This window comes from Rhizobium sp. 0TCS1.26, from assembly GCF_050455525.1.
Taxonomy (GTDB): Bacteria; Pseudomonadota; Alphaproteobacteria; order Rhizobiales; family Rhizobiaceae; genus Neorhizobium.
On record NZ_JBCIYV010000004.1, the window covers coordinates 108312 to 220822 of the forward strand.

107 protein-coding genes, 1 tRNA gene and 1 pseudogene (2 of these 109 cut by a window edge) are annotated in these 112511 nt (G+C 64.7%); 33 read left to right on the forward strand and 76 right to left on the reverse strand.

The features are described from left to right. The 3 genes in view from AAIH46_RS18265 to AAIH46_RS18275 are tightly spaced (at most 34 nt apart) and all read right to left on the reverse strand, a layout consistent with a single transcriptional unit that may run on beyond the window. Positions 1–742 carry the 5' portion of a prephenate/arogenate dehydrogenase family protein gene (locus AAIH46_RS18265; protein ID WP_430307479.1) on the reverse strand. It extends 188 nt beyond the left edge of the window, so only the first 742 of its 930 coding nucleotides appear in the window; the start codon lies at positions 740–742; its stop codon lies off the left edge, out of view. Further along, positions 739–1848: a histidinol-phosphate transaminase gene (gene hisC, locus AAIH46_RS18270; RefSeq protein WP_430307480.1), complete on the reverse strand. Its 1110-nt coding sequence runs from the start codon at positions 1846–1848 to the stop codon at positions 739–741. The genes AAIH46_RS18265 and hisC overlap by 4 nt, the downstream gene beginning before the upstream one ends. Positions 1849–1882: 34 nt before the next feature. Continuing rightward, entirely contained in the window at positions 1883–2692 is an 810-nt protein-coding gene (locus AAIH46_RS18275) for a class I SAM-dependent methyltransferase (protein ID WP_430307481.1), read from the reverse strand. An 89-nt stretch (positions 2693–2781) separates the two neighbouring features. On the opposite strand from AAIH46_RS18275, the gene gloB reads away from it, so the two are divergent. Further along, on the forward strand, positions 2782–3555 hold the full coding sequence (gene gloB, locus AAIH46_RS18280) for a hydroxyacylglutathione hydrolase (RefSeq protein WP_430307482.1): 774 nt from the start codon (positions 2782–2784) through the stop codon (positions 3553–3555). Continuing rightward, positions 3552–3974 (forward strand): cupin domain-containing protein, encoded by a 423-nt coding sequence (locus AAIH46_RS18285; RefSeq protein ID WP_430307483.1) that lies wholly within the window; start codon positions 3552–3554, stop codon positions 3972–3974. Before gloB ends, AAIH46_RS18285 begins: the two co-directional genes overlap by 4 nt. A 3-nt stretch (positions 3975–3977) precedes the next feature. Here AAIH46_RS18285 and yddG read toward each other — a convergent pair whose 3' ends face one another. Both yddG and AAIH46_RS18295 read right to left on the reverse strand, forming a co-directional pair. After that, positions 3978–4868, reverse strand: coding sequence for an aromatic amino acid exporter YddG (gene yddG / locus AAIH46_RS18290; protein ID WP_430307753.1), 891 nt, complete (start codon positions 4866–4868; stop codon positions 3978–3980). 40 nt (positions 4869–4908) lie between these two features. Further along, entirely contained in the window at positions 4909–5685 is a 777-nt protein-coding gene (locus AAIH46_RS18295) for a DUF3108 domain-containing protein (protein ID WP_430307484.1), read from the reverse strand. Between the two features lie 236 nt (positions 5686–5921). Between AAIH46_RS18295 and rpmB the strand changes: the two genes are divergently transcribed. Continuing rightward, positions 5922–6224 (forward strand): 50S ribosomal protein L28, encoded by a 303-nt coding sequence (rpmB, locus tag AAIH46_RS18300; protein WP_430307485.1) that lies wholly within the window; start codon positions 5922–5924, stop codon positions 6222–6224. Positions 6225–6330: 106 nt separating this feature from the next. Then, complete coding sequence (locus tag AAIH46_RS18305) at positions 6331–6966, forward strand: VUT family protein (RefSeq protein ID WP_430307486.1); 636 nt, start codon at positions 6331–6333, stop codon at positions 6964–6966. Positions 6967–6973: 7 nt separating this feature from the next. Here the strand turns inward: AAIH46_RS18305 and AAIH46_RS18310 are convergent, their stop codons facing one another. From AAIH46_RS18310 to AAIH46_RS18330, 5 genes are all read right to left on the reverse strand, one after another. Continuing rightward, the gene (locus AAIH46_RS18310) at positions 6974–7540 is read right to left on the reverse strand and encodes an adenylate kinase (RefSeq protein ID WP_430307487.1); all 567 of its coding nucleotides are present in this window, start codon (positions 7538–7540) and stop codon (positions 6974–6976) included. Between the two features lie 20 nt (positions 7541–7560). Then, positions 7561–8559, reverse strand: a complete 999-nt coding sequence (locus AAIH46_RS18315; RefSeq protein ID WP_430307488.1) for an esterase-like activity of phytase family protein — start codon at positions 8557–8559, stop codon at positions 7561–7563. Positions 8560–8565: 6 nt separating this feature from the next. Further along, complete coding sequence (gene cobT, locus AAIH46_RS18320; RefSeq protein ID WP_430307489.1) at positions 8566–10461, reverse strand: cobaltochelatase subunit CobT; 1896 nt, start codon at positions 10459–10461, stop codon at positions 8566–8568. A 31-nt stretch (positions 10462–10492) separates the two neighbouring features. After that, positions 10493–11485: a cobaltochelatase subunit CobS gene (gene cobS, locus AAIH46_RS18325; protein ID WP_430307490.1), complete on the reverse strand. Its 993-nt coding sequence runs from the start codon at positions 11483–11485 to the stop codon at positions 10493–10495. A gap of 74 nt (positions 11486–11559) precedes the next feature. Continuing rightward, the gene (locus AAIH46_RS18330; protein WP_430307491.1) at positions 11560–12186 is read right to left on the reverse strand and encodes a J domain-containing protein; all 627 of its coding nucleotides are present in this window, start codon (positions 12184–12186) and stop codon (positions 11560–11562) included. Between the two features lie 101 nt (positions 12187–12287). On the opposite strand from AAIH46_RS18330, the gene AAIH46_RS18335 reads away from it, so the two are divergent. After that, complete coding sequence (locus tag AAIH46_RS18335) at positions 12288–12569, forward strand: BolA family protein (protein WP_430307492.1); 282 nt, start codon at positions 12288–12290, stop codon at positions 12567–12569. A 4-nt stretch (positions 12570–12573) separates the two neighbouring features. Here the strand turns inward: AAIH46_RS18335 and AAIH46_RS18340 are convergent, their stop codons facing one another. The 3 genes from AAIH46_RS18340 to AAIH46_RS18350 are packed head-to-tail and all read right to left on the reverse strand — an operon-like array spanning position 12574 to position 15616. Continuing rightward, entirely contained in the window at positions 12574–13878 is a 1305-nt protein-coding gene (locus AAIH46_RS18340; RefSeq protein WP_430307493.1) for an HlyC/CorC family transporter, read from the reverse strand. Next, positions 13879–15024, reverse strand: a complete 1146-nt coding sequence (aroB, locus tag AAIH46_RS18345) for a 3-dehydroquinate synthase (RefSeq protein WP_430307494.1) — start codon at positions 15022–15024, stop codon at positions 13879–13881. It lies immediately after the preceding gene. Further along, positions 14999–15616, reverse strand: a complete 618-nt coding sequence (locus tag AAIH46_RS18350; protein WP_430307495.1) for a shikimate kinase — start codon at positions 15614–15616, stop codon at positions 14999–15001. The genes aroB and AAIH46_RS18350 overlap by 26 nt, the downstream gene beginning before the upstream one ends. 160 nt (positions 15617–15776) lie before the next feature. Here AAIH46_RS18350 and AAIH46_RS18355 point away from each other — a divergent pair, with 160 nt between their 5' ends. From AAIH46_RS18355 to AAIH46_RS18375, 5 genes are all read left to right on the forward strand, one after another. Next, on the forward strand, positions 15777–15929 hold the full coding sequence (locus AAIH46_RS18355; protein WP_430307496.1) for a hypothetical protein: 153 nt from the start codon (positions 15777–15779) through the stop codon (positions 15927–15929). Positions 15930–15938: 9 nt separating this feature from the next. Continuing rightward, positions 15939–16886 (forward strand): site-specific tyrosine recombinase XerD, encoded by a 948-nt coding sequence (gene xerD / locus AAIH46_RS18360; protein ID WP_430307497.1) that lies wholly within the window; start codon positions 15939–15941, stop codon positions 16884–16886. A gap of 51 nt (positions 16887–16937) precedes the next feature. Continuing rightward, a complete protein-coding gene (locus AAIH46_RS18365; RefSeq protein WP_430307498.1) occupies positions 16938–17891 on the forward strand; it encodes an acetyl-CoA carboxylase carboxyltransferase subunit alpha in 954 nt (317 codons plus the stop codon). Between the two features lie 174 nt (positions 17892–18065). Continuing rightward, positions 18066–19415, forward strand: a complete 1350-nt coding sequence (locus tag AAIH46_RS18370) for a L,D-transpeptidase family protein (protein WP_430307499.1) — start codon at positions 18066–18068, stop codon at positions 19413–19415. An 11-nt stretch (positions 19416–19426) separates the two neighbouring features. Beyond that, on the forward strand, positions 19427–19681 hold the full coding sequence (locus tag AAIH46_RS18375) for a sulfurtransferase TusA family protein (RefSeq protein WP_430307754.1): 255 nt from the start codon (positions 19427–19429) through the stop codon (positions 19679–19681). On the opposite strand, the gene AAIH46_RS18380 is transcribed toward AAIH46_RS18375, so the two are convergent. Both AAIH46_RS18380 and AAIH46_RS18385 read right to left on the reverse strand, forming a co-directional pair. Further along, positions 19682–20863 carry a CobW family GTP-binding protein gene (locus tag AAIH46_RS18380; protein ID WP_430307500.1) on the reverse strand — a complete coding sequence of 394 codons (1182 nt, stop codon included), beginning with the start codon at positions 20861–20863 and terminating at the stop codon, positions 19682–19684. Between the two features lie 21 nt (positions 20864–20884). Further along, complete coding sequence (locus AAIH46_RS18385; protein ID WP_430307501.1) at positions 20885–21994, reverse strand: D-alanyl-D-alanine carboxypeptidase family protein; 1110 nt, start codon at positions 21992–21994, stop codon at positions 20885–20887. Positions 21995–22148: 154 nt separating this feature from the next. On the opposite strand from AAIH46_RS18385, the gene AAIH46_RS18390 reads away from it, so the two are divergent. Together AAIH46_RS18390 and AAIH46_RS18395 are read left to right on the forward strand one after the other, a co-directional pair. Next, the gene (locus tag AAIH46_RS18390; RefSeq protein ID WP_430307502.1) at positions 22149–23312 is read left to right on the forward strand and encodes a M20 aminoacylase family protein; all 1164 of its coding nucleotides are present in this window, start codon (positions 22149–22151) and stop codon (positions 23310–23312) included. Between the two features lie 139 nt (positions 23313–23451). Beyond that, positions 23452–23528, forward strand: a tRNA-Arg gene (locus AAIH46_RS18395). A 43-nt stretch (positions 23529–23571) separates the two neighbouring features. Here the strand turns inward: AAIH46_RS18395 and AAIH46_RS18400 are convergent. The 3 genes from AAIH46_RS18400 to AAIH46_RS18410 all read right to left on the reverse strand — a co-directional run bounded on the left by AAIH46_RS18400 (position 23572) and on the right by AAIH46_RS18410 (position 26142). Further along, complete coding sequence (locus AAIH46_RS18400; RefSeq protein WP_430307503.1) at positions 23572–24210, reverse strand: exopolysaccharide biosynthesis protein; 639 nt, start codon at positions 24208–24210, stop codon at positions 23572–23574. Between the two features lie 146 nt (positions 24211–24356). Beyond that, positions 24357–24704, reverse strand: coding sequence for a hypothetical protein (locus AAIH46_RS18405; protein WP_430307504.1), 348 nt, complete (start codon positions 24702–24704; stop codon positions 24357–24359). Between the two features lie 211 nt (positions 24705–24915). After that, on the reverse strand, positions 24916–26142 hold the full coding sequence (locus AAIH46_RS18410) for an FAD-dependent oxidoreductase (RefSeq protein ID WP_430307505.1): 1227 nt from the start codon (positions 26140–26142) through the stop codon (positions 24916–24918). A 147-nt stretch (positions 26143–26289) separates the two neighbouring features. On the opposite strand from AAIH46_RS18410, the gene dxr reads away from it, so the two are divergent. Then, the gene (gene dxr / locus AAIH46_RS18415) at positions 26290–27462 is read left to right on the forward strand and encodes a 1-deoxy-D-xylulose-5-phosphate reductoisomerase (RefSeq protein WP_430307506.1); all 1173 of its coding nucleotides are present in this window, start codon (positions 26290–26292) and stop codon (positions 27460–27462) included. A 16-nt stretch (positions 27463–27478) separates the two neighbouring features. On the opposite strand, the gene scpA is transcribed toward dxr, so the two are convergent. Together scpA and AAIH46_RS18425 are read right to left on the reverse strand one after the other, a co-directional pair. Next, positions 27479–29629, reverse strand: coding sequence for a methylmalonyl-CoA mutase (gene scpA, locus AAIH46_RS18420; RefSeq protein WP_430307507.1), 2151 nt, complete (start codon positions 29627–29629; stop codon positions 27479–27481). Positions 29630–30342: 713 nt separating this feature from the next. Beyond that, on the reverse strand, positions 30343–31011 hold the full coding sequence (locus tag AAIH46_RS18425; protein WP_430307508.1) for a DUF2161 domain-containing phosphodiesterase: 669 nt from the start codon (positions 31009–31011) through the stop codon (positions 30343–30345). Between the two features lie 134 nt (positions 31012–31145). Between AAIH46_RS18425 and AAIH46_RS18430 the strand changes: the two genes are divergently transcribed. Beyond that, a complete protein-coding gene (locus AAIH46_RS18430) occupies positions 31146–31415 on the forward strand; it encodes a type II toxin-antitoxin system ParD family antitoxin (protein WP_430307509.1) in 270 nt (89 codons plus the stop codon). Next, positions 31405–31764: a type II toxin-antitoxin system RelE/ParE family toxin gene (locus AAIH46_RS18435; RefSeq protein ID WP_430307510.1), complete on the forward strand. Its 360-nt coding sequence runs from the start codon at positions 31405–31407 to the stop codon at positions 31762–31764. Before AAIH46_RS18430 ends, AAIH46_RS18435 begins: the two co-directional genes overlap by 11 nt. 23 nt (positions 31765–31787) lie before the next feature. Here the strand turns inward: AAIH46_RS18435 and AAIH46_RS18440 are convergent, their stop codons facing one another. The 14 genes and pseudogenes from AAIH46_RS18440 to AAIH46_RS18505 form a co-directional block, all read right to left on the reverse strand. Continuing rightward, positions 31788–33791, reverse strand: a complete 2004-nt coding sequence (locus tag AAIH46_RS18440) for an acetyl-CoA carboxylase biotin carboxylase subunit (RefSeq protein ID WP_430307511.1) — start codon at positions 33789–33791, stop codon at positions 31788–31790. Between the two features lie 120 nt (positions 33792–33911). Further along, the gene (locus AAIH46_RS18445; protein WP_430307513.1) at positions 33912–34319 is read right to left on the reverse strand and encodes a hypothetical protein; all 408 of its coding nucleotides are present in this window, start codon (positions 34317–34319) and stop codon (positions 33912–33914) included. A gap of 3 nt (positions 34320–34322) precedes the next feature. Then, positions 34323–34700 (reverse strand): hypothetical protein, encoded by a 378-nt coding sequence (locus AAIH46_RS18450; RefSeq protein WP_430307514.1) that lies wholly within the window; start codon positions 34698–34700, stop codon positions 34323–34325. A gap of 12 nt (positions 34701–34712) precedes the next feature. Continuing rightward, a complete protein-coding gene (gene yghU, locus AAIH46_RS18455; protein ID WP_430307515.1) occupies positions 34713–35624 on the reverse strand; it encodes a glutathione-dependent disulfide-bond oxidoreductase in 912 nt (303 codons plus the stop codon). A 105-nt stretch (positions 35625–35729) separates the two neighbouring features. Continuing rightward, entirely contained in the window at positions 35730–36017 is a 288-nt protein-coding gene (locus tag AAIH46_RS18460; RefSeq protein WP_430307516.1) for a DUF2442 domain-containing protein, read from the reverse strand. Next, complete coding sequence (locus AAIH46_RS18465) at positions 35992–36225, reverse strand: DUF4160 domain-containing protein (protein ID WP_430307517.1); 234 nt, start codon at positions 36223–36225, stop codon at positions 35992–35994. The genes AAIH46_RS18460 and AAIH46_RS18465 overlap by 26 nt, the downstream gene beginning before the upstream one ends. Positions 36226–36235: 10 nt before the next feature. Continuing rightward, a pseudogene (locus AAIH46_RS18470) lies at positions 36236–36316 on the reverse strand (propionyl-CoA carboxylase); the annotation flags it as partial. Positions 36317–36339: 23 nt separating this feature from the next. Then, positions 36340–36624: a DUF2442 domain-containing protein gene (locus AAIH46_RS18475; protein ID WP_430307518.1), complete on the reverse strand. Its 285-nt coding sequence runs from the start codon at positions 36622–36624 to the stop codon at positions 36340–36342. Beyond that, a complete protein-coding gene (locus AAIH46_RS18480; RefSeq protein WP_430307519.1) occupies positions 36605–36841 on the reverse strand; it encodes a DUF4160 domain-containing protein in 237 nt (78 codons plus the stop codon). The genes AAIH46_RS18475 and AAIH46_RS18480 overlap by 20 nt, the downstream gene beginning before the upstream one ends. 11 nt (positions 36842–36852) lie before the next feature. Then, positions 36853–38385 (reverse strand): acyl-CoA carboxylase subunit beta, encoded by a 1533-nt coding sequence (locus AAIH46_RS18485; protein ID WP_430307520.1) that lies wholly within the window; start codon positions 38383–38385, stop codon positions 36853–36855. Positions 38386–38525: 140 nt separating this feature from the next. Continuing rightward, positions 38526–39740, reverse strand: coding sequence for a 5-aminolevulinate synthase (gene hemA, locus AAIH46_RS18490; protein WP_430307521.1), 1215 nt, complete (start codon positions 39738–39740; stop codon positions 38526–38528). 215 nt (positions 39741–39955) lie between these two features. Beyond that, a complete protein-coding gene (locus AAIH46_RS18495; protein ID WP_430307522.1) occupies positions 39956–40753 on the reverse strand; it encodes an FAD binding domain-containing protein in 798 nt (265 codons plus the stop codon). A gap of 19 nt (positions 40754–40772) precedes the next feature. Next, positions 40773–43139, reverse strand: a complete 2367-nt coding sequence (locus AAIH46_RS18500) for a xanthine dehydrogenase family protein molybdopterin-binding subunit (protein ID WP_430307523.1) — start codon at positions 43137–43139, stop codon at positions 40773–40775. A gap of 112 nt (positions 43140–43251) precedes the next feature. Then, complete coding sequence (locus AAIH46_RS18505; protein WP_430307524.1) at positions 43252–43743, reverse strand: (2Fe-2S)-binding protein; 492 nt, start codon at positions 43741–43743, stop codon at positions 43252–43254. A 377-nt stretch (positions 43744–44120) separates the two neighbouring features. Between AAIH46_RS18505 and AAIH46_RS18510 the strand changes: the two genes are divergently transcribed. From AAIH46_RS18510 to AAIH46_RS18535, 6 genes are all read left to right on the forward strand, one after another. Next, a complete protein-coding gene (locus AAIH46_RS18510; protein ID WP_430307525.1) occupies positions 44121–44390 on the forward strand; it encodes a YMGG-like glycine zipper-containing protein in 270 nt (89 codons plus the stop codon). A 175-nt stretch (positions 44391–44565) separates the two neighbouring features. Next, positions 44566–46479: an autotransporter assembly complex protein TamA gene (locus tag AAIH46_RS18515; RefSeq protein WP_430307526.1), complete on the forward strand. Its 1914-nt coding sequence runs from the start codon at positions 44566–44568 to the stop codon at positions 46477–46479. 96 nt (positions 46480–46575) lie between these two features. Then, a complete protein-coding gene (locus AAIH46_RS18520) occupies positions 46576–52641 on the forward strand; it encodes a translocation/assembly module TamB domain-containing protein (RefSeq protein WP_430307527.1) in 6066 nt (2021 codons plus the stop codon). Between the two features lie 227 nt (positions 52642–52868). Beyond that, a complete protein-coding gene (locus AAIH46_RS18525) occupies positions 52869–54656 on the forward strand; it encodes a methyl-accepting chemotaxis protein (protein WP_430307529.1) in 1788 nt (595 codons plus the stop codon). After that, on the forward strand, positions 54656–55135 hold the full coding sequence (locus AAIH46_RS18530) for a chemotaxis protein CheW (RefSeq protein ID WP_430307530.1): 480 nt from the start codon (positions 54656–54658) through the stop codon (positions 55133–55135). The genes AAIH46_RS18525 and AAIH46_RS18530 overlap by 1 nt, the downstream gene beginning before the upstream one ends. Positions 55136–55294: 159 nt before the next feature. Next, complete coding sequence (locus AAIH46_RS18535; RefSeq protein ID WP_430307531.1) at positions 55295–56143, forward strand: asparaginase domain-containing protein; 849 nt, start codon at positions 55295–55297, stop codon at positions 56141–56143. A 62-nt stretch (positions 56144–56205) separates the two neighbouring features. On the opposite strand, the gene AAIH46_RS18540 is transcribed toward AAIH46_RS18535, so the two are convergent. The 7 genes from AAIH46_RS18540 to AAIH46_RS18570 all read right to left on the reverse strand — a co-directional run bounded on the left by AAIH46_RS18540 (position 56206) and on the right by AAIH46_RS18570 (position 65220). Further along, on the reverse strand, positions 56206–57858 hold the full coding sequence (locus AAIH46_RS18540) for an OFA family MFS transporter (RefSeq protein ID WP_430307532.1): 1653 nt from the start codon (positions 57856–57858) through the stop codon (positions 56206–56208). Positions 57859–57930: 72 nt separating this feature from the next. Then, positions 57931–58275, reverse strand: a complete 345-nt coding sequence (locus AAIH46_RS18545; RefSeq protein ID WP_430307533.1) for a formate dehydrogenase subunit delta — start codon at positions 58273–58275, stop codon at positions 57931–57933. Beyond that, positions 58265–59083: a formate dehydrogenase accessory sulfurtransferase FdhD gene (gene fdhD, locus AAIH46_RS18550; RefSeq protein ID WP_430307755.1), complete on the reverse strand. Its 819-nt coding sequence runs from the start codon at positions 59081–59083 to the stop codon at positions 58265–58267. The genes AAIH46_RS18545 and fdhD overlap by 11 nt, the downstream gene beginning before the upstream one ends. Before the next feature lie 60 nt (positions 59084–59143). Beyond that, positions 59144–62023, reverse strand: coding sequence for a formate dehydrogenase subunit alpha (gene fdhF / locus AAIH46_RS18555; RefSeq protein WP_430307534.1), 2880 nt, complete (start codon positions 62021–62023; stop codon positions 59144–59146). A 151-nt stretch (positions 62024–62174) separates the two neighbouring features. Further along, on the reverse strand, positions 62175–63731 hold the full coding sequence (locus AAIH46_RS18560) for a formate dehydrogenase beta subunit (RefSeq protein WP_430307535.1): 1557 nt from the start codon (positions 63729–63731) through the stop codon (positions 62175–62177). Beyond that, complete coding sequence (locus tag AAIH46_RS18565; RefSeq protein WP_430307536.1) at positions 63728–64207, reverse strand: formate dehydrogenase subunit gamma; 480 nt, start codon at positions 64205–64207, stop codon at positions 63728–63730. Before AAIH46_RS18565 ends, AAIH46_RS18560 begins: the two co-directional genes overlap by 4 nt. A 77-nt stretch (positions 64208–64284) precedes the next feature. Next, a complete protein-coding gene (locus tag AAIH46_RS18570) occupies positions 64285–65220 on the reverse strand; it encodes a LysR family transcriptional regulator (protein WP_430307537.1) in 936 nt (311 codons plus the stop codon). A 191-nt stretch (positions 65221–65411) separates the two neighbouring features. Between AAIH46_RS18570 and AAIH46_RS18575 the strand changes: the two genes are divergently transcribed. Further along, a complete protein-coding gene (locus tag AAIH46_RS18575; RefSeq protein WP_430307538.1) occupies positions 65412–66488 on the forward strand; it encodes a sensor histidine kinase in 1077 nt (358 codons plus the stop codon). A gap of 141 nt (positions 66489–66629) precedes the next feature. Here the strand turns inward: AAIH46_RS18575 and AAIH46_RS18580 are convergent, their stop codons facing one another. The 9 genes from AAIH46_RS18580 to AAIH46_RS18620 form a co-directional block, all read right to left on the reverse strand. Beyond that, positions 66630–67037 (reverse strand): F0F1 ATP synthase subunit epsilon, encoded by a 408-nt coding sequence (locus AAIH46_RS18580; protein ID WP_430307539.1) that lies wholly within the window; start codon positions 67035–67037, stop codon positions 66630–66632. Positions 67038–67140: 103 nt separating this feature from the next. Next, a complete protein-coding gene (gene atpD / locus AAIH46_RS18585) occupies positions 67141–68571 on the reverse strand; it encodes a F0F1 ATP synthase subunit beta (protein ID WP_430307540.1) in 1431 nt (476 codons plus the stop codon). A gap of 23 nt (positions 68572–68594) precedes the next feature. Then, positions 68595–69473: a F0F1 ATP synthase subunit gamma gene (locus AAIH46_RS18590; RefSeq protein ID WP_430307541.1), complete on the reverse strand. Its 879-nt coding sequence runs from the start codon at positions 69471–69473 to the stop codon at positions 68595–68597. Between the two features lie 30 nt (positions 69474–69503). Beyond that, the gene (gene atpA / locus AAIH46_RS18595; protein WP_430307542.1) at positions 69504–71033 is read right to left on the reverse strand and encodes a F0F1 ATP synthase subunit alpha; all 1530 of its coding nucleotides are present in this window, start codon (positions 71031–71033) and stop codon (positions 69504–69506) included. Further along, on the reverse strand, positions 71033–71599 hold the full coding sequence (locus AAIH46_RS18600) for a F0F1 ATP synthase subunit delta (RefSeq protein WP_430307756.1): 567 nt from the start codon (positions 71597–71599) through the stop codon (positions 71033–71035). Before AAIH46_RS18600 ends, atpA begins: the two co-directional genes overlap by 1 nt. 257 nt (positions 71600–71856) lie before the next feature. Next, positions 71857–72240 (reverse strand): DUF4345 domain-containing protein, encoded by a 384-nt coding sequence (locus AAIH46_RS18605; RefSeq protein ID WP_430307543.1) that lies wholly within the window; start codon positions 72238–72240, stop codon positions 71857–71859. Between the two features lie 61 nt (positions 72241–72301). Next, on the reverse strand, positions 72302–74530 hold the full coding sequence (locus tag AAIH46_RS18610) for a primosomal protein N' (RefSeq protein ID WP_430307544.1): 2229 nt from the start codon (positions 74528–74530) through the stop codon (positions 72302–72304). Positions 74531–74573: 43 nt separating this feature from the next. Further along, entirely contained in the window at positions 74574–75716 is a 1143-nt protein-coding gene (locus AAIH46_RS18615) for an AAA family ATPase (protein ID WP_430307545.1), read from the reverse strand. A 64-nt stretch (positions 75717–75780) separates the two neighbouring features. After that, entirely contained in the window at positions 75781–76707 is a 927-nt protein-coding gene (locus AAIH46_RS18620) for a GNAT family N-acetyltransferase (protein ID WP_430307546.1), read from the reverse strand. A 133-nt stretch (positions 76708–76840) separates the two neighbouring features. Here AAIH46_RS18620 and AAIH46_RS18625 point away from each other — a divergent pair, with 133 nt between their 5' ends. Together AAIH46_RS18625 and AAIH46_RS18630 are read left to right on the forward strand one after the other, a co-directional pair. Next, a complete protein-coding gene (locus tag AAIH46_RS18625) occupies positions 76841–77776 on the forward strand; it encodes a tyrosine recombinase XerC (RefSeq protein ID WP_430307547.1) in 936 nt (311 codons plus the stop codon). A gap of 76 nt (positions 77777–77852) precedes the next feature. Beyond that, a complete protein-coding gene (locus AAIH46_RS18630; protein WP_430307548.1) occupies positions 77853–78929 on the forward strand; it encodes a TraB/GumN family protein in 1077 nt (358 codons plus the stop codon). 11 nt (positions 78930–78940) lie between these two features. Here the strand turns inward: AAIH46_RS18630 and AAIH46_RS18635 are convergent, their stop codons facing one another. From AAIH46_RS18635 to sdhC, 16 genes are all read right to left on the reverse strand, one after another. After that, the gene (locus AAIH46_RS18635) at positions 78941–79246 is read right to left on the reverse strand and encodes a type II toxin-antitoxin system RelE/ParE family toxin (RefSeq protein ID WP_430307549.1); all 306 of its coding nucleotides are present in this window, start codon (positions 79244–79246) and stop codon (positions 78941–78943) included. Next, positions 79243–79509, reverse strand: coding sequence for a ribbon-helix-helix domain-containing protein (locus AAIH46_RS18640; RefSeq protein WP_430307551.1), 267 nt, complete (start codon positions 79507–79509; stop codon positions 79243–79245). The genes AAIH46_RS18635 and AAIH46_RS18640 overlap by 4 nt, the downstream gene beginning before the upstream one ends. A 71-nt stretch (positions 79510–79580) precedes the next feature. Continuing rightward, positions 79581–80987, reverse strand: a complete 1407-nt coding sequence (gene lpdA / locus AAIH46_RS18645) for a dihydrolipoyl dehydrogenase (RefSeq protein WP_430307552.1) — start codon at positions 80985–80987, stop codon at positions 79581–79583. A 53-nt stretch (positions 80988–81040) separates the two neighbouring features. Further along, on the reverse strand, positions 81041–81454 hold the full coding sequence (locus AAIH46_RS18650; RefSeq protein WP_430307553.1) for an MAPEG family protein: 414 nt from the start codon (positions 81452–81454) through the stop codon (positions 81041–81043). Between the two features lie 33 nt (positions 81455–81487). After that, a complete protein-coding gene (odhB, locus tag AAIH46_RS18655) occupies positions 81488–82744 on the reverse strand; it encodes a 2-oxoglutarate dehydrogenase complex dihydrolipoyllysine-residue succinyltransferase (protein ID WP_430307554.1) in 1257 nt (418 codons plus the stop codon). 83 nt (positions 82745–82827) lie between these two features. Next, positions 82828–85824, reverse strand: a complete 2997-nt coding sequence (locus AAIH46_RS18660) for a 2-oxoglutarate dehydrogenase E1 component (RefSeq protein WP_430307555.1) — start codon at positions 85822–85824, stop codon at positions 82828–82830. Positions 85825–86011: 187 nt separating this feature from the next. Continuing rightward, positions 86012–86914 carry a succinate--CoA ligase subunit alpha gene (sucD, locus tag AAIH46_RS18665; protein ID WP_430307556.1) on the reverse strand — a complete coding sequence of 301 codons (903 nt, stop codon included), beginning with the start codon at positions 86912–86914 and terminating at the stop codon, positions 86012–86014. Positions 86915–86932: 18 nt separating this feature from the next. After that, positions 86933–88126, reverse strand: a complete 1194-nt coding sequence (sucC, locus tag AAIH46_RS18670; protein ID WP_430307557.1) for an ADP-forming succinate--CoA ligase subunit beta — start codon at positions 88124–88126, stop codon at positions 86933–86935. Positions 88127–88159: 33 nt separating this feature from the next. Then, a complete protein-coding gene (gene mdh / locus AAIH46_RS18675) occupies positions 88160–89122 on the reverse strand; it encodes a malate dehydrogenase (RefSeq protein WP_430307558.1) in 963 nt (320 codons plus the stop codon). A gap of 157 nt (positions 89123–89279) precedes the next feature. Beyond that, positions 89280–90461 carry a cell division protein ZapE gene (gene zapE / locus AAIH46_RS18680; protein WP_430307559.1) on the reverse strand — a complete coding sequence of 394 codons (1182 nt, stop codon included), beginning with the start codon at positions 90459–90461 and terminating at the stop codon, positions 89280–89282. A 37-nt stretch (positions 90462–90498) separates the two neighbouring features. After that, positions 90499–91032 (reverse strand): AprI/Inh family metalloprotease inhibitor, encoded by a 534-nt coding sequence (locus tag AAIH46_RS18685; RefSeq protein ID WP_430307561.1) that lies wholly within the window; start codon positions 91030–91032, stop codon positions 90499–90501. 170 nt (positions 91033–91202) lie between these two features. Then, the gene (locus tag AAIH46_RS18690; RefSeq protein WP_430307562.1) at positions 91203–91982 is read right to left on the reverse strand and encodes a succinate dehydrogenase iron-sulfur subunit; all 780 of its coding nucleotides are present in this window, start codon (positions 91980–91982) and stop codon (positions 91203–91205) included. Further along, a complete protein-coding gene (locus AAIH46_RS18695; protein ID WP_430307563.1) occupies positions 91975–92895 on the reverse strand; it encodes a glycosyltransferase family 25 protein in 921 nt (306 codons plus the stop codon). Before AAIH46_RS18695 ends, AAIH46_RS18690 begins: the two co-directional genes overlap by 8 nt. A 9-nt stretch (positions 92896–92904) precedes the next feature. After that, complete coding sequence (gene sdhA / locus AAIH46_RS18700; RefSeq protein ID WP_430307564.1) at positions 92905–94746, reverse strand: succinate dehydrogenase flavoprotein subunit; 1842 nt, start codon at positions 94744–94746, stop codon at positions 92905–92907. A gap of 7 nt (positions 94747–94753) precedes the next feature. Beyond that, positions 94754–95134, reverse strand: coding sequence for a succinate dehydrogenase, hydrophobic membrane anchor protein (sdhD, locus tag AAIH46_RS18705; RefSeq protein WP_430307565.1), 381 nt, complete (start codon positions 95132–95134; stop codon positions 94754–94756). 11 nt (positions 95135–95145) lie between these two features. After that, on the reverse strand, positions 95146–95538 hold the full coding sequence (gene sdhC, locus AAIH46_RS18710; RefSeq protein WP_430307567.1) for a succinate dehydrogenase, cytochrome b556 subunit: 393 nt from the start codon (positions 95536–95538) through the stop codon (positions 95146–95148). A gap of 308 nt (positions 95539–95846) precedes the next feature. Here sdhC and AAIH46_RS18715 point away from each other — a divergent pair, with 308 nt between their 5' ends. Further along, a complete protein-coding gene (locus AAIH46_RS18715; protein ID WP_430307568.1) occupies positions 95847–96404 on the forward strand; it encodes a hypothetical protein in 558 nt (185 codons plus the stop codon). A 21-nt stretch (positions 96405–96425) separates the two neighbouring features. On the opposite strand, the gene AAIH46_RS18720 is transcribed toward AAIH46_RS18715, so the two are convergent. Genes AAIH46_RS18720 through tsaD form a run of 5 tightly spaced genes read right to left on the reverse strand, consistent with a single transcriptional unit; the run spans position 96426 to position 99916 of the window. Beyond that, positions 96426–97070: a class I SAM-dependent methyltransferase gene (locus tag AAIH46_RS18720; RefSeq protein WP_430307569.1), complete on the reverse strand. Its 645-nt coding sequence runs from the start codon at positions 97068–97070 to the stop codon at positions 96426–96428. Further along, complete coding sequence (locus AAIH46_RS18725) at positions 97067–97516, reverse strand: EVE domain-containing protein (protein WP_430307570.1); 450 nt, start codon at positions 97514–97516, stop codon at positions 97067–97069. The genes AAIH46_RS18720 and AAIH46_RS18725 overlap by 4 nt, the downstream gene beginning before the upstream one ends. Before the next feature lie 7 nt (positions 97517–97523). After that, positions 97524–97820, reverse strand: a complete 297-nt coding sequence (locus AAIH46_RS18730; RefSeq protein ID WP_430307571.1) for a YciI-like protein — start codon at positions 97818–97820, stop codon at positions 97524–97526. Between the two features lie 18 nt (positions 97821–97838). Beyond that, positions 97839–98825, reverse strand: a complete 987-nt coding sequence (locus AAIH46_RS18735; RefSeq protein WP_430307572.1) for an NAD(P)H-dependent glycerol-3-phosphate dehydrogenase — start codon at positions 98823–98825, stop codon at positions 97839–97841. Continuing rightward, positions 98822–99916, reverse strand: coding sequence for a tRNA (adenosine(37)-N6)-threonylcarbamoyltransferase complex transferase subunit TsaD (tsaD, locus tag AAIH46_RS18740; RefSeq protein WP_430307573.1), 1095 nt, complete (start codon positions 99914–99916; stop codon positions 98822–98824). Before tsaD ends, AAIH46_RS18735 begins: the two co-directional genes overlap by 4 nt. An 81-nt stretch (positions 99917–99997) precedes the next feature. On the opposite strand from tsaD, the gene hemC reads away from it, so the two are divergent. The 6 genes from hemC (at position 99998) to AAIH46_RS18770 (ending at position 106264) form a co-directional block, all read left to right on the forward strand. Continuing rightward, positions 99998–100927: a hydroxymethylbilane synthase gene (hemC, locus tag AAIH46_RS18745; RefSeq protein WP_430307574.1), complete on the forward strand. Its 930-nt coding sequence runs from the start codon at positions 99998–100000 to the stop codon at positions 100925–100927. Positions 100928–100932: 5 nt separating this feature from the next. Then, positions 100933–101637, forward strand: a complete 705-nt coding sequence (locus AAIH46_RS18750; RefSeq protein WP_430307575.1) for a uroporphyrinogen-III synthase — start codon at positions 100933–100935, stop codon at positions 101635–101637. A 121-nt stretch (positions 101638–101758) separates the two neighbouring features. Next, positions 101759–103306: a COG4223 family protein gene (locus tag AAIH46_RS18755; RefSeq protein ID WP_430307576.1), complete on the forward strand. Its 1548-nt coding sequence runs from the start codon at positions 101759–101761 to the stop codon at positions 103304–103306. A gap of 11 nt (positions 103307–103317) precedes the next feature. Continuing rightward, positions 103318–105006 carry a heme biosynthesis protein HemY gene (locus AAIH46_RS18760; protein WP_430307577.1) on the forward strand — a complete coding sequence of 563 codons (1689 nt, stop codon included), beginning with the start codon at positions 103318–103320 and terminating at the stop codon, positions 105004–105006. A gap of 9 nt (positions 105007–105015) precedes the next feature. Then, entirely contained in the window at positions 105016–105492 is a 477-nt protein-coding gene (locus AAIH46_RS18765; RefSeq protein WP_430307578.1) for a TerB family tellurite resistance protein, read from the forward strand. A gap of 10 nt (positions 105493–105502) precedes the next feature. Further along, positions 105503–106264, forward strand: coding sequence for a glutamine amidotransferase (locus AAIH46_RS18770; protein WP_430307579.1), 762 nt, complete (start codon positions 105503–105505; stop codon positions 106262–106264). A gap of 3 nt (positions 106265–106267) precedes the next feature. Here AAIH46_RS18770 and AAIH46_RS18775 read toward each other — a convergent pair whose 3' ends face one another. Continuing rightward, positions 106268–107506 carry an MFS transporter gene (locus AAIH46_RS18775; protein ID WP_430307580.1) on the reverse strand — a complete coding sequence of 413 codons (1239 nt, stop codon included), beginning with the start codon at positions 107504–107506 and terminating at the stop codon, positions 106268–106270. 104 nt (positions 107507–107610) lie between these two features. On the opposite strand from AAIH46_RS18775, the gene AAIH46_RS18780 reads away from it, so the two are divergent. Further along, a complete protein-coding gene (locus tag AAIH46_RS18780; protein ID WP_430307581.1) occupies positions 107611–107931 on the forward strand; it encodes a YggT family protein in 321 nt (106 codons plus the stop codon). Beyond that, positions 107928–108242: a DUF167 domain-containing protein gene (locus AAIH46_RS18785; protein WP_430307582.1), complete on the forward strand. Its 315-nt coding sequence runs from the start codon at positions 107928–107930 to the stop codon at positions 108240–108242. Before AAIH46_RS18780 ends, AAIH46_RS18785 begins: the two co-directional genes overlap by 4 nt. On the opposite strand, the gene ppa is transcribed toward AAIH46_RS18785, so the two are convergent. The 4 genes from ppa to AAIH46_RS18805 all read right to left on the reverse strand — a co-directional run. Next, positions 108243–108776: an inorganic diphosphatase gene (gene ppa / locus AAIH46_RS18790; protein ID WP_430307583.1), complete on the reverse strand. Its 534-nt coding sequence runs from the start codon at positions 108774–108776 to the stop codon at positions 108243–108245. It abuts the gene before it with no gap. A gap of 133 nt (positions 108777–108909) precedes the next feature. Beyond that, positions 108910–109416 carry an N-acetyltransferase family protein gene (locus AAIH46_RS18795; RefSeq protein ID WP_430307584.1) on the reverse strand — a complete coding sequence of 169 codons (507 nt, stop codon included), beginning with the start codon at positions 109414–109416 and terminating at the stop codon, positions 108910–108912. A 198-nt stretch (positions 109417–109614) separates the two neighbouring features. Beyond that, on the reverse strand, positions 109615–111438 hold the full coding sequence (gene typA, locus AAIH46_RS18800) for a translational GTPase TypA (RefSeq protein ID WP_430307585.1): 1824 nt from the start codon (positions 111436–111438) through the stop codon (positions 109615–109617). A gap of 268 nt (positions 111439–111706) precedes the next feature. Next, on the reverse strand, positions 111707–112511 hold the 3' portion of the coding sequence (locus AAIH46_RS18805; RefSeq protein WP_430307586.1) for a M3 family metallopeptidase. It continues 1289 nt past the right edge of the window; 805 of the gene's 2094 nt are visible here — the last part of the coding sequence; its start codon lies beyond the right edge, outside the window; its stop codon occupies positions 111707–111709.

Sequence of the window (112511 nt, forward strand, 5' to 3'; positions counted from 1 at the left end):
TCGCATCCTTGTTATGCAGGCACACGTCCCGCCACATTGTCGGGTCGGATGCGGCCAGACGGGTAAAATCGCGGAAGCCGGACGCCGAGTACTTGATGACTTCCGATTCCGTCACCGCCTCAAGGTCGTCGGCCGTGCCGACGATGTTGTAGGCGATGATGTGCGGCAGGTGCGACACGATGGCCAGCACCTTGTCGTGGTGCTCCGGATCCATCTCGTCGATCTTCGACCCGAGCGCAATCCAGAACGCCCGCAGCCGCTCGAGGGCGGCAGAATCGGTGTCAGGCAACGGCGTGAAGATGCACCAGCGGCCGCGGAACAGACCGGCAAAGCCGGCATCCGGTCCGGATTTTTCCGTGCCTGCCAGGGGATGGCCGGGAATGAAGTGAACGCCAGCCGGAACATGCGGCGCCATCTGCGCGATGACCGAAGCCTTGGTCGACCCGACATCGGTCAGGATGGCGCCAGGCTTCAGGTTGGCGGCGATCTGCTCCGCCACCATGCCGGACGAACCGACCGGCACAGAAACGATCACCAGGTCGGCGTCCTTCACGGCATCGGCCGCCGAGGAAACATAGAGGTCGCCAAGGCCGAGTTCCTCTGCCCGCTTCAACGTCGCCTCGCTGCGGGTCGAGATCACCAGCGTTCCGGCAAGCCCGCTCTCCTTGATGTCGCGTGCGATGGACGAGCCGATGAGGCCGATGCCGATCAGCGCGATGCGATCGAAGAGGACATTGCTCATGCGGTGCGGCTCATGAATTCGCCGAGCGCTTCGATGACCCCGCGATTGGCCTCTTCCGAACCGACGGTCATCCGCAGCGCGTTCGGGAACCCGTAGCCCTTCACGGCGCGCAGGATGAAGCCACGGCTGGTGAGGAAGGCATCGGCGTCCGGCGCACGCTTGCCGTCGACGTCAGGGAAGTGGATGAGGATGAAGTTGGTGACCGACGGCGTCACCTTCAGGCCGAGGCTTTCGAAGGCATGCGTCAGCTTGTCCAGCCAGAGCGTGTTGTGGGCAACCGCCTCGCCGATGAAAGCCTGGTCACGCATTGCCGTCGCGCCGGCGGCGATCGCCGGAGCATTGAGGTTGAACGGGCCGCGCACGCGGTTCAGCGCATCGAGGATGTCCACCGGCCCGTACATCCAGCCGATGCGCAGCGCCGCCAGTCCATAGGCTTTCGAGAACGTCCGGCACATGACGACGTTCGGGCTCGACGATACCAGTTCGATGCCGGCTTCGTAGTCGTTGCGGCGCACATATTCGGCATAGGCCGCATCAAGAACCAGGATGACGTTCTTCGGCAGGCCGGCATGCAGGCGACGAATTTCGGCTGCCGGCACATAGGTGCCCGTTGGATTGCCGGGATTGGCGATGAAGACCAGCTTTGTCTTCGGGGTCACGGCAGCAAGGATCGCGTCGACATCGACGCGGCATTCGGTTTCCTTCACGGTCACCGGCTTTGCCCCGGCGCCCATGATCTGGATCCTGTAGACGAGGAAGCCGTGCTCGGTGATGATCGCTTCGTCGCCATCGCCGAGATAGACGTGGCAGATGAGACCGAGCAATTCGTCCGAGCCATTGCCGCAGAGGATGTTGGCCGGGTTCAGGCCGTGCGTCGAAGCAATCGCGGCGCGCAGCTCGGTGGCCTGACCATCAGGATAAAGCTCCAGATGACCAGCTGCCTGGCGGAACGCGTCGATGGCCTTCGGGCTTGCACCCAAGGGCGTCTCGTTGGAAGACAGCTTAAAGACGCGATCGACGCCCGGGGCATGTTCCTTGCCCGGAACGTAGGCGGCGATATCCAGGATTCCGGACCGGGGAACGGGCTTCAGCTCTGCAACATCCATGGAACAAGACCTTCGAAAAAACGATCCTGAGGCCTTAATCCTGCGAGCCTCTTTTGTCGAGAGCGAAGGCGGTTGCGCTGGTACGGCGGTGCGGTGGGCCGCCGGCGGACATGCGTCCGGCCGGGATACCCTGTGCGCCGAGCACCGGCACGAAGACGCGGCGTGAGGCACGGGATGCGACCGGCAACCCCTGATACAGCCGCTTCTGCGCCTCCAGGATCAGGACGCCCGAAAATGCAGGCCACAGGCGCCGTCCGACCCGCTCGAAGGCATGCCGCAGCTTCAGCACGGCGCGCAGCTTCGATGGCGGGAAGAACAGCGCTTCAGCGCTGGCGCCGGGGGTGAAGTTCGTCTCGCGAAGCAGCGCCGTCAACTGCCGGCGCGAATACGGTCGCCCCGACCCGAACGGCGTATGCTCCATGCGCGCCCAGACCCCGCGGCGATTGGGAACGACGATCACCAGGCGTCCGCCCGGTGCCAGCACGCGCCAGAGCTCCTTCAGGGTCTCCCGCGGATTTTCGGCAAACTCCAGCGAATGGACCATCAGCACCCGATCGATCGAACTGTCCGGCAGCGGCAATTCCTCCTCGAAAACCAGTGCCGTCGACGACAGTTCGCGCACCGGCCAGTTCACCGCGCCCTGCCCTGCCGGCATGAAGGCGAAGGTTCGCTCGGTGTTGGTACGAAAGCGGTCGAGATACGGAACGGCATAGCCGAGTCCAACCAGACGCTCCTCAGGAAGCCGCGCCCACAACGAGCTCAAGGCGGCCGCGATCGAATGCTCTGCCAGGCGGCCGAGCTGGGAATGGTAGAATTCGCGGAGGTCGACGATATCGGCGTGCATGAAACGAAAGCTATCAGAGGGAGGTTGGACTTCAAGGCGCCAGCCCCTACATTCTGCGCTGACCATAGACATAGAACGGGTTCGGGCGAATGAAACCTCTGGCAATCGAAGTCTTTACCTGTCGCAGCGACAATTACGGCGTTCTGGTGCACGATCCGGAAAGCGGCCTGACGGCCGCGATCGATGCGCCGGAAGAAGGCCCTATCGTTGCAGCCGCCGAACGTCGTGGCTGGCGCCTTACCCACATCTTCACCACCCATCATCACATCGACCATGTCGAGGCGAACCTGGCGCTGAAGGAGCGCTATGGCTGCGAGATCATCGGGCCGGTGAACGAGGCGGTCGCCATTCCCGGCATCGACCGGACGGTCGCGGACGGTGACGAATTCCTGTTCGGCGAACACCCGGTGCGGGTGTTCGAGACGCCCGGCCACACCGCTGGACACATCTGCTACCATTTCCCGGAGGACAAGATCCTGTTCGCTGCCGATACGCTGTTTGCGCTCGGCTGCGGCCGGCTGTTTGAACGCACGGCCGCAGACATGTGGCATTCTCTGCAGAAACTGGCGGTCCTGCCGGACGAGACGGCCGTTTATTTCGGCCATGAATATACCCAGTCGAACGCCCGCTTCGCGCTCAGCATCGACGCCGGCAACGAGGCGCTGCAGCGCCGGGCGCGGCAGATCGACGAACTGCTGGCGGAAGGCCGCTTCACCATTCCGACGATGATCGGCCTGGAGAAGGAGACCAATCCCTTCATGCGCCCGGCCGACCCGGCCATCCGCCGGCATCTGGTCATGGAGGGGGCGACGAACGAGGAGGTCTTTGCCGAGATCCGCAAGCGAAAAGACAACTTCAAATGACGGCAGACGAGATCATCCGGCACCTCGACATGCAGCGCCATCCGGAAGGCGGCTGGTATGTGGAGACGTTCCGCGATGCGGACGGCGGCGAGCGCGGCCATTCGACATCCATCTACTACCTTTTAGGCCGCGGCGAGCGATCGCACTGGCACCGGGTCAAGGATGCAGTCGAGGTCTGGCACTTCTATGCCGGCAGTCCGCTGAAGTTGCGGCTGGCGAAGGATGGCGAGACGGCTCGCGAGGTCATCCTGGGGATAGATCTGGCCCGTGGTGAACGCCCGCAGGCAGTGGTCGAGGCGAACGAGTGGCAGGCGGCGGAATCGACGGGCGAATTCACGCTGGTCGGCTGCACCGTCGCGCCGGGGTTCGCCTTCTCTTCCTTCGAAATGGCACCGCCCGGATGGCAACCGAAGACTTGAGATCTATTCTGCCGCGGCGGATGTGCGGGTGCGACTGCGAAAGATCATGTCCCTGGCGGCCAGCACGGCGCCGCCGGTAATCAGCAGGCAGGCAAGTCCGATGCGCAGGCTGGGCTCCGCGAAGCCGAACAGCGTGAGGATGAGGGTGGACAGCAGCGGCGCTGCGTAACTTGCGGCGCCGAGGATCTGGATGTCGCCGTTCTTCACCCCGTAATCCCACGCATAGAAGGCAGCTCCCACCGGCAGCAGGCCAAGCCCCACCACCGCCAGCCATTCGGTGCCGTTGGCCGGCCAGACGGTCGCCTCGAGGCCGAGATGGCAGATGAGCGACAACGCCGAGGTCGCAAGACAGAAGCCGGTGACGACATCGGTCGAGACGGCCTCGAACCGCCGCGTCAGCAGCGAGTAGCCCGACCAGGTGAAGGCGCACAGGAAAGCCGCGCCGTAACCGACGAGATAGCCGCGATCGAAGGAAATGCCGCTGCGCGACACGATCGCCGCCGTGCCCGCCAGTCCGGCCAGTGCGCCGGCCAGGTGGTACCAGCGCAGCCGTTCGCCCGGTAGCAGCGCCGAGCCGACGACGATGAACAGAGGCCACAGGTAGGCGATAAGGCCGGCCTCGACGGCCGGCGCGTTGCGAAGCGCCGTGAAGTAGAGGAAGTGGTAGCCGAACAGGCCGCCAATGCCGATCAGCCAGACCTTGGCCGGCTGCTTCAGGAGCGCCAGCCGCTGCGGACGAGCCGCCAGCAGCAAGAGACCGGGCAGGCTTCCGATGGCGAACGTGATGGCGGAAAGCTGGAACGGCGGCATCAGCCCCGACGCCGTCGTCATCAACGCCAGCAGCGACCACATGAGGATGGCGGCAAAGCCGATCAGCGTGCCCTTGACCTTCAACACCAGCCCCCTGTCGCGAGCGGCATCGACCTCTGCCGCCTCAACCGCCGTATTTCACGGCCGTCACGTAGACGTCGCCGACGCGTGTCGGGATACGTGCATAGACCGGAGCATATACATTGACGCCGGCCGCCTTGGCAAACCACACTTCCATCTTCGCCTTCTTGAGGAACTCGATGTCGGTGCGCCCCTGCTTGTAGCCGGACTTAGGCTCGTAGCGAACCTCGCAGACGATGGCGTCGCCCTTGTAGCCGTTTGTGGAGAAGGCCTTGCTGCCCTTCGACGACAGGACGAGATCAAGCCGCGACTCGCCATCGTAGATCGGCAACCGGCTCGGGCAGATCTTGACTCCATCCGGAAAGATCAGCCCGGACAGCGGATCGAGTACCGATTGCAGATCGCCGTCGCCAATCGGGATCCAGCTGGAGGGACGGCTCGTCGGTTCAGGCTTGATCGTCGAGGAGACGACGTTGCCGTTCTTGTAGGCGACGTCATAGGTGCGCGTCTTCTTGCCCTGCGTGTAGACCAGCGAATAGGCATTGGCCTGCAGCTTCTGGCCCTGCACCGAGCCGCTCACATTGGTGGCCGCGGAAATCTTGCTGAACAGGCTGACGAGGCCGTAGGATCTGAACGAGCCGGCGATCTTGTAGTCGCTGCTATCGAATTCGCTGGCAAAGGAGGCTTTGGCGATCGGCAGAAGGCCGAGCGAAATGTCGTACTCGCTGACATGCCGTATACCCGCCGTGCCGGCCGGCAGCGCCGACAGGCCGAGCGCTGCGGCGGCGATGAGAACCAGCGGACGGCTCCTGCGGCGCATGGGCATTCCTTGAAACCTGGATGATGACAGCGGCGATATAGGCAAACCACTGTGGCAACAAAATAGCAAGACGCCGGGTTTCACCGGCGCAAAACCGGCATTCCGGACGATGTTTGACTTGACGCGCGCGGGCTCACTGACTATAGAACCGCAACTTTCCAATCAGGACAATTGGATCGGCAGGCCGGGCTTTGCCCGAATACCCGTTCAATTGCAAAGAAGAATAAAGGTGTACCATGTCCCGTATGTGCGAATTGAGCGGCAAAGGCGTCCAGTCGGGCAACAATGTCAGCCACGCCAACAACAAGACGCGTCGCCGGTTCCTGCCGAACCTGTGCCACGTCACGCTGATCTCCGATTCGCTCGGCCAGCGTTTCCGTCTGCGCGTCTCCGCGCACGCCCTGCGCTCGGTTGAGCATCGCGGCGGTCTTGACGCGTTCCTGCTGAAGGCTGACGAAGCCGAACTGTCGATGCGCGCCCGCCTGCTGCGTCGCCAGATCGTCAAGAAGACCGCCGAAGTGGCTCAGGCAGCCGCCTAAGCTTTCTGTCTCTATCATCGCTTGGAAAGGGCTTGACGGTTTCCGTCCAAGCCCTTTCTCTTGCCGTTCATCCAATCGTGCTGGTGGCATCACCCAGGGTAAAAAAATGCGGTATTTTCGCGCGACCATTGTTTACGTAGTGCTGATGACGATCGTCGTCGTCGCCTCCAACTTCCTCGTCCAGTTCCCGGTTGCCGGGCATGTCTTCGGCATCGAGCTCAGCGATCTGCTGACCTGGGGCGCCTTCACCTATCCTGCGGCCTTCCTGGTTACCGACCTGACGAACCGTCAGTTCGGCCCACGCATCGCCCGCCGCGTCGTTCTTGCCGGCTTTGTTGTCGGTGTGACGCTGTCCTTCTACACCTCCATTCCGCGCATCGCGATCGGTTCCGGCGCCGCGTATCTCGTCGGCCAATTGCTGGACATTTCGGTGTTCAATACGCTCCGCCGCCAGAGCTGGTGGCAGGCGCCTCTGGCAGGTTCCATGCTGGGCTCGGCGCTGGACACAGTCCTGTTCTTCTCGATCTCGTTTGCACCGCTTTTCGGCTTCCTCGGCGCCAATGACGAGTTTGCCATCAGCCAGGCACCCATCCTCGGCATCTTCGCCACGGAAGCGCCGCGCTGGATCTCCTGGGCACTCGGCGACTTCGTCGTCAAGCTGCTGGTCGGTCTCGTGATGCTCCTGCCCTACGGCGCGCTGATGAGCGTCGTAAAGCCGATGCCGCCCGCACAGGCTGCCTGAGCAGTCCTCAGCGGGGCGCGGCAATGCCCTTCGCCGCGACCAGCGGATGCAGGAGGATCTCGTCCACGAGATCCTGGACAGGCCGGGACGTATCGAGCCGCAGCACCGGCGCAGTCAGCGTCGAAAGCCACGCCTCGTGTGCGGCAAGGCTTCGTTGCTCGGGGCCTGACGTATCATACGCCGCGGCCCACTCCAGAAACCTGGTGCTTGGTTCCGCCATATCGCCGCCGGGCAGGATGCGTTCACCGTAGCGCTCCACCTCGCGCCGGCGGATGCGCTCCATCCTGAGCCCGGGGTCGAGCATCAGGAACACGATCAGGTGGTAGAGCGGCTCCAGCGACTGCCCCCATTTGAGCGCCGAGCCGGACAGCACCCATCCGGATGCGCCGGCCATCCGCTCACCGAGCACAGCCAGTCTGTCCGGCACCGGGCGCGGCGTCGTGTAGGGTGGATCCGTCGGTAGCCAGTAAGCATCGTCGGTATCAAGATGCGGCAGCCCCAGCCGTTCACCCAGGGCTCTTCCCAGGGTCGTGGTCCCGGAACCGGACGCACCCATGACATGGATACGGGTCATCTAAGCCCCTCCTCTCCCGGTCAGTCGGTGAGCCTGAATTCCAGCATCAGGTTTCGCTGCAGGATCGAATGATTGTCGTCGGAGACCAGGATCACATGCGGGTGACCGTCATCGCCGTCGATGACGTCCATGCCTTCCATGTTGTCGATCTGGAAACCCATATCGGCCTCGATCAGCACCCGCCCGTCCACCAACGCGCCGGGCTTCAGGTCTTCGCCGGCAATCCGCCGGATGCGCATCCCCACGCCGCCGAGGAAGCTGAACCGACGCTCCAGCAGTAACAGGTCGCCGCCGGGAAGGAACGCGCCGTCGGTGACGTCCCAGGGCGCCTTGCGCACCACCTTGAACTGGCCCTTTCGGGGGCCCTCCAAAATGGCAGCATAGAGATTGCCGTCCGCATCGACGCTACGCTCGGCGATCGTCACGACGGCACCCTTCAGAGAGCCTGCTGGAGGCGCGACGACGACAGTTTCCAATCCGCCATTGCCGCGCAATTCACGCCTGGGAATGAGAATGTCGAGGCTGCGGCGCGGCGGTGATGTCTCGAAACCGGGATCCGGATAGACATCCACGCGATGGCGCCGCTCGAAGCTGACGATCGCCTCGCCGGGACGCAGCGCGACGCCCTCGGCGTCGATGTCGCCCTTGTTGCGCGGCTCCTCGCCGCGCCCATCACGCATCGCCGAGATGGCGACGTCTTCAAGCGCTGCGAGGCGTCCATCACTGCCCCGGGAGATGCGCCCGGTCAGCCAGTGCCCGGTATCGAGAACCGAGACGAACTGCAGGCCGCCCGGGCGGAACCTGATGCTGGAGAGCGAGCCGAGCAGCTCTTCCCGCGATGTAAACTCCAGCCCTCCAACGAACTCAAGTTCGCCGAAGCGGGTCTCCTGCGATCCCGGCTTGAAGAAGACGAAGGGCCTTGCCTGCACCGGCACATCGATCGTTTGCGCCCGCACGGCTGGCGCCACAAGCGCGGCGCCGAGCAGGAGGGCGGATACGAGATGCCGGATCCGGACCAAGCGAGATCAGCCCGCCCGTCGTGCGCGGCCGCGCTGGCCGCCATTCTCGTCGAACAGATCCGCCAGCTGTTCCGTCATGGCGCCGGCTAGTTCGTCCGCATCGACGATCGTCACAGCGCGACGGTAGTAGCGGGTCACGTCGTGGCCGATACCGATGGCCAGCAGTTCGACGGGCGACCGTGTCTCGATCTGCTCGATGACGGCCCGCAGGTGACGCTCGAGATAGTTGCCGGGGTTGACCGATAGGGTGCTGTCGTCGACGGGCGCGCCATCGGAGATCATCATCATGATCTTGCGCTGCTCCGGTCGGTTGATCAGACGGTTGTGCGCCCACATCAGCGCCTCGCCGTCGATGTTCTCCTTGAGCAGGCCCTCGCGCATCATCAGGCCGAGGTTGCGGCGCGAACGGCGCCACGGCGCGTCTGCCGACTTGTAGACGATATGGCGCAAATCGTTGAGGCGACCCGGCGTCGGCTGCTTGCCGCCCGCCAGCCACTGCTCGCGGCTCTGCCCGCCCTTCCACGCCTTGGTCGTGAAGCCGAGGATCTCGACCTTCACGCCGCTGCGCTCCAGGGTTCGGGCAAGAATGTCGGCGCAGGTCGCGGCAACCGTGATCGGCCTACCGCGCATCGACCCGGAATTGTCGATGACCAGCGACACGACCGTATCGCGGAACTGCGTGTCACGCTCCCGCTTGAACGACAGCGGCTGCATCGGATCGATCACCAGGCGCACCAGGCGCGCGGGATCCAGATAGCCCTCTTCCAGATCGAAATCCCAGGAACGGTTCTGCTGCGCCATCAGCCGCCGCTGCAAGCGGTTCGCCAGGCGTCCGACGGCGCCCTGGAGATGCGCGAGCTGTTTGTCGAGAAACGCTCGCAGACGGTCGAGTTCGGCTTCGTCGCACAGTTCCTCGGCAAGGATCTCCTCGTCGAACTCCTGCGTGAAGATATGGTAGTCGACCTTCTCGTTGAAATCGTCGAAGGGCAGGCTCGGGCGCCGCGTTTCGCCGGGCGTCTCGGACTGGTCGTCCTCGTCGTCGGACATGTCGTCGTCGGAGATCTCGGCGCCGTCCATCTCGCCGTCGTCGAGCTGCTCTTCCGCAGCACTGCTTTCTTCGGCCGGTGCGGCGTCGGAGCCGGCATCTTCCTCGACTTCGTCGTTCTCGGTCTCGTTGCTGCGCGGCTGATCCTCGTCGTCGGGGTTCTCCATCTCGTCCGACTGGTCTTCGTCGTCGCCGAAATCCTCAGCCATCTGCATCGAGGACAGCATGTGGCGGACCAGCTTGCCGAACGCCTGCTGGTCTTCCATCACTGTGCGCAGGCTGGTGAGATCCGGCCCTGCCTTCTCCTCGAAGAACGGACGCCAGAGATCGAGCACCTTGCCGGCGCTGGCAGGCGGCTGGATGCCCGTCAACTTCTCGCGCACCAGCATCGCCATGGCCTCGCCGATCGGCGCGTCTTCCTGCCGCTCGACGCCACCGAAGTTGGCCTTGCTGTACTTCTCGGCATTCATGGTGGCGATGTTGGAGGCCATGCCGGCCATCCTGAGCGAGCCGATCGACTCCACCCGCGCCTGCTCGACCGCGTCGAACACAGCACGGGCATCACTCCCCTGCGGCGACATCGTCGCATGCAGGCTGGCATCGTGACAGGCGAGCCGCAGGGCCATGGAATCGCCGAGACCACGCGTCACGGCGAGCTCCTGAGCCGTCGGGCGCTTGGAAATCTCCGGCAGGCGGATGCGTTCGCCGGCCATGCCCGGACGCTCGTTGGCGAAAGAGACTTCCACCTCCGCGTTTCCGGCAATGGAACGCACGCAGCCGGTGATCGCCCGGCGTAGCGGCTCGGTATCAACCGGCCCGCTCGTCTTCGCCTTCGTATTGTCGCCGCGGCCTGCCATATCGCTCACCTTGTCAGTCTGCCTTCGCCCTTCAAGCTCCGAGCGCGATGTTCGCGGCGCTCTCCTTCAGCTCCACGCCGAAAGCGCGCTGATACTGCTCGGCGACCAACGTCCGCTCCAGTTCGTCGCACTTGTTGAGGAAGGTGATGCGGAAGGCAAAGGCGACGTCCCCGAAGATCTCGGCGTTTTCCGCCCAGGTGATGACGGTACGCGGGCTCATGACCGTCGACAGGTCGCCGTTGATGAAGGCCGAGCGCGTCATGTCCGCGACGCGGACCATCTTCGAAACCGTTTCGCGACCTTCAGCCGTCGCACCGAAGCTCTTCACCTTGGCGGACACGATATCCACTTCTTGCTGGTGCGGCAGATAGTTCAGCGTCGTGACGATCGACCAGCGGTCCATCTGCGCCTGGTTGATCTGCTGCGTGCCGTGATAGAGACCCGTCGTATCGCCGAGACCGACCGTGTTGGCGGTTGCGAAGATGCGGAATGCCGGATGAGGACGGATGACGCGGCTCTGGTCGAGAAGCGTCAGACGGCCGGACGATTCCAGCACGCGCTGGATGACGAACATGACGTCCGGACGACCGGCGTCGTACTCGTCGAAGACCAGCGCCACATTGTGCTGGTAGGCCCAGGGCAGGATGCCGTCCTTGAATTCGGTGATCTGTTTGCCGTCCTTCAGGACGATGGCGTCCTTGCCGACGAGATCGATACGGCTGACGTGGCTGTCGAGGTTGATGCGCACGCAAGGCCAGTTCAGCCGCGCCGCAACCTGCTCGATATGGGTGGACTTGCCCGTGCCGTGAAAGCCAGAGACCATGACGCGACGATTGTGGGCAAAGCCCGCCAGGATCGCCAGCGTCGTATCGCGGTCGAACAGGTAGTCGGGGTCCAGGTCGGGAACGTAAGGGTCGCCGTTGCTGTAGGCGGGAACCCTGAGGTCGGTGTCAATGCCGAAGACGTCCCGAACCGAAACCGTGGTGTCCGGGAGGTTTGAAATATCAAGATCGATTTTGCTCATCACCACTCCACGTCGAACCGGATACCGGTCCGGCCGCAATCCTTCGCTGCCATGTTGCCTTGCACCAGAACGGCTTAGCAGAAACCGGACTGCTTTAACAATTGATACGCCTGTATGACGGCCCGAAAACGTTCTTCCGAGCCACGGTCGCCGCCATTCGCGTCAGGATGGTGCTTCTTGACCAGTTCCTTGTAGCGGCTCTTGATTTCGGCTTTGGTTGCGCCTGCCGTCAAGCCCATTGTGTCGAAGGCCTTCGCCTCGAGTGTCTTCAACTTCCGCACCGCCGGTTCGTTCCGGGCACCGCCCGGTCCACCTTCGCGCACGAAGCCGAACGGATCCTTGACGCGATTGAAGCTGGCGGCAGAACCGGATCGAGTGGTCGCATGCAGCGGCGCGTCTTTGGCCGCCTTGTTGACGCCGACCGTCCAGGTCGGACGGTGACCGGTGATCGCTTCCTTCTGGTACCGAGCGATCTCGGTATCCGACAGGCCGGAGAAGTAGTTGTAGCCCTTGTTGTATTCCTTGACGTGCTCGAAGCAGAACAGGAAAAATTGGCCTTCGGCGTTACGCCCCACCGGCGCACGATGCACGCCCGGCTTGTCGCAACCGTCCCACTGACAGGTCGGCGCCGAGGGCGCCGGATCCTGCTCCCGTTTCCGGCGCGTCCGGATGCGGTCGAAATATTTGGAATCTAGTTTCATTTAAGCACATTATGGGGTGCAGGACGGGGCAGAACAAGAATTGACAAAGGCCTTTGTTGCTGTTCTGTGGGACGCCATTTTCGACACACCGGGAGGCCCGAATGTCGGTCCGCACGCGCATTCAATCGACGCTGGAAGAGGAACTGAAGCCTGAACGGCTGGAGGTTATCGATGAGAGCCATCAGCATGCGGGGCATCAGCCGAGCATGACCGGCGACGGCGAAACCCATATGCGGGTGCGGGTTGTTTCCGGCAGATTCCTGGGGCTGACGCGCCTCCAGCGGCATCGGCTGGTGAACGATCTCCTGAAACCTGAACTGGACGCTGGACTGCACGCGCTGGCGGTCGAGCCTTCGGCGCCCGGAGAGCCGACCCGCTGGTAACCGGTCAGACGGGAACCGCTGCGTCTTCTGCCGGACGAATGCGCAGTCTGGTGATGCGGTTCTTCTCGCGCTTCATGACAGTGAAGCGCTTGCCGTGGAAGGTGAAGGTCTGCCGCTCCTGCGGGATCAACTTCGACTCGTGAATGACCAGGCCGGCGATCGTCGTGGCCTCCTCGTCCGGCAGGTGCCAGTCGAGTGCCCGGTTCAGGTCGCGGATCGGCACGTTTCCATCCACCACGATTGATCCGTCGGCCTCCTGGCGCACGCCCTGGATCTCGAGGTCGTGCTCATCGGCGATGTCGCCGACGATCTCTTCCAGAATGTCTTCGAGCGTGACGATGCCCTGCACCTCGCCGTACTCGTCGACGACGACGGCGAAATGCACCTTGCGACGCAGGAAGGCGTTCAACTGATCCTTGAGGCTCGTCGTATCCGGAACAAACCAAGGCTTCTGGGCGATCCTGGCGATATCGAGGTTTTCGGGCTCCATGTCCGGCTCCGCCAGCACCCGCAACAGGTCCTTGGCATGGACCACGCCGATGATGTTGTCGGTCGTCGTCCGCCACAGCGGCATGCGCGTGAACGGGCTCTCGAGTACGGCCCGCACGACGGCCTCCGGCGGATCGTCGGCATTGATTGCCCGCATCGCGGTCCGGTGCTTCATCACGTCCGAGATCTCGAGCTCCTCCAGATCGAGCAAGCCACCGAGGCGGTCACGGTCGGCCTTGATGAACGAACCCTCGCGATGCAGCAGGTCCAGCGCGCCGCGCAGCTCCTCGTGCGCGGTCAGCATCGAGACTTCCCGCGACAGTGTGATGCCGAAGAGCCTCAGGATGAAGCGGACGATGGCATTGACGCCGCTCGACAGCGGCCCGGCTACGCCGACGAACACCTTGACGGCCGGCCCGACCCAGAGGGCGAAACGGTCGGGAGCCGAGATCGCCCAGCTCTTCGGCAGAACCTCCGAGAAGATGACCAGCAGGATCGTCATGACGATGGTCGCTACCGCCACGCCATTGTTGCCGAACAGGCCGAGGAACAGGCTCGTCGTCAGCGACGAGGCAAGGATGTTGACGAGATTGTTGCCGATCAGCAGCGCGCCGATCAGCCTGTCGCGGCGCTCGATCAGTCGCGCGACGAGACCGGCCCTCTGGTCGCCGTTGGTTTCCAAGGTGTGCATTCGCGCCCGGGACGCAGCCGTCAGCGCGGTTTCCGAGCCCGAGAAGAAGCCGGATGCAACGATCAGCAGGACGATGATGCCGAGCGTGATCCAGTGATCGGTGAAGAACGTCAGGAAGCCCAGCAGCATCTAGCCTCGTCTTGCCTCTTCGAGAAACGCGCGCACTTCGGAGACCGGCACGTCGTCAGCGACGAAAGCCTCTCCGATCCCGCGCGTCAGGATGAATGTCAGCTTGCCGCTCTTGACCTTCTTGTCCTGGGCGATGGCATCCATCAGCACCTCCTCCGACGGAAGCTCGCCCGGGATCTCGCTGATCCGGGTCGGCAGGCCGACAGACCGCAGATGTGCTTCGACGCGTGCCGTATCGTCGGGGCTGGCAAGGTTCAGGCGCGCCGAAAAGCGATGCGCCAGCACCATGCCGATCGCCACGCCCTCGCCATGCACGAGGCGACTGCTGTCGTAGCGAGTGGCCGCTTCCAGTGCATGGCCGAAGGTATGGCCGAGGTTGAGAAGGGCGCGGCGCCCGGTCTCCCGCTCGTCCTCCACCACCACGTCGGCCTTCGCCTGGCAGCTGATCGCAATGGCCTCTGCACGTGCGGCGCCGCCGGCAAAGACGTCGCGCCAGTTGGCTTCGAGCCAGGCGAAGAAATCGGGCTTGTCGATCAATCCGTATTTCGCGACTTCTGCGTATCCGGCCCGGAACTCGCGCTCGCTGAGGCTGCCGAGGGCTGCCGTGTCGGACAGCACCAGATCCGGCTGGTGGAAGACGCCGAGCAGGTTCTTGCCGTGGCGGGTATTGATGCCTGTCTTGCCGCCGACGGATGAATCCACCTGCGACAGAAGCGTCGTCGGGATCTGCACGAAGCGAACGCCGCGACGGACGATACCCGCGGCAAAGCCTGCAAGATCGCCGATCACTCCGCCGCCGAGCGCGATGATGCAGTCGTTGCGCTCGATGCGGGCCGACAGCGCCATGTCGCAGACAGTCGCCAGGTGCTCAAGGCTCTTGGTCTTCTCGCCGGCTGGAAGCGTCAGCGATACGGCCTCGATACCGTCCGTCTGCAGGCTGTCCATCAAGCTTTCGAGAAAGAGTGGCGCCACGTGCTCGTCGGTGACGATGGCGGCGCGCCGGCCCTTCAGGCGTGCCGAAATCTCGCCACCGGCCCTGCCGATCAGGTCCGCGCCGATCAGGATGTCGTAGGCCCGCTCGCCGAGCGGCACATGTACGAGGCGTTCAGGCACAGGATTTTCAGGATTGCTGGCTGCGGTATTCATCGGCCTCGACTTCCTTGGTCATTGCGACGAGGGCTGTCAGCACGTCGCTGGCCATCGTCTCCTTGCGCACGTCGCGCGACGGCACCGTCAGGTCGGCTTCTGCATAGATGGGGTAGCGCTGGTTCATCAGGGTCTCCAACGTCTGCTTCGGGTTTTCGGTCTTGAGGAGCGGCCGGTTGTCGCGCTTCGACACCCGCTCCCAGAGGAGATCGAGATCCGCCTTCAGCCACAGCGACAGCCCGCGCTGCTTGATGCACGCCCGCGTTCGATCGTTGATGAAGGCGCCGCCGCCTGTGGACACGACGCGGGGACCCCCCTTCATCAATCGCTGGATAACCCGCGTCTCCAGCGCGCGGAATTCCCCTTCACCATAAGCCGTGAAGAGTTCCGGAATGGTCATCCGAGAAACACGCTCGATCTCGTTGTCCGTGTCGATGAAAGGTAGCCTCAGTTGCTGCGCGACGATCCGACCGATCGCAGATTTCCCCGCGCCCATCAGCCCCACGAACACGAGGTTGCGGCCGCCAAGCGCCGCGCGAGCCCGATCGCTCAACGTCAAGGGTGCAGCCGGTGGTATGACTAGATCGGGCATCGTCGTGGAAAGCTGTCCTCTCGCAGTCCTTTGCCCACCCTATCGACAAATGACGGGAAAGCGTCAAGTCACGCCGCCGCAAAACCTCAGTTGCGCGCCGCTTCTTGCACTTCCCGCCCGCTTTCCTCATAAAGTGCCGCCCACCCTGCGGAGCCACCCGATGCCGACCCTTTTCCGTTTCCTGTTCATCCTCGCGGTGATTGCCGGCATTATCTACGGAAGCATGGTCGCGCTGGTGTTCCTCGTCGAACCGCGCGAGCGGGAAATCACCGTGCGCATTCCCTCCGAGCGGCTGAACCCGCCGCAGCCCTGAAGGATGTCGATGACGGACCTGTCGCGCGCGCATGTGGAAGCCTTCCTGGAGATGATGAGCGCCGAGCGTGGCGCTGCGGTCAACACGCTGTCCTCCTATCAGCGCGACCTCGATGACCTCTACATTCAACTGAAAGGTCGCAAGACGAGCCTGCTTGCCGCAACCTCCGCCGATCTCAGTGAATACCTTGCCCACCTTTCGCGTCAGGGGCTTGCGGCGTCGTCGCAGGCCAGGCGGCTCTCGGCCATGCGCCAGTTCTACAAGTTCCTCTATGCGGAGAACCTGCGCGGCGACGACCCGACGTCGATCCTCGACGCACCGAAGAAGACACGGCCGCTGCCGAAGACCATGAGCGAGGCGGATGTCGGCCGGCTGCTTGCGCGCGCCGTCGAAGAAGCGGCCGAGGAGGGACCGGGCCGGCTGCCCAGGTTGCGAATGCTGGCGCTCCTCGAAACCCTTTACGCCACCGGCATGCGGGTGAGCGAACTGGTGTCGCTGCCGGTCAAGGTGCTCGACCAGGAGGGACGCTTCCTGATGATCCGCGGCAAGGGCAACAAGGAGCGGCTCGTGCCGCTGTCCCGTTCCGCCATCGCTGCGTTGCAGGCCTACGGACAGGCACGCGCCGCAGCCGAAGCCGCCGGCCAGAAGGAAAGCCCCTGGCTGTTTCCGTCGACCGGCAAGGAGGGTTACCTGCCGCGCCAGGTCTTTGCCCGCGACCTGAAGGATCTCGCCGCCCGCGCCGGTATCCGGGTGGCAACCATCTCGCCGCACGTGCTGCGCCATGCTTTCGCCAGCCACCTCCTGCAGAACGGTGCTGACCTGCGCGTGGTGCAGGAACTGCTTGGGCATTCCGACATTTCTACCACGCAGATCTATACGCATGTTCTGGATGAACGCCTGCGAGAAGTGGTCGAAGCGCATCACCCTCTTGCAAAAAGCGCCAAAACACCTGATTAGAGCCCGGGCGGAGCGCGGCCAGGCCGCAAGAACGATCGGAACACGGAGCTCATGCAAACTTATCTCGACTTCGAAAAGCCCATCTCCGACCTGGAAGGCAAGATCCACGAGTTGAAGAAACTCGCGACGGAAGATGAGAGCATCGACACCTCCGACGAGATCCAGCGGCTGGAAGTGCGCGTTCGCGAAGCCATGCAGGACATCTATTCCAAACTGACCGCCTGGCAGAAAACCCAGGTCGCGCGTCATCCGCAGCGACCGCATTTCGTCGATTACGCCAAGCGCCTGTTCACCGAGTTCACGCCGCTCGCCGGCGACCGGACGTTCGGCGAGGATGCCGCCATCCAGGCCGGCCTCGGACGCTTCCGCGGCCAGCCCGTAGCGATCATCGGCCAGGAAAAGGGCAACGACACCAAGTCGCGCATCAAGCACAATTTCGGCAGCCCCCGCCCTGAAGGCTATCGCAAGGCCATCCGCGTCATGGAAATGGCCGACCGTTTCGGCCTGCCGGTGATCACGCTGGTGGATACGGCGGGCGCCTATCCGGGCGTCGGCGCCGAGGAACGCGGCCAGGCGGAAGCCATCGCCCGTTCGACGGAGATGTGCCTGGGGCTGCGCGTGCCGATGGTCTCGGTCGTGATCGGCGAAGGCGGATCCGGCGGCGCGATCGCGATTGCCACCGGCAACAAGGTGTTCATGCTCGAGCACGCGATCTATTCGGTGATCTCGCCGGAAGGTGCAGCCTCGATCCTCTGGCGCGACTCGACCCGGGCCCGTGAAGCCGCGACCAACATGAAGATCACGGCCGAGGATCTGAAGGGGCTTGGCGTCATCGACGGCATCATCGGCGAGCCTTTGGGCGGCGCCCATCGCGAGCCGGAGACGGTGATCGACGCTGCCGGCGATGTGATCGAGGGGGCGCTCAGCGAGCTCGGACAGCTTTCTCCGGATGACGTGCGCAAGGCACGCCGGCAGAAATTTCTGGAAATCGGCCGCAATCTCTGATCAAGTAGTCGGATCGAAGAGAACTGGCATGCATCGTTCTTCACGAACTCGTGCTGTTCTGCGGGCTTGAGCGGTTAAGAGAATGTAAAGCTTACCGCTTTATTATTCCTGACAGAATGGGTAGAAGCAGGATGAGCCTGCACCCGTTGGTCGATTTCATGTGATCCGTATCAGATGCGCTTGAAAATTCTTGCTTCCGTTCTTCTGATGGCAACCGCCCTTGTCGGCTGTACCGAATCGATCGATGGCGCCATCGATCTTTCGACGGTCAAGAACAAGGTCGAGCAGCCTCTGCCTGCCCGCGTCGTCGCGGAAATGCAGAAGAAGAACATGCCCCGCAACTCGCCGATCATGATCCGCGTCTTCAAGGAAGAAGGCGTGATGGAGATCTGGAAGGCGAAGGCGGACAACCGCTTCGATAAGATCGCCCAGTACCAGATCTGTGCCTGGTCCGGTAAGCTCGGACCCAAGGTCAAGGAAGGCGACCGCCAGGCGCCCGAAGGTTTCTACAACCTGACGCCGGCCCATCTCAATCCGAATTCGAAATACTACCTCGCCATCAACACGGGCTTCCCGAACCGCTACGACGCCGCCAACGGCCGCAACGGTTCCAACCTGATGATCCATGGCGCCTGCTCGTCTTCCGGCTGCTATTCGATGACCGACGAGCAGATCCTGGAAATCTATGCCTTTGCCCGCGATGCCTTCAAGGGCGGCCAGTCGACCATCCAGCTCGAGGCCTTCCCGTTCCGCATGACCGCGGAAAACATGGCCCGGCACCGCAACAGCGAACACCTCGACTTCTGGAAGATGCTGAAGGTCGGCTACGACCAGTTCGAAGTGACCAAGCGTCCGCCCGAAGTGAACGTTTGCGACCGGAAGTACGTCTTCAACCAGCAGGTCCAGGGGGCCGGCAGCATCTCGCCGGGCGCCGCGTGCCCGCCGATGTCGACGCCGCCGGCGCTGACCGCGGCCCTGACGTCCTACGAGAAAGACTATCAGCTCGCCTATACCAAGGCCGTCGACAAGCTGAGCGGCAAGGTGTGGTACGAGCCGACCGAAGCCGAACGCAAGGCGGTGGTTGCCGCCAAGCGCAAGGGCCGCGATCTCGCCTATGCGCCGACCGGCACGTCGCTGGAAGCTGGAAAGCTCGTCGAGCCGGCGGAATTCGAAACCTTGATGGCAGCCCGCCTGTCGAAGACGAAGCCGGCCGGGTCGATGCTCGTTGCTTCGGCCGAGGGCAATGCCGGAAAGCAGGGCCGCGTCGGTTCGCAGCCAGCACCTCAGGCCGCAGTGGCGACTGCCGTGCCGCAGGCTAACCAGGGCGTCTCGCCGGCCGGCCGTTCCTCGATGTCCGTCGCGACCGCCATGAACGCATCCGGCAGGCAGCCAGCCTCCGCTGGACCGCAGGCGCCGATGACCACCGGCTCCGTTCCGGTGCCGGCACCCAATCCTCTTGCCTATGCGTCGGTACAGCCGGCTGCAGAAACCACCGGCAAGAAGCCCTTCTGGAAGCTGTGGTAGCGCCGGCAGTGATCTCCGGCGGGACCCGCACCCTCTACGATCTGCGCGGGCTGAAATGCCCGCTTCCCGTTCTAAAATCCCGCAGAAAGCTATCTGCGATGGTCCCGGGCGAGGAACTGGTCGTCGAGACGACCGATCCGCTTGCCGGCATCGACATCCCGCATTTCTGCAACGAAGACGGTCACGAACTCCTGGACACTGAGCGCACCGAGGACGGCCACCGCTTCGTCATCCGCCGCGGTGCCAATGGGCTCAACCGCGACTGATCACATCCTCAGACCGGGAACGGCCAGCGGATTGTCTTCGAGCGCGGCACGATCCGGGCGATCGATGCGCGGCTGACCGGTGAAGGCGGCGAACAGGTCCTGGACGAACTCCTCCGACAGGCCTTGCGTGATCAGCACCATGCGCGTGCGCCTGTCGCTGCCTTCCGGCCAGCGCGCCAGCCGCTCCGGCGGGTGGAAGATGCTCTGCACCCCATGCAGCACCAGCGGCCGCTCGGGATTGTCCGAGAGCTGGACGATCGCCTTCATCCGGAGCAGCTTCTCGCCGTGCGCCGAGCGCAGCAGGTCGATGAACATGTCGATCGCCATCGGCTCAATCGGCCGGTCGTGGAGGATAGAAAACGACCGAATGTCGGCGCCATGGCGGTTCACGTCGTGCTGGTGATGGTGGTGGCCGTGCTGCGCGTGTGCGTGATCGCCGACCGGCGCATGCGCATGATGGTCGTGATCATGGTGATGATCATGGTGATGCGGGTGCACTTCGGCCGCACGTTCGTCGCTCAGCCAGCGCGCCACGTCGGCGATCTTGGTATCCTGATCGTAAAGCCCGTTTTCGAGAAGCGAGACGCGTCCGGCCGCTTCTGCATCACCGTCGGTCAACGCGGCGCGCGGGTTGAGATCCGCAAGCCGTGCCATCAGCGCCGAGACCGCCGCCGGTGACGCGAGCGTCTTCTTCGTCACCACCAGCCGGTCGGCTACCGCCACCTGCCGCAGCGCTTCCGGATGCCGCTCGATGGTCGACAGCCCGTGGACGGCGTCAACCACGGTGACGACGCCGTCGAGCTGATAGCTCTGCGCGACCACCGGGTTGCCCATCACCGCCTGCATGACCGGCGCCGGGTCGGCAAGGCCTGTCGTCTCGATGACCAGGCGACGGATCTGCTTCAGCCGCCCGGTCTGGATCTGGTCGATGATCGACGCCAGCGTTTCCACAAGTTCGCCGCGCACGGTGCAGCACAGGCAGCCGTTGGACAGTTCCAGCAGCGTATCGCCGGATGTCTCGACGAGGAAATTGTCGATGCCGACCTCGCCGAATTCATTAATGATCACCGCCGTGTCATGGGCGGCGGGATCCTTCAGGATGCGGTTGAGAAGCGTCGATTTGCCGGCGCCGAGGAAGCCGGTCAGAATGGAAACCGGAATGCGTTCGCTCGCAAGAGCCATGGCGATGTCCTCAGTCCGAGGTCAGAAAGTGGCCGGCCGCGGGATCGGCAACGGCACGTTGGCGAGATGACCCTCCGCCCGCTGCTCCGGGGAGAGCTGCGGCGGCTGGTTGATGGTCGCGAGACTGTAGCGCGGCGGGTTCACCATCTGGCTGATGTAAGGCGAATGAACGATCATCCTCCCGGCATCGTCGCGGCCTTCGCTGCGCACCTTGGCGGCCTTCGGGTTGCAGATGTCGTTGCTGATATCGACCACCTGGTCACGGTCGGGACCGTAGGGAGCAAGTGCCGACAGCAGGTCGCCATTGCCCTGCGGCGCGGTGAGCCCCTTCTGCAGCAGGTCGGCGGATTCATCCGCACGCCCGGCAAGGCTGTCGGAGCCGAGCACCACCGAGATGACGGTGCGGCCGTTGCGGGTCGCCGACGAAACCTGATTGAAGCCGGAGGCGCAGATGAAGCCGGTCTTCATGCCGTCGGCTCCGTCGAAACGGCCAATCAGCATGTTGTAGTTGGGGTATTCCTTGCTTCCGGTGCTGACGCCTTCGAGCGAGAAATAGCTGGCATATTCGGGAAACTCGCGCTTCAGCTGCATGGTCAGCACCGCAAGATCCCGGGCGGTGGTGAACTGCCCCTTGCCGGGCAGGCCATGCGGATTGATGAAGCGCGACGAATTCATGCCGAGCCGTGCCGCCTCGGCGTTCATCATCTCGACGAAATTCTCGGTGGTGCCGCCGACGGTTTCGGCAACGGCGACGGCGATGTCGTTGGCGGATTTGACCAGCAGGATCTTCATCGCCGAATCGAGCGTCATCCAGGCGCCGGGCTTCAGATACATCTTGCTGGCCGGCTGATCGGCCGCCTTCCGGCTCATCACCACCGGCGTTTCCAGGTTGATGCGGCCGCTCTTCAAGGCCCGGAAGGTGACGTAGGAGGTCATCAGCTTGGTCAGCGATGCCGGGTACCATTTCCGGAATGCCTCCTGGTGGGCGATGACGCGGCCGGTGCGCACATCGACAAGCACCTTCGGATTGGCGGATGCCGTATCGGCGATACCGGTGAATGCCGTGATGCCGGCAAGCAGGGCGGCAGAGATCTTCGATGCGGAAGGCAAACGGCTTGTCCTGTGGGGCAAGGATGGACCTCGTCATGATCGCGGGAGACGCGCGGGCGATAGAACGCCCTTGTGGCCAAGCAATGGCAAAGAACGTTGATTCCGTCAATTCTGCGGCGCAATATCAGCTCGACGGGCGATGCGCCCCGCGCCTTGGTGAACAGCAGGAACAGCAATGCCGATCTTGAACAGAGCAGCCGAAATGCAGCAGGAAGCCACCGAATGGCGCCGCCACATCCATGAAAATCCAGGGCTTCTCTACGATGTCGAGGACACCGCGGCCTTCGTCGAGGAAAAGCTGAAATCGTTCGGCGTTGACGAGATCGTGACCGGCCTCGGCCGCACCGGCGTCGTCGGCATCATTCGCGGGCGCGACACCGGCGGCCGGGTGATCGGCCTGCGCGCCGACATGGACGCACTGCCGCTCCAGGAGATCACCGGCAAGTCCTATGCATCGAAGGCGCCCGGCAAGATGCACGCCTGCGGCCACGACGGCCATACGGCGATGCTGCTCGGTGCTGCCCGCTACCTCGCCGAAACCCGCAACTTCAACGGCTCGGTCGCGGTCATCTTCCAGCCGGCCGAAGAAGGCGGCCGCGGTGCCCTGGCGATGGTCGAGGAAGGGCTGATGGACCGCTTCGGCATCGATGAGGTCTACGGCATGCACAACATGCCGGGAATGCCGCTCGGCACGTTTGCCATCCGCAAGGGCGGCATCATGGCGGCGCCCGACAAGTTTGCCATCCGCATCACCGGCCGCGGCGGCCATGCTGCCGAGCCGCACCGGGCGGCCGACCCGATCGTCATCGGCGCGCAGATCGTCAGCGGCCTGCAGATGATCGCCGCCCGCAATGCGAACCCGCTGCGCTCGGTGGTCGTCTCCGTCACCCAGTTCCATGCCGGAACGACCCACAACATCATTCCCGAAGAGGCGTTCCTGACCGGCACCGTGCGCAGCCTCGATGAGGAGGTGCGCGATCTTGCCGAGCGGCGCATCCGCCAGATTGCCGAGGGCATCGCCGCCGCCAACGACGCCGTGGCGCTGGTCGAATACGAGCGGGCCTGCCCGGTGACCGTCAACCATGCCGAAGAGACGGGACATGCGGCCCGGGCCGCCATCGACATCGTCGGCGAGCGTAATGTCGACACCGACGTCGACGCCAGCATGGCCGGTGAAGATTTCGCCTTCATGCTGCAGGCCCGGCCGGGCGCCTATATCATGATCGGCAACGGCGATACGGCCGCGCTCCACAATCCGTCCTACGACTTCAACGACGAAGCGCTTGCCTACGGCATCTCCTACTGGGTGAAGCTTGCAGAGCAGCGCCTCGGCGACTGAGGGAACGACTGAACGCGACGATCGACGTGACGCCCCGAGAGCGCAACGGGATCCGCTGCCGAGCGAGGCCAAAACCTTGGCCTCGGATCCGGCTTCCGTCTTGTCCGCCACGCCAGCCTGCGGTATGTACCGCAGCGTTGTCCACGTAGCTCAGCAGGATAGAGCACAGGATTCCTAATCCTGGGGTCGGAGGTTCGAATCCTCTCGTGGACACCATTTTTCCAGTGTCCATACCCAAGGCATGAGCAACCGGCCAGCGTCAGGCGGCCGGGGTGTTGCCCGCGTTGCCAAGGCCCAGCCAGTCGCTGATCAGCCACCAGCCGCCGAGAAACAGGAAGCCGGTGAAGGCGACGGCGAGGAGCCCGAAGACAAGCCCGCCGGCGACAGCCATGCCATCGCGCTGCGCCAGCCCGAGCGCGATGAAGAACACCGACAGACCCGGCAGCACATTGCCGAACGGGATCGGCAGGGCAATCAGCACGCCCATCAGCAGCACGACCAAGCCGAGCGGCCGAACGGCGGCGCGTCCCGTCAGCCCGGTCCATCGTGGCCGCAGCCAGGTTTCCAGCCAGGCAAGCTTCGGCCCGAGGCGCACCGACATCGCCGACAGCAACTTCTGCGGGACCTCGATCCGCGACAGCCGGCCCGGCAGCCAGAAGCGGTCGGCACCGATCACCAGCTGCGCCGAAAGCAGCGCCAGCGCCGTGCCGAACACCATGCCGGCCGGAATGCCGGGGGTCGGGATGATCGCCGGGATGGCAAACACCAGCAGCACCAGCGCGGTTGCCTGTTCGCCGAGCAGCGCCAGGAGACCGCCGAGGCTGAGCGGCGCGCCGGCCGCCTGGTTCGCCAGGTCTTCGAGGAGCGGCGCCAGTCCCTGTTCCCGCGAAGTCGTCACCGCTCAAGCCCTTTTCATGAAACGGCCTTCAGCCGCCGGATTGTCGTCGGGCTCATATGGGAATGACGGCCGCGATAGCCACACCCGTGCTGCAGAATTCGAGCACCGGCACTGGCACCTGGTGCCTGAGCGCCGAAGGGGTGCAGTCAGGAACGTTCGCCGTCGGCGACGCTCCGCTTCAGCGTTCGGCTCCCCTCGCCCAGCCGCGCCTCGTCGATGAACGCATCCAGGCATTCCAGCAGCCTGAGGCGTCGCCCTGCCACCTCGCGTGGGGAATGCGGTGCGCTGTTGAAGGCGCCGATGCCGTTGAGGAAGGACTGCATGGCCGTGCTCAACGGCGGCAGCAGGTCGATGATGTAGACGCTGGGCGCGCTCGGATCGATGACCGATGCGACATAGCCGAACAGCGCTTTTGGAACGGTGGCGGCATCGCGAAGATCGCAGGATGCCACGAGGTTCCGGACGGATGCTCCGTCATTCGGGGTGTTGGTCATGATCATTCCCTGCCAAGGACGTGGACGCTGGAAGAGGACGCAGTCATTGCATCCGGACCCTTCCGCCAGCCCCTGCCATCCTACTCCGCCTTGGAGCGGCGGGCGGAAAAGCAGGTCAGCGCGCCTAGAAAACCTCCGGAACGGTAAATTTTCCTTCAATACGCCGTCCGACGAAGCCTTGCCGGCCTTCTGCTGCAGCGTTTCGAGACGCTCAACCGGACAGGCCGACCTTGCGCGGCCGTTCCATGCGAAAGCCGAGACCGATTAGCCGGCCGGCAAGATGGGCGAGCAGCGGGAAGCGCACGATGCCGCGGATGAAGGCCGGCGGCCCCTTGCGTTTCTCCGCATCGCCCTCGTCCTTGCGGCGGCCGGAGCGCATCATCAGCTGCAGCTTCTGCGTCGCCCGGGTCGGAAACAGCCGGCGCTTCTCGACGGCCGCCAGATCGGCATCGGCAAGCCGCCCCTGCTTCAGCGGTCCGGCCAGGATGTTTGCCGCCGCCACCGCGTCTTGAATGGCGAGATTGACCCCGACGCCGCCGATCGGCGACATGGCATGCGCCGCATCGCCGATGGCGATGAGCCCCGGCCGCCACCATTGCTTCAGCCGGTCGATGCGCACCTGAAGCAGGCTCACATCCTCCCAGCTGCGGATCTCTTCCATCCGCTCATGCGGCAGCGGCGAGACCTCGCGCACCTTGGCGCGAAAGAGTTCGATGTCGCGGCCCTGGATCTCGGAAAACGTTCCGCGCCGGACGATATAGCCGCACTGCCAGTAGTCGCCGCGGTCGATCAGCACGAAACCCTGCCGGGGGCCCGCATGGCCCATGGTCTCGGTGGGGTCGCCCGGCTGCTTGGAGAGCTTCATCCACACGACTTCGCTCGGGCTGCCGAACGTTTCGACCACGAGCCCGGCCTTCTGGCGGACGACCGAATTGCGGCCATCGGCGGCAATGACGAGCGTGGAGCGCAGCGTCAGCGGGCCATCCAGCGTTCCCAGAGACAGGCCGCAGACGCGGCCGTCTTCGGTCAGCACGTCCTCGACGGCCGTCGCCATCATCAGGTGGAAGTTGGGATGACGCTTTGCCTCGCCGGCGAGGAAATCGAGAAAGTCCCATTGCGGCATGAAGGCGATGAAACGATGCCGGACAGGCAGCCGTGAGAAATCGGCGATGGTGACGGTGCGGCCGCCCATCTCGGCCGACAGCTTTTCGGCGCGCGTGTGCGGCAGCTTGAGGAAAGCTTCCTCCAGCCCGAGCTCGGAGATCACCTCCAGCGTCGACGGGTGGATGGTATCGCCACGGAAGTCGCGCAGGAAATCGGCATGCTTTTCGATCACCGTCACGTCGACGCCGGCGCGTGCCAGAAGCAGGCCGAGCATCATGCCCGCCGGGCCGCCGCCGGCGATGGCGCAGGTCGTGGCGATTTCACTCTGGCTCATGAACTTTCACTCCAGCGATGCATTACGACCACCACCATAGCCGAAGTGGCGACCGCGGGGATGCAATTCAATGTCGGGTGCCCGCCCTTGTGACCGGTGCGCCGCCCCTGTAAACGAGCGGGCAAGAGAGATCGGATCCAGCCCCGCATGATATCCAGCACCACCAAGCGCTCCCTCAGCATTCTCGGCTCCACCGGGTCGATCGGCACCAATACGCTGGATGTCGTCGGCCACCTGGGCGGCCGGGACGCCTTCGACGTGGTGGCACTGACCGGCGCCGGCAATATCGGGCTTCTGGCCGAGCAGGCAAGGACGCATGGGGCACGGCTTGCGGTAACCGCCGACGAGAGCCAGTACATCGCTCTCAAGGACGCGCTGTCCGGCTCCGGCATTGCCGTTGCCGCCGGGCAGAGCGGGTTGCTGGAGGCGGCGGATGCGGCAGCCGACATGGTGATGGCGGCGATCGTCGGCACCGCCGGCCTTGCCCCGACGCTTGCCGCTGCCCGCCGCGGCGCCGATATCGCGCTTGCCAACAAGGAATGCCTGGTTTCGGCCGGCGACCTGTTCATCGATGCGGTCCGGCAGGGTGGCGGACGCCTGCTGCCGGTCGACAGCGAGCACAATGCCATCTTCCAGGTGCTCGAGGAGAACCAGCGGCATGCCGTCGAGCGGGTGATCCTCACGGCCTCCGGCGGCCCGTTCCGCAGCTTCACCCGCGCCCAGATGGCCGACGTGACGCTGGAGACGGCACGCGCCCACCCCAACTGGTCGATGGGCCTGAAGATCTCCATCGACAGCGCCTCGATGTTCAACAAGGCATTGGAGATGATCGAGGCGAAGCATCTGTTCGGCTTGGCGCCCGAGCAGGTGGAGGTGATCGTGCATCCGCAATCGATCATCCATTCGATGGTCGGCTATAGCGACGGCTCGGTGCTTGCGCAGCTCGGCTGCCCGGACATGCGCCACGCGATCGGCTATGCGCTGGAATATCCGCGCCGCGCCGCGCTACCGCTGGAACGGCTGGATTTTGCCAAGCTCGCCCGGCTGGATTTCGAGGCGCCCGACGAGGACCGCTTTCCGGCGCTCCGGCTTGCGCGGCTGGCGATGACCCGCGGCGGCGTGCAGGGTGCGGTGCTGAACGGCGCCAAGGAAGTGGCGCTCGATGCCTTCATCGCCGGCGAAACCGGCTTCCTGACCATGGCGGAGATTACCGGCGAGGTTATGGAGGCACTGGCGCATCTACCGGCCGCCGCCAGCATGGACGACGTGTTCGAGGCCGACCGCGAAGCCCGCCGGCTGGCACGCCAGCGGCTGGGATAGAGGCGCACCTGAGCGCTCACGCGTTTCGCCGCTTGCCCTCCAGCAGGTCGAGAAGGGCGCGGGCGGCATCCAGCACGTTGGTGCCGGGGCCGAAGACGGCAGCGACACCGGCGTCCAGCAGGAACTGGTAGTCCTGCCGGGGGATGACGCCGCCCACCACGACGATGATATGCTCGGCGCCGTGTGCCCGCAGCGCCTCGACCAGTTGTGGTGCAAGCGTCCGGTGGCCGGCGGCCAGCGACGACATGCCGACCACCTGAACCTTTTCGGCAATCGCCAGATCGGCCGCCTCTTCCGGCGTCTGGAACAGCGGGCCGGCCAACACCTCAAAGCCGATATCGCCGAAGGCAGACGCAATGACCTTGGCGCCTCGATCGTGGCCGTCCTGCCCAAGCTTGGCGACCAGCATCTTTGGCTTCACGCCGCTGACGGCGGAAAAATCTGTCAGCCGCTGGACCAGCATCTCGTATTCCGGATCACCTTCGTAGGCGGGGCCATAGATGTCCGACACCACTTCCGGCACCGCCGCGTGATCGCCGAAGGCCTGGCGCAGCGCATCGGAAATCTCGCCGACGGTTGCCCTTGCGCGCGCCGCCTCGACGGCAGCGGCGAGCAGATTGCCTTCGCCGGTTTCGGCCGCTTCTTCGAGGACCGCGAGCGTGGAGGCAACGCGGGCGGGATCGCGCTGGCGGCGCAGTTCTTCAAGGCGCTTGATCTGCGACATGCGCACGGCAGAATTGTCGATCGCCAGGATGTCGATCGGCTCCTCGTTGTCCAGCCGGTACTTGTTGACCCCGACGATGATTTCCTCGCCACGGTCGACGCGCGCCTGGCGCCGGGTGGCGGCCTCCTCGATCAGCCGCTTCGGCAGTCCCTCGGCGACAGCCCTGGTCATGCCGCCAAGCGCCTCGACCTCCTCGATCAGTTCCCAGGCCTTGTCGGCCAGCTCCTTGGTGAGGGTCTCGACGTAGTAGGAACCGGCGAGCGGATCAACGACATTGGTGACCCCGGTCTCGTGGGCGAGGATCAGCTGCGTGTTGCGGGCGATGCGGGCGGAAAATTCCGACGGCAGCGCCATCGCCTCGTCCAGCGCATTGGTGTGCAGCGACTGCGTGCCGCCGAGCACCGCCGACAGCGCCTCATAGGCGGTGCGGATGACGTTGTTGTAGGGATCCTGTTCCTGCAGCGAGACGCCAGACGTCTGGCAGTGCGTGCGCAGCATCATCGAGCCCGGCTTCTTCGGTTCGAACTCGGTCATGATCCGCGACCAGAGCAGGCGGGCGGCGCGCAGCTTGGCAGCCTCCATGAAGAAGTTCATGCCGATGGCGAAGAAGAACGACAGGCGTCCGGCAAAGTCATCGACGTTCAACCCCTTGGCAAGCGCGGCCCGCACATATTCGCGACCATCGGCGAGCGTGAAGGCGAGCTCCTGGACCAGCGTCGCACCGGCCTCCTGCATGTGGTAGCCGGAAATCGAGATGGAGTTGAAGCGCGGCATCTCCTTTGCCGTATAGGCGATGATGTCGGCGATGATCCGCATCGACGGTTCCGGCGGGTAGATGTAGGTGTTGCGGACCATGAACTCCTTGAGGATGTCGTTCTGGATGGTGCCGGAGAGCTCGGCGCGCGAACACCCCTGCTCCTCCCCGGCGACGATGAAATTGGCAAGGATCGGGATCACCGCGCCGTTCATGGTCATCGATACCGACATCTCCTTCAAGGGAATGCCGTCGAACAGGATCTTCATGTCCTCGACCGAATCGATCGCCACACCGGCCTTGCCGACATCGCCCTCGACTCGGCGGTGGTCGCTGTCGTAGCCGCGATGCGTCGCAAGATCGAAGGCGACGGACAGGCCCTTCTGGCCGGCGGCCAGATTGCGGCGGTAGAAGGCGTTGCTTTCTTCGGCGGTGGAAAAGCCGGCATACTGGCGGATCGTCCACGGCCGGCCGGCATACATGGTGGCGCGCGGCCCGCGCACGAAGGGCGCAAGACCCGGCAGGCTGTCGAGATGGTCGATGCCCTGCAGGTCGTCCGCCGTGTAGAGCGGCTTCACGTCGATCCCCTCCGGCGTCTGCCAGATGAGCGTCTCCGGCGATGCCTTCAGCTCCTTCTCAGCCAGCGCCTGCCAATCGTCCTTAAGGGTCCTGCTGATCTTGTCCGCCATGCGCCGTCTCCTCGCTTCGTCTGTACAGTTTCGCGCTTGCCTGAAGAACCTCGAGGAGGTCCCAACCGGCGGCCAAGGCATTGCGCACGGCAATCCGGGTGCTGGCAATCGTTTCCGCATCGTCGCGCTCATCCGCGAGCACGTGCGCTAACATGTAGCGGGACACACGGCGTGGCGGAAGCACAGGCCGGCTGCCAGATGAACCCGGCCAGAATGGCGGGAGAAAGGTCTTTCCACGTCTCACGCTGTCGTTCCTCTTCGGCAAGACGGACCACCCCCTTGGCGATCCTTTTAAAAAACGGTCGGCCGGGGCACTGAAAGCTGCTCCGAATTTAGTTTTATAGATTGCACCTTCCAGTGCCCCGTTCGGCTGTTTTTGTCCGCAGCCTGATTGCCTCGAAACGGACGACACCGGCTTGACCCGATGCCTCGTCCGGCGGACCGCGCGCGGCTGTATCAACGCGCTTCCGACGGATTTTAAAGGACGGCGGTATTTCGCCCGCCGCCGCACGTCTCGATGGGCCAAAAGCCCGTCCGGTGGATTTCCGCCGGCTGCAATCCTTTCGCGAACCCGAACCACGAGGTTTTGCGTCCCACCCTCGCGCTCCGCGCCGGCTGCGCATCGCCAGAACGCCTTCTGGTGTATCCGCTGCGCAACGACAGGATTGTAGGCACAGGGTGAAAGGGCGGGGACGACGAGGGCGCAAAGAATGTCAATCCCGAGGACGATCGACCGTCGCCCCCCAGGTTTCGAGCGCCTTGATACCCGTGTCGCTCAGGCCATAGACGCCTTTTTCGATGCGCTCGAACCAACCATAATAATTGTTGAGCAGGATCTGTCCGGCGCTTGGCGTCACCGCCTTGAGGTCGCGCGGGCGGAGCGGCCCGCCGGCAAGTGCCGCGGCGCAGGCGAGCGCCTGCTGGCGATAGGCGGTCATGATCGGCACCTTGGTGGAGCCGCCGAGTGCCGGATCGCCCTGCCGCCGCCGATGCTCGCGCACCAGCCGCGTGCGCCGCTTCGGGTTGCTGCGCGGCATCGGCGAGGCGGAACTGACGATGACGCCGACCTCTCCGCGATCCGAGACGCCCAGCATGCCGATACCGAGCCGCCGGCAGAGATCGCGGTAGCGCTTATCGGCTTCCCGGCCGCGGCCCTTGGCCGAAACGCGCGCGGCGATCCACACCTCGTCGGCGGCCGCGGCGCGATCGACCGCCTGCAGGATCAGTTCGAGGTTGAAGCTGAGCTTCAATTCGCAGACGACGACCACCGGCGGTTCGCCATCGCTGAGGCCCAGAACATCGCAGCCGCCGACCTCGCCCTTGACGGTATAGCCGGCGGCTTCGAGGAACTGTTTGACCGGAAGGTAGAGCGAGGTTTCCACTAAGAGCCTGGATGTCGGTGATGGGTGGCGAGCGATAGCATGATTTGCCTCGGCTGACCCAGCCGCTGACCCCTTGAAATTGACCCGGTTGTCGCCCGGGAGTATTCTCAGGCGGTCAACCGGAGCTGCCTGCGATGTCCATGAACGCCTCTGTTTCCCTTACGCCGCAGCAGGCGGAATTCGCCCGCCGGCTGGTCAAGGAGGGGCGCTATTCCAGCCTGAGCGAGGTCGTCGAGCGGGGGCTGGAACTGGTGCGCGAAGAGACGCAGATGCGCGACGAGGATCTGGAGGCGCTGAAAGCCCTGATCGAGGAGCGCAGGAAAGGTCCCTTCCTGTCGGAGGAGGAGAGCAATCGGCGTATCGAGGCCCTGATTGCATCAAAGAGAGCCCAGTATGGTCTATAAGGTCGAGCTTTCGGAAGAAAGTGAGACAGACCTTGATCGCATTTTCGATCATCTGGTTGAGGCCCATATCTCATTGGGTACACCTCTTGCGGATGCGGTTGACGAAGCGGCCAACCGCTTGCGAAAAATCCGAAGCGATGTCTTCACCGTCGGACGCAGTCCATACCAGGGGACCCTTACCCCCGAAATCGCGCAGGGTCTGCGGCACGTTACGAAGAACCGGGCAATCATCTATTTCGATATCGACGATGCACGGCAATCCGTACAGGTGCTCGCCGTATTCTTCGGCGGGCAAGACCATCAACGGCACATGCTGGCACGGCTGAATAGGCCGACGAAGAAAGCCTGATCGCGGCCGGCCTCACTTCAACGTCACTCGAACTCCAGGATCAGCTCGTCGACGGCAAGGCTCTGGCCGGCGGTCGCTGTGACGCGCTTCACGACGCCGCGGCGCTCCGCCTTCAGCACGTTCTCCATCTTCATCGCCTCGACCGTCGCCAGCGTCTGGCCGGCTTCCACCGTCTCGCCGGCAGTGACCGCAATGGAGGTGATGACGCCCGGCATCGGGCAGAGCAGAAGCCGCGACGTATCGGGCGGCAGCTTGACCGGCATCAGCCGCGCAAGTTCCGCCACCCGCGCCGAACGAACCCGCGCCGTGACGTCCATGCCGCGCAGCCGCAGCCGGATTGCCGAGCCGACGAGATCGATCTTCACGCCGAGCATTTCGCCCTCCGCGATGACATGCGCATGGCGCGCTCCGGGATGCCAGTCGCTGGCAAGCGTCAGGCTGCCACCATCTTCGAAGGCGACAACCATGGCCTCCCCGCTGCCGGACAGGCTGACGGCATGGCTGATCTTGCCAAGCTGCACCACCCAGTCCGTGCCCACCACGCGCGCGTGATTGCCGATGGTGCCCGAAATTTCTGCCGCGCGCGCCTGCACCCGGGACTGGACGACCGCGGCGATCGCCGCAAGCGTACGGGAGGCCGCCGCGTCGGGCGCAACACCTGAAAAGCCCTCCGGAAATTCCTCAGCGATGTAAGCGGTGGTGATGCTGCCCGAGCGGAACCGTTCCTGCCCCATCACCGCCGACAGGAAGGGCAGGTTGTGGCCGATGCCCTCGACCTCGAAATCGTCGAGCGCGGCCGACATCGCATCGATCGCGGCTGCCCGATCGGGCGCCCAGGTGCAGAGCTTGGCGATCATCGGATCGTAATACATCGAGATCTCGCCACCCTCGAAGACGCCGGTATCGTTGCGCACGATGGTGCCGTCGGCTTGTGTGCCTTCGGCGGGCGGCCGGTACCGGCTGAGCCGGCCGATCGACGGCAGGAAGTTGCGGAACGGATCCTCGGCGTAGAGCCGGCTTTCGATCGCCCAGCCGTTGAGCGTCACGTCCTCCTGGCCGAGCGACAGTTTTTCGCCCGAGGCGACACGGATCATCTGCTCGACGAGATCCACGCCGGTGACGAGCTCCGTCACCGGATGCTCCACCTGCAGCCGCGTGTTCATTTCCAGGAAGTAGAAGTTTCTTGCTCCGTCGACGATGAATTCCACCGTGCCGGCGGAATGGTAACCCACGGCTTTCGCAAGCGCCACGGCCTGTTCGCCCATCGCGCGGCGCGTCTCCGGCGTCAGGAACGGCGACGGCGCTTCCTCGATGACCTTCTGGTTGCGGCGCTGGATCGAGCACTCGCGCTCGCCGAGATAGACGATGCTGCCGTGCCGGTCGCCGAGCACCTGGATCTCGATATGGCGCGGCTGGTCGACGAATTTTTCGATGAAGATGCGGTCGTCGCCGAAGGAGTTCTTCGCCTCGTTCTTCGACGACTGGAAGCCTTCGCGGGCCTCCTCGTCGTTCCAGGCGATGCGCATGCCCTTGCCGCCGCCGCCGGCCGAGGCCTTGATCATCACGGGGTAGCCGATGGAGGAGGAGATCGCCACCGCCTCGTCGGCATCGGCAATCAGCCCCATATGGCCGGGAACGGTGGAAACGCCGGCCTCCGCCGCCAGCTTCTTCGAGGTGATCTTGTCGCCCATCGCCTGGATGGCGCCGACCGGCGGGCCGATGAAGATGACGCCCTCCTTGTCCAGCGCCTGCGCAAACAGCGGGTTCTCCGACAGGAAGCCGTAGCCCGGGTGCACGGCATCGGCGCCGGTGCGACGGATCGCGGCGAGCATCCGGTCGATGTCGAGGTAGGACTGGCTGGACGGCGACGGGCCGATATGCACTGCCTCGTCGGCCATGCGCACATGCAGGGCATTCGCATCGGCGTCGGAATAGACCGCAACCGTGGCGATGCCCATCTTCTTCGCCGTCCTGATGACCCGGCAGGCGATCTCGCCTCTGTTGGCAATGAGGATTTTCGAGATCATGCCCGGTGATCTCGATCCATGGCCTGCACGCTGGCGTCATCCGCGTCGAATGTGATCATCGCGTCCCTCCTCAAATGCTAATCCCTCCGTCCCGTCATGCCCCGTCGCGCCCCGCGGCGCTCAGCTCTGCTTCTTCAAACCCTTCGCCACGCTCTGCTCGTTCTTCACGTCGCCGAACGCTTCCGGAAAGTTCTTGCGGGCAAGCGGTTCGTTGAGCTTCAGCTTGGCGAAATAGGACTGCGGATCGAAACCGCGCTCTGCGGCGATGATCTCGCGCCCGAACAGCCGGCAGAGGCGCTCGCCGTCAAGATTGCCGCGTTCGAACGGTTCGGTGCCGAAGAACTGCCGGATCGACTGGAGAAAGCCGAGGTCGGCCAGCGCCACCGTCGGGTCCATCGTCCGGTGACGCGGCCAGTTGGTGAGCGGCGTCACCTTGGGGTTCGGCCGGCGCAGCGTGTATTGCCACTGGGTTCCCGGCAGGCCCGCCGGAAAGCCCTGGTGCTTGGGCATGAGCGATTCCTTGGCCATGGGCTAGACCTCGAACACATCGTCGAAAGATTCCGGAAAGTTCTGCCGGGCGACCTTCTCGTCGATCACCAGCAGCGCCTCGTAGGACAGCGGATCAAAATCCTTGTCGACTGCAACCACCTCACGGCCGAACAAGAGGTTCAGCCGCGCCGCATCCAGATTGCCGCGCTCGAAGGGTTCCGGCCCGAAATGGTGCCAGAGCGCATGCAGGAAGGCCGCATCGATGCGGTGCTCCTTTGTGCCGGGCCGTGCCTTGCGCGGCAGGGCGCGGACCGGGGTCACCCCCTTGCCGTTCGCGCGGCGGATGGTGAACTGGATGCCGGTGCCCGGCATGCCCGAGGGAAAACCCCGGTGCTTGATCATCTCGGGGGCGTTGCCCATGCTATGCTTCCCTTACGCCTTGGCGATCTTGTCTTGCGTCTTCGTGTCGAAATCCGACGCATCGTGACGCTCGTGCAATTGCGTCGACGGATCGCCCGAGGTGCGGTTGACCATCGAGCCGCGCTTCACGCCGGACCGCTCGCCGATCTGCTTCGTCCAGCGCTGGACGTGCCGGTATTCGTCGACGGAGAGAAAGTCGCCGGCGTCGTTGTAGGCATCCTTCATCGCAAGGCGTCCGTACCAGGGCCAGATCGCCATGTCGGCGATCGAATACTCGCTGCCCGCCATATATTCGTGCTCCGCCAGGTGACGGTCGAGCACGTCCATCTGGCGTTTCACCTCCATGGCGTAGCGGTCGATGGCGTACTGGATCTTCATCGGCGCGTAGGCGTAGAAGTGGCCGAAACCGCCACCGAGAAAAGGCGCCGAGCCCATCTGCCAGAACAGCCAGTTCATCGCTTCCGTGCGCGCACGCGGATCGGTCGGCAGGAAGGCGCCGAATTTTTCCGCCAGATAGACGAGGATCGAACCCGACTCGAACACCCGAAGAGGCGCGCCGCCATCCTTCGGCTGGTGATCCATCAGTGCCGGAATTTTCGAGTTCGGGTTGACCTCGACGAAGCCGGAGCCGAACTGGTCGCCCTTGCCGATATTGATCAGCCAGGCATCATATTCGGCACCCGCATGGCCGGCGGCCAGCAGTTCCTCGAGCATGATCGTGACCTTGACGCCGTTCGGCGTGCCGAGCGAATAGAGCTGCAGCGGATGGCGGCCGACCGGACGTTCCTTCTCCTGCGTCGAGCCGGCGATCGGCCGGTTGACGCTGGCGAATTGGCCGCCATTGCCGGGCTCCCAGGTCCAAACCTTGGGCGGCTCATAGCCGGCGGGCAGGTTGTTCTCGGGCGGAAATTTTGTGTCGGTCATGAAATCTTCCTTTGTGCCGATAAGACGCCAAGCGCTTCAGCGATATATATAGTCAAAGGCGCGCCGCCCGCAGCCTCGAACCGCAGGAAAAGCTGTGGCGATGGTTTATTCGGCGGCCTCGGCAGGCGGCTTGGCATTGGGGTAACGCTTGCCCTGGAGCATGCCCTCAATGCTCAGATCCTCATCAAGGTCCGGCCAGTGGACGCCCGAGGGCGACAATTCGATCTGGTTGCGCGCTTCCGGAGTGGCTGCGAGCAACGGTGGATACCACCACAGCGGCGTCGACAATTTCAAGCCATTGGCCAGAACGACAATCAACTCGCTGACGCTGCACTTGGCCTCGACCGGCTCGAACTCTTCCCAGTTCTCATCCGAAATGACGGTTCCAGGCATCGACGAACTCCTTCCGATGTTCATTCACGACCCCCACGATGGCGTTGACCTCGTGATCCGCGACACGGCGATTATACGCCACGCGCACCGGATCCAGCCACAGTTTCAGCTCCTTGCGATCCTTCCGTGCATGGACATGTGGCGGCTCGCCTCGGTCAAGGCTGAAAAACACGAATCTCCAGCCCTTCCATTCAAAGATCACCGGCATCGATCGCCCTCTACAACGGGATCGTATCGTGCTTCTTCCAGTGCGTCGTCACCTGCTTGTTGCGCAGGCTGGCGAAGGCCCGTGCAATCCTCCCAGGGAAATTGACGTCGCTCCTTACTCGGCGGCCTCGGCAGGCGGCTTGGCGCCTGGGGCGGCACCGCCGACGATCAGTGCCTTTGCGCTGACGTATTCGTCCAGTTCCTCCCAGCCGACCGCATCGCCGAAGGGCAGGATCTCCCATTTCTTCCTGTCGGCCGGCGATGCCGAATGGAGCCTTGGATACCACCAAAGCGGCGCTTCGATCCGCCTACCGTCGGCCATCTGGAACCGCAGACTGTCGCTGGTCACATGGACATCCACGACAAGCAACTGCTTTTCGTCAATTTCCAAAATAGTCATGCCAGGCCTCCAGAAACTTCAGGCGGTTCTCCGCAATGATCTTGAGGATATCATTCAGCTCGTGCGGAGCAAAACCCACGTTGCGCGCCAGGCGCAGATCCGAAAGCCAGACCTTCAACTGCTTGGCATCCTTCAGAACATGAATATGCGGCGGCTCGCCGACTTCCATCGAGTAGAACAGGAAACGATGACCTCGCCACCGCAGGACGACGGGCATGAGCATGCCCCTCACAACGGGATCGTATCGTGCTTCTTCCAGTGCGTCGTCACCTGCTTGTTGCGCAGGCTGGCGAAGGCACGGGCAATCCGCTTGCGCGAGGAATGCGGCATGATCACTTCGTCGATGAAGCCGCGCTCGGCTGCGACGAACGGATTGGCGAACCGCTCCTCATATTCCTTCGTCCGGGCGGCGATCTTTTCGGGATCGCCAAGCTCGGAGCGATAGAGGATTTCGGTCGCGCCCTTGGCACCCATCACGGCGATCTCGGCGGTCGGCCAGGCATAGTTGACGTCGGCGCCGATATGTTTCGATGCCATCACGTCATAGGCGCCGCCATAGGCTTTCCGCGTGATCAGCGTCACCATCGGCACCGTGGCTTCCGAATAGGCAAACAGCAGCTTGGCGCCGTGCTTGATGACGCCACCATATTCCTGCGCCACGCCCGGCAGGAAACCGGGCACGTCGACAAGCGTCAGGATCGGGATCGAGAAGGCATCGCAGAAGCGTACGAAGCGGGCCGCCTTGCGCGACGCATCGATATCCAGGCATCCGGCCAGCACCATCGGCTGGTTGGCGACCACGCCGACCGTCTGGCCCTCGATGCGGATGAAGCCGGTGATGATGTTGCGGGCAAAGGCTTCCTGGATCTCGAAGAAGTCTCCCTCGTCAGCCACGGCGAAGATCAGTTCCTTCATGTCGTAGGGCGTGGCGGCACTGGCCGGGATCAGGCTGTCGAGGCGCGCCTCCATGCGGGCCGGATCGTCGAAGAACGGCCGCACCGGCGGCATTTCGCGGTTGTTGAGCGGCAGGAAATCGAACAGCTGGCGGACAGCCTCCAGCGTTTCCACGTCGTTCTCGTAGGCCGCGTCCGCCACCGAGGATTTTTTCGTATGGGTGGAGGCGCCGCCGAGTTCTTCGGCCGTGACGATCTCGTTGGTGACGGTCTTCACCACGTCCGGGCCGGTGACGAACATGTAGGATGTGTCGCGCACCATGAAGATGAAGTCGGTCATCGCCGGCGAGTAGACGGCACCGCCGGCGCACGGTCCCATGATCACCGAGATCTGCGGGATGACACCCGAGGCTTCGGCATTGCGGCGAAACACTTCCGCATAGCCGGCAAGCGAGGCGACGCCTTCCTGGATGCGCGCGCCGCCCGAATCGTTGAGGCCGATCACCGGCGCTCCGACCCTGACCGCCATATCCATGATCTTGCAGATCTTCTGCGCATGGGTTTCCGACAGCGAGCCCCCGAGCACGGTGAAATCCTGGCTGAACACGTAGACCTGGCGGCCGTTGATGGTGCCCCATCCGGTGACCACGCCGTCGCCCGCGATCGTCTGGCCGGCCATGCCGAAATCCACGGCGCGGTGGGTGACATACATGTCGTATTCTTCGAAGGATCCCTCGTCGAGCAGCACCTCGAGCCGTTCGCGGGCGGTCAGCTTGCCCTTGGCGTGCTGGGCATCGATGCGGCGCTGGCCGCCGCCGAGACGGGCCTCGGCCCGCCGCGCCTCCACCTGATCCAGAACCGCGCGCATTCTTCCTCCCAGATTTCAAACCCACTGCCGTCGCGCCTCAGGGAAGCTGGAAACGGCAGGTCCGTCAATAGGCTGGCGCACAGCAAAAACCCCGCGAGGCGGCAAGCCTGCGGGGTTGAACTTTGGTGCTGATCAAGCCTTCACGCCACGGCGCGGGCGAGTGCGCAGCGCGACCAGAGCTGGTGCAGGGCACCGACCAGATGCTCGATATCGGCATCCGTGTGCAGCGGCGTCGGGGTGATGCGCAGCCGCTCGGTCTTGCGCGGCACCGTCGGGTAGTTGATCGGCTGCACGTAGACGTCCGAATGATCGAGCAGCAGGTCGGAGATCCACTTGCACTTGGCCGCATCGCCGACCATCACCGGCACGATGTGGCTGGGATTGGGCATGTGCGGAATGCCGCGTGCATCGAGCGAGGCGCGCAGCTTGCGTACCCGGTCCTGGTGGCGGGCGCGCTCAAAAGGGCTGGCCTTCAGGTGGCGGATAGAGGCGACCGCACCGGCGGCCAGCGCCGGCGGCAGCGCCGTGGTGAAGATGAAGCCCGAGGCGAACGAGCGGATGAAATCGCACATCGCCACCGAACCGGCGATATAACCGCCCATCACGCCGAAGGCCTTGCCGAGCGTGCCCTCGATGATGGTGATGCGGTCCATCAGCCCTTCGCGTTCGGCAATGCCGCCGCCGCGCGGGCCGTACATGCCGACCGCATGCACCTCGTCGAGATAGGTCATGGCGCCGTACTTGTCGGCGAGATCGCAGATCTCCCGGATCGGCGCGATGTCGCCGTCCATCGAGTAGACGCTCTCGAAGGCGATCATCTTCGGCGCCTTCGGATCGGCGGCCGCAAGCTTGGCTTCGAGGTCGTTCAAATCATTGTGCTTCCAGATCACCCGCTCCGACTTGCCGTGGCGGATGCCTTCGATCATCGAGGCGTGGTTCAGCGCATCGGAAAAGATGATCAGGCCGGGGATCTTCTGGCCGAGCGTCCCGAGCGTTGCCCAGTTCGATACGTAGCCGGAAGTGAAGACCAGGGCTGCCTGCTTGCCGTGCAGATCGGCGAGTTCCTGCTCGAGCAGGACATGATAATGCGTGGTGCCAGAGATATTCCGGGTGCCTCCCGCACCCGCGCCACAGTGATCGATCGCCTCTTTCATGGCGGCGACCACGGCAGGGTGCTGGCCCATGCCGAGATAATCGTTCGAACACCAGACGGTGACCTCGCGCTGGCCCTCCGGCGTGTGGCGCGTCGCGCGCGGGAAGGAACCCCGATGCCGTTCAAGATCGGCGAACACCCGGTAGCGCCCTTCCTGATGAAGCGCGTCCAGTTCGCCTTTGAAATATGCCTCGAAATCCATTCCAACACTCCAGAACATGCACTGTTTTTTGCGGGCTAGCCCACCGTCTCGTCAACCCCGATCAGGATGAATATCAACCCCTGCGGCATTTGGCGCATCTGTTTGAATCATTCCAATGCAGACCTACAACAGCTCTCATACGAGAAAGTTGACATACATCAACCCAATAAAACAGGAGCGGCGCAAGCCGCTCCAGATTCCGGTTGCAAACGCAATCAGCCGGCAGCCATGACGGCCCGCTTGGCCATCACCCGCACCAGGTTGGCGCGGTATTCGGCGCTCGCATGCATGTCGCTCATCATCGCCGCCGGATCGACGAAACACGTTGAAACGGCATCCGGCGACCAGGACCGTCCGAGTGCCTCTTCCATCGCGGCGACGCGAAACACCCCGTCGGCACCGGCCCCGGTCACCGCGACGCGGATGCCGGACGCGGTTCTGGCGACGAACACGCCGGTCAGCGAATAGCGCGAAGCCGGATTGGTGAACTTCGCATAGCCCGCCTTTTCCGGTGCTTCGAAGCCAATCGCGGTGATCAGTTCGGCCTCTTCCAGCGCCGTTTCGAAGAGGCCGGTGAAGAATGCCCCGGCGGGGATCTCGCGCCGGTCGGTGACGATCATGGCATCGAGCGCGAGCAGTGCGGCGGGATAGTCGGCGGCCGGATCATTGTTGGCGACCGATCCGCCGATCGTTCCCATGTGCCGCACATGCGGATCGCCGATGGTGCCGGCGAGATAGGAAAAGGCGGGGCAGAGAGCCTTGATGGCAGCCGAGCCGGCGACCTCGGCATGCGGCGTGGCGGCACCGATCCGCACCCGGCGGCCCTCGACGGTGATGCCGCGCAGGGCCTCGATATGGCGCAGGTCGATGAGGTCCGACGGCGCCGCAAGCCGCTGCTTCATCGTGGCGATCAGCGTCATGCCGCCGGAGAGATAGCGCCCCTCGTCGTGCGAGGAGCGCAGGTTGACGGCCTCGTCGACGGAGGCGGCGCGGTGGTAGCTGGTTGCGTACATGGTCTTCCTCCCCGTTTGCCTATTCGGCGGCCTGGCGCATGGCGACGCCCTGCAGCGCGGTCCAGACCTTGAGCGGCGTTGCCGGCATGGTCAGCGTATTGACGCCGATGGCGTCGGTGATGGCGTTGATCAGCGCCGGCGGCGAACCGATGGCACCGGCCTCACCGCATCCCTTGATGCCGAGCGGATTGCTGGGACACGGCGTATTCTGGTGCGACAGCGAAAACGACGGCAGGTCGTCGGCGCGCGGCATGGCATAGTCCATGTAGCTTGCCGTCAGCAGCTGGCCGCTCTGTTCGTCGTCGCGCACCTCTTCCATCAGTGCCTGGCCGATGCCCTGCGCGATCCCGCCATGCACCTGACCCTCGACGATCATCGGGTTGATGATGTTGCCGAAGTCGTCGGCGGCGACGAACTGCAGGATCTCCGTCTTGCCTGTTTCAGGATCGATCTCCACCTCGGCGATGTAGCAGCCTGCGGGGAAGGTGAAATTCGACGGATCATAGAAGGCCGTCTCCTTGAGGCCGGGCTCCATGCCTGAAGGCAGGTTGTGGGCGGTGTAGGCGGCGAGCGCCACCTGGAACCACGGCAGGCTCCTGTCTGTGCCGGCCACCTTCACCTCGCCGTTGTCGATGACGATGTCGGCCTCGTCGGCTTCCATCAGGTGGGCGGCGATGCGTTTCGCCTTCATCTCCACCTTGTCGAGCGCCTTGACCACCGCCGACATGCCGACCGCACCGGAGCGCGAACCGTAGGTGCCCATGCCCATCTGCACCTTGTCGGTATCGCCATGGACGATGTTGACGCTGGCAAGCGGCACGCCGAGGCGATCGGCCACCAGTTGGGCGAAGGTGGTCTCGTGGCCCTGGCCATGGCTGTGCGAACCGGTGAGCACCTCGATGGTGCCGACGGCGTTGACCCGCACCTCCGCCGATTCCCACAGGCCGACGCCGGCGCCAAGCGAGCCTACGGCTTGAGACGGCGCGATGCCGCAGGCCTCGATATAGCAGCTCATGCCGATACCGCGCTTCTTGCCACGGGCTTCCGACTGCGCCCGACGGGCGGCAAAGCCGTCCCAGTCGGCCGCCTGCATGGCCGCCTCGAGAGACGCCTCGTAGTCGCCGGCGTCATAGGTCATGATCACCGGCGTCTGGTAGGGGAAGCTGCGGATGAAGTTCTTGCGGCGAAGCTCGGCCGGTGAGACGCCGAGCTCGCGGGCAGCGGTCTCCATCGTCCGTTCCAGAAGGTAGGTGGCCTCCGGCCGCCCGGCGCCGCGATAGGCATCGACCGGAACGGTATTCGAATAGACGGTGCGGACATTGGCATGGATCGCCGGGATGGCGTACTGGCCCGACAGCAGCGTCGCATAGAGATATGTGGGCACCGCCGACGAGAAGAGCGACATGTAGGCGCCGAGATTGGCGATGGTATCGACCTTCAGGCCGATGATGCGGTGATCGGCATCAAACGCCATCTTCACCGTCGACACGTGGTCGCGGCCATGCGCGTCCGTGAGGAAGGCTTCGGTGCGGTCGGAGGTCCACTTGACCGGCACGCCGGTCTTCTTCGACGCCCACAGACAGACGATCTCTTCCGGATAGATGTAGATCTTCGAGCCGAAACCGCCGCCGACATCCGGGGCGATGACGCGCAGCTTGTTTTCCGGAGCGACATTGTAGAAGGCGCTCATCACGAGGCGCGCCACATGCGGGTTCTGGCTGGTCGTGTAGCAGGTGTAGTGATCCTCGGCGTCGTCGTAGATGCCGAGCGTGGCGCGCGGCTCCATCGGGTTCGGCGACAGGCGGTTGTTGAGGATCTCGATCTCGGTGACGTGTGCCGCCCGGGCGATCGCCTGATCGGTGGCAGCCGGATCGCCGATCTGCCAGTCGAAGATCAGGTTGCCCGGCGCTTCCGGATGGATCTGCGGTGCGTCAGGCTGAAGTGCGGCCGGCGCGGTGACCACCGCCGGCAGCTCCTCGTAATCGACGACCACTGCTTCGGCCGCATCGCGGGCCTCGGCGGCACTGTCGGCAATCACGATCGCCACCGCATCGCCGACATAGCGGACGGTATCGACCGCCAGCGGCCGCCAGGCGCCCATCTTCATCGGCGAACCGTCCTTCGAGTGGATCATCCAGCCGCAGATGAGATTGCCGATACCGTCGGCCTGCAGCTGCCGGCCTTCCAGCACGCCGATAACGCCGGGCATCGCAAGCGCCGCCGAGGCGTCGAAGCCGGTGATCCGCGCATGCGCATGCGGGCTGCGGACGAAGACGGCATGCTTCATGCCGGGCACCACCATGTCGTCCGTGTAGCGCCCCTTGCCGGTGAGGAACCGTCTGTCCTCCTTGCGGGCGACCCGTGCACCGATACCTTCGAGACCCATGTTCATTTCCTCCAGAGAATAGGGATCAGGCAAACGGCAATAGGCATTAGCAATGGAGACGTAAGGGCTCGGCGCCGAACACTGATGCCTATTGCCTACTGCCTGTTGCCTGTTATTCAGCAGCCGCACGCTGCTCGGCATGCATGGCAGCGTCGGCCGCCAGCACCGCCTTGACGATGTTGTGATAGCCGGTGCACCGACAGATATTGCCGTCCAGTTCGAGGCGTACCGTGGCCTCGTCGAGCGTGCCGCCGTGGCGGCCGATCATGTCGATGGCGGTCATCACCATGCCCGGCGTGCAGAAGCCGCATTGCAATCCGTGATGCTGGTTGAAGGCCGCCTGCACCGGATGCAGTTCGCCCTGCGCGGCGATGCCTTCGATGGTGGTGACGGTGGAGCCCGACGCCTGGACGGCGAGGATCGAACAGCTCTTCACCGACCGCCCGTCGAGATGCACGACGCAAGCGCCGCACTGGGTCGTGTCGCAGCCGACATGCGTGCCGGTCAGCCCCAGCCTGTCCCGGATGAAATGCACGAGCAGCGTGCGATCGTCGCACTCGCCCGTCATCGCCCGGCCGTTCACCGTCAACGTCACCTTCGTCATGAGATCTCCTCCCGCTCATCCTCCAGACGCGTGCCTCCACGAGCCACCCGCGAACGAGACGTCCGGCCGAGACAGGAATGCCTCCTCGGCGCGGCGCCTCCTCCCACCCGCGGCCTCCTCAAGCCCGCGTGTCGTGCCTCCTCAAACACAACCGCATCATTTGCCTTTTTCGGCCATCGATCAACAGCTAGTTTCGATCCCGTTTCGGCGTTTGCAGCGCTCGTCTGCAGACCTGCTAAAAGAAACAGCAGCCGCAGATATGGACTTCCGCGATCGGAATCTTATCCTTCCCATCAGCGGGATTAACTGACCTGCGCCGTAGACGAGGAATGACCGGCTTCGCAGCGGCCTGAACTCATAGCAATTTGGAGAGAGCGATGAAAAAGGCATTGATGCTTATGGTGGTTGGCCTGACGATGGCCGGCTGCACCCAGACGGAACAGGGCGCTGCCATCGGCGCCGGCAGCGGCGCCGTGATCGGCGGCCTGGCCACCGGCAACGTGCGCGGCGCAGCGGTCGGCGCTGCCATCGGCGGCGTCTCCGGCGCAGTCATCGGCTCTGTCGCCGAACAGCCGGGCCAGTGCTACTACCGCGACCGTTACGGCCGTCGTTACGTCGACAGCTGCCCGCGCGGCGGACGCTACTAATCGGCCCAATCGGCAGACGACTATACTGGGCTCCGGTGGCAACACCGGGGCCTTTTCGTAGGATAACCGTAGAAAAGCTTGTACTCTTTTCGCACATTTGCGATTACATTCAAAATTCGTCAGATGGGCATGAAGCCCCGCAAGTGGGATCGGTAAACTGAGTAAGAGCAGGGACATGCCCGGACCGGAACGCCCGTCGGCGGCTCGGAAGACAGGGGTTGCAGCCGCTCTTGCCGCGACGCTGCTGACCTTTCCCGGCTTCGTGCCGGAGGCCCATGCGCTGAAGATCTTCGGCATTACCCTGTTCGAAACCGAGGACGAGACGGCCGAGGTCATCGACCCGGTCCGCTACGATGCGTCCGTCGACATCACCGGTGCCGACGACAAGCTGCAGGAGCGGCTGGAGACCGCGACATCGCTGGTGGCCGACAAGGAACTGCCGGTTTCCGGCGATCTGGGACTGGTCGTCAAGGCGCGCGAAGACCGCGAACGCCTGGTCGCCGTGCTCTACGAGGAAGCCCGCTACGGCGGCGTCGTGCGCATCACCATTGGCGGAACCGAACTCGACCGTCTGCCGCCGACCCCGGTCTTCGACCACAGCGCGCCGGTGCCGGTGACCGTGACCATCGAGACCGGACCGGTGTTCACGCTCGGCTCGGTGACCCTGAAGGGCGATGCGGCCGGCCTTGATCCGAGCGAATACAAGCTCGACATCGGCGAGCCCGCAGGCTCGGTGCGCATCATCCAGGCCGGCGAGCGGATCGTTCGCGACCTGAAGAACGGCGGCCGGCCTCTCGCCAAGCTCAGCACCCGCGACGTGATCGCCAATCACACAAACAGCACGGTGGCCGTGACGCTGGCGGCCGAGAGCGGCCCTGTCGCATCGCTGGGCGAGGTGACGGTAAAGGGCGCCCGGGCGGTGAACCCGGATTTCATCCGCCGCTATTCGCGCCTCGACGAGCCGCAGCGCTACTCGCCCGATCAGCTGAAGAAGGCCAGCGAGCGGCTGCGCGAACTCGGCGTCTTCTCCAGCGTGACGGTGCGCGAATCCGAGATGCTGGCGCCCAATGGTACGTTGCCGCTGACCATCGAGATTTCCGAAGGCAAGTTCCGCTATTACGGCTTCGGCGCCGAGTATTCGTCGATCGACGGTGCAGGCGTCTCCGGCTACTGGGGCCACCGCAACCTGTTCGGCGAGGCGGAATCGCTGCGCGTCGAAGGCAAGGTTTCCGGCATCGGCGCCACCACCGACTATACCACTTTCGACTATTCGGCCGGCATCTTCTTCACCAAGCCCGGGGCCATTCTGCCGCGCATCACGCTCGACGCCAGCCTGGAAGCCGAGCGCGAGACGCCGGACGCCTATACGGCGACTTCGGTGACCGCCCGCACCATCCTGTCCTATGAGCTGAACGACACCGACACCATCAAGGGCGGCGGCGAGATCGCCTGGCTGCGCGCCGACGACGCCTTCGGCAAGAACACCTACCTGACCTTCTCGACGCCGCTGTCCTTCGAGCGCGATGCGCGCGACAACAAGATGGAGCCGACGGAAGGCTACCGCGCCACGCTTTCGGCGCAACCGAGCTACGAGGCCTATCGCGGCAGCATCTTCTCGTCGTTCGAGGGATCGGCATCCGGCTATCTCGGCTTCGGCGACGAAAACGACCTGGTGCTTGCCGCCCGCGTCGCCGCCGGCACGATCGTCGGCGCCGACCAGCTGCAGGACATCCCGACGACCCGACGTTTCTACGCCGGCGGCGGCGGGTCGGTGCGCGGCTACGCCTACCGCGAGATCTCTCCGTACAACGCCGAGAACGAGGCGACCGGCGGCCGTTCCTACGCGCTCGCCTCCTTCGAGGCCCGCGTCAAGGTGACCGAAAAGATCGGTCTGGTTCCGTTTTTCGACGTCGGTACAGTGACGAACGAAATCGTGCCTGATTTCTCCGATATTCGCATGGGCGCTGGCATCGGCCTGCGCTATACAACGCCGTTCGGACCCATCCGACTCGATGTCGCGGTGCCTCTCGACCGTTATGAAGGCGGGAGCAGCTACGGGATCTACGCGGGGATCGGACAGGCTTTCTGATGTCGCATCGTAACGAGGATCATGATTGGCACGTCCGGAGTACACAAGGGTGAACCCGCGCACATGACATCGCCATCCCGCCTCACGAGAGGGATCTTGCGCCTGGCGATCGCCGTGGCAGCGCTCCTGCTCGTCCTGGTGCTGGCAGTCGTCCTGTTCCTCGGTTTCGTGCCGGCCGGCAAGCGCATGACCGCAGACATGGTGTCGTCGCTGATCTCCGGGCCCGACCAGCGCATCACCATTTCGCCCCCGGACGGTCTGCTGACCGGCCGTCTGCACATCGACGAAGTCACCGTATCCGACAGCGGCGGGCCCTATGCCGCGGCCCGCGACATCACGGTCGACTGGTCGCCGCTGTCGCTGCTGCGCGCCACCTTCCATGCCGACAGCATCGACATCGCCAGCCTCAGCGTCACCCGTCCGCCGATCGAGACCGCGCAGCCTGCGCCGACCAACGAGCAGACCTCGACGGGCGGCTCGTCGCTGCCAGTCAACATCGAGATCGACGCGATCCGCCTGCCGGACATCTCGCTCGGCCCGGCACTGACCGGCCGGCAGTTCGACCTGGCGGCCGAAGGCGCCGTCAACGCCACCGGCGAACGGGTGGCGGTCAAGGTTTCGGCGCATCGCAAGGACACGCCCGATGCCTCGGCCACGGCCGACATCGTGTTTGCACCCGGGCAGAACGAACTGAAGCTGCAGGCGCTGGTCGCCGAACCGCAGGGCGGACTTCTGGCGCGGCTGCTGCGCCTGCCGCAGACGCCGTCCGTCTCGCTGGCTCTCGACGGCCAGGGACCGCTGTCGAACTGGACCGGCCAGCTGCGCGGCACCGTCGACGGCAAGCCCGTGATCAGCATGGACGGCCAGCATACGCTGACGCCGGAGGGCATCCACCAGCTGCAGATCCACGGCGGCGGCCAGCTGGCAGAGCTTTTGCCGCCGACTCTGCGACCGCTCTTCGTCGGCCGCAGCGACATCAATGTCGGGGCACTGGTCAGCGGCAACGGCCGCATCGAGATCAAGAAGGGCGAGCTTTCCACCGGCTCCGTCAAGCTTTCCGCCGCCGGCGCGCTCGACCCCTCCGGCGACAACAGCCTGACCGGCAGCATTGCAACGACCAACGGCCCCGTCGACATCGAATGGCCGATGAACGGCGGACCGGCGCGGTTCGCCGTCGACAACCTGAACTTCACGCTGACCGGACCGGCTGACGCCTCGCGCTTCAACGCCACGGCTTCGCTGCGCTCGGTTTCGGCGATGGGCGCCAGCTTCGAGCAGGTGCGGCTGCAGGCTGAAAGCGAAGACCTGGACCTCGTGCAGCGTGCCGGCAGCATCCGCACCCGACTTTCAGCAGCCCGCGCCGATTTTGCCAATCCCGACATCGACCGACTTGTGGATGGACCGATCCGCCTCGACGCGCCGATCCGCCTGGCGCTGCCGGCGATCGGGCTCGACGCCTCGACCTTCGAAAGTGCCAATGTTTCCGGCACCGTGAGCGGTGCCTATAACCTTGCCAAGCAGTCGATCACCGGCAATGTCCGCGTGTCGTTGAACCCCGACGGCCTGCCGGAAGCGGTGGGGCGCAACTTCGAGGACATGATCGGCCTGGAAGGCTATGTCGACGCGGTGATCGGCGGCAAGACGAGCCTTGAGAACCTCGTGCTCAAGTCGGGCCTCGTCGACGGCCACGGCAACCTGCTTCTCGAAAACGGCACGCTCGACGCGCATCTGGCAGGCCGGCTTGCCGATATCGCCAGGTTCCGAAAGGACGCCAAGGGTGCCGTCGGTTACGACGTGAAGGTGACAGGCCCGCTCGATGCGCTGGCCGCCACCGCCGTGCTGAACGCTGCCGAGCTGCGCGCAAGCGGCCACGCGCTGCAGGGTATGACCGCACGCTTCGACGGCGCCGTGACCGGCGCTGCTCCGGGCGGCACGCTGCAGGCCGCCGGCAATATCGACGGCAAGCCGATCCGCCTGCAGACCGATGTCCGCCGCGCCGACGAACAGATCTCGATTGCCAACCTGGTCGTCGAGGCCGGCACCAACCGGCTGACCGGCGGCGTGACGCTATCGCCGCAGTTCCGGCCTGCCGGGCAGCTGGACTTCGACCTGCCCGACCTCGGCCTGCTCGCATCGCTGGCCGGACAGAAGGTTGGCGGCGATCTGCGCGGCACAGTGACGCTTGCCAGCACGCCAGACCTGATCACCGCGACGCTGAAGGCGAGCGGCCAGACGGTGACGGCGCAGGGCGTGACAATCGACACGCCGAACATCGACCTGGTGAGCGGCAACCTCGCCGGACTGTCGGCCGAGGGCACGATCCGCGCCGGCCGCATCGGCACCGGGGCGCAGGCGATCGACAACGCCATGCTGACCCTTTCACAGACCGCAAGCCGCACCGGCTTCGACCTCGCCGCCCAGTACGGCGGACAGCCGCTGACGCTGGCGGGAGCGATGGACCAGGCGACTGCCGGGGCAATGACCCTTTCGATTGACCGCTTCTCCGCAAGCCCCGGCGGCGTGCCGGTGGCGCTGACGGAGCCGGCGCAGATCGGCATTGCCGGCGGCACCGTCAATCTCGGCAGCATCGTGCTGACCGCCGGCGGCGGCCGCGTGGTCGTCGAGGGAACCGCGGCAGAGCAGCTGAACGTCGCGGTGCGCATCGGCGAACTGCCGGCAGCACTCGCCAACGGCTTCGTCTCCGGCATCGGCGCCGAGGGCACGATCGGCGGCGTCGTGACGGTTGCCGGCACCACCGCCGATCCGCTGATCCGCTACAGCGCTGAATGGACCGGCGCCGAACTGGCACAGACCCGCGCGCAAGGACTGCAACCCTTCGGCCTTGCGGCGCGCGGACGCTTCCAGAACGGCACCGTGACGCTCGACGACGTCAAACTCGAAAACGGCGACGGCCTTGCCGCCACCGCAAGCGGCACGATCGGCACCGCCGATCCGCAGCCGCTCGATCTTACCGTTCGCCTGGCCGCCCTCCCCGCAGCGCTTGCCGACCGCTTCGTGCCCAACCTCGGCGCCCAAGGCATCGTGACCGGCACCGCGGCGATCAAGGGTACGGTGGCGGCACCGGCCGCGACCTTCGATCTGGCACTGCCCGACGGTTCCGTCGCCGCACTGCGTACCGCCGGCCTCGACCCGCTTTCGGCAACCGCCAAGGGGCGCTTCGAGGGCCGCACGCTGACGCTCGACAGCCTTGCCGTGACCGGCAAGGAGGGACTGTCGCTGACCGCCGACGGCTCGCTCGATCTGTCCGGCGACCGGCCGCTATCGATGAACGGCACGCTTGCCGCAGTACCGGCAGCGTTGGTCAACACGTTCCGCCCCGACCTCGGCGCGCAGGGGCTGCTCTCGGGCACGCTTACCGCTTCCGGAACGCTTGCCGCACCACAGGCGCGCTTCGCCCTCGACTGGGCCGACGCCTCGCTGGCGCAGACCCGGGCGGCGCGGCTCGACGGACTGTCGGCTGCGGTGCAGGGGAGCTTCGCCAACCAGCTGGTGACGATCGACACCGCCCGGCTTACCGGCCAGAACGGCCTGTCACTCACCGCCAGCGGCACCGCCCAGCTTGCCGGCGACCGGCCCATCAACCTTTCTGCACAGTTTGTCCGCTTGCCAGCGGCGTTGGCCGACATCGCGCGGCCGGACCTGAAGGCGGCCGGCAGTCTCGACGGCACGATCACCGCGGCCGGAACTCTGTCCGCCCCGGCGCTGCGCTACGACGTGACGCTGGCCGATGGATCGACGGCGCAGACCCGCGAGGCGAACGTCAACGCACTCGGCCTTCGCGCCCAGGGCAGCTTCGAAGACGGCATCCTGACGCTGGAGCAGACGCAACTGAGCGACCCGTCTGGCTTGTCGGTGACGGCGCAGGGCCGCGTTCTTCTGAACGGCCCGCAGGGACCGGCGCTCGACCTCAATGCCAATATCGCCGCCCTGCCCGCCAATCTCGCCAATGCCTTTTCGCCGGGTCTCGGCGCCGGCGGAACGATTTCCGGCAGCATCTCCTCGAGCGGCACGCCGGACGCGCCGACCGCCCGCTTCGACCTCGCCTGGCAGGACGCAGCGCTGCGCCAGACCGTAGACGCCGGGCTGAAGGGCCTTGCCGTGCAGGCGCGCGGAGCGATCGCCAACGGCACGTTGACCCTCGAACAGGCCGGCATCACCGGACCCTCCGGCATTGAGGCCACGGCAACCGGTACCGTCGGACTTGCCGGCGACCGGCCGCTGGCGCTGACGGCCAACATCGCCTCCCTGCCCGCCAGCCTCGCCGGTGCCTTCGTGCCGAACGTCGAGGCCGGCGGCACGATCTCCGGAACCGCCACCGTCAACGGCAGCGTCGCCGCACCGGCCATCCGCTACGATCTGCAATGGGCCGACGGCGCCATCCGCCGCCAGGGCGATGCCGGCGTCCGGGGGCTCAACCTGAAGGCCGCCGGGCAGTTCGAGAATGGTCGGCTGGCGCTTGGCGAAACACGGCTGAGCGGACCGAACGGACTGTCGCTGACGGCCAATGGCAGCGTCACGCTGGGCGGCCAGGCGGGCCCCGTGCTCGACCTCAACGCCGACATCAACTCGTTGCCCGCAAGCCTTGCCAACGCCTTCGTGCCCGGGCTGGGCGCCACCGGCGAGATTACCGGCAAGATCACAGCACTGCCTGGCGCCGGCGTCTCCGGTGCCCGCTTCAACCTTGCCTGGAGCGGCGCATCCCTCGCCCAGACCCGCACCGCAGGCCTTGCGCCCTTCCGCATCGCCGCCAACGGCACCGCGGATACCAGTCGCGTCACCTTCGAGGCCCGGCTGACCGGCGCCGGCGGCCTGGCGCTCTCCGGCGGTGGATCCGTCGGCCTGACCGGCGACCGTGCCCTCGACCTCAGCGTCAACGGCGACCTGCCCTTCGCGCTCGCTGCAGCCCAGCTTGCCGGCCAGGGCCTGGTGCTGAACGGCACCGGCCGGGTCAACGTCAAGGTCGGCGGCACCGTCGCCGCACCGATCGTCACCGGCAGTGCCTCGACATCCGGCGCCCGCATCGTCGACGTGCGCCGCAACCTGGCGCTCAACAGTATCGCCGCCGCCATTTCATTCGACCGCGATCGCGCGACGATCACCAACCTCTCGGCCAGCGTTTCCACCGGCGGCCGGCTGACGGTGCAGGGATCCGTCGGCCTGCGCGACGGCTTTGCCGCCGACCTGCGCGTTGGCCTCGACAACGCCACCTATGTCGACGGCAACCTGGTGACCGCAACCGTCAACGGCCAGCTGACCGTGACCGGCCCGCTGCTGCAATCGCCGACGCTCGGCGGCACCGTGACGCTGGTGCGCGCCAACATTACCGTGCCGGCCCGCCTGCCAGCGTCGCTTGCCGAAATCGACGTCAAGCACCGCAACCCGCCACCCGACGTGCGCGCCCTGCTGGCAGCCATGCGGCCGAAGGGCGGCACCGGCACCAGCGCCGGCATCAACCTCGACCTGACGCTCAACGCACCGAACGGCATCTTCGTGCGCGGTCGCGGCATCGATGCGGAACTCGGCGGAACGCTGACGGTGCGCGGCACCACGGCGGCGCCGGACGTTTCCGGTGGCTTCCAGATGCGCCGCGGCCGAATCGTCATCCTCACCAAGCGGCTGGACTTCACCACCGGCAAGATCACCTTCAGCGGCGGCCTCATCCCGGTGCTCGACCTGATCGCCAGCACCAGCTCCGGCCAGACGACGATCAACATCGCCGTCAGCGGCCTCGCCAACGATCCCGAGGTCAGCTTCTCCTCGGCACCGGCGCTGCCGCAGGACGAGGTTCTGGCGCAGCTGATCTTCGGCCAGTCGATGGCCCGCCTCTCGCCGCTGCAGATCGCCCAGTTGGCCGATGCCGCAAGCCAGCTGGCCGGCGGCGGCTCGACCTCGCTTCTGCAGACGCTGCGCGCGACGCTCGGCGTCGACGACATCGACATCAACACCGACGACACCGGCCAGACCAGCGTGTCGGTCGGACGCTACCTCAACAACCGCACCTATCTGCAGCTGGAACAGGGTGGAGCGGAAGGCGGCGCGAACGCTTCGATCAATCTCGACGTCGGCCGCGGCGTGAAGCTCAAGGGCTCGGCCGGCAGCGATGGCGGATCGGCAGGGATCTTCTACGAAAGAGAATACTGACGCTCTCCCTCGAGCCGTTTTCTTGACGCCTGCGGTTGTCTTTTCATTCGTCACAACGACCCCAAGTTTAAGTATTGAGGAATACTTTGCTGCTAAAGTCTATCGCGCAGCGTGACGGATTTTTAAAGATTTCCCCCTAATTGTACTGGTAACGAACGGTGAGGCTCTGGTTACCTCCAGGGTCGTGAACGTCACCACCGCGCTCACGCGGTAACGAGGGTTTTCGGATGCAACTGCATATCCTGGGGTCGGGCGGCGCGAAGGCGACGCTGGAGGCCTTCAATCGTTCTCAGGCAATCATCGAATTCGACCTCAACGGCCGCGTTCTGACCGCCAATGAAAACTTCTGTCGAACGCTGGGCTACAGCCTGTCCGAGATCAAGGGACAGCATCACAGCATGTTCTGCGAGCCGGCCTATACCCAGACGCCGGACTACAAGGCGTTCTGGGAGCGGTTGGGCCGAGGCGAGTTCCAGGCTGCCGAATACAAGCGCATCGGCAAGGGCGGCACCGAGATCTGGATCCAGGCCTCCTACAACCCGATCCTGTCGGGCGGCAAGCCGATCAAGGTCATCAAGATTGCCACCGACATCACCGCGCAGAAGATGCGTTCGGTCGACAATGCCGGCAAGATCGACGCCATCTCACGCAGCCAGGCGGTCATCGAATTCACGCCCGAAGGCGACATCCTCACCGCAAACGAGAACTTTCTCGCCTGCCTCGGCTACAGCCTCTCCGAAATCCAGGGTCGCCACCACGGCATGTTCTGCGAGCCGGGCCTGCGTGACAGCGCCGAGTACCGTGCCTTCTGGAAGGCGCTTGCTGCCGGCGAACCGCAGAGCGCCGAATTCAAGCGCATCGGCAAAGGCGGCCGCCTGGTCTGGATCCAGGCCTCCTACAATCCGATCTTCAACGCCGACGGCCGGGTGTTCAAGGTGGTCAAGTTCGCCACCGACATCAGCGAGCGGGTGCGCGCGGTGGACGATATTGCCGAAGGTCTGACAGCGCTATCAAACGGCGACCTGAGCTTCCGCCTCGACCGCCCGTTCATCCCGGGCCTGGAGCAGATCCGCAACGACTTCAACACCTCGCTGGACAAGCTGCGCCAGGCAATGCAGATCGTCGGCAGCAATGCGGACGCCATCGCCTCGGCCTCGTCGCAGATCAAGGAAGCCTCCGAGAGCCTCTCGAGACGCACGGAACAGCAGGCGGCCGCGGTTGAAGAGACCGCTGCAGCACTGACCGAGATGACGCAGGCCGTCGCCACCAGTGCCAAGCGCGCCGAAGAGGCCGGCGAGCAGGTCGAGCGGACAACGGTCGGTGCCACCCGCTCCGGCGAAGTGGTCGCCAAGGCGATCACCGCCATGGGCCAGATCGAGAAGTCTTCGGGAGAAATCTCCAGCATCATCGGCGTCATCGACGAGATCGCCTTCCAGACAAACCTTCTGGCGCTGAATGCCGGCGTCGAGGCGGCGCGTGCCGGTGAAGCCGGCAAGGGTTTTGCCGTCGTTGCCCAGGAAGTCCGCGAGCTCGCCCAGCGGTCCGCCAAGGCTGCCAAGGAAATCAAGGCGCTGATCACCACCTCCAGCCAGCAGGTCCTGCAGGGCGTGACGCTGGTCGATGAGACCGGCAAGGCGCTGAAGGCGATCATCTCCGAGGTTGGCGACATCAATGCCAACGTCAAGGCGATCGTCGAGGCCGGCCGCGAACAGGCGACCGGACTGCAGGAGATCAACAACGCGCTGGACCTGATGGACCAGAACACCCAGCAGAACGCCGCGATGGTGGAGGAATCGACCGCCGCCAGCAACAGCCTTGCCAGCGAGGCGCAGGCGCTCAACGGGCTGATCGGCCGATTCAGCTTTGGGAAACAATCTTCCGCTACAGTCTCGCTTGCGCGACCCGATACACGCCCCGTGGCGTCGCCGGCCCGCGCACTGATGGCGACGGTTGCCCGGTCACGTTCCGGTGCCGCGGCCGCAGTCCAGGTCTCGGCAAATTGGGAAGAATTTTGATGGCTACGACGATCCCTTCGGCAAGCTTCAGCGGCGAAACGCTTGAGATCATTGCCTTCCGCCTCCACGACCAGGAATTCTGCGTCAAAACGACGACCATCCGCGAAATCCGCGGCTGGGCGCCTTCGACGCCGATCCCGCACGCGCCGGCCGACGTTATCGGCGTGATGAACCTGCGCGGCTCGGTGATCCCGATCATCGACCTCGCCTACAAGCTGGGCATGAAGAGCACGGTTGCGAACGAGCGTTCCGCGATCGTCGTGGCGGAAGTCCACAACATGGTGATCGGCATGCTGGTCGACCGCGTGTCGGACATCCTCACCATCCCGTCCAGCCAGGTCCAGCCGGTTCCGGAAATCTCCGCCTCGTTCGACAAGTCCTTCTCCGAAGGCATTATCGCCAACGAGAACGGCATGATCTGCTTCCTGAACCTCTCCAAGATGTTCAAGGGCTCTGAGATCGAGGAAATCGCTGCCTGAACGGCACGCGACGACGACAGTTCGAACAAGGCAGCGCGACCCCGCGCTGCCTTGTTTGCGTTATGGGTGTCCGGCTGCCCCACGTCTCTAGTTGATCGTCAATGCGTCCTGCCGTACCAGACGCTCCGATGATCGTCGGCACCCACCCAAGGAGGTTTCATGCGCCTGCTTCTCATCCATACCGGCGGCACGATCGGCATGGCGCCCGGCCCCTCGGGTCTTTCACCCATGGATGGTCTGGTCGAGGCGGCGCTCTCCGAACGGCTGCCGCCGGGGATCGCGCCCAGCACCCACATCTTTGCCCCGCTTCTCGACAGTTCGGACGTCGGCCCGGCCCACTGGAACGAGATGCTTGCGGTGATCCGCGCCCATCCGGACGTGCCGGTGATCGTCACCCACGGCACCGACACGATGGCCTTTACCGGCGCCGCCCTGTCGCAGGCGCTGGCCGGCGAGGCGCGCCGGGTGATCCTCTGCGGCTCGATGATCCCGCTCGGCGGTGACGGCGATGCTGAAGGCAATCTCGCGCTTGCCATCGAGGCAGCCCTTGGGCCTGCCGAAGAGGGTGTCTGGCTGGCCTTTGCCGGCCGCCTGATGCCCGCCGCCGGGCTGGTGAAGCGCGACAGCCACGCCGCCGATGCCTTCCGCTCTCTCCCGCAGCCGAAATGCCAGTCGCCGCTTCGACGCTTCTTCGCGCCGCGCCGGCTTGCGGTGCTGACGCTGACGCCGGGCCTGCCGCCGGCTTTCCTGCGCTCCGCCCTCTCGACGCTCGAGGGCGCGGTTCTGCGCGTGTTCGGATCGGGAACGATGATGGACGACCGGGAGCTTCTGGACGTGCTCACCGGGGCGGTGCGCGCCGGACAGAGGATCCGCGCCGTCAGCCAGTGCGAGACCGGCGGGCTGGAGCCCGGCGTCTATCAGGCGAGTGCCGGGTTGTGGAGCACAGGCATCGAGAACGGCGGCAACGAGACCCCGGAAGCGGCGCTCATCCATCTCTGGCTGAACTAGGCTCCTTAACGCAGGAAGCCGGCACGCGGCTGGCTTCCAAGAGCAATGACGGGTTTGGCTTGTCAGCCGAACAGCACCATGCTGCTTCTCAGCGTCACCCACACACCCCAGAGCAGCGGGATGCCGACAACGGCCCAGGCGAGTGCCGCCTTGGCATCGAAGCCGCCGGTACCGATGCCGAAGGAGCCGGTCGGGCCCGCATCGGCTGCCGCACTCTTTGCCTGCAGCGCCGCCACTTCCTGATCCGACATGAACCACTTGTCCGACAGCGGCCTGACCAGCGCGTTGGCGACGAGGCCGAGCGCCAGCATGCCGGCCAGGATGTACATGGTGCCCGTATAGAGCGACGGTCCCGGCGCGACGCCAGCGGAGATCTGCGCCTCGCGGATGTAGTTGACGACCACCGGACCGACGATGCCGGCGGTTGCCCAGGCGGTCAGCAGCCGGCCATGGATGGCGCCGACGAACTGGGTGCCGAAGATATCCGCAAGATAGGCGGGGATGGTGGCAAAACCGCCGCCATACATCGACAGGATGATGCCGAAGGCGAGCACGAACAGCGCCTTCGAGCCAAGACCGGCAAGCGTCGGGGCAAGCGCGTACATGACGATGCCGAGAATGAAGAAGCAGTAATAGGTGTTCTTGCGGCCGATCCTGTCGGACATCGACGCCCAGAAGAACCGCCCGCCGATGTTGAACAGCGACAGGAGCCCGGTGAAGCCCGCGGCAATCGCGGCAATCTGCGCCTTCTGGCCGACATCGAGCTGGCTGAAGGTGAGATCCGGCAGGCCGATCAGCGAGCCGGCGAAAATTTCCTGCAGCATCGGCGAGGCAACGCCGATGACGCCGATACCGGCCGAGACGTTGAGGCACAGCACCGCCCAGATGAGCCAGAACTGCGGCGTCTTGTGCGCATCGCGCAGATGCACGTGGCGCGTGGTGATCATCGTGCTCTTGGATGCCGGCGGCACCCAGCCTTCCGGACGCCAGCCGGCGGGCGGAATGCGATAGCCGAACGCGCCGCCCATCATGAACACGAAGTAGATGAGCGCCATGACCACGAAGGTCTGCCAGACGCCGACCGATACGTCGGTCTTGAAATAGGTCATCAGCAGGTTGGCGAGCGGCGCACCGATCATTGCACCGCCGCCGAAGCCCATGATGGCCATGCCGGTGGCCATGCCGCGCCGGTCGGGGAACCACTTGATCAGCGTCGAGACCGGCGAGATGTAGCCGAGCCCGAGGCCGATGCCGCCGATGACGCCGGCGCCAATCCACATCAGCCACAGCTGGTGGGTCATGACGCCGATGGCGGCGACGAGAATACCGCCGCACCAGCAGCAGGCGGAGACGAAGCCCGCCTTGCGCGGGCCGACCCGCTCCAGCCAGCCGCCCCAGATGGCCGCCGAGCAGCCGAGCAGCACGAAGAACAGCGTATAGATCCAGCCGAGATCCGCGACGCGCCAGTTGCAGGCGGTGGTGAACAGGGCACCGGCCAGCGTCAGGCCGCTGCAGCTCGGATCGGTGGACGGCAGCGCCCGGCTGAGCGGCAGCCAGAACACGCTGAAGCCGTAGGCCATGCCGATGCAGAGATGGATGGCTAATGCCGCCGGCGGCACGAGCCAGCGGTTGAAGCCCGGTTGCGCGATAATCCTCTCGCGGTCGAGGATACCGGCACCGGCCAGCCCCTCGTCAGTCACGCCTGCTACTGCCATCGACAATATCTCCCTCTGAAACCTCTGGTGATCGGATCCGTTCGCGCTGTCACCCCGACAGCACCGGCGGGATCAGTCCGTCCTTTCCGGAACGCTTGGTTCCGACAAGGATTCTCCACTCGCCGGACCGTGTCCGCCGGGCGCTCCCGCCGCGGCATCGGCACCGACGCCGACCGCGCCGCTATTGCCTTCGCCGGGCCGTTTGATCTTGGGGGCGGCGCTGACGACCAGTGGCAGAAAGCCGCCGGTGCCGCCATCCATCATCTCGAAGAAGCGGCGTCGCATGCGCGGCTCCCAGAACTTGTTGATGTGCGTCGCGATGCCATCGGTGCGCACCGCTTCCGGCTGCGAGGCGAAGAAGGTGGCGATCTGGTTGGCCATGCGCACGAGCTTTTCGTCGACGTGATCATGCGACATTGGAAATCCCTCCCGCCGTCAGCCGGTCGGCCCGGGTGAAGACGTCGAAATCATCATCGCGGGCGATGCCGATCAGCGTCATGCCGGCAGCCTTGGCGGTCTGGATGGCAAGCGTCGTCGGCGCCGAGATGGCCGCCAGCACCGGACTGCCGAGGATTGCCGCCTTCTGCACCATTTCCACCGACAGCCGGCTGGTGACGACGACGATGCCCGCCGTCGGCTCCCAGCCGCCGAGCAGCACCGCGCCGACCAGCTTGTCGAGCGCATTGTGGCGGCCGACATCCTCGCGGATCGCCACCAGGCCTTCACCGGGAAGGTAGAAGCCCGCACCATGCACGGCGCGCGTTTCCCGATTGAGTTTCTGCCCGTCGCCCAGCAGCCGCATGGCCTCGGCGATCTCGGCGCCTGAAAACTTGAAATTGCAGTCGCGGATATGCGGCACCTCGCGGGTCGCCTGCTCGATCGATTCGATGCCGCAGAGGCCGCAGCCGACCGGGCCTGCCATGCGCCGCCGCCGCGAGGTCAACGCCTCGGCCGTCGCATCCTTCAGCGTCACCTGCACGTCGATGCCGTCGCCGGCCTCGATCGGCTCGACGGCGAGGATCTCCTCCGGGCAGCGGATGATGCCTTCGGCCATCGAGAAGCCGACGGCGAAATCGTCGAGGTCGGCGGGCGTCGCCATCATCACCGCATGGGTAGAGCCGCCGTAGGACATGGCGATCGCCACCTCTTCGGCGACCGGGCGCGTCGCAGTGCGCAGGCTGCCGTTCCGGAACTGCATTTCCGGGACGGTTCGGAAGGGCGGCATCATTCAGCAAGCTCCGTCAAATTCTGTCGTCCCTCAACACAATGGCAGGACCCGCCTGGCTCATTCCGCCGCCTCCAGCCTGGCTGCAATACGCCGCGAACGCCGGCCCAGTTCCTCGTACTCCTCCTGCCATTCGCTCGGACCATTGGAAGGCGAGATCTGCACCGCGGTTACCTTGTACTCCGGACAGTTGGTTGCCCAGTCGGAAAAATCAGTGGTGATCACATTTGCCTGTGTATTGGGGTGGTGGAAGGTGGTGTAGACGACGCCCGGCGCGACGCGGTCGGTGATCAGCGCCCTCAGCGTCGTATCGCCCGAGCGGCTGGCAAGCTTGACCCAGTCGCCATCCTTGATGCCGCGCTGTTCGGCATCGTGCGGATGGATCTCCAGCATGTCCTCCTGGTGCCAGACGACGTTTTCGGTGCGCCGGGTCTGGGCCCCGACATTGTACTGGCTGAGGATGCGGCCGGTGGTCAGCAGCAGCGGGAAGCGCGGCCCGGTGCGCTCGTCAGTCGCGACGTACTCCGTGCGTATGAACTTACCCTTGCCGCGCACGAAACCGTCGACATGCATGATCGGCGAACCGACCGGGAATTTCTCGTTGCAGGGCCACTGCACCGAGCCCATCTTCTCCAGGTAATCGTAGGAGACGCCGGCAAAGCTCGGCGTGGTGGCGGCGATCTCGTCCATCACCTGCGACGGGTGGGTGTAGTTCCAGTTGAGCCCCATGGCCTGCGCCAGCTTCTGCGTCACCTCCCAGTCGGCATAGCCGTTCTTCGGCGTCATCACCTTGCGGACGCGGTTGATGCGCCGCTCGGCATTGGTGAAGGTGCCGTCCTTCTCGAGGAAGGTCGAGCCCGGCAGGAAGACATGCGCGTAGTTGGCGGTCTCGTTGAGGAAGAGATCGTGGACGACGACGCATTCCATGGCGGCGAGCCCGGCCGAGACATGCTTGGTGTCCGGATCCGACTGCAGGATGTCCTCGCCCTGGATGTAGATGCCCTTGAACGTGCCTTCGACGGCGGCATCCAGCATGTTGGGGATGCGCAGGCCCGGCTCGCTGGCAAGCGTCACGCCCCACAGCTTCTCAAACGTCTCGCGGGTCGCATCGTCGGAGATGTGTCGATAGCCCGGCAGCTCGTGCGGGAAGGAGCCCATGTCGCAGGAGCCCTGGACGTTGTTCTGGCCGCGCAGGGGGTTCACGCCGACGCCGGGCCGGCCGATATTGCCGGTGACCATGGCAAGGTTGGCAATCGCCATCACCGTCGTCGAGCCCTGGCTGTGCTCCGTGACGCCGAGGCCGTAATAGATCGCGCCATTGCCGCCGGTGGCAAACAGCCGCGCCGCGCCGCGCAGGTCGGCCGCCGGTACGCCGGTGAACTTTTCGGTCTCCTCCGGGCTGTGCTGCGGCTCGGCGACGAAGGCGGCCCAGTCCTCGAACTCCGACCAGTCGCAGCGCTCACGGATGAACGCCTCGTTGGCAAGGCCCTCGGTGACGATCACGTGGGCGAGCGCCGTCATCACCGCAACATTAGTGCCGGGCAGCAGCGGCAGGTGGAACGAGGCCTCGACATGCGGCGTGCGCACGAGATCGATACGGCGCGGATCGATGACGATGAGCTTTGCCCCCTGCCGCAGCCGCTTCTTCAGCCGCGATCCGAACACCGGATGGCCATCGGTGGGATTGGCGCCGATCACCACCACGACGTCCGAATGCTCGACGCTGTCGAAATTCTGGGTACCGGCCGAAGTGCCGAACGCCTGGCCGAGACCGTAGCCGGTCGGCGAATGGCAGACGCGGGCGCAGGTATCGACATTGTTGTTGCCGAAACCGGCGCGGATCAGCTTCTGGACGAGGTAGGTCTCCTCGTTGGTGCAGCGCGACGAGGTGATGCCGCCGATCGAGTCGCGGCCATACTGGTACTGGATGCGGCGGAACTGCGAGGCGACATAGGCATAGGCCTCTTCCCAGCTGACCTCGCGCCACGGATCGGCAATGTTTTCGCGGATCATCGGATTGAGGATGCGGTCCTTGTGGCTTGCGTAACCATAGGCGAACCGACCCTTGACGCAGGAATGGCCGCGATTGGCCTGGCCATCCTTGAACGGCACCATGCGCACCAGCTCCTCGCCGCGCATCTCCGCCTTGAACGAGCAGCCGACGCCGCAATAGGCGCAGGTGGTGACCGCCGAATGCTCCGGCTGGCCGATGGCGATCACCGACTTTTCGGTAAGCGTCGCCGTCGGGCAGGCCTGCACGCAGGCGCCGCAGGAGACGCACTCGCTGTCGCGGAAATGCTCGTGGGCACCGGGGGACACCCGGCTTTCGAAGCCGCGGCCCTCGATCGTCAGCGCGAAGGTACCCTGCACCTCTTCGCAGGCCCGCACGCAGCGCGAACAGACGATGCATTTCGACGGGTCATAGGTGAAGTAGGGATTGCTCTCGTCCTTCGGCATCCACTTGGCGTTGATCGCGCCCTCGCTGCGGGCCTTCACATGGTTGTCGCCCTCGTAGCCGTAGCGCACGTCGCGCAGGCCGACGGCGCCGGCCATGTCCTGCAGCTCGCAGTCGCCGTTGGCGGCGCAGGTGAGACAATCGAGCGGGTGGTCGGAAATGTAGAGCTCCATCACCCCCTTGCGGATCTGCTTCAGGCGCTCCGTCTGGGTGTGGACGACGAGGCCGGGGGCGACCGGCGTGGTGCAGGAGGCCGGCGTGCCGTTACGGCCCTCGACCTCCACCAGACAGAGGCGGCAGGAGCCGAAGGCATCGACCATGTCGGTGGCGCAGAGTTTGGGCACCTGAATGCCGGCCTCCCGGGAGGCGCGCATGATCGACGTGCCGGCGGGCACGGTTACGGCGCGGCCGTCGATGGTCAGCGTCACGGTCTCCGCGGATTTCGAGGCGGGCGTGCCGTAGTCGATTTCATGAACGAGGGACATTGCGCTTACCTTTCCGCCGTCATCCTCGGGCTTGTCCCGAGGATCTGCTGCGTCTGAATTTCGGGTATCAGTTCAGCAATGAATGTCGCCCGCATGGCAATGTCGGTAGATCCTCGGGACAAGCCCGAGGATGACGAGCACGAACCGTCACTCATTCGGCTGCCTCCACCATCGGCACCGGCGCGAAATCCTGCGGGAAATGCGTGAGCGCGCTCATGACCGGATAGGGGGTGAAGCCGCCGAGCGCGCAGAGCGAGCCGAACTTCATCGTGTTGCAGAGATCCTCCAGCAGCGCCCGGTTCTGTTCCGGTTCGATGCCGCTCGAGATCCTGTCGACCACTTCGACGCCGCGCGTCGAGCCGATGCGGCAAGGCGTGCACTTGCCGCAGCTTTCGACGGCGCAGAATTCCATGGCGAAGCGGGCCTGCTTCAGCATGTCGGCAGTATCGTCGAAGACCACCACACCCGCATGGCCGATCAGTCCGCCGGCGAGAGCGAAGGCCTCGTAGTCGAAGCTTGTCGAAAACAGCGAGACGGGGAAGTAGGCGCCGAGCGGACCGCCCACCTGCACCGCCTTGACCGGCCGACCGGTGAGCGTGCCGCCGCCGATGTCGTTTACCAGTTCGCCGAGCGTCAGTCCGAACGCCGTTTCGTATAATCCGCCGTGCCGGATGTTGCCGGCCAGCTGGATGGGGATCGTGCCCTTCGAGCGACCGACGCCGAAATCGCGGTAGAAGGACGCGCCGCGGTCCATGATGATCGGCACAGACGCCAGCGACATGACGTTGTTGACGACGGTCGGCTTGCCGAACAGGCCCTGCAATGCCGGAAGCGGCGGCTTCGCACGCACCACGCCGCGCTTGCCCTCCAGCGAATTCAGCAGCGAGGTTTCCTCGCCGCAGACATAGGCACCGGCGCCGACGCGCACCTCCATGTCGAAGGCATGCTGAGAACCGAGCACCGAGGGACCGAGAATGCCATCGCGCCGGGCGAGCTCGATCGCCTCGTTCATCACCGCGATGGCCTGCGGATATTCCGAGCGGGTGTAGACATAGCCCTTCGTCGCGCCGACGGCGATACCGGCGATCGCCATGCCTTCGATCAGCACGAAGGGATCGCCTTCCATGATCATCCGGTCGGCGAACGTGCCGCTGTCGCCCTCATCGGCATTGCAGACGATGTACTTCTGGTCGGCCACGGCATCGGCGACCGTCTTCCACTTGATGCCGGTCGGGAAGCCGGCGCCACCGCGACCGCGCAAGCCGCTCTCCGTCACCTCGGCGACAATCTCTGCCGATGTCATGCGCAGCGAAGCCTGGAGACCGATCAGGCCGCCATAGCGCCGGTAATCGGCAAGCGACAGCGGATCGGTGATGCCGCAGCGCGCGAAGGTCAGCCGCGTCTGGCTCTTGAGGAAGGGGATCTCGCGGGTCAGTCCGTGAGAGAGGGGATGCCGGCCACCGGCAAGGAAATCGGCGCCGAACAGCGACGGCACGTCGGATGCCCTGACCGGGCCATAGGCGACGCGGCCGTCTATCGTTTCGACCTCGACCAGCACTTCCAGCCACAGCATGCCGTGCGAGCCGTTGCGGACCACCGTCACGTCGAGACCACGGGCCGTCGCCTCGCGCTCGATGGCCGCGGCGACACGGTCTGCGCCAACGGCGAGTGCGGCGGAATCGCGGGGAACGAAAACGGTGACGCTCATCGGCGAACCTCCGCAACGATGTCGGTCAGACAGTCCTCGTCGAGCCGGCCATACAGCGTCCCGTCGAGCATGGCGGCCGGCGCCGTGGCGCAGAGGCCGAGACAGTAGACGGGTTCGAGCGTGACGGAGCCGTCGCTTGCGGTTTCGTGCCAGTCGATGCCGAGCCTTGCCTTGAGACCGTCGGCCAGCTGCTCGCAGCCCATCGCCTGGCAGGCCTCGGCGCGACAGATCTTCAGGACATGGCGGCCGGCCGGATGATCCCGGCAGTCGTGATAAAAGCTGACGACGCCGTGAACCTCGGCGCGCGACAGGTTCAGCGCCTGGGCGATCACCTGCTTGGCACCTTCGGGGATGAAGCCGAATTCCGCCTGCACCTTGTGAAGGATCGGCAGCATCGGCCCTTCAAGATGGCGACAGTCATCGATGATCGAAAGGATCCGGGTTGCCTCATCCACCGCAACCGCGCGAATATTCATCAGGTCAGTCCTCCCAAACCGACGCAGATCCGTCCTCACCGGACCCGCTTGAGGGTAGACTGACGCTCAACCCACGGTTAGGTCAATAACGGTGTGCCGTGGGTCGATAGGATATTTCTATCGAAGTCGGCCGCCGCGGCCCGTGCCCGCGCCTCGTGCAGCAACGCCGAAACCAGCGGGGTGTGCGGTTCGCGATGGGTGGCGACCAGACCGACGAGATGCTCGGCTTCCGGCTGGGCGATCGGGATCATCCGGATCTGCTCAGGAAAGCCGAATGATTCCGCGACGTTGCGCGGCATGATCGACGCCCACTGGCCGGTGCGGATATGTGAAAACAGGACGATCATCGAATTGGATTCAAGCGTCGGCTTGGCCCATACACCGGCCTCTGCCATGTGCTTGTTGATGATCCGGCGGTTCTGCATGTCCGGCGTCAATAGGCAAAGCCGAAGATTGGAAACCTCCTTCCAGGACACCTCGCCACGATCGGCAAGCGGCGTTCCGGCAGCGGCGATCAGGTGATACCGCTCCGAATAGAGCGGCACCGTCGTCACGCGCCCCAGCGGTTCGTTGTCGAGATAGGTGATGCCGGCATCGATCTCCAGGTTTTCCAGCTGGCTCAGCACCTGCAGCGAGGTGCGCGAGGTGACGGAGAAGGTCACCGCCGGATGGCGCGCCTGGAACGGCTCGGTCAGACGCGGCACCATGGCAAGTGCCGTCGGGATGACGGCAATGCGCATGTGGCCCGCGAGCCCCTTGCGGGCCGCCCGCATCTCCTCGCGCATGGTGCGCGTATCGCCGACGATGCGGCGCGCCCATTCGAGCACCCGCTGGCCCTCCGGCGTCAGCCCCTGGAAGCGCGAGCCGCGCACCACCAGCACAACGCCGAGCTGATCCTCCAGCTGGCGGATGGCCGCCGACAGCGTCGGTTGCGAGACGCCGGACTCTTCCGCCGCCCTGCCGAAATGGCCGGTGCCGGCCAGCGTGATGAAGAATTCCAGCTTGTCGATCACCGCGTCCTCCCCCTTTCCCTTGCTCCTTCACGGTTGTCGTCGTTTCTCCCGCCACACGTCAACCTCGCTCGCACGACTGTGGTGCCGGCTCGCGCAGATTTGGGTTTGCCAGGATGGCCCGCTACCCTAGATACTATGATCGCGACGCGGCCGGCCTGCCTGCGCGCCAGACAGAAAACTTGGAAGGCACCGTGAGCGTAAACCAGAGACCTCCTTTCCTGCAGGGTGACGGCAGATCTGCCCAGCTCGTTTCCCAGTTCGACTGGTCGGCCACGCCGCTTGGCCCGATCGAGAGCTGGCCGATCTCGCTGAAGACGGCCGTCGGTACGATCCTCAATTCTTCCTTTCCTTCGGCGGTCACATGGGGCCCGGACCTCACCCTCATATACAACGACCCGTTCCGCGCCATTCTCGGCAACAAGCCGGAAGCGATGGGCAAGCCGTTCGGTGTCGTCTGGGCGGAAGCCTGGGAGGTTATTGGACCGATCGCCGAAAAGGCTCGCGCCGGCGAGGCAACCTTCATCGAGGACTTTCCGCTGACGGTCGACCGCAACGGCTATCCCGAGCAGGCCTTCTTCACCTTCTGCTACAGTCCGCTGCGCGACGACGAGGGCAAGATCGTCGGCATGCTCGATACCGTGATCGAGACGACGAAGCGGGTCGAGACGGAACGCCGCATCCAGCTGATGAATGCGGAGCTGCAGCACCGCATGAAGAACATATTCGCCACCGTCACCTCGATCGTCAGCCAGACGCTGCGTGGCGAGCGGCCCCCTGCGGAGACGCGGCCCCTGCTGCTGCAGCGGCTGGCGGCCCTTGCCGGCGCCCATACCATGATGACCGATACGCCAAAGGGTGACGTGCCGGTGCGCCAGGTTCTGGACACGGTGCTTTCGGTACACCGGGCGGGCGACGAGCGGATCGAAATGAACGGCCCGACCATCGCCGTCGACGAGAAGCAGGCGCTGTCACTGGCGCTGGCGATCAACGAGCTGGCCACCAATGCCTTCAAGTATGGGGCGCTGTCGGCGGATGCAGGCCGCGTTCGCATCACCTGGCAGAAGGCGGGAGAGCAGGGTTTCGACCTGAACTGGGTGGAGACCGGCGGACCGGCGGTACGGCCGCCGGAGCGACGCGGCTTCGGCACGACGCTGATGGAACGCGTCGCGCCGCACGATTTCGGCGGAACAGGCACGCTGACCTATGCGCCGGATGGCCTGCGCTACGCGCTGTCGACACCGAGGCTGAACATTCGCGACCGGGCCTGACGCAGCAGGTCCGGCGAGTGACATGCCGACAAACAGAAACCGCCTGCAACGGAGCGCGTTGCAGGCGGTTTCGTTAGTGGAGATCCTGCATTCGCCCCGGGCAGCGCGACGCGCCTGCACGGATGACTGCCGCGGGCCGGATCAGCCCGGCAGGACGGTGTGGTTGAGATGTGTCAGATCGGCAAGCATATGCTCGAGCTTCGTGCGGTGCTCGTCGGTCGGCGCGTCGGAAATGTCCTGACGCAGCGCTGCAATGCGAGCCTCGAACAGGTCGCGGTTCGTCTCATCCTGCGCCACGGCCGATTCGGCAAGCAGCGTGCAGCTCTTCGGCAGGATGTCGGCGAAACCGCCGAACACGACGTACTTCTTCACCTGACCCGAAACGAGCTTGACGGTCACGACACCCGGCTTGATCGTCGTCATCGTCGGTGCGTGGTTGACCAGCACCGTCATCTCGCCGAGCGTCGCCGGAATCACCACTTCGGATACGTCTTCCGACACGAGCAGGCGCTCCGGCGAGACCAGTTCGAATTTGAAAGCTTCGGCCATGACGGTCAACTTCCTTAAAGTACATTACGCGCGCTGGGGGCTTTGCGTAACCGATGCGGGATTGGCGCGCCGGATCAGATCCCGCGCGCCGTCACTCAGCTGATCAGGCGGCTGCAGCCAGCTTCTTGGCCTTCTCGACCGCTTCCTCGATGGTGCCGACCATGTAGAAGGCAGCTTCCGGAAGGTGGTCGTATTCGCCGTTGACCAGGCCCTTGAAGCCCTTGATCGTGTCTTCGAGAGCAACCAGCTTGCCCGGTGCGCCGGTGAAGATTTCGGCAACGAAGAACGGCTGGGACAGGAAGCGCTCGATCTTACGGGCGCGCGCGACCGTCATCTTGTCTTCTTCCGACAGCTCGTCCATGCCGAGGATGGCGATGATGTCCTGCAGCGACTTGTAGCGCTGCAGCGTCGTCTGGACCTTACGGGCGATCTCGTAGTGCTCTTCGCCGACGATCATCGGGTCGAGCATGCGCGACGTGGAGTCGAGCGGATCCACGGCCGGATAGATGCCCTTTTCGGCGATCGAACGCGACAGCGTCGTCGTCGCATCAAGGTGGGCAAACGATGTTGCCGGCGCCGGGTCGGTCAAGTCGTCGGCGGGCACGTAGATGGCCTGCACGGACGTGATGGAGCCCTTGTTGGTGGTGGTGATGCGTTCCTGCATCTGGCCCATGTCGGTGGCGAGCGTCGGCTGGTAGCCAACGGCCGACGGAATACGGCCGAGAAGAGCCGAGAGTTCCGAACCAGCCTGGGTAAAGCGGAAGATGTTGTCGACGAAGAACAGAACGTCCTGGCCCTTGTCGCGGAAGTCTTCAGCGATGGTGAGACCCGTGAGCGCGACGCGGGCGCGGGCACCCGGAGGCTCGTTCATCTGGCCGTACACGAGGGCTGCCTTGGAGCCTTCGCCGCCGCCGTGCTTGTTGACGCCTGATTCGATCATTTCGTGGTAGAGGTCGTTGCCTTCGCGGGTACGTTCACCCACGCCGGCAAATACCGAGTAACCACCGTGCGCCTTGGCGACGTTGTTGATCAGTTCCATGATCAGAACCGTCTTGCCGACGCCGGCGCCGCCGAACAGGCCGATCTTGCCGCCCTTGGCGTAGGGTGCCAGCAGGTCGACGACCTTGATGCCGGTGACAAGGATCTGACCTTCGGTCGACTGCTCGACGAAAGCCGGTGCTTCCTGATGGATCGCGCGCTTGTAGGGCGTGACCAGCGGGCCGGCTTCGTCGACCGGCTCGCCGATGACGTTCATGATGCGGCCGAGCGTCTCGACGCCGACCGGAACGGAGATTGCAGCGCCGGTGTCGGTGACCGACTGGCCACGAACGAGACCTTCGGTCGAGTCCATAGCGATGGTGCGAACCTGATTTTCACCGAGGTGCTGCGCGACTTCGAGAACCAGGCGGTTGCCGTTGTTCTCGGTCTCAAGCGCGTTCAGAATTGCAGGCAGTTCGCCGTCGAATGCGACGTCGACGACAGCGCCGATAACCTGGGTCACTTTGCCGAGGGACGAGCCCGTTGCGGTAGCCATGATACTTACCCTCTTTCTTTACTTCAGAGCGCTTCCGCGCCCGAAATGATTTCAATGAGTTCCTTGGTGATCTGTGCCTGACGCTGACGGTTGTAGGATAACGTCAGCTTGTTGATCATGTCACCGGCATTGCGCGTCGCGTTGTCCATTGCGGACATCTGCGCGCCATAGAAGGAAGCGTTGTTTTCGAGCAGTGCACGGAAGATCTGCACTGCGATGTTCTTCGGCAGCAGGTCGTCGAGGATTTCTTCCTCGCTCGGCTCGTATTCGTAGAGCGCCGAGGAACCTGTGGCGGCCTCGGTGGTCTCGAAGGTTGCCGGGATGATCTGCTTGGCCGTCGGGACCTGGCTGATGACCGACTGGAAGCGCGCATAGAACAGCGTCGCAACGTCGAACTCGCCGGCATTGTAGAGAGCCAGAACCTTCAGCGCGACTTCGTCGGCCTGGGCGAAACCAAGCTGCTTGACCTCGCGGAACGTCACGTAATCGACGATGTTGTCGCGGAACGTGCGGCGCAGGATGTCATTGCCCTTGCGGCCGACGGTCAGGATCTTGACCGTCTTGCCCTGGGCAATCAGCTTCAGCGCGTGGTCGCGGGCCATGCGGATGATCGAGGAGTTGAAGCCCCCGGCCAAGCCGCGTTCGCCGGTCGCCACGACCAGCAGGTGAACCTGGTCCTTGCCCGTGCCCGACAGCAGCAGCGGCGCTTCGACGTTGCCGGCATTGGCAGCCGCGAGGCTTCCGAGCACGGCATTCATCCGCTCGGCGTAGGGACGGGCGGCTTCCGCCGCCTCCTGCGCGCGGCGCAGCTTTGCAGCAGCGACCATCTTCATCGCTCTGGTAATCTTCTGCGTCGCCTTGACGGAGGCGATCCGGCTTTTCAGATCCTTAAGTGAAGGCATCCGTTATCGGTCCTCGAGCTTGATCCGTTTTCAGGCGAAAGACTTGGCGAACGAATCGAGCGCTGCCTTGAGCTTTGCCTTCGTGTCGTCGGAAACCTGCTTCTCGGTGCGGATTGCCTCGAGAACGCCGTTGCCTTCGGTGCGCAGGTAGTTGAGCAGACCCTGCTCGAACTTGCCGACCTGATCGACGGGGATCTTGTCGAGGTAGCCGTTGACGCCAGCGAAGATCACCGAAACCTGCTCTTCCGTCTTCAGCGGCGAGAACTGCGGCTGCTTCAGGAGTTCCGTCAGGCGTGCGCCGCGGTTCAAGAGGCGCTGCGTCGAGGCGTCGAGGTCGGAGCCGAACTGGGCGAATGCCGCCATTTCGCGGTACTGCGCAAGCTCGCCCTTGATCGAGCCAGCAACCTGCTTCATCGCCTTGACCTGAGCGGCCGAGCCGACGCGCGATACCGACAGACCGACGTTAACGGCCGGACGGATACCCTGGTAGAACAGGTCGGTTTCGAGGAAGATCTGGCCGTCGGTGATCGAGATCACGTTGGTCGGAATGAAGGCCGACACGTCGTTGCCCTGGGTTTCGATGACCGGCAGTGCCGTCAGCGAGCCGGAGCCGCGCTCGTCGGAAAGCTTTGCAGCGCGCTCGAGGAGACGCGAGTGCAGGTAGAAGACGTCGCCCGGATAGGCTTCGCGGCCCGGCGGGCGGCGCAGCAGCAGCGACATCTGGCGGTAGGCGACAGCCTGCTTGGACAGATCGTCATAGGCGATCAGCGCGTGCTGGCCGTTGTCGCGGAAGTATTCACCCATCGCGCAGCCGGCGAACGGTGCGAGATACTGCATCGGAGCCGGATCGGACGCCGTTGCCGCAACGATGATCGAGTACTGCAGTGCGCCGCGCTCTTCCAGAACCTTGACGAACTGGGCAACCGTCGAGCGCTTCTGGCCGATGGCCACGTAGACGCAGAACAGCTTCTCGTTCTCAGGGCCGTTGTCGTGGATGGCCTTCTGGTTGAGGATCGTGTCGAGAATGATGGCGGTCTTGCCGGTCTGACGGTCGCCGATGACAAGCTCGCGCTGGCCGCGGCCAACCGGGATCAGGGCGTCGATGGCCTTGAGGCCCGTCGACATCGGCTCATGCACCGACTTGCGCGGGATGATGCCGGGAGCCTTCACGTCGACGCGCGAACGACGCGTCGTGGCGATCGGGCCCTTGCCGTCGATCGGGTTGCCGAGCGCGTCGACGACGCGGCCGAGCAGTTCCGGACCAACCGGCACGTCGACGATGGCGCCGGTGCGCTTGACGGTGTCGCCTTCCTTGATGTCGCGGTCGGATCCGAAGATAACGACGCCGACATTGTCGGATTCAAGGTTGAGCGCCATGCCGCGGATGCCGCCCGGGAACTCGACCATTTCACCGGCCTGGACATTGTCGAGACCGTAGACGCGAGCGATACCGTCGCCGACGGACAGGACCTGACCGACTTCCGAAACTTCGGCATCCTGGCCGAAGTTCTTGATCTGATCCTTGAGAATTGCGGAAATTTCCGCTGCACGGATATCCATCAGCCGACCTCTTTCAATGCAAGCTTAAGAGTGGAAAGTTTGGTGCGAAGGGAACTGTCGATCTGGCGCGACCCCACCTTGACGATCAGGCCACCGAGAATGGTGGGGTCGACCGTCATGGCAATCGTGACGTCCTTACCGGTGACGCCCTTCAGCGCCGACTTCAATTCTTGTTCCTGCGCTGCAGACAGCGCATGGGCCGAGACGACCTCGGCGGTAACTTCATCCCGGTGACGGGCAACGATATCGCGGAATGCGCGGATCATGCCGGGCAACGCAAACAGACGGCGATTGCCGGCGACGACCTTGAGGAAGTTCGCAACGACGCCGCGGACACCGGCCTTGTCCGCCAGCGCAGCCACGGCACGCGCCTGATCTGCGGACGAAAAGACAGGGCTGGCGATGAGACGCTTGAGATCATCACTCTCGTCGATCATTGCCTGAAAACGGTCAAGATCGGCGCGCACCTGATCGACGGCATTCGCTTCGAGCGCCAGCTCGAAAAGCGAGGATGCGTAACGATCGGCCACGCTGGAAGTCTGATGGGATGTGTCTGCCACGGGCACAAATTCCCTGATTATCACCCAATCGCGGAGCCTGCTTTCCCAAGTCAGACAAGCGGTTGAATATGCTTCTATTTCTCGAATTCGACCGAGGTCAGCCCCAGGCGTTTTTTCGAAATTCGCGGTTCGTCTAGCATAGGACACAGGGACTCGCAACACGCGCAGCCCCGGAAAGAGCCTTATCTGCAAGGGCTTGAAACGATTTTGTCTCAATCCGTGAAGAAATGCGCGGATCGGCCTCCTCCCGGCCTCCTCAGCCTTCAGAAGTAGCCGAACACATAGCCGAGCGGCAAGCACGAAACCACAACCTGAAGCAGCATAAAGCCGATGTTGCGAGGCGTCGCTCCACGATCGGCAAACACCGAGATCAGCCGTCCAAGCGCACCGAGTGCCACCGCGGCACCGACGGCGAGATAGATCCAGTCCTGTGCCAGGAGAAGTGCCGTGCCGCCGAGACCGAGATACATGCCACCGGTCGAGCGCGTCGCGCCGTAGCCCTCCGGCGTCACCACGCCGACCGAGAATCCGGCCGCCTTGAGCGCCGCTGACGGCATCAGAAACAGCACGAGGCCGGCCAGGGCGACAAGCGCTGCGCCGATGAAGGCAAGCTGTTCGGGAAGTTCGCTGGGGAAGTAGAGTTCCATGCCGGATCCTTGGACATGCCGCACGTAAAGTGCGCCGGCCATAGCAGCCGGAGCGTGATTCTCAAAGGAAGCTTTGCGGATCGACGTCGAGCTGCACCTGCACCGTGCCCCGCACTTTCGGCCCGCTGCCGAGCAGCGTGCGCAGATAGGACTGCATGTCGCTGTTGCGCTTGCCATGCACCAGAAGCCGGAAGCGGTGCCGACCGCGCACCAGTGCAAGCGGTGCTTCGGCAGGCCCGAGCACGGCGATGCCGGCGACATGCGGGGCGGCGGCCCGCAGCCCGCGCGCATGGGTTTCGGCATCAGCGCGGCTGTCGGCCGAGACGATGATCGAGGCGAGCCGGCCGAACGGCGGCAGCACGGCCTTTTCCCTCTCGTTGATCTCCCGCTCGTAGAAGGCATAGGCATCGCCCGAGACGATCGCCTGCATCACCGGATGCTGCGGCTGGTAGGTCTGCAGCAGCCCGTGGCTCTTCAGTCCGGTTCGGCCCGCACGGCCGGTCACCTGGCTCAAGAGCTGGAAGGTGCGCTCGGCGGCGCGCGGATCGCCGTTCGCCAGACCGAGATCGGCATCGATGATGCCGACCAGCGTCATCAGCGGGAAATTGTGGCCCTTGGCGACCAGCTGCGTCCCGATGACGATGTCTGCCTCGCCATTGGCGATGGCTTCAAGCTCGATGCGCATGCGCTTCATGCCGCCCAGGAGATCGGACGACATGACGATGGTGCGCGCATCGGGAAAATGCTTCTCCACCTCTTCGGCGATCCGCTCGACGCCAGGGCCGCAGGCGACCAGATGATCCAGCGTGCCGCATTCCGGGCAAGCCTCCGGCGTGCGCTCCGAATGGCCGCACTGATGGCACTGCAGCTGGCTCTTGAAGCGGTGCTCGACAAGCCAGCTCGAACATTGCGGGCACTGGAAGCGATGGCCGCAGACGCGGCAGAGCGTCAGCGGTGCATAGCCGCGGCGATTGAGGAAGAGCAGCGCCTGCTGGCCCTTCTCGATGGTCTTCTTCACCGCCCGCAGCATGACCGGCGACAGGAAGCCGCCGCGTTCGGGGGGATGCCGGCGCATGTCGACGAGATGCAGGTCCGGCATCGCCGCATCGCCGAAGCGGGTCGGCAGGTGGACCATGTGATAGCGGCCGGTCTGGCCGTTGACCTGGCTTTCCACCGACGGCGTCGCCGACACCAGGACCACCGGGAACTGGCCGATGCGGGCGCGCACCACCGCCATGTCGCGGGCATTGTAGAAAACCCGGTCCTCCTGCTTGTAGGCAGGATCGTGCTCCTCGTCGACGACGATGAGGCCCAGCTCCTCGAACGGCAGGAACAGCGCCGAACGGGCGCCGGCGACCACCCTCACCTCGCCGGTCACCACGCCGCGCCAGACCTTTTCGCGCATCCGCGGCGACAGGTCGGAATGCCATTCGGCCGGCTTGGCGCCGAACCGCTCCTGGAACCGGTCGAGGAAGCTGGCGGTCAGGGCGATTTCCGGCAGCAGGATCAGCACCTGTTTGCCGGTGCGCAGCGCTTGCGCAATCGCCTCGAAATACACCTCGGTCTTGCCCGACCCGGTGACGCCGTCGATCAGGGCTGCCGAAAACCCGCCCTCCTGCATCGTCTCGACGATTTCCGAAGCCGCCTGCTTCTGCGGCCCTTCGATGCGCGGTGCGACGTAATCGGGATCGGGGCGCGCCACCACCGGCGGCGGCGGTAGAAAGGTGGTCTCGAAAAGGCCGTGCCGGATGAGGCCGTCGACGACACTCATCGACACACCCGCCGCATGCGAAAGGCCGATGCGCGTCCACACCGCCCCATCCGCCACCCGCTCGAGAACGCGGGCGCGCGCCGGCGTCATCCGGTCCGGTGCGCCGCCCAGAAAGCGCAGCGCCTCGACCATCGGTTCCGGGTCCAGGGCTGCCGGTGCCCGTACCGCCATACGCGCCACCAGACCGGGTGGAGACAGCGTATAGGATGCCACCCAGTCGATGAAGCGGCGCATCTCGCCGGTCAGCGGCGGGCAGTCGAAGACGAGCGTGATCGGCCGGAGCTTTTTCGGGTCGAGCGGCCTGCCGCTGTCGGCGTCCGGGTCGTCCCAGACGACGCCGATGACATGACGCGGCCCGAGCGGAACCTGCACCACCGAACCCGGCTCGACCGCCATGCCTTCCGGCACCGCATAGCTGTACGCTTCCGGCACCGGTAGCGGCACCAGGACGGGAACGGTACGGGTCATCTCGGGCGCTTTGAAAAGCTTGCCGAAGAGGTCGGACGAATCTTTAGCCATTGAGCGGGACCATGCCCCGATGCGGAACAAAAGGGAACCGGAATCAGATCTCGTCGTCCTCGTCGTCGATCACGCCGGTCAGACGCATGCCCTCGATCCAGGTGGCGCCCTCCCGCCGGATGACCCGCTTCGACCGCGTGCCGCAGCGCGCTTCCACCGCCGCGGCCAGCACTTCCGAATGAGTGACGATCCACACCTGGCTGGCGCGCGACGCCTCGGCGATCATGTCTGCCAGCGGCGGCAGCATGTCGGGATGCAGGCTCGCTTCCGGCTCGTTGAGGGCAATCAGCGGCGGCTGCCTGTAGGACATCAACCCGGCCGCCAGGCCGAGGAAGCGCAACTGCCCGTCCGACAGCTCGCGCGGCTGGAAAACCCGGAGCGGAAATTCCGGAAAGACCAGGCCGAACTCGGCATGCTCGCCCGGCTCCGGCACGGAGAGCCTGGCGCCACCGAGGGCAGCGGAGATTGCCCGCGCAAGTTCCACCGTGTCGCCGCGGATGTGCACGAGCGTCGCGAACACGGCAGCCAGATTGCTGCCGTCCTCGTCGAGCAGCGGCGAGGTCACCGCCAGGCAGGGCTGCCTCAGCGGCGAGGCGCGGTCGGTCCGAAAGCCATGGAAGAAGCGCCAGCTGTCGATCATGCGGCGGAAGGTGCCGATCTCCGGATAGTGGCCGGCATCGCCGAGAAGCGCGATGGCGGTCTCGGAAGTCATCGCCTGCTCCGGATATTCCTGCATGCGCCCGGTCGGCCCGCGCACCATGATGCCGGGTCCCGCCCGTTTCATCATGGTCACCGGTCGCGAACCGGTTTCAACCGACAGCTCCTCGGCCTTGACCTGCGGCTCGAAGGCAAATCCGGCTGCCGCCTCGAGCGGCCGCAGTCCGGCCTCGACGCGATAGCGGAAAGTGATGGCGCGCTCCTCGTCCAGCACCTCCACCTCGAACTTGATGCGGAAGTTCTTCTCCGCGCGGCGTTGCCCTGACCACAGCGCCGACGCCATGCCGCCTTCGGCAGCAATCTCGTGTGCCAGCGTGCCGCGCACCGCCGCCTGCACCAGCTGCAGGGCGCGGTAGAGATTGGACTTGCCGACGCCGTTTTCGCCGATGAACAGGTTGACGCCGGCGAGATCCATGCGGATCGCCCGCAGCGAGCGGTAGTTTGCGGCAAACATCGAGCGAAGCAGCATCTGCCATTCCTAGCGCAGGACCGCGGTCGGATGAACCGGGGTCGTTGATCCATGGGCGGATCGCTCAGGCGGCGGTCATCGCCGACGATCCCGGCGGCTGAAACACGGCGTCGCCATCGGCGGCCAGTTCACTCACCGTATGGTGCTCCAGCGCCCTGGTCACCTCTGCTGGATCGCCGTCCAGCTGGTGGGGCAGGATCATCTGGCCGATGGAGAAATCGAAGTGGCCGCCCTTCTTGTTGAGCAGTTCGTAGAACACCGTCATGTCGCGCAGTTCCGTCGACCACTTGGCGAACCAGTAGAACAGGCCGGAATTGCGCGCCGTCAGATGCACCGGCAGGATCGGCAGATTGTACTTGCGCGCCAGCCCGACGGCCGAGGTCTTCCAAGGCCGCTCGTTGAGCCGGCCGTTCTCCCAGTAGGCGATGCGGCCGGAGGGAAAAAGCACCGTCACCTTGCCGGCCTCCACCGCGTGGTTGGTCAGCCGCAGCGTCTCGCGCGCCTTGAGCTTCGACTTGTGCTCCTCGCGCCATTCGACCGGGATGATCATCTCGGAAAACCGCGGATTGACGCGCACCGCATCGCGGTTGGCAAAGAACATCATGTCGGGACGACGTTCCTTGAGGAGATCGAAGACCGCGACGCCGTCGGCAATGCCGGTCGGGTGGTTGCTGACCAGGATGAAGCCGCCCGACGACGGAATGCGCTGCGGGTTGCGCACGCGGATATCGAGCTTCAGCAGGTTGCTCAGGTGCTCGAAGGACTGGAAGCCGGACAGGCTCTCGATGTCGTTGGTGAAGCGGATCGCCCGGCTGTAGCGCAGCAGCGAATACAGGAAAGGCCGCATGACCGGCCACAGCGGATGGTGGACGATGCGCGTGCCGCGCTCGGCAATCAGCGTATCGACGATATGGCCCGGGCTGCCGTGGGATACGAGGGCAATCGCCTCGGCTAATTGCCCGAACGCGGACAAGGCTTCACGGCGCTGCATAAGAACTCCCGCCAAACATGCACAGCTTTATCGCAATCCACTGTGATCGAAACGTGACGGTGCCCTCTTAGCGAATTGGTAACGCCACCGCCATCAATGTGGTGCCTGAGCCCACAAAAACAATGGACCTGGCGTGAACGAGATCCTTATCCTGGCGGCGCCTGACCTGCTGGAGCAGCGGCGGCAATGGCTGGACCAGTTGTCGGGCGAGCGGCGGCTGGCGGCAAACACGCTGCAGGCCTACGAACGGGACACGCGGCAGTTCCTGACCTTCCTGACCACGCATCTTGGCCATCCGCCGGCTCTGTCGCACATCCACACCCTGCGCACCGCCGACCTTCGCGCCTTTCTCGCCAAGCGGCGAAGGGACGGCTCCGGCGCCCGCTCGCTCGGCCGGCATCTGGCAGGCCTGCGGTCGTTCCTGCGCTACCTGGAACGCAAGGGCCTGATCAACGCCGCCGCCGCCGGCGCCATCCGCGCGCCGCGCCAGCCGAAATCGCTGCCCAAGCCGCTCACCGACCGCCAGGCCGTAGAGCTGGTGACCCGCCAGGCGCAGCTCAACGACGAGCCATGGATCGCCGCCCGCGACGCCGCCGTGCTGACGCTGCTCTATGGCTGCGGCCTGCGCATCGCCGAGGCGCTGGACCTGACGCCCGCCGACCTGCCGGGAGATGCCCGTACGCTCAGGGTCACCGGCAAGGGCGGAAAGACGCGGATCGTGCCGGTGCTCGACGTCGTGCCGCGCGCCATCGACGAGTATCGCAAGCTCTGCCCCTACCATCTCGACGACGACCAGCCGCTGTTTCGCGGCGCCCGCGGTGGAAAGCTGCAGCCGGCGATTATCCAGCGCGAGATGCAGAAGCTGCGCGGCGCGATGGGGCTGCCCGACAGCGCCACGCCGCATGCGCTGCGCCACTCCTTCGCGACCCACCTCCTGGCAGGCGGGGGCGACCTGCGCACCATCCAGGAACTGCTCGGCCACGCCAGCCTGTCTACGACGCAGATCTACACCGGCGTCGACCAGGCGCGGCTGCTGGAAGTCTACGACCGCGCCCATCCGCGCGCCTGAGGAACAGGCCGGCAGACACCGCATTAACCATGTTCGTTAAGCCTCTCTGCTCCTCCACAGGGTTAAAGCGATCCCCATGACCCATCGCATCTTCCCCGATCTTCGTTCTGTCCGCCGGGAGCCCGGCGACCAGGCCCTCTGGCTGCTGGCCGCACTGCACGTGCTGGCGTTTCTGACGTTCCTGGTCGTGCTCGGTCTTGCGGTCCCGGCACGCGCGGCGGGCGACACGTGCGACGGAGCCAACATCCTCACCGAGATGAAAGCCCGCGATCCATCCGCCTATGCGGGACTGATGTCGGAAGCGGATCAAGTCGAGAACGGCCGGGGTCTGTTCTGGAAGATCGACCGGCCGGGCCTAGCGCCCTCCTGGCTGCTCGGCACCATGCATGTGACCGATCCGCGGGTGCTCGCCATGCCGAAGGGTGCCGCCGAAGCCCGCGATGCGGCAAAGGTGATCGTCGTTGAATCCGACGAGATCCTCGACGAGAAGCAGGCGATGGCGAAGATGCTCCTCAAGCCCGAGCTGACGATGATGACCGACGGCGCGACGATCCTGTCGTTCCTGTCGCCGCAGGATGCGGCAAAGCTCGAGGCGTCGCTGAAGAAGCGCGGCATTCCGCTTGCCGCCGTCTCGCGCATGCAGCCGTGGATGCTGTCGAGCTTCATCGCCCTGCCGGCCTGTGAGCTTGCCCGCAAGGCCGAGGGCGCCTCCTTCCTCGACAAGCAGATTGCCGAGCAGGCGGTCGCGGCCGGCAAGCCGGTGAAGGGGCTGGAGACGATGCAGGAGCAGCTCTCGGCCATGGCGTCGATCCCGACGGACTTCCACATCAAGTCGCTGATGGAGATGATCGCCATGGGCGACCGGATGGACGACGTGACCGCGACGATGACCGACCTCTATGTGTCCGGTGAAATCGGCATGACCATGCCGATGCTGAAGGCGGTGGCACCGGACGGTACCGAGGGCGAAGGCTATGCCGAGTTCGAGGAGCGCATCGTCACCCGCCGCAACCACACCATGGCCGAGCGCGCTTTGCCGATGCTGAACGAGGGCGGTGCCTTCATCGCCGTCGGTGCGCTGCACCTAGTTGGCAAGGACGGGCTGGTAAGCCTCCTGCGCCAGCAGGGGTTCGCGGTGACGCGGGTCGACTGATCGAAAGGCTGTCAATCCTTTGGCCAGATCGAGCTGTCGATATTCTGACCGGCATAGTAGATACGCAAGATTGTTGTAACGCCGTCCTGCAGGCGGTAGGCAACGATCACCCGCCGCTTCAAAACATGTGTCCGGACGCCCGGAGCCAGATCATTCCGACTGCGCCCACGCTCCGGCATGGCCTCAAGATCATCGCAAAACGACCTAATCCTGCGTACGAAAGCGATGGCCCGCTGTGGGCTGTCCGCAGCGATGAAATGGTAAATCTGTTCGAGATCGGCTTCTGCAACAGGATGAAACAGAACCCGGCTGATCATCCGCGGTCGTTTTTCGTACGGTCGGCATGGAGACGCTCCAGCCGCTCGAAGACCTGCTCGGCCGGCACTCCCGGCCGGGGATCATCAAGCGCCGCCCGGATTCCTCCATCGATGACATGATCAAACCGATCGTTTTCGCGATCCAATGCGCCCAGCGCTGCCTTCACGACGGCTGCCGGCGAGCCGTAAATGCCGCTATCGATATGCGCATCGATCGCATCGATCACCTCGGGGGGAAGCTGAAGGCTGGCTTTCTCGTTCAACGCCGCATCCTCGAATGCAAAAAGGGCAGGACATCATCCTACCCTTTGCACTTTTACGCAATGCGACCAAATCACATGTGGATCGGCTTGAAGAAGGTGGCGAGCGCTGCTTCCTTGACGGCTTCCGACATCGTCGGGTGCGCGTGGCAGGTGCGGCCGAGGTCTTCCGACGAACCGCCGAATTCCATCAGCACCGCGGCCTCGTGGATCATTTCGCCGGCGCCGAAGCCGATGATGTGAACGCCGAGCACGCGGTCGGTATCCTTGTCGGCCAGAACCTTGACGAAACCTTCCGTCGCCAGCATGGCGCGCGCACGGCCATTGGCCATGAACGGGAACTTGCCGACCTTGTAGGCGGTGCCGGCCGACTTCAGCTCTTCCTCGGTCTTGCCGACTGAGGCGACTTCCGGCTGCGTGTAGACGACGCCCGGAATGACGTCGTAGTTCACGTGGCCGTGCTGGCCGGCGAGAATTTCGGCGAGCGCCACGCCCTCGTCTTCCGCCTTGTGGGCAAGCATCGGGCCCTTGACCACGTCGCCGATGGCATAGATGCCCGGGACGTTGGTCGCGTAGTGGCCGTCGATCTCGACGCGGCCGCGGTTGTCGAGCACGACGCCCGCTTCTTCCAGCCCGAGGCCGGCGGTGAACGGCTTGCGGCCGGTGGAGATCAGCACCACGTCGGCATCGACGGTCTGGGCTTCGCCGCCCTTGACCGGCTCGAAGGTGACCTTGGCGCCGGTCTCGGACTTCTCGACGCCGGTGACCTTGGCGCCGAGCTTGAAGTCCATGCCCTGCTTGGCGAGGATGCGCTGGAACTGCTTGGAGACTTCACCGTCCATGCCGCCGAGGATGGTGTCGAGATATTCGACGACGGTGACCTTGGCGCCGAGACGCATCCATACCGAGCCGAGCTCGAGGCCGATCACGCCGCCGCCGACGACCACCATGTGGGCCGGGACCTTTTCAAGCGCGATGCCGCCGGTCGACGAGACGATGACCTTCTCGTCGATCTCGACCTGCACGCCCGGAATGCCGGCAACGTCGGAGCCGGTGGCGATGACGATGTTCTTGGTTTCGAGTTCCTGCGCGGAGCCGTCTTCGGCGGTCACCGAGACCTTGCCGGCGGAGACGATCTTGCCGGTGCCGATGAAGGTCTCGATCTTGTTCTTCTTGAACAGGAAGGCGACGCCGTCGACGTTCGACTTCACCGTCGCGTCCTTATGGCCCATCATCTTCTCGAGGTTGAGCGTGGTGCCGGAGACCTCGACCCCCAGCTCTTCCATGCCGTGCTTGGCGTGGGCGAAGACTTCCGACGCGTGCAGCAGCGCCTTCGACGGGATGCAGCCGACATTGAGACAGGTGCCGCCGAAGGTGGCGCGCTTCTCGACCACGGCAACCTTCATGCCGAGCTGGGCAGCCTTGATTGCGCAGACATAGCCGCCAGGGCCGGTGCCGATAACGATGAGATCATAAGCCATGCAGTTAAGTCCTTTTTAGAAACGTTGCGTTTGCCTGATGTGCCCGGGGCAGTTCAGGCAACCAGGGCGAACATCATGATCAGCAACCCGGCGACGCTCACCAGCCAGACGAGAGAGCGGATATACGGAATGCCGGTGAGATAGAGCGGGATATAGGCGATGCGGGCGATCAGCCACATCCAGGCGCCGCCGATGCCAAGGCCGGACGGATCGCCGATGAAGGCAAGGCCGAGCAGCAGGCCGATGAAGGCCGGATAGGTTTCCTGAAAGTTCTTCGAGGCGCGGGCGGCGCGACCGGCCATCACTCCCGTCGGCTGCTTGTCGGCATCCCGCGGACCGGCGTTCCAGGTCGATCCCAGCTCGCGGGTCGCGAGAATCCCCTGCAAGCCAATATGGAAGAGCAGGATGACAACGCTGAGCGAGAGCAGCACGACAAGATGCGCGGCGTTTGCCGAAATCGGATCCATGCTGCTCTCCTCAGTTCGATGTCACGTGGTTTTTTAGAGATCGAGAACCAGGCGTTCCGGATCTTCCAGGCTTTCCTTGACGCGCACCAGGAAGGTGACGGCTTCCTTGCCGTCGACGATGCGGTGATCGTAGGAGAGCGCCAGGTACATCATCGGACGGATGACGATCTGGCCGCCGACGACAACCGGACGCTCCTGGATCTTGTGCATGCCAAGAATGCCCGACTGCGGTGCGTTGAGGATCGGCGAGGACATCAGCGAGCCGTAGACGCCACCATTGGTGATGGTGAAGGTGCCGCCCTGCATGTCGGCCATGCCGAGCGTGCCGTCGCGGGCAGCCTTGGCGAGACGGCCGAGTTCCTTTTCGACGCCGGCGATCGACAGCTGGTCGGCGTCACGGATGACCGGAACAACGAGACCCTTGTCGGTGCCGACGGCCATGCCGACGTGGCAATAGTTCTTGTAGACGAGATCGGTACCGTCGATCTCGGCGTTGACGGCCGGCAGTTCCTTCAGCGCATGGGTGACGGCCTTGGTGAAGAAGCCCATGAAGCCGAGCTTGACGCCGTGCTTCTTCTCGAACACGTCCTTGTAGCGGTTGCGCAGGTCCATGACCGCCTTCATGTCCACCTCGTTGTAGGTGGTCAGCATGGCAGCCGTGTTCTGGGCGTCCTTGAGGCGCTTGGCGATCGTCTGGCGCAGGCGGGTCATCTTGACGCGCTCTTCGCGCGCCGCATCCTCGGTGGACGACGGAGCGCGCGGTGCGGCCGGAACCGCTGCCGGCGCGGCAGCCGGAGCCGAGGTTCCCTTGGCGACGGCAGCGATCACGTCGCCCTTCAGCACCTGGCCACGCTTGCCTGAGCCGTCGATGTCGGAGGTCGAGAGATTGTTGTCGGCGGCAAGCTTCGCGGCAGCCGGGGCTGGCGGCATCGACGAGCCGGCAGTCGCGTGCGGTGCGGCGGCAGGTGCCGGAGCGGCAGCGGCCGGCGCTGCAGGAGCGGCAGCCGGAGCCGGAGCGGCAGCCGGAGCCGGAGCCGATGCGGACCCGGCGGCGCCTTCGGCGATCTGCCCGAGCAGCGCGCCGAGACCGACCGTATCGCCGGCCTGTGCGACGATTTCCGTCAGCACGCCCGATGCCGGGGCCGGAACTTCGACCGTCACCTTGTCGGTTTCCAGTTCGACGATCGGTTCATCGGCCTTCACCGTGTCGCCGACCTTCTTGAACCAGGTGCCGATGGTTGCCTCGCTGACGGATTCCCCAAGCGTTGGGACGCGGATTTCGGTGGCCATGATCTGTTTCCGTGTTTGTCAGATGTATTTTCGAACGGGTGAAGGGGCGGCTGAAAACTCAGCCGCCGCCAAGCGACTGGAGATCAGCCGCCGAGTGCGTCTTCGAGGAAGGCTTCCAGCTGCGCCAGATGCTTGGACATCAGGCCCGTCGCCGGAGAGGCGGCAGCCGGACGGCCGGTGTAGCGGACGCGCTGGTACTTGGCGTCGATATGCGCCAGCACCCATTCGAGATACGGGTCGATGAACGCCCAGGCACCCATGTTCTTGGGCTCTTCCTGGCACCACACCATTTCCGCATGGCGGAACCGCGACAGCTCGTTGATCAGCGCCTTGGCCGGGAACGGATAGAGCTGTTCCAGACGCAGCAGGTAGATGTCGTCGATGCCGCGCTTTTCGCGCTCTTCCAGAAGGTCGTAGTAGACCTTGCCGGTGCACATCACGACGCGACGGATCTTGGCGTCCTTCTGCAGCTTGATCGGGCCGTCCTTGATGACTTCCGCATCGTCCCAGAGCAGGCGGTGGAACGAGCTTTCGCCCGCCATTTCCGCCAGCGTCGAGGTGGCGCGCTTGTGGCGCAGCAGCGACTTCGGCGTCATCAGGATCAGCGGCTTGCGGAAGTCGCGCTTCATCTGCCGGCGCAGGATGTGGAAGTAGTTGGCCGGCGTCGAGACGTTGGCAACCTGCATGTTGTCTTCGGCGCACATCTGCAGCCAGCGCTCGAGGCGCGCCGACGAATGCTCCGGACCCTGGCCTTCATAGCCGTGCGGCAGAAGGCAGACGAGGCCCGACATGCGCAGCCACTTGCGCTCACCCGACGAGATGAACTGGTCGAAGACGACCTGCGCACCGTTGGCGAAATCGCCGAACTGGGCTTCCCAGAGGGTGAGCGCGTTCGGACGGGCCAGCGAGTAGCCGTATTCGAAGCCGAGCACGGCCTCTTCCGACAGCATCGAGTTGATGACTTCGTAGCGCGCCTGGGTTGGCGACAGGTTGGCAAGCGGAATGTAGCGCTCTTCGGTGTCCTGATCGTAAAGCACCGAGTGACGCTGCGAGAAGGTGCCGCGTTCACAATCCTGGCCGGACAGACGCACCTTGTGGCCGTCGACGGCGAGCGACCCGAAGGCGAAGGCTTCCGCCATCGCCCAGTCGATCCCCTCGCCGGTCTCGACCATCTGCGCGCGGTTGTCCATGAACCGCTTGATGGTTCGGTGAGCGTTGAAGCCGTCCGGAATGGTCGACAGCTTGCGGCCGATTTCCTTGAGGCTCTTCATCGGCACGGCGGTCTTGCCGCGACGCTGCTCGTCGGCGTTATCGGCCGAGCGCAGGCCCGTCCACTGGCCGTCCAGCCAGTCGGCCTTGTTCGGCTTGTAGCTCTGGCCGGCTTCGAATTCCTGTTCCAGATGGGCGCGCCAGTCGGCCTTCAGCTTCTGGTATTCACCGTCGGTGATGACGTTTTCGGCGATCAGACGCTCGGCGTAGAGCTCGGCAACCGGCTTGTGGCCGCGGATGACCTTGTACATCTTCGGCTGCGTGAACGCCGGCTCGTCGCCTTCGTTATGGCCGAAGCGACGGTAGCAGAACATGTCCACGACCACCGGCTTGTGGAACTTCATGCGGAATTCGGTGGCGATCTTGGCGGCGTAGACGACAGCTTCCGGATCGTCGCCGTTGACGTGGAAGATCGGCGCCTCGATCATCTTGGCGACATCCGACGGATAGGGCGACGAACGCGAATAGGCCGGATTGGTGGTGAAGCCGATCTGGTTGTTGATGATGAAATGCAGCGTCCCTGCAACGCGGTGACCGCGCAGGCCCGACAGCCCGAGGATTTCGGCGGTCACGCCCTGGCCGGCGAACGCGGCATCGCCGTGCAGCAGCAGCGGCAGGACCTTGGCGCGTTCCTTCAGCGGGATGACGTCGCCATCCCAGGACTTGGCGATCATGTCCTGCTTGGCGCGGGCCTTGCCCATCACCACCGGGTTGACGATTTCCAGGTGCGACGGGTTGGCGGTCAGCGACAGGTGCACCTTGTTGCCGTCGAACTCGCGGTCCGAGGAGGCGCCGAGGTGGTACTTGACGTCGCCCGAGCCTTCGACTTCGTCGGGCTTGAAGGAGCCGCCCTTGAACTCGTGGAACACCGCGCGATGCGGCTTGTGCATGACGTTGGTCAAGACGTTCAGACGGCCGCGATGGGCCATGCCGAGCACGACTTCTTCCAGTCCGTCCTGGCCGCCGCGCTTGATGATCTGCTCGAGTGCCGGGATCAGCGATTCACCGCCATCGAGACCAAAGCGCTTGGTGCCCTTGTACTTGACGTCGATGAACTGCTCGAAGCCTTCCGACTCGACGAGCTTCTGGAGGATCGCCTTCTTGCCTTCCGGGGTGAACTCGACGCCCTTGCCCGGGCCTTCGATGCGCTCCTGGATCCACGCCTTCTCTTCAGGGTTGGAGATGTGCATGAACTCGACGCCGAGCGTCGAACAGTAGGTGCGCTCGAGAATATCGATCATCTCGCGGACCGACGCGTATTCGAGGCCCAGCACGTTGTCGATGAAGATCTTACGGTCGTAATCGGCCTCGGTGAAGCCGTAGGCGGTCGGCGACAGCTCGTTGTAGTCCTCGACCGGCGCTGCAAGGCCAAGCGGATCGAGCTTGGCATGCAGGTGGCCGCGCATGCGGTAGGCGCGGATCATCATGATGGCGCGCACGCTGTCGCGCGTCGCCTGCAGGACGGCGGTCGGATCGAGCGGCGTGCCGGCAGCAGCAGCGGTGGCCTCGGCCTTCGCCTGAACCTTCTTCTCGATTGCCTTCTCGACGACCGGCCAATTGCCGTCGAGCGCCGAGATCAGCTCGCCGTTGGCCGGGATCGGCCAGTTCTTGCGCTGCCAGGAGGCGCCCTTGGCGGCCTTCTTCACGTCATCCGGATTATCGGCCAGCGCTTTGAAGAAGGACTGCCATTCGGGACCGACGGAATTCGGATCCTCCTCGTAGCGAGCGTAGAGCTGCTCGATATAGGCGGCGTTCGCGCCGTCGAGGAACGAGGTGATGAGAAACTGCTCGTTGGCTTCTTGCCGTGCCATGATGCTTCCGCGGGCTGTAACACCCGCCTCCTGACGTAATTGGGGGCCGGATCTTGGATAAGCGCCGACCGTCGCTTGCAGTGCGTATGCTGCCGTAAGGCCCGCAAAAACCCGGGAGCGGCATGGGCAGGCGGATCCAACCGGATCCGCCTGCCCTGAAAGTGTATCAGCTGACGTGAATGTGGCGTCAGCCCTTCAGAACTTCAACCAGCGTCTTGCCGAGGCGGGCCGGCGAAGGCGACACCTTGATGCCGGCGGCTTCCATGGCGGAGATCTTCGATTCCGCATCGCCCTTGCCACCCGAAACGACGGCGCCGGCATGACCCATGGTGCGGCCCTTCGGCGCGGTGCGGCCGGCGATGAAGCCTGCCATCGGCTTCTTGCGGCCCTTCTTGGCTTCGTCGATGAGGAACTGTGCGGCATCCTCTTCGGCAGAACCGCCGATTTCGCCGATCATGATGATCGACTGGGTGGCTTCGTCGGCGAGGAACATTTCCAGAACGTCGATGAACTCGGTGCCCTTGACCGGGTCGCCGCCGATACCGACGGCGGTCGTCTGGCCGAGGCCTTCGTTCGAGGTCTGGAACACGGCCTCATAGGTCAGCGTGCCGGAGCGCGACACGATGCCGACCGAGCCCTTGCGGAAGATCGAGCCCGGCATGATGCCGATCTTGCATTCTTCCGGCGTCAGGATGCCCGGGCAGTTGGGGCCGAGAAGACGCGACTTCGACTTTTCGAGCCGTGCCTTGACGCGCACCATGTCCATGACCGGGATGCCCTCGGTGATGCAGGTGATGAACGGCACTTCGGCGTCGATCGCTTCGATGATCGCGTCCGCTGCGCCTGCCGGCGGAACGTAGATGACCGAGGCGTCGGCACCCGTGCGTTCCTTGGCTTCGGCGACGGAAGCGAAGATCGGCAGGCTTTCACCCTTCGAGCCGGTCCAGGTTTCGCCACCCTTCTTGGGGTGGATGCCGCCGACCATCTGCGTTGCGTAATAGGCAAGCGCCTGTTCGGTGTGGAAGGTGCCGGTCTTGCCGGTCAGGCCCTGAACCAGGACCTTGGTGTCTTTATTGACGAGAATGGACATTATTTCCGGTCCTTCAAATTAGGCGTTGATCGCAGCGACGATCTTCTTGGCGGCGTCGTCCAAGTCGTCGGCGGCCGTGATCGCAAGGCCCGATTCGTTCAGGATCTTCTTGCCAAGCTCGACATTGGTGCCTTCCAGACGAACGACCAGCGGAACCTTGAGGCCGACTTCCTGGACGGCGGCGACGACGCCTTCAGCGATGACGTCGCACTTCATGATGCCGCCGAAGATGTTGACGAGGATGCCCTCGACCTTCGGGTCTGCGGTGATGATCTTGAAGGCGGCCGCAACCTTCTCCTTGCCGGCGCCACCGCCGACGTCGCAGAAGTTTGCCGGCTCCTTGCCGTACAGCTTGATGATGTCCATCGTCGCCATGGCAAGGCCTGCGCCGTTGACCATGCAGCCGATGTTGCCGTCGAGCGCCACGTAAGCGAGGTCCCACTTGGAGGCTTCGATTTCCTTGGCGTCTTCCTCGGTTTCGTCACGCAGCGCCTTGACGTCGTCGTGGCGGAACATGGCGTTGCCGTCGAACGACACCTTGGCGTCGAGAACGCGCAGGTGATCGTTCTTCATGACGATCAGCGGGTTGATCTCGAGGAGCGCCATGTCCTTCTCGCTGAAGGCCTTGTAGAGGATCGGGAACAGCGACTTGGCATCTTCCGCGGCAGCGCCGGAGAGTTCCAGGGCCTTGGAGATCGCAGCGATGTTGTCGGCCGTGACGCCTACTTCCGGATCGATGGCGATCGTGTGGATCTTTTCCGGCGTGTCGTGGGCGACAGCCTCGATGTCCATGCCACCTTCCGTCGAAACGACGAAGGCGACGCGACCGACCGAACGGTCGACGAGAAGCGAGCAGTAGAGTTCGCGGGAGATGTCGGCGCCGTCTTCGATGTAGAGACGGTTCACCTGCTTGCCGGCCTCACCCGTCTGGGCGGTGACCAGCGTGTTGCCGAACATTTCCTTGGCGTGGCTCTTGGCTTCGTCGATCGAGAAGGCCAGGCGAACGCCGCCCTTGGCATCCGGGCCGAGTTCCTTGAACTTGCCCTTGCCGCGGCCGCCCGCATGGATCTGGCTCTTCACCACGTAGAGCGGGCCGGGCAGCTGCTTTGCGGCAGCTTCGGCTTCTTCCGCGGAAAAGATCGCCACACCTTCGGCGACCGGTGCGCCGTAGCTCTTCAGAAGAGCCTTGGCCTGGTATTCATGGATGTTCATCGTCTGGTCCTTAGGGTCTCGGCCGTATGGCGATTACTTGAGAGCGGGAGCGATGGTCGTGCAGGCTTCGCAGAGGCCGGCAACCGCATCGACGGACTTCTGGAAAGCCGCCTGTTCGTCGCTGTTGAGATCGATTTCGATGATGCGCTCGATGCCGCCGGCGCCGATCACGGTCGGCACACCGACATACATGTCGTTGACGCCGTACTGGCCGGAGAGATAGGCGGCGCAGGGCAGGACGCGCTTCTTGTCCTTGAGGAAGGATTCCGCCATCTCGATCGCCGAGGCGGCCGGGGCGTAATAGGCAGAGCCGGTCTTCAACAGGCCGACGATTTCCGCGCCGCCATCACGGGTGCGCTGGATGATCTGCTCGAGGCGCTCGGCGGTGACCCAGCCCATCTTCACGAGGTCGGTGAGCGGGATGCCGCCGATGGTCGAGTAGCGGGCGAGCGGCACCATGGTATCACCGTGGCCGCCGAGAACGAAGGCGGTGACGTCCTGGACGGACACGTTGAATTCTTCGGAGAGGAAGAGGCGGAAGCGCGAGCTATCCAGTACGCCGGCCATGCCAACGACCATGTTCTTCGGCAGGCCGGAGAACTTCTGCAGCGCCCAGACCATCGCGTCGAGCGGGTTGGTGATGCAGATGACGAAGGCGTTCGGGGCATACTTCTTGATGCCGGCGCCGACCTGTTCCATGACCTTGAGGTTGATGCCGAGCAGGTCGTCGCGGCTCATGCCCGGCTTGCGGGCGACGCCGGCGGTGACGATGCAGACGTCAGCGCCTTCGATGGCTGCGTAATCGCTGGCGCCGGAGAGCTTGGCGTTGAAGCCTTCGACCGGGCCGGACTGAGCAATGTCGAGACCCTTGCCCTGAGGTACGCCGTCGGCGATGTCGAACAGGACGATGTCGCCGAGCTCCTTGAGGCTGGCGAGGTGAGCCAGCGTGCCGCCGATCATGCCGGAACCGATAAGTGCAATCTTTTTGCGAGCCATTGAGAAGCTTCCTCTCCATTCGAATGCATGGCCGGCATGAGACCTGTCGACCGGTAGGGCTTTCGATTAGCCCGGATGCCGTAAAATGGCAAACGATTCTTTGGAAGCTGGAATTTCAATCGGTTAGACTATAAAATTCTTACGTAAACGTAAGAGATTATGTCGCTGAAGTGTCATCCCGGGCGCGCTTCGCCCTGTGCAGTGCGAGATAATCCGGGCTGCGCATCTCGTAGAGGCGGGAGATCGTCCGGTCGAACTCGAAGCCCTCGGTACTACGCTTTTCCGTCAGCAATGCGTCAGGCGTCGCCGCTGCCGAAATGAACAGCCGCACGCTCTTGTCGTAAAATGCATCGACCATGTTGATGAAACGTTTCGTCTGGTTGCGTTTCTCAGGTCCGAGCAACGGCACGCCCTCGACGAACACGACGTCGTAGCGGGCAGCAATCTCCAGGTAGTCGGCAGCGGCAAGCGGCTTGTCGCAGATATCGGCAAAGCCGAAGCGTGCAGCCCGCCCTGCAGCGCAGGGGACGTGAATGCTGCGGCCGTTGCGGGGGATTTCGGCCGGAGCCACCTTTGCCCCGTCAGTCATCTGGTGCCAGGCAGTTTCGAGCGCCACGTCGGCCTTCCCGCCAAGCGGTGACAGGTAGACGGGCAGGCTGGCGAGCTTCTCCATGCGGTAGTCGGTTGGCGAATTCAGCGTCGTCACGTCGACATACTGCGTCATCAGCGTCAGGAACGGCAGGAAGAGCGAGCGGTTGAGGCCGTCGCGGTAGAGGTCGTCGGGCGCCACGTTGGAGGTCGCGACCAGCACGCAGCCGAGCGAGAAGAGTTCGGTGAAAAGCCGCCCGAGGATCATCGCGTCAGCGATGTCGGTGACCGAGAACTCATCGAAGCAGAGGAGCTGCGCCTCGGCGAACAGGTCGGCGGCGACCGGCGGCACCGGATCGGCCTGCTTCGTCTCGCCGGCCTTCAGCTTCTGCCGGTGGGCATGGATGCGGGCATGCACATCCGCCATGAATTCGTGGAAGTGGCAGCGGCGCTTGGCGGCCACCGGAGCCTTGGAGAAGAACATGTCCATCAGCATGGTCTTGCCGCGGCCGACCGAGCCGTAGACATACAGGCCGCGGATACCGTTCTCCGAGCGACGGGCCTTGCGGGCGAACAGCCAGCCGAGGGCGCTGGTCTTCTTCGCCGGCACGCGCTCGCGCAACTGCGCCAGCACATGATCGAGCTTGGCAGCGACGGCCATCTGCGCCTTGTCGAGCTGCAGCGTACCCGCCGCCGTCATGGACGTCAGCTCATCGCTGACGCTGTTGTTGTAGTCCGGGAGTTGTGCCATCGATGAGCCCTATCGGGCGGGCGCGGGAGACGTCCGCTTAGCGGCTGAGGCTGATCGCCTGTCCGGAATTGGTCGTGCCGTCGAAACGTGTCTCGCCGCTCTTGTAGACCCGGCCGATCACGTCGCCGCTGCGGTTCTTGAACTGCACGGTCTTGCCCGACACTTCCCAGGAGCCCATCGCCGTCAACTCGCCGACGCAGCCGCGCGTACCGCCGCGCGATCCGCCGCCGAGATTGGTGAGCGTCAGGAACATGTCGCAGCTGCTGCCGGCATTGTTGACGCGCCAGTTGCCGACCATTGACTCCTTGGTGACATCGAGCGCGGTTGCCGGCGCTTCGCCGCCGCCTGGCGGCAGGGACGCCATCTGCGTGTTACCAGCGGGAGCGGCCGGGAACTGCGACGAACCGGCAGCGCCCGGAGGCGGAAGCTGGTTCGACTGGACCTGAGGAACAGGCTGGGCCTGCAGAGGGGCAGGACCTGGCAGATTGGTGTAGGGATCGCTGGAGGTTCTTTGGCAGCCGGAAAGGGACACCGCAACCAGAACGCCGGTCACCACATATCTCAACTGCATCTTAAAGCTCCCGCTAACCGCTTCCGCACGCACCGCGCGCACGTCTGTCTCTGAATTACCGTCAATAGCCGTTTCAAATCAAGCCATCGATCCGGTCCAGGCCCGCGTTTCGGGCCGCCTCCCGCGCAGATGGCTCACATCTGCGCGAGTTCAAGGGCGGCCGACGGATGTCAGACCCGCCGCTCGATCATCATCTTCTTGATCTCGGCGATTGCCTTGGCCGGATTGAGGCCCTTCGGACAGGTCTGGGCACAGTTCATGATGGTGTGGCAGCGATAGAGGCGGAACGGATCCTCGAGGTCGTCGAGACGCTCGCCCTTGGCTTCGTCTCTGGAGTCGATCAGCCAGCGATAGGCCTGCAGGAGGACTGCCGGACCGAGATAGCGGTCGCCGTTCCACCAGTAGCTGGGACAGGATGCCGAGCAGCAGGCGCACAGGATGCACTCGTAGAGACCGTCGAGCTTCATGCGGTCGTCGTGGCTCTGCTTCCACTCCTTGACCGGCGGCGGCGAGACCGTCTTCAGCCAGGGCTCGATCGAGCGGTGCTGGGCGTAGAAGTTCGTCAGATCCGGCACCAGATCCTTCACCACCGGCATATGCGGCAGAGGATAGACCTTCACGCTGCCCTTCACGTCGTCCATGCCCTTGGTGCAGGCGAGCGTGTTGGATCCGTCGATGTTCATCGCGCACGACCCGCAGATGCCCTCGCGACAGGAGCGACGCAGCGTCAGGGTCGGGTCGATGTTGTTCTTGATGTACAGGAGACCATCGAGAACCATCGGACCGCAATTGTCCACGTCGATGTAGTAGGTATCGATGCGCGGGTTCTCGCCGTCGTCCGGGTTCCAGCGATAGATGCGGTACTCGCGAAGGTTCGTGGCGCCGGCCGGCTTCGGCCAGGTCTTGCCTTCGGTCATCTTGGAGTTTTTCGGGAGAGCAAGTTCAACCATTGCTGGACCTTCGATCATCGGCGGAGACCGCCGTTTTGTTACCTCGGTTATAATCATCCGGCGCCCAGGGCGCCATGGTCGCTTTCACGAGTATATGGGGACGCCCGTCACAGGCTGCCCACAAAAGCGCAAGCCGTTCCATTGCCCGCCGCAGCGCCGTTACCGGACCGCGCATGAAAGAGCCGCCGCGCCTGGCCTGCTTTTCCCCGCGATCTGTCGCGATCACGCTTGCGGCACCCGACTGCATCACCGTCCACGGCGACACGTCCGCCAGCCGCAGCCCGTGCAGGGACGGCGTCCAGAGAAAATCGTCGGCCGGAACGAGCAGCCGGCCAATCCGCGCCAGAAGCTGCTCGGCCGCTGGTCGCGTGAGAAGATAGGCAGCCGCACCCGAACAGGGTCGCAGCGACCGCACCAGACGATGCCCGCCAAGTTCCGCGAGCGGCATGCTCCGTCGCCCGCCCGCGCGATAAATGCCTTCCAGCTTGACGATATCGGCGTCGAAACCCTTCGCCAGCAGCGATCTCAGCGTCGGTTCGAAACCCGGCTGCGGAGCGGCATCATCCTCGAGCACCAGCGCGTGCTGGAAATCGCTTGCGAGAAACTGGCGCCAGGCCATCACATGGCCGGCCAGGCAGGCTTCCTCCGTCAGCATGAACCGGCGGTTGCGGTGCAAGTTCCACCCGAGCCCCTGGCCGTCATCGGCCAAGGCCGTGCCGCGCACCGACAGAACCGCCTGCGGATCGTTTCGCGCATCGACGCCGGCCACCCGGTGGAGCGGCCAGGCGAGGCTGCCGAAGCCGGCCTCGATGGCCGCCCAGCGATCCGGCGACCGGTCGAGGTTGATCGCGAACAGGCCAAGTGGCCTCCCCCCAGGGACGCTTTTACGGGCATCTATGCGGGAGGCCACCATGTTCATCGATCAGTACACGCGGGCCTTCGGCTCGATCTTCACGGGATCGATGCCCTCGGCGATGAGGTCGGTGTGCACCGGCCGGTAGTCGAGCTTGACGTCACCCTCCGGCGACACCCAGGCCAGCGAATGCTTGCGCCAGTTGACGTCGTCTCGGCCGGCGAAAGCGCCTTCGGTGTAATCCTCGCGGGCGTGGCTGCCGCGGCTTTCCTTGCGGGCCTCGGCGCTGAACACCGTGCTGATGGCGTTGGCCATCAGGTTCTGCAGTTCCAGCGTCTCGACGAGGTCGGAGTTCCAGATCATCGACCGGTCGGTGACCTTGATGTCCTTCATCTCGCTCCAGATCGACGACAGCCGCTTGCAGCCCGATTCCAGCGATTCCTGGGTCCGGAAGACGGCGGCGTCTTCCTGCATGGCGCGCTGCATCTTGTCGCGCAGCACCGCGGTCGGCGTGCCGCCCTGGGCGTGACGCAGGCCGTCGAAGCGGTCCATGATCTTGTCGCAGGCAGCGATGTTGAGAGCCGGCACCGGCGATACCCGGTCGATGACCTGGCCGGCGCGGATGGCGGCGGCACGGCCGAAGACCACCAGGTCGATCAGCGAGTTGGAGCCGAGGCGGTTGGCGCCGTGCACCGAGGCGCAGCCGGCTTCGCCGACGGCCATCAGGCCCGGCAGCAAACGCTCCGGGTTCTCGCTGTCGGCGTTCAGCACTTCGCCCCAGTAGTTGGTCGGAATGCCGCCCATGTTGTAGTGGACCGTCGGCAGCACCGGGATCGGCTCGCGCGTCACGTCGACACCAGCAAAGATCTTGGCGCTTTCCGAGATGCCCGGCAGGCGTTCATGCAGAACGGCCGGATCCAGGTGATCCAGATGCAGGAAGATGTGGTCCTTGTTCTTGCCGACGCCGCGACCCTCGCGGATTTCCAGCGTCATGCAGCGCGACACCACGTCACGCGAGGCAAGGTCCTTGGCCGAGGGAGCATAGCGCTCCATGAAGCGCTCGCCTTCGGAATTGACGAGATAGCCGCCTTCGCCGCGCGCGCCCTCGGTGATCAGACAACCTGAGCCGTAGATGCCGGTCGGGTGGAACTGGACGAACTCCATGTCCTGCAGCGGCAGGCCGGCGCGGGCCACCATGCCACCACCGTCGCCGGTGCAGGTATGGGCGGACGTTGCCGAGAAGTAGGCGCGGCCGTAGCCGCCGGTCGCCAGCACCACCATCTTGGCGGCGAAGCGATGGATCGTGCCGTCATCGAGGTTCCAGGCGACGACGCCGGTGCAGCGGCCATCGTCCGACATGATCAGGTCGAGGGCAAAATACTCGATGAAGAATTCGGCGTTGTGCTTAAGCGACTGGCCGTAGAGCGTGTGCAGGATGGCGTGACCCGTACGGTCGGCGGCGGCGCAGGTGCGCTGCACAGGAGGACCGGCGCCAAAGTTCTGCATGTGGCCGCCGAATGGCCGCTGGTAAATCTTGCCCTCTTCGTTACGCGAGAAGGGCACGCCGTAATGCTCGAGCTCGTAGACGGCCTTGGGCGCTTCCATGACCATGTACTGCATGGCATCGACGTCGCCGAGCCAGTCGGAGCCCTTGACCGTATCGTAGAGGTGCCACTGCCACGAGTCCGGCGTCATGTTCTGCAGCGAGGCTGCAATGCCGCCCTGGGCTGCGACCGTGTGGCTGCGGGTCGGGAAGACCTTGGTGATGCAGGCCGTCTTGAACCCCTGCTCGGCCATGCCGAGCGTGGCGCGAAGGCCAGCCCCGCCGGCGCCGACGACGATCACGTCGTAGGAGTGGTCGACATAGGTGTAGGCCTTGCCGTTCTGGGCGATGGGAGTGATCGATGCCATGGGATGATTATCCTGCGAATGCGATCTTCAAGGCGGCGACAAGACAGAGCCCGCCGACCAGAAGCGAAAAGAAGGCGTTGAGCATCAGAAGCGCGAGCTTCATGACCTCGGAATGGATATAGTCCTGAATGACCTCTTCCATGCCGAGCTTCATGTGCACGATGCTGGCAATGATCGTCAGCGCATTGATGGTCGCGACGAACGGATTGGACAGCGCCGAGACGACATCCGCATAAGGCCGGCCGGCATACATGATGAGGAAGACGACGTAGAAGAGAAGCAGCGGCACCAGTGCGATCGACGTGGTGCGAACCTTCCAGAAATGATCGGTTCCGCTCTTGGCCGAGCCAAGCCCGCGAACCTTGCCGAGCGGCGTGCGCATGTCCATGAGGTAACTCCTTAGCGTACGATCAGCACGATGGCCCAGACGACGACCGTCAGGACGATCGAAGCCACCAGGTTTGCCTTGGCGAGCAGCGTCGAGGTTTCCTTCTCGAAGCCGTAGCCGAGATCCCACATCAGGTGGCGCAGCCCGCCCAGCAGGTGATGCAGCATGGCCCAGGTGTAGCCGAACAGGATGACCTGTCCTACGATGGAGCCGAAGAACCAGTTCACCTGATTGAACGTCTGTTCGCCCGATGCCGCGGCGAGCAGCCAGGCAGCCACCAGGATCGTGCCGAAATACAGCGCGCCGCCAGTGATGCGGTGCACGATCGACATGGCCATGGTGGGGATGAAACGATAAATTTGCAGGTGCGGCGACAACGGCCGATTATTTGTCACATTCGCCATCATATCCTCGCGGCGTTCATGCGCATTCACGCGGGAGCGCTTCCGGCAATGCACCATGCCGAGAAAATGTGCATTGCATCATCGGGTGGTTTACTCATCGGATGGTCAGACCACAAGCCGATTCCAGAGCGATTTCAAATTTAATCGATTGGCAGATCGGAGTGGATCTAACACCGCCGGAACAATCATGTCCGGGGCCTGTCCAGACCCCTTGAAACTTTTTCGCATCGACGGGGTCCGAACAGGATCCAATCCACTTTGTTTCTGTTAACGTCGGGTTAACGAACGGAGTTGGAGAGGACGCCCCAATGGCGGCAAACCTGAAGCCTGGCCTGGTGGCAGTGGCAGTCATGATGGCGACCGCCGGCATCGCAACCGTTGCCGAGGCGTCCGAGCGTCACCGCGACCGAGGCCACCATTCCGGCTGGCAATCGCGCAGCATCGAGCACGGCAGCCATACCGGCCGCGGCAGATCCTCCGTTCCAGATTACCGGGCGCCCGGCTGGCGTGGCGGCGACGACCGCCGCCAGGCGCACCACAGGGACCGTCACGGCGATCGGCACCGCGACCACGGCAGACATACCGATCGCGGATATGGCGGGGGCGAGTATGTGGGCGGCGATGGGCTGCCGTCGATCATCCCCGGCGTCGGCACCTTTGCCGGCGGCATTTCGGCGATGCGGGTGCGCGGCAACGGCATCTATTTTTCAAGCGATTTGGGCAGCACAGGTGAGGCAGGCAGCCGGTCGATCGGGCTGCAGCCGAAGATCATCCACGTCGACGAGGACGTCGCGAGCGGGGAATTCCTCGCCTATGACGACTGCCGCTACGAGGCCGGCGTCTGCGTCATCCGCGGCACCAACTGATCGCGAAGGCTGTCGAAGCGGTCAGATAAAGCGCCAGACGGTGGTCTTCTTGATCTCACTGTCTTCCAGCGCCCGGCTGACCGGCACCTCGTAGCTTGCCAGAGCCTCCAGCCGATCTTTCGGCAGATAGCTGCGCCCGGGATCTCCGACCAGCACCTGCTTGCCTTGCGCGGCAAGCATCGAGAACCACGGCACGAGCCGCGCGGCGAAGTCGCGGTCGTAGAACACGTCTCCGGCCAGCAACACATCCGCGTCCACCACGCCACCGACGAGATCGTCGCGGCTGAAGGAAATGTCGACGGCATTTTCCGCAGCGTTGAGTTCGACGGCCGACTGCGTCCACGGGTCGATGTCGACGGCATGCACGGCCGCGGCACCGGCAAGCCGTGCGGCGATCGCGACCAGCCCCGAGCCGGTGGCGAAATCCACCACCCGCCTATCGCGGACCACGTCGGGATGGTCCAGCACGTAGCGCGCCAGCCCCTGCCCGCCCGCCCAGGCGAATGCCCAGAATGGCGGCGGCAGGCCGATCTCCTGCAGATCCTCCTCAGTCTTCAGCCAGAGGTCATGCGCCTCGTCGGCCAGATGCAGCCGGATTTCCGGCACATGCGGCGGCGACATGACAGCGGTGTTGGCGAGGATGAAGGCGCGCGGCTCGGTCTTCATCCCTCGTCGGCTGGCGACAGCGGCGGCTTGTCGAGCCCGCCCATGCGGCAGACTTCGAAATATTCCTCTTCCGTCACCGGCTGGACGGACAGCCGCATCGAGGTGACGAGCGCCATCTTCTCGAGCTTGGGGTTGGCCTTGACGTCCTTCAGCGTGACGGGCTTGGGCATGTCGCAGACGGCGCGGATGTCGACGCAATCCCAGCGCTCGTCGCCTTCGGCTGTCGAATCAGGATGCGAAAGCGCGCAGACTTCGGTGATGCCGACGACTTCCAGCCCCTCATTGGAGTGGTAGAAGAAGCCCTTGTCGCCGATCTTCATGGCCCGCATGTTGTTGCGCGCCAGGTAGTTGCGCACGCCCGTCCATTCCTCGCCGACCTTGCCCTTGGCCTTCTGCATTTCCCAGGACCACTTGAACGGTTCGGACTTGTAGAGCCAGTATGCCATGCCTGCCTCACGCTTCCGGCTTGTTGAAGACCCAGTTGAAGGGCTTCACGTCGACCGAGGCGAACAGGCCGGCCTTAGCGTAAGGATCGGCATCGGCGATGGCCTGCGCCGCTTCTATGGTTTCCGCCTCGACGATCACCAGGCTGCCGTTAGGCTTGCCGTCACCGTCGAGAAACGGGCCGGCCATCTTCAGCACGCCCTGGTCGTTCAGCGCGTTGAGGTGGTCGACATGCGCCGGGCGCGTGTCCATGCGGACGCTCAGATGGTCGGGCTTGTCGGCGCAAACGAAGGCAAAGAGTGCCATGCTGTTCTCCTGTCGCAATTATTCGGTGGTGATCGGGCGCGTCATCAGCTGCTGCATCGCCGCGGCGACGTCGAGCCGGCCCTCGATGATGGCGGCCACGGCATCGGTGACCGGCAGTTCCACATGGTGGCGGGCGGCAAGATCGGCGGCGATGGTCGCGGTATAGGCGCCTTCGACCAGCGGCCCGCCGGACATCTGCGCCGGATGACCCTGGCCCAGGCCGATGCCGAAGCGCAGGTTGCGCGACTGGTGGCTGGTGCCGGTCAGCACCAGGTCGCCAAGGCCCGAGAGACCGCGCACGGTGTCTGCCTGGCCGCCCATGGCGGTGACGAGTCGGGACATTTCGGCTAGCCCGCGGGCAATCAGCGCGGCACGGGCGGAATCGCCGAGCCCGGCACCTTCGACGATGCCGCAGGCGATCGCCAGCACGTTCTTCAGCGCCCCGCCGAGCTGCACGCCGATCCGGTCAGTCGACGCATAGAGCCGGAAACTCCGGCTTGAGACGGCATGCGCGAGCCGCTCTGCGACCGCCTGATCGGCAGCGGCCACGGCCATTGCCGTCGGCAGACCGCGGGCGATATCGGCGGCAAAGCCGGGACCGGACAGGATCGCCACCGCGTGATGCGGCAACTCCTGCTCCAGAACCTCGCTCAGCAGCCGGCCGGAGGCCTGCTCGATGCCCTTGGCGCAGCTGACGATGATCGCATCCGCGGCGAGATACGGCCCGTAATGTCGTGCCGCATCCGCATGTGCCTGTGATGGCATGGCAAACAGCACGATGTCGGCATCGGCGAGTGCGTCCGGCTCGGCCGAGAAGGCCAGCGCGTCGGGCAGCGAGACGCCCGGAAGTGCTGCATCGTGGACCCGGTCGTTGCGCAGGTCGGCCATCAGCGACGCATCACGGCCGATCAGCGTCACGTCGGCCTTGTCCTCCAGGGCGATGACGGTGGCAAGCGCCGTGCCGAAAGCGCCGGCACCAATGACGGCGATCTTCTCCCTGCTCATGCCTTGGCACCCCGCTTGCCGGATCCGATCAGCGCCGCTGCCGCCTGGTCCAGCGGCCAGCGTGAGCGCGGCGCGACCGAGAGTTCGTCTTCCGCAAGACCGGCTGCCATGCGCTCAAGCCCCGCCCAGGCGATCATCGCGGCATTATCGGTGCAAAGCTGCAGAGGCGGCGCGATGAAGCGGAAACGATGTTCGGCGCAGAGGTCCTGCAGCGTCGTGCGGATCACCTGGTTTGCCGCGACGCCGCCGGCGACCACCAGTGCCGGCTGTTGCATGCCGGGATAACGTTCGCGAAAGCGCGACAGGCCGCGGCCGATGCGCTCCTTCAACGTGCGCGAGATTGCCCGCTGGAACGAGGCGCAGATGTCGGCGATGTCCTGTTCGGTGAGCGGCTGGATGGCAGTTGCCGCCTGCCGCACGGCGGTCTTCAGGCCGGAAAACGAAAAATCGAGCCGCGCCTCGCCGACCAGCGGCCGCGGCAGGTCGAAGCGCGTCGGATCGCCGGACAGCGCGGCGCGCTCGACCGCCGGACCGCCCGGATAGGGCAGCCCCAGCAGCTTTGCCGTCTTGTCGAAGGCCTCGCCCAGCGCGTCATCAATGGTGGTGCCCCAGCGCTCGTATTCGCCGACGCCCTTGACCAGAACCAGCTGCGTATGGCCGCCCGATACCAGCAGCATCAGATAGGGAAACTCGATGCCGTCCGTCAGCCGCGCCGTCAGCGCATGGCCTTCCAGGTGGTTGATCGCATAGAGCGGCTTGGCCGCCGCCCGGGCAATCGCCTTGCCGGTCATCAGGCCGACGAGCAGACCGCCGATCAGCCCAGGGCCAGCGGTTGCCGCCACCGCATCGATGTCCTTGAGGCCGATGCCTGCACGCGACAGCGCCTCCTCGATCAGCCCGTCGAGCGCCTCGACATGGGCGCGGGCGGCAATCTCCGGCACCACGCCGCCGAAAGCGCTGTGCTCCTCGAGCTGCGACAAAACGACGTCGGAGACGATCTCGCCCTGCCCGTTCTCATGGCGAACGACAACGGATGCGGCGGTTTCGTCGCAGCTGGTTTCGATACCGAGAATGCGCAAGGGGCGGGTCATGGGTCCGGGAGGCGTTCGGGCGAATTGCGATGCCGGGCAAAGCCGGTTACGAAGCTATCGCGTAACAACGGATGACGAGAGATGCAAACAAAACCTTTCCGCATCGGCACGCGCGGAAGCCCGCTGGCGCTGGCCCAGGCGGCCGAGACGCGCGCCCGGCTGATGGTGGCGCACGGGCTGCCGGAGGAGATGTTCGAGATCGTCGTGCTGTCGACCAAGGGCGACCGGATCACCGACCGGTCGCTGGCCGAAGTCGGCGGCAAGGGCCTGTTCACCGAGGAGCTGGAAGCCCAGCTTTCGGCCGGCGACCTCGATTTCGCCGTGCACTCATCGAAGGACATGCCGACCGCCCTGCCCGACGGGCTGGAGCTTTCCGCCTTCCTGCCGCGCGAGGATTTTCGCGATGCCTTCATCGGCCGCACCGCACCGAGCCTGATGGCTCTGCCGGAAGGCGCGACGATCGGCTCGTCGTCGCTGCGCCGCCAGGCGCTGATCCGCCGCCGGCGACCCGACATCTCCGTCATCACCTTCCGCGGCCTGGTGGAAACCCGGCTTCGCAAGCTGGAAGAAGGCCAGGCGGATGCGACGCTTCTCGCCATGGCCGGCCTCAACCGGTTGTCGATGCCGGAGGTGGCAACCGACGTCATGGATCCGCGCGATTTCCCGCCGGCCCCGGCGCAAGGGGCGATCTGCATCGAGAGCCGCATCGGCGACTGCCGCATCCTCGACCTGCTCGAGCCGATCAACGATGCACCGACCTATGACGCGGTGTCCTGCGAGCGGGCTTTTCTCGGCGCGCTCGACGGATCCTGCCGCACGCCGATCGCCGGCTACGCCGTCTGCGACGGCGACCACCTGCGGTTTTGCGGCCTGATCCTGACGCCCGACGGTTCGCAGGAACACGCAGTCGAACTGGACGGGCACCGTCGCGATGCGTTGCGGATCGGTAACCAGGCCGGCACCATGGTGCGCACCGCCGCCGGACCCGGCTTCTTCGCCGACTGGACCTGACGCCGATGCGGGTGATCGTGACCCGCCCGGAGATCGGCGGCCGGCGCACCGCCGACCGGCTTGCGGCGATGGGTCACGACGCCGTTCTTCTGCCGCTGACGGAGCCCGAACACCGGCCGCAGGCGGCGGCCGAGGCGCTGCACCTGCCGCATGCGGTGATTGCCATCACCAGCGCCGAAGCGGTCCGGACCCTGTCGGCGGTGGAGCAAGCTGATCTGCAGCCGGCCTTCGATACGCCCGTCCATGCCGTCGGCACGGCAAGTGCCACGGCGGCACGAAATCTCGGCTTCCGCCAGGTGACAGCCGGACCCGGCACGGGTGCCGGTCTTGCGCAAAAGCTTGCCTGCGACGGCGTGCAGGACGTGCTCTACCTTGCGGGGCGGCCGCGATCGGCGCTCTTCGAGGCGGGGCTTGCGGCAGCCGGTATCCGCTTCCGCACCGTCGAGGTCTATTCGATGAGGCCGGCGGCCCTGAAGGCCGAGCAACTCACGGCCCTGTCGCCGCACCCGGATGCGGTGCTGTTCTATTCGAGCGAGGCGGCCCGCATCTTCATGAATCATCCCGCGCTCCGGCACGCACTGCCCGACCTGGCGCGAATGACCGCCTTCTGCCTCAGCCGCACGATCGCCGACGCCCTGCCGGCCGACAGCTTCGGCACGATCCGGGTGGCGCCGGAGCCGAGCGAAGAACAGCTTCTTCTTCTACTTTGATCGGGTGCGGGAACCAAAATCCGTCCAGCCTCTTTCCATCCACCGCCCGGCTGACTAGGTTTTAGAAGACAGCTCGCCCCGCAGTCAGCCGAGCCGGCAGACAGTCCAGAATGAGGTTGCCATGGTTTCCGAAAAGCCGCCCCGCCGTTCCCGCCCGGGAAAGACACCGGTCACGATCGACCTGGCAGCCGATGAGGTCGGCCCGATCGCCGAGCCGGTGCGCAGCGACGATACCGACGCAGTAACGGCGAAACAGGACGCCGTTGCCCAGAAAGGTCCCGCGCAGAGCACGCCTGCCGACGGCGAGCCGGTGACATCCGATCCGACGGCCACCGTTGCGACCCCATCTCCGCAGCCCGCGCCGAAGACGCTTGAGCCGAAGGCGCCCGGGCCGAAGACATCTGAGCCGAAGATGCCGAATGTGTCCGCCTCGACCGCCAGCACTGGCGGTAGCGTTCTGCGTGACCCGGTGGAGAACGCCAAACCTGCACCGGCAAGAGCGCCGACCGTGCCGCCGACGGTCTTGCCAAGCGCTGCCGGACCGGGCGCGATCGCGGACAAGCCGATCGGCGCCAAACCGCTGGATGCCAAGCCTGTGGAAGCCAAGCCGCTCGACACCAAGCCTTCCGATCCGAAGCAGGAATCGACCGTGAAGCCGACGATCGGCGCCGGTGCTCCGCCGCCGCCGAAGAACCCGCCGGAGATGCCGCGTCCGGCATCCGAGGCACCGCGTCCGACCTCTGCAACCACACCGCCGCAGAAAAGCAGCCTGGGACCGGCGCTGGTCGCCTCCGGCATCATCGGCGGCCTGGTTTCGCTGCTGCTTGCTGGAAGCATGCAGTATGCCGGGTACCTGCCGGCGCCGAGCAGCCAACCGTCCGCCGCAAGCTCCGCCGAACTCGACGCCCTGCGCCAGCAGATTGCCGGCCTGGAAGCGCGCCCGGCGGCAGACGGCAACCTGTCGGATCGCATCGCAGCGCTTGAAGCCGCCGGTTCCACCGACGATGCAGGCCAGCTCAACGAGCAGGTCGCGGCGCTGCGGAGTGAACTCGATGGTCTGAAGGCGGCAAGCCAGACGCAGACCGCCGGACGTGCCGAACTCGACCAGCGGATCGCCGCTGTCGAGACCAAGGTCGATCAGCCGGGCCCCGAACAGGCCTTGGCGTTGGCGCTGGCCGCAGCGGCTCTGAAATCCGCCACCGAGCGCGGCGGCTCCTTCGAAGCCGAGCTGCAGACGCTTGCAAGCGTGGCGCCGGACGATGCGGCGGTCGAGGGGCTTCGGCCGTTCGCCGCTGAAGGCGTGCCGACGCAAGCCGAACTGGTCCGCCGCCTGCCTGCCGCCAGCGGCGCCATCCTTGATGCCATCCACCAGCCGCCTGCCGACCAGGGCATCGCCGGCCGGCTGATGTCGAGCGCCATGCGCATGGTCACGGTTCGGCCGGTCGGCAATGTGGAGGGCGATACGCCGGAAGCCATCATCGCCCGCCTCGAAGAGCGCGTCCGGACCGGCGACCTGAAGGCCGCCCAGACGGAGTGGAACGCACTTCCCGAAGCAGGCCGACAGGCCGGCGCCGATTTCGGCCAGGCGCTCGACGCCCGCATCAAGGTCGACGACCTGACGAGCGGCACGCTGACCCGTGCCATGACCAGCGCCGGTTCGAACGGCTGAGGAGACCCTGAATGATCCGTCTGTTTGTCTTCGCGATCGTCACGCTGTCTCTCGGCTGGGGCTTTTCGTGGCTCGCCGATCGTCCCGGCCTGATCTCGATCACCTGGCAGAACCATCTGCTGGAAACCAGCCTGATGGTGGCAGCGACCGCCATCGTCGCGCTGATCTTTGCCGTCATGTTCCTCTGGTGGCTGATCCAGACCATCTGGACGTCGCCGCATTCGATGCGCCGCTTCTTCCGCGCCCGCAAGCGTGACCGCGGATACCAGGCGCTGTCGACGGGCCTGATCGCCGCCGGTGCCGGCAATGCCCTGCTTGCCCGCAAGATGACGGCGCGTGCCCGCGGCCTGCTGCGCGCCGACCAGGAGCCGCTGATCCATCTTCTGGAGGCGCAGACGGCGCTGATCGAGGGTCGACACGAGGAAGCCCGCGAAAAGTTCGCGGCGATGGCCGAGGATCCGGAAACCCGCGAGATCGGCCTTCGCGGCCTCTACATCGAGGCACGCCGGTTGGGCGCCAACGATGCTGCCCGTCAATACGCGGAAGCCGCGGCCGAAACAGCGCCCTATCTGCCCTGGGCTGCCGAGGCGACGCTGGAATACCGCTGCCAGGCCGGCCGCTGGGAAGACGCCATGCGACTGCTCGACCAACAGCGGATCGCCAACGTCATCGACCGCAAGCAGGCCGACCGCTGGAAGGCGGTGCTGCTGACGGCCCGCGCCGGCGAACGTCTGGAAGGCGATCCGAAGGGGGCCCGCGACGACGCCAAGGCCGCCCTGAAGCTGGCACGGGACCTGGTGCCGGCCGCCATCATCGCTGCCAAGTCCTATCTGCGCGAGGACAATGTGCGCAAGGCGGCCTCGGTGATCGAGGGGCTGTGGAAGATCGAGCCGCATCCGGAGCTCGCCGCCACCTATGTCCGCGCCCGCAGCGGCGACAGCGCAGCCGACCGCCTGAAGCGTGCCGAAAAGCTCGAGGCGCTGAAGCCGAACAATCCGGAATCGCTGCTGGCGGTTGCCCAGGCGGCGCTCGATACCCAGGATTTCGCCAGGGCCCGGTCGAAGGCCGAGGCGGCGCTGCGCATGGATCCGCGCGAAAGCGCCTACATGCTGCTGGCCGACATCGAGGAGAGCGAAACCGGCGACCAGGGCCGTATCCGCCACTGGATGGCGCAGGCGCTGCGCGCACCGCGCGATCCGTCCTGGGTGGCCGACGGCGTGGTGTCCGAACGCTGGCTGCCGGTCTCGCCGGTGACCGGCCGCCTTGACGCCTTCGAGTGGAAGCGCCCGTTCGGTCAGCTGGAAGGTCCGATCGAGGAAGGCACACTGGCCGCCGAGACTGCCCTGTCCAACCTCCCCGCCATCCGCACGGATGTCGAAGAGCAGCGGTCCGAGACGCCGCCCGCCGAGCCACGCATCGACCCGATGTCGGAGACGTCGATCACCGAGGAGCCGCCGCTTGCCCGCAAGCCGCCGCTGACGGTGGTTTCGACCCCGCAGCCCGTGGCTGTCGAAACGAAGGCGGAACCGCTCCGCCCGGTGCCGCCGGCCACCGTGGTTACCGGCGAAGCCGCCGCAGGTGCCGAGAAGTCCGGCGACGAAGACGCCACCGATCCGTTCAACGGACGTCCGCCGGACGATCCGGGCGTCAAGGACGAGCGCAATCCCGCAGAACCCAATACCCGCCTCAAACTGTTCTGAGCCCGCTTGATGTTTGACCGCATACTCGACTTCTTCCAGGACCTCACGGGCGACCGTCCCCAGAATGAATTTGCCCCGGACGATCCGCGCGTCGCCTTCGCGGCCCTCTGTTTCCAGGTCATGGAGGCCGACGGGCGGATCTCCGAGCAGGAGAAGCAGCGGCTGGAGAGCCTGCTGCGCGAGCGCTACCAGCTCGACAAGGGCCATCTGCAGACACTGATGGACGTCGGCCGCGAGGCGGGCTCCGAGGCGGTTGACTATTACCGCTTTACCTCCGATCTTAAGCGGCATCTCGGCCCCGATGAATGCGTCGCCCTGGTGGGAGCCCTCTGGGATCTCGTCTATGCCGATGGCGAACGCAGCGAGATGGAAGATCACGTGATCTGGAGAATCGCCGATCTTCTGGGTGTCTCGTCGCGGGACCGCGTGCTGGAGCGGCAGAAGGTGGCCGCGCGAACCGTGGGAGGCGATGCGGGAGGAGACTGAGGAAAGACGAATGCCGACCATGCCTCCAAGCGCTTCGAAGAAAGCTCCCATCCTTGTCGTGCTCCACCAGGAGCGCTCCTCGCCCGGCCGGGTGGGGCAGATGCTGATCGACAAGGGTTTTCCCCTCGATATCCGTCGCCCGGTTCTCGGCGATCCGCTGCCCAAGACGCTTGCCGGACATACAGGCGCGGTGATCTTCGGCGGTCCGATGAGCGCCAACGATCCCGACGACTACGTCAAGGCGGAGATCGACTGGATCTCCGTGCCGCTGAAGGAGAACAAGCCCTATCTCGGCATCTGCCTCGGCGCCCAGATGATGGTCCGCAACCTCGGCGGATCGGTCGCGCCGCACCGTCAGGGCCTGACCGAGATCGGCTGGTATCCGCTGAACGCCACCGAGCACGGGCGTCTGCTGATGCGCTGGCCGAAGATGGTCTACCATTTCCACAGCGAGGGTTTCGACGTGCCGCGCGGCGCCCATCTGCTGGCGCAGGGCGATGCCTATCCCAACCAGGCAATCCGCTACGGCGACAATGCCTGGGGCGTGCAGTTCCACGCGGAGCTGACCCGCGCCATGATGCAGCGCTGGGTCGTGCACGGCGCGCACCGCTTCATCATGCCGAATGCCCAGAAGGGCCGCGAGCACCTGGAGGGCCGGATGATCTTCGACCAGCCGCTGAAAGCCTGGCTGTCGGATTTCCTCGATCTCGTCTTCGACCGCGAGGCGCGCCGACCGCCGCTGGCCGCGGCCACGCTCGAAGCCGCGCTCTGATTCTCAAGGGTTGGACGGCGCGTCGAGGCTGTCGATCCGGCGCAGCTTCGGGAAGCTCATCGCCCAGACGACCGCCACCGCCAGCGTGCCGAAGCCGCCGATGACCACGGCCGGAACCGCGCCGATGAGGTGCGCCATCGTGCCGGCGCGGAACTCGCCGAGCTCGTTGGAGGCGCCGACGAACACCATGTTGACGGCATTCACCCGGCCGCGAACCTCGTCCGGCGTCCACAGCATGATCAGGCTTTCGCGCACGTAGACGGAGATCATGTCGGAGGCGCCCATCAGCATCAGCGCGCCGATCGACAGCCAGGGCGCCGTGGACAGGCCGAAGACCACGGTGCCGACGCCGAACAGCGCGACGCCGATGAACATCGCGACGCCCGCATGGTGGCGGATCGGATAGGCGGCGAGCAGCACCGCGACGACGATCGCCCCGATGCCGGGCGCGGCACGCAGAAGCCCGAGCCCCCAGGGGCCGAGATCCAGCACGTCGCGGGCAAAGATCGGCATCAGCGCCACGGCGCCGCCGAGCAGCACGGCGAACAGATCGAGCGAGATCGCCCCCAGCACCACCTTCTCGCTCCAGATGAACCGGAAGCCGGCAAGGATGGTCGACAGGTTGACGGCCTTCGAGGACGTGCGCTGCGGCGGCTTCGGAATGCTGATGATCAGCAGCGCTGCGGCCAGCATGAAGGCAAGCGCGACGGAGTAGGCGGCGGTGGCGCTGACGCCGTAGAGCAGGCCGCCGGCGACCGGACCGACGATCGACGCCGTCTGCCACGAGGATGAATTCCACGCCACCGCGTTGGGCAGCGCATGCTCCGGCACCAGGTTCGGCGCCAGCGACTGGACGGCCGGCCCCATGAAGGCACGCTCGATCCCGAAGACGATCAGGATGCCGAACACCGGCCAGGGCGAAAACTGTCCAGTGACCGTGAGGAACAGCAGGGCCGCGGCGCACAGGCTGCCGAGCATCAGGCAGCCGGCGACGATCGCCCGGCGATTGTAGCGGTCGGCGACCGTTCCCGTCACCAGCATGAGGATCAACGACGGCAGGAACTGGAAGAGGCCGATCAGCCCGAGATAAAGGGCGTTGCCGGTGACGTCATACATCTGCCAGCCGACCGAGACGCTGACGATCTGGATGGCGAAGGCGGCGAGAAACCGGCAGAAGAAGAAACGCGTATAGGAGCTGTGCCGGAAGGCGGCAAAGCGATCGTCAGAAGCTGTCATCGACATCGGGAACGCTTTCCACCGGTCGTTTCCAGCGCCTGGAACGCCCGTTAACATGAATCGCCATGAGGCTGGCCTCGGCACTTGCCGCCTAAGTCGCCAATGTCTACATGTCTGTCAACCGAGAAATGGAGACTTGGATGCTCGCGCTGTTTCAGACCATCGACCTGGCCTTGAACCTGTATACATGGGTTCTCATCATCAGCGCCATCTTCTCCTGGCTCTATGCATTCAACGTCATCAATTCGAGCAACCAGTTCGTCAACTCGATCGGGCGGATGCTCTTCAACCTCACCGAGCCGGCGCTGCGGCCGATCCGCCGGATCCTGCCCGACCTCGGCGGCATCGACATCTCGCCGGTCATCCTGCTGCTGATCATCTTCTTCATCCGCTCGCTAATGTGGACGACGATCGTGCCGGCCGTCATGTGACAAGCGCGTTCACCGCGCATCGCGACCATCTGCGGCTCTCGGTCCGGCTGACGCCGAACGCTTCCAGAGACATGATCGAAGGGATGGAGACCTCCGCCGACGGCGAGGTCTTCCTGAAGGCGCGCGTCACGGCGGTGCCAGAGGCCGGCAAGGCGAACAAGGCGCTGATCGCCCTCATCGGCAAATGGGCGCGGCTGCCGAAATCCTCGATCAGCTTTGTTTCCGGCGAAACGGCGCGCAAAAAAATCCTCCGGATCGATGGCGACCCGGAGGATTTGATGGTCAGGCTGGATGCGCTTTTGAAGCGCTGATCATTTCTGGGCGTTGTAGCGGTCGATCGCCTCGACGATCAGGCGCTTGGCGACGTCGACGCCCTGCCAGCCGCCGATCTTCACCCACTTGCCGGGCTCCAGATCCTTGTAGTGCTCGAAGAAGTGCTCGATCTGCTTCAGCGTGATTTCCGGCAGATCGGTGTAGTTGTTGATCTTGTCGTAACGCTGGGTAAGCTTCGGCGACGGAACCGCCAGGATCTTTTCATCCTTGCCGCCGTCGTCTTCCATGATCATCACGCCGATCGGACGCACGTTGATGACGCAGCCGGGAACCAGCGGACGGGTGTTGCAGATCAGAACGTCGACCGGATCGCCATCTTCCGACAGGGTGTGCGGGACGAAGCCGTAATTGCCCGGATAGGTCATCGGCGTGTAGAGGAAGCGATCGACGACCAGTGCGCCGGCATCCTTGTCCATCTCGTACTTGATCGGGTGACCACCGACCGGAACTTCGACGATGACGTTCACGTCTTCCGGCGGATTCTTGCCGATCTTGATTGCATCGATACGCATGTTTCTCCCCGAGAGCGTTAAATTGGGTACGCCTCGATACTGTCAAAATCCCTGCATTGCAACAGGACCCGTGCCGGTGGGAGCGCGGATACAGGCGCTTTTTCAGCATGTCTGCAGATGTCGGAGAAGACGGCTAGGGCCAGACGAAGCCGATCTTGCGCAGCCGCACGTCGGCGAAATCCTCCATGCCTTCCGCCAGATCGAGCCCGCCATGCCGACGAAAGAACCGCACCGCGCTGTCGCTATCTTCGAGGCACCAGACGACAAGCCCGTTGCAGCCGAGCGAGCGCAGCAGCCGGCGCGCCTCGCCGAACAGCCGGCGGCCCATGCCGATCCCCTGGAACTCCGGCCGCAGATAAAGCTCGTAGATTTCGCCGTCCTGCGGCAGCGCACGCGCCCGGTTGAGGCCGATCGTCGCATAGCCGGCGATGGTACCCGCAACGTCGAGGACCAGCAGCGTGGCCGGCCCCTCGGCCGCACGCCGCCACCAGCTTTCGCCGCGGCGCTCCAGCATCTCGGTCAGCGGCCGGTGCGGAATGATGCCGGCATAGGTCTGCGTCCAGGCGAGCCGGTGGACCTCCGACACTTCCCGTGCATCCCGCAGTTCGGCGCGTCTGACGTCGATCGATAGTGTCTTCATGACGTTACTTCTGACCTCGCCGCAGCCGATCCGCCATTCCGGAATGGCGTTGGAGAGCCTTGCCCACAGACATATTGCGCGGGCGACCAGACAGAATTTAACGCTCTTTTAATCTCTTGAACAAGCCTTCGGGCAGCCGGCGCACATAAAAAAAGCCCCGGCTTTTACCGGGGCTTTTCGAAGACTGGTGCCGGCGCCTTAGGCGACGCGGGCCTTGCCGAAGCGCTTGCGATCGTTCGGATCGAGGTACATCTTGCGCAGGCGGATGGACTTCGGCGTGACTTCCATCAGCTCGTCGTCCTGGATCCAAGACAGCGCGCGGTCCAGCGTCATGCGGATCGGCGGCGTCAGGCGGACGGCTTCGTCCTTGCCGGCCGAGCGGATGTTGGTCAGCTGCTTGCCCTTCAGAACGTTGACTTCCAGGTCGTTGTCACGCGTGTGGATGCCGACGATCATGCCCATGTAGACCTTCTCGCCGGGCTCGATGATCATCGGGCCGCGATCTTCCAGGTTGAACATGGCATAAGCCACGGCTTCACCGGACTGGTTGGACAGGAGCACGCCGTTCGAACGGCCGCCGATCTCACCCTTGAACGGCTGGTAGTCGTGGAACAGGCGGTTCATGATCGCCGTGCCGCGGGTGTCGGTCAGAAGCTCGGACTGATAGCCGATCAGGCCGCGGGTCGGCGCGAAGAACACCAGACGAACGCGATTGCCGCCCGAAGGACGCAGTTCGGTCATCTCGGCCTTGCGCTCGGACATCTTCTGCACGACGACGCCGGAGTGTTCCTCGTCGACGTCGATCACGACTTCTTCGATCGGCTCCATGAGAACGCCGTTCTCATCCTTGTGCATCACGACGCGCGGACGCGACACAGCAAGTTCGAAGCCTTCGCGGCGCATGGTCTCGATCAGGACGGCCAGCTGCAATTCGCCGCGGCCGGACACGAAGAACGAGTCCTTGCCTTCGGCTTCTTCGATCTTCAGTGCGACGTTGCCTTCGGCTTCCTTGAACAGGCGGTCGCGGATGACGCGGCTCGTTACCTTGTCGCCTTCAGTGCCGGCAAGCGGTGAGTCGTTGACGAGGAAGGACATGGTGACCGTCGGCGGGTCGATCGGCTGGGCTTCCAGCGCTTCGGTCACGGACGGATCGCAGAACGTGTCGGCAACGGTGCCCTTCGAGAGACCGGCGATGGCAACGATGTCGCCGGCATGGGCTTCATCGATGGCCGTGCGCTCGATGCCGCGGAACGCGAGGATCTTCGAGATACGACCGGTTTCGATCTGCTTGCCGTCCTGGCCCAGAACCTTGACGGCCTGGTTCGGCTTGATCGAGCCGGAATGGATACGGCCGGTGATGACGCGACCGAGGAAGGGGTTGGCTTCGAGAAGCGTGCCGATCATGCGGAAGGCGCCGTCTTCGTCGCCGACGCTCGGCTCCGGAACGTGCTTCAGCACCAGGTCGAGCAGCGGTGCGAGACCCTGATCCTTCGGGCCTTCCGGATTGACGTTCATCCAGCCGTCGCGACCCGAACCGTAGAGGATCGGGAAGTCGAGCTGCTCGTCGGTGGCGTCGAGGCTTGCGAACAGGTCGAAGACTTCGTTGATGACTTCTTCATGGCGACCGTCCGGGCGATCGATCTTGTTGATCGCGACGATCGGGCGAAGGCCGACCTTCAGCGCCTTGCCGACGACGAACTTGGTCTGCGGCATCGGGCCTTCCGACGAGTCGACCAGAACGATTGCGCCATCCACCATCGACAGAATGCGCTCGACTTCGCCGCCGAAGTCGGCGTGGCCGGGGGTGTCGACGATGTTGACGCGGACGCCCTTCCATTCAACCGAAGTCGCCTTGGCGAGAATGGTGATGCCGCGTTCCTTTTCGAGGTCGTTCGAATCCATCACGCGTTCTGCAACGCGCTGGTTTTCGCGGAACGAGCCGGACTGCTTCAGGAGTTCGTCGACAAGGGTCGTTTTCCCATGGTCAACGTGCGCAATGATCGCGATATTGCGAATTTTCATATTGGTTCTCTGGGCTGTGGCGCATATGATCCAACAGACCGCGCCAAATTACGTTGGCGGGCTCATACCCTGTTTTTCGCAAATGCGAAAGGGGTTCGGTGCGACGACCGCCCGATGACGCCGGCAGACACGCTCCCGGCGCAGGTTTATCTATGCCACCGACCACCGCCCCGATCGTCGGATTGAGGTGCCTCGACAGGCGCTTACGGCAATTTACCGGTCGCCCTTCATTGCGTCATGAACGGCGACCGCATGTCTTCGGGAAATATCAGGCGTCGCTGCCGGAAAGTTCACTGACCATCGACAGGCCCTTCTTCTTCAGCATCGCCTGCGGATCCGGAAGCTTGCCGCGGAAGGCGGTGTAGGTCGCCTCCGGATCGATGGAGCCGCCCACCGCATAGATGTTGTTCTTCAGCTTGCGCGCCATGACCGGATCGAAGGGGTTGCCGGCCTCCTCGAACGCGGCGAAGGCATCGGCATCGAGAACTTCCGACCACATGTAGGAATAGTAGCCGGCCGAGTAGCCGTCGCCGGAGAACACGTGGGTGAAATGCGGCGTCGCGTGGCGCATGACGATGGAGGACGGCATGCCTATCGACTCCAGAACCTTGGCCTGCACCGCCATCGGATCCTCCACCGGACCCTGCGTGTGGAACGCCATGTCGACGAGCGCCGACGAGGTGAACTCGACGGTGTTGAAGCCGGCATTGAAGGTCCGCGCCGCCAGCACCTTGTCGAGCAGCGCCTTCGGCATCGGCTCGCCGGTCTCGTAGTGGACGGCGTAGCGGGTAAGAATTTCCGGCACCGTCAGCCAGTGCTCGTAAAGCTGCGAGGGAAGCTCGACGAAATCGCGCGACACGCCGGTGCCGGCGACGGACGGATAGGTGACATCCGACAGCATGCCGTGCAGGCCGTGGCCGAACTCGTGGAACAGCGTGCGGGCATCATCGATGGACAAAAGCGCCGGCTTGCCCGGTGCCGGCTTGGCGAAGTTGCAGACGTTGTAGACGATCGGCAGTTCGCCGGTTGCGCCGCTCTTCAGCGGCAGCTTGTGCTGGCTCTGGAACGAGCTC

Excerpts from the sequence above, each read along its gene's own strand:
- hisC (WP_430307480.1), bottom strand. The coding sequence starts at position 1,848 with ATGGATGTTGCAGAGCTGAAGCCCGTTCCCCGGTCCGGAATCCTGGAT.
- AAIH46_RS18275 (WP_430307481.1), bottom strand. The coding sequence starts at position 2,692 with ATGCACGCCGATATCGTCGACCTCCGCGAATTCTACCATTCCCAGCTC.
- gloB (WP_430307482.1), top strand. The coding sequence starts at position 2,782 with ATGAAACCTCTGGCAATCGAAGTCTTTACCTGTCGCAGCGACAATTAC.
- AAIH46_RS18285 (WP_430307483.1), top strand. The coding sequence starts at position 3,552 with ATGACGGCAGACGAGATCATCCGGCACCTCGACATGCAGCGCCATCCG.
- AAIH46_RS18295 (WP_430307484.1), bottom strand. The coding sequence starts at position 5,685 with ATGCGCCGCAGGAGCCGTCCGCTGGTTCTCATCGCCGCCGCAGCGCTC.
- rpmB (WP_430307485.1), top strand. The coding sequence starts at position 5,922 with ATGTCCCGTATGTGCGAATTGAGCGGCAAAGGCGTCCAGTCGGGCAAC.
- AAIH46_RS18305 (WP_430307486.1), top strand. The coding sequence starts at position 6,331 with ATGCGGTATTTTCGCGCGACCATTGTTTACGTAGTGCTGATGACGATC.
- AAIH46_RS18310 (WP_430307487.1), bottom strand. The coding sequence starts at position 7,540 with ATGACCCGTATCCATGTCATGGGTGCGTCCGGTTCCGGGACCACGACC.
- cobT (WP_430307489.1), bottom strand. The coding sequence starts at position 10,461 with ATGGCAGGCCGCGGCGACAATACGAAGGCGAAGACGAGCGGGCCGGTT.
- cobS (WP_430307490.1), bottom strand. The coding sequence starts at position 11,485 with ATGAGCAAAATCGATCTTGATATTTCAAACCTCCCGGACACCACGGTT.
- AAIH46_RS18330 (WP_430307491.1), bottom strand. The coding sequence starts at position 12,186 with ATGAAACTAGATTCCAAATATTTCGACCGCATCCGGACGCGCCGGAAA.
- AAIH46_RS18335 (WP_430307492.1), top strand. The coding sequence starts at position 12,288 with ATGTCGGTCCGCACGCGCATTCAATCGACGCTGGAAGAGGAACTGAAG.
- AAIH46_RS18340 (WP_430307493.1), bottom strand. The coding sequence starts at position 13,878 with ATGCTGCTGGGCTTCCTGACGTTCTTCACCGATCACTGGATCACGCTC.
- aroB (WP_430307494.1), bottom strand. The coding sequence starts at position 15,024 with ATGAATACCGCAGCCAGCAATCCTGAAAATCCTGTGCCTGAACGCCTC.
- AAIH46_RS18350 (WP_430307495.1), bottom strand. The coding sequence starts at position 15,616 with ATGCCCGATCTAGTCATACCACCGGCTGCACCCTTGACGTTGAGCGAT.
- AAIH46_RS18355 (WP_430307496.1), top strand. The coding sequence starts at position 15,777 with ATGCCGACCCTTTTCCGTTTCCTGTTCATCCTCGCGGTGATTGCCGGC.
- xerD (WP_430307497.1), top strand. The coding sequence starts at position 15,939 with ATGACGGACCTGTCGCGCGCGCATGTGGAAGCCTTCCTGGAGATGATG.
- AAIH46_RS18365 (WP_430307498.1), top strand. The coding sequence starts at position 16,938 with ATGCAAACTTATCTCGACTTCGAAAAGCCCATCTCCGACCTGGAAGGC.
- AAIH46_RS18370 (WP_430307499.1), top strand. The coding sequence starts at position 18,066 with ATGCGCTTGAAAATTCTTGCTTCCGTTCTTCTGATGGCAACCGCCCTT.
- AAIH46_RS18380 (WP_430307500.1), bottom strand. The coding sequence starts at position 20,863 with ATGGCTCTTGCGAGCGAACGCATTCCGGTTTCCATTCTGACCGGCTTC.
- AAIH46_RS18390 (WP_430307502.1), top strand. The coding sequence starts at position 22,149 with ATGCCGATCTTGAACAGAGCAGCCGAAATGCAGCAGGAAGCCACCGAA.
- AAIH46_RS18405 (WP_430307504.1), bottom strand. The coding sequence starts at position 24,704 with ATGACCAACACCCCGAATGACGGAGCATCCGTCCGGAACCTCGTGGCA.
- AAIH46_RS18410 (WP_430307505.1), bottom strand. The coding sequence starts at position 26,142 with ATGAGCCAGAGTGAAATCGCCACGACCTGCGCCATCGCCGGCGGCGGC.
- dxr (WP_430307506.1), top strand. The coding sequence starts at position 26,290 with ATGATATCCAGCACCACCAAGCGCTCCCTCAGCATTCTCGGCTCCACC.
- scpA (WP_430307507.1), bottom strand. The coding sequence starts at position 29,629 with ATGGCGGACAAGATCAGCAGGACCCTTAAGGACGATTGGCAGGCGCTG.
- AAIH46_RS18430 (WP_430307509.1), top strand. The coding sequence starts at position 31,146 with ATGTCCATGAACGCCTCTGTTTCCCTTACGCCGCAGCAGGCGGAATTC.
- AAIH46_RS18435 (WP_430307510.1), top strand. The coding sequence starts at position 31,405 with ATGGTCTATAAGGTCGAGCTTTCGGAAGAAAGTGAGACAGACCTTGAT.
- AAIH46_RS18440 (WP_430307511.1), bottom strand. The coding sequence starts at position 33,791 with ATGATCTCGAAAATCCTCATTGCCAACAGAGGCGAGATCGCCTGCCGG.
- AAIH46_RS18445 (WP_430307513.1), bottom strand. The coding sequence starts at position 34,319 with ATGGCCAAGGAATCGCTCATGCCCAAGCACCAGGGCTTTCCGGCGGGC.
- AAIH46_RS18450 (WP_430307514.1), bottom strand. The coding sequence starts at position 34,700 with ATGGGCAACGCCCCCGAGATGATCAAGCACCGGGGTTTTCCCTCGGGC.
- yghU (WP_430307515.1), bottom strand. The coding sequence starts at position 35,624 with ATGACCGACACAAAATTTCCGCCCGAGAACAACCTGCCCGCCGGCTAT.
- AAIH46_RS18460 (WP_430307516.1), bottom strand. The coding sequence starts at position 36,017 with ATGCCTGGAACCGTCATTTCGGATGAGAACTGGGAAGAGTTCGAGCCG.
- AAIH46_RS18465 (WP_430307517.1), bottom strand. The coding sequence starts at position 36,225 with ATGCCGGTGATCTTTGAATGGAAGGGCTGGAGATTCGTGTTTTTCAGC.
- AAIH46_RS18475 (WP_430307518.1), bottom strand. The coding sequence starts at position 36,624 with ATGACTATTTTGGAAATTGACGAAAAGCAGTTGCTTGTCGTGGATGTC.
- AAIH46_RS18480 (WP_430307519.1), bottom strand. The coding sequence starts at position 36,841 with ATGCCCGTCGTCCTGCGGTGGCGAGGTCATCGTTTCCTGTTCTACTCG.
- AAIH46_RS18485 (WP_430307520.1), bottom strand. The coding sequence starts at position 38,385 with ATGCGCGCGGTTCTGGATCAGGTGGAGGCGCGGCGGGCCGAGGCCCGT.
- hemA (WP_430307521.1), bottom strand. The coding sequence starts at position 39,740 with ATGGATTTCGAGGCATATTTCAAAGGCGAACTGGACGCGCTTCATCAG.
- AAIH46_RS18495 (WP_430307522.1), bottom strand. The coding sequence starts at position 40,753 with ATGTACGCAACCAGCTACCACCGCGCCGCCTCCGTCGACGAGGCCGTC.
- AAIH46_RS18500 (WP_430307523.1), bottom strand. The coding sequence starts at position 43,139 with ATGGGTCTCGAAGGTATCGGTGCACGGGTCGCCCGCAAGGAGGACAGA.
- AAIH46_RS18505 (WP_430307524.1), bottom strand. The coding sequence starts at position 43,743 with ATGACGAAGGTGACGTTGACGGTGAACGGCCGGGCGATGACGGGCGAG.
- AAIH46_RS18510 (WP_430307525.1), top strand. The coding sequence starts at position 44,121 with ATGAAAAAGGCATTGATGCTTATGGTGGTTGGCCTGACGATGGCCGGC.
- AAIH46_RS18515 (WP_430307526.1), top strand. The coding sequence starts at position 44,566 with ATGCCCGGACCGGAACGCCCGTCGGCGGCTCGGAAGACAGGGGTTGCA.
- AAIH46_RS18525 (WP_430307529.1), top strand. The coding sequence starts at position 52,869 with ATGCAACTGCATATCCTGGGGTCGGGCGGCGCGAAGGCGACGCTGGAG.
- AAIH46_RS18530 (WP_430307530.1), top strand. The coding sequence starts at position 54,656 with ATGGCTACGACGATCCCTTCGGCAAGCTTCAGCGGCGAAACGCTTGAG.
- AAIH46_RS18535 (WP_430307531.1), top strand. The coding sequence starts at position 55,295 with ATGCGCCTGCTTCTCATCCATACCGGCGGCACGATCGGCATGGCGCCC.
- AAIH46_RS18540 (WP_430307532.1), bottom strand. The coding sequence starts at position 57,858 with ATGGCAGTAGCAGGCGTGACTGACGAGGGGCTGGCCGGTGCCGGTATC.
- AAIH46_RS18545 (WP_430307533.1), bottom strand. The coding sequence starts at position 58,275 with ATGTCGCATGATCACGTCGACGAAAAGCTCGTGCGCATGGCCAACCAG.
- fdhD (WP_430307755.1), bottom strand. The coding sequence starts at position 59,083 with ATGCCGCCCTTCCGAACCGTCCCGGAAATGCAGTTCCGGAACGGCAGC.
- fdhF (WP_430307534.1), bottom strand. The coding sequence starts at position 62,023 with ATGTCCCTCGTTCATGAAATCGACTACGGCACGCCCGCCTCGAAATCC.
- AAIH46_RS18560 (WP_430307535.1), bottom strand. The coding sequence starts at position 63,731 with ATGAGCGTCACCGTTTTCGTTCCCCGCGATTCCGCCGCACTCGCCGTT.
- AAIH46_RS18565 (WP_430307536.1), bottom strand. The coding sequence starts at position 64,207 with ATGAATATTCGCGCGGTTGCGGTGGATGAGGCAACCCGGATCCTTTCG.
- AAIH46_RS18580 (WP_430307539.1), bottom strand. The coding sequence starts at position 67,037 with ATGGCCGAAGCTTTCAAATTCGAACTGGTCTCGCCGGAGCGCCTGCTC.
- atpD (WP_430307540.1), bottom strand. The coding sequence starts at position 68,571 with ATGGCTACCGCAACGGGCTCGTCCCTCGGCAAAGTGACCCAGGTTATC.
- AAIH46_RS18590 (WP_430307541.1), bottom strand. The coding sequence starts at position 69,473 with ATGCCTTCACTTAAGGATCTGAAAAGCCGGATCGCCTCCGTCAAGGCG.
- atpA (WP_430307542.1), bottom strand. The coding sequence starts at position 71,033 with ATGGATATCCGTGCAGCGGAAATTTCCGCAATTCTCAAGGATCAGATC.
- AAIH46_RS18605 (WP_430307543.1), bottom strand. The coding sequence starts at position 72,240 with ATGGAACTCTACTTCCCCAGCGAACTTCCCGAACAGCTTGCCTTCATC.
- AAIH46_RS18610 (WP_430307544.1), bottom strand. The coding sequence starts at position 74,530 with ATGGCTAAAGATTCGTCCGACCTCTTCGGCAAGCTTTTCAAAGCGCCC.
- AAIH46_RS18615 (WP_430307545.1), bottom strand. The coding sequence starts at position 75,716 with ATGCTGCTTCGCTCGATGTTTGCCGCAAACTACCGCTCGCTGCGGGCG.
- AAIH46_RS18620 (WP_430307546.1), bottom strand. The coding sequence starts at position 76,707 with ATGCAGCGCCGTGAAGCCTTGTCCGCGTTCGGGCAATTAGCCGAGGCG.
- AAIH46_RS18630 (WP_430307548.1), top strand. The coding sequence starts at position 77,853 with ATGACCCATCGCATCTTCCCCGATCTTCGTTCTGTCCGCCGGGAGCCC.
- AAIH46_RS18635 (WP_430307549.1), bottom strand. The coding sequence starts at position 79,246 with ATGATCAGCCGGGTTCTGTTTCATCCTGTTGCAGAAGCCGATCTCGAA.
- lpdA (WP_430307552.1), bottom strand. The coding sequence starts at position 80,987 with ATGGCTTATGATCTCATCGTTATCGGCACCGGCCCTGGCGGCTATGTC.
- AAIH46_RS18650 (WP_430307553.1), bottom strand. The coding sequence starts at position 81,454 with ATGGATCCGATTTCGGCAAACGCCGCGCATCTTGTCGTGCTGCTCTCG.
- odhB (WP_430307554.1), bottom strand. The coding sequence starts at position 82,744 with ATGGCCACCGAAATCCGCGTCCCAACGCTTGGGGAATCCGTCAGCGAG.
- AAIH46_RS18660 (WP_430307555.1), bottom strand. The coding sequence starts at position 85,824 with ATGGCACGGCAAGAAGCCAACGAGCAGTTTCTCATCACCTCGTTCCTC.
- sucD (WP_430307556.1), bottom strand. The coding sequence starts at position 86,914 with ATGTCCATTCTCGTCAATAAAGACACCAAGGTCCTGGTTCAGGGCCTG.
- sucC (WP_430307557.1), bottom strand. The coding sequence starts at position 88,126 with ATGAACATCCATGAATACCAGGCCAAGGCTCTTCTGAAGAGCTACGGC.
- mdh (WP_430307558.1), bottom strand. The coding sequence starts at position 89,122 with ATGGCTCGCAAAAAGATTGCACTTATCGGTTCCGGCATGATCGGCGGC.
- zapE (WP_430307559.1), bottom strand. The coding sequence starts at position 90,461 with ATGGCACAACTCCCGGACTACAACAACAGCGTCAGCGATGAGCTGACG.
- AAIH46_RS18685 (WP_430307561.1), bottom strand. The coding sequence starts at position 91,032 with ATGCAGTTGAGATATGTGGTGACCGGCGTTCTGGTTGCGGTGTCCCTT.
- AAIH46_RS18690 (WP_430307562.1), bottom strand. The coding sequence starts at position 91,982 with ATGGTTGAACTTGCTCTCCCGAAAAACTCCAAGATGACCGAAGGCAAG.
- AAIH46_RS18695 (WP_430307563.1), bottom strand. The coding sequence starts at position 92,895 with ATGGTGGCCTCCCGCATAGATGCCCGTAAAAGCGTCCCTGGGGGGAGG.
- sdhA (WP_430307564.1), bottom strand. The coding sequence starts at position 94,746 with ATGGCATCGATCACTCCCATCGCCCAGAACGGCAAGGCCTACACCTAT.
- sdhD (WP_430307565.1), bottom strand. The coding sequence starts at position 95,134 with ATGGACATGCGCACGCCGCTCGGCAAGGTTCGCGGGCTTGGCTCGGCC.
- sdhC (WP_430307567.1), bottom strand. The coding sequence starts at position 95,538 with ATGGCGAATGTGACAAATAATCGGCCGTTGTCGCCGCACCTGCAAATT.
- AAIH46_RS18715 (WP_430307568.1), top strand. The coding sequence starts at position 95,847 with ATGGCGGCAAACCTGAAGCCTGGCCTGGTGGCAGTGGCAGTCATGATG.
- AAIH46_RS18720 (WP_430307569.1), bottom strand. The coding sequence starts at position 97,070 with ATGAAGACCGAGCCGCGCGCCTTCATCCTCGCCAACACCGCTGTCATG.
- AAIH46_RS18725 (WP_430307570.1), bottom strand. The coding sequence starts at position 97,516 with ATGGCATACTGGCTCTACAAGTCCGAACCGTTCAAGTGGTCCTGGGAA.
- AAIH46_RS18730 (WP_430307571.1), bottom strand. The coding sequence starts at position 97,820 with ATGGCACTCTTTGCCTTCGTTTGCGCCGACAAGCCCGACCATCTGAGC.
- AAIH46_RS18735 (WP_430307572.1), bottom strand. The coding sequence starts at position 98,825 with ATGAGCAGGGAGAAGATCGCCGTCATTGGTGCCGGCGCTTTCGGCACG.
- tsaD (WP_430307573.1), bottom strand. The coding sequence starts at position 99,916 with ATGACCCGCCCCTTGCGCATTCTCGGTATCGAAACCAGCTGCGACGAA.
- hemC (WP_430307574.1), top strand. The coding sequence starts at position 99,998 with ATGCAAACAAAACCTTTCCGCATCGGCACGCGCGGAAGCCCGCTGGCG.
- AAIH46_RS18750 (WP_430307575.1), top strand. The coding sequence starts at position 100,933 with ATGCGGGTGATCGTGACCCGCCCGGAGATCGGCGGCCGGCGCACCGCC.
- AAIH46_RS18755 (WP_430307576.1), top strand. The coding sequence starts at position 101,759 with ATGGTTTCCGAAAAGCCGCCCCGCCGTTCCCGCCCGGGAAAGACACCG.
- AAIH46_RS18760 (WP_430307577.1), top strand. The coding sequence starts at position 103,318 with ATGATCCGTCTGTTTGTCTTCGCGATCGTCACGCTGTCTCTCGGCTGG.
- AAIH46_RS18765 (WP_430307578.1), top strand. The coding sequence starts at position 105,016 with ATGTTTGACCGCATACTCGACTTCTTCCAGGACCTCACGGGCGACCGT.
- AAIH46_RS18770 (WP_430307579.1), top strand. The coding sequence starts at position 105,503 with ATGCCGACCATGCCTCCAAGCGCTTCGAAGAAAGCTCCCATCCTTGTC.
- AAIH46_RS18775 (WP_430307580.1), bottom strand. The coding sequence starts at position 107,506 with ATGTCGATGACAGCTTCTGACGATCGCTTTGCCGCCTTCCGGCACAGC.
- AAIH46_RS18780 (WP_430307581.1), top strand. The coding sequence starts at position 107,611 with ATGTCTGTCAACCGAGAAATGGAGACTTGGATGCTCGCGCTGTTTCAG.
- ppa (WP_430307583.1), bottom strand. The coding sequence starts at position 108,776 with ATGCGTATCGATGCAATCAAGATCGGCAAGAATCCGCCGGAAGACGTG.
- AAIH46_RS18795 (WP_430307584.1), bottom strand. The coding sequence starts at position 109,416 with ATGAAGACACTATCGATCGACGTCAGACGCGCCGAACTGCGGGATGCA.
- typA (WP_430307585.1), bottom strand. The coding sequence starts at position 111,438 with ATGAAAATTCGCAATATCGCGATCATTGCGCACGTTGACCATGGGAAA.